Genomic DNA, 114265 nt, shown 5'->3' on the forward strand with positions numbered 1-114265 from the left:
GGCGCTCTGCCGTCAGATGCGGTTCATCTGTATCCGCAATGGCCAAAGCGCCTGACGGACAGGCAGCAATCACCTTTTTGACGTCTTCGATGCTGCCATTATCAGGAACCACCCACGGCCGCTTTGTGGCATCAAACACGTGCGGCGACAGCGCATTACAACGCGCAGCATGTGAGCAGAGCAACGGGTTGAACGTGACCGAAATCTCTTTGCCTTCATAAGTCAGCAGACGATCCCGTCCCGCCGGTTTGCCACCACGGCTTTCAAAGCCCGCATCAGTATGACTGCCGTCGCAGAACGGTTTGTTCTGACTTTGCCCACATCGACAAAGCGCCATCACTGGTTTGGCTTCGACCTCACTGCCATCGGGCAGGCGCATATGCGTGATGCCTTTCACAACAAGTGGTCCGTTTTCGCGTTCTTCAATGGTGGGTGTATCTGACATGGCTGGCTTCCTGGCTGTGTCCTTTGAAATCAGCTTAAATGCAGAAACTCAGACCACAAATGGTAATCTGTGTGCATTCACGCAGAGGTGTGCTGCGTTATGCGAACCACCAACGCTCGATCATGCGACCACTATCCTGGGCAAAAAGATTGCCAACTGCAGGCCCATGTGAAAGCCGCGCATGATGGGCATCCACGAAATTCGCAAAGGCCGGGATCAATGCGCCGCCTTCTTCCGCCATAAGGGCCTGCATCTCGTGATATAATGCCTGACGCTTCTGCGTGGAAAGTTCCGCCCGTGCACTCAGCAGCAAATGCTGGAAATGCGGGTTGTCCCAATGGCTGGCATTCCAAGCCCCGTCTCTGGTCGACATCATGGAAAACATCCAGTCTTCGGTAACACGACCGGACCAGACAGAGGCCTGAAGGTTCAGAGCACGATCATCAGCCTTGGAGTGGACTGACAATCCGGCCTTCGCAGCAGATGTCTGGAAAGCGCCGACTGCGCGTTCAATCGCCGAATGATGGTAACCGGAAGAAGGAAGCGTGACAGTCATCTCCTGAACACCGGCTTTCTTCAGATAGAATTTCGATTTATCGGGATCATAGACGTGGGCCGATAGATCAGCGGCTAGGAACTGGTTCATTGGCCCAATCGGGTGATCCTGCGCCATCCGCCCGTAACCAAGCAGTGCATCCTCCACCACGGCTTTGCGATCAATGGCAGACTTTAGCGCACGTCGCAGATTTAGGTCATGAAACGGCGCTTGGTCCGCGCGCATCGTGAAACCAATATGCTGATTGCCTGACACATCGGTCAGCCGCAAGGTCTTGTGGCCCTTGATCTCAGCCTGACGCGCAACATCAAAGTCATTGATTGCATCTACCTGCCCGCTCAGTAGTGCATTCGCTCGCGTCGAAGGATCATTCATCGCGATCAATTCAACTGCGTCAAACCAACCTTCCTTGCCGTCTTTGTAATGCCCTTGAACGCGCCCCAGCATCGTGCGCTTGCCGGGTTCAAAGCCAATGACTTTGTAGAGGCCAGTGCCAATACCCTGTTCCAGGGCCAGCTCAAGATTATCGCTCGGATAAATGCAAAGATGATAGTCAGCAAGCAGGAATGGGAAGTCAGCATTTGGTGCTGCAAGGCGGAATTCTACTTCATGCGCGGTCAGCGCCGTCATCTCCGAAATCGCAGAGACAATCACCCGCGCGGGCGAATTCACATCACTGTCGAGGTGTAGGCGCAAAGACGCGATCACATCTAGCGCTTCAAAAGGTTTGCCGTTGTGGAACTCAACGCCTTTGCGCAGCTTAAACGTCCACCGCTTGGCGTCTGTACTGGCTTCCCAGCTTTCGGCCAATTCGCCGATCAGCTCACCGTTGGCAGCCACCTGAGTAAGCGTATCGAAGACAGCGCCATGACCCGCCATGATCATGAACTGACCCTGATGGGTGCGGCTGTCCCAACGATCAGACGCAAATGCCCCGCCAACGCCAAGGCGTAATACACCACCGCGTTTCGCAGCTGCACCGAGGGGCAATCCAGACGCCGCAAGAACACCGGCGGCGGCGCCGGTCTTCAAAAGGCTACGTCTGTCCAAACGGGTTTTCACAGCAATGTCCTAAGTCGTTGACCCGACTCAAGAAAGCGCGGTTCGGGGCAATTTACAACCTCGCGATCGCAGAATTTACAGATTGGCGAAATCTTTCATCACTTGAATCAGTTCAGAGGTGATCCCCGGCTCACTCAATGCGTGCCCTGCATTCTGGATCATCCGCAGTCGGGCATTGGGCCATTTCTTTGCAAGCTCATAAGCTGAATGTGGCGGGCAGATCATGTCATAACGCCCCTGAACAATGACCCCAGGGATATGTGAGATCCGGTCCATATGCGCGAGGATCTGACCGTCAAAATCAAGGAACCCGGCATGGGTGAAATAGTGATTTTCCAGCCGCGAAAAAGCCCGCGCATAGTCCGCATGGGGCTGCCCTGGCATGCCGTTAGAAGCCATAGATGCCAAGGCATTCTCCCAGGCAGCCCAGGCCTTTGCGTATTTGATCTCAGTCTCACGATCGCCGCTAAAGAGCCGCTTGTGATAGGCCGCGATCATATCGTCTCGCTCGTCTTCCGGGATCAAGCTCGCGAAGCGCGTCCAGGTTTCCGGCCAGAATTGTCCAGCGCCGCCGCCATAGAACCAATCGAGCTCACACTGTGTCATCAGGAAAACGCCGCGCAGGATCAGTGCCACCGGCCGATCTGGATGCGTCTGCGCATAGATCAGAGCCAGTGTCGCGCCCCAGCTGCCGCCAAAGACAACCCATTGCTCAATGCCAAGCGCCTCACGGATACGCTCAATATCTGCAACCAGATGCCACGTCGTATTGTTCTCAATCTCTGCATGCGGTTTGGACCGCCCGCAGCCGCGCTGATCAAACAGGATGATCCGATAAACGCTGGGGTCAAAATACCGCCGCATCGCCGGACTCGCCCCGCCACCGGGGCCCCCATGGAAGACCACCACAGGAAAGCCATCTGGATTTCCGGACTGTTCGACATAAATCGAATGCCCGTCCCCCATATCCATCATCCGCTGATCAAAAGGATCGATCGGCGGAAATAAATTCTGAAGTGCGCTTTTATGACCCGAGTGTTTGTCCATATTCGATCTATATAGTATTGCGCGCCCAAATGAGCACATGGAGGCTAGAATGCAACCCACGATGAATACTGTCGACCCAGCCGAGGTCGCAAAGTTTCAGGCCATGGCCGCCGAATGGTGGGACCCGAATGGGAAGTTCAAGCCCCTTCATATGCTTAATCCTTGTCGGCTGGACTATATCACACGTCAGATTGCGGCGGAATTTAACCGTGACCTGACGTCAGAAAAACCATTCGAAGGTCTGACCCTTCTGGATATCGGCTGTGGCGGCGGCTTGCTGAGCGAACCAATGGCGCGCCTGGGGGCCACTGTCGTTGGTGCAGATGCCGCTGAACGCAATATTCCAGTGGCTCAGGTGCATGCGGAACAATCCGGGCTGACGATCGACTATCGCCACACCACCGCAGAAGCCATTGCCGCGGCAGGTGAGCAGTTTGACATTGTTTTGAACATGGAAGTTGTCGAACACGTTGCTGATCCGCAAGAATTCATCACGGTATGTCAGCAATTGGTGAAACCGGGCGGGCTAATGATCTGCTCGACCCTCAATCGCAATGCCAAGAGCTTTGCCATGGGCATAATCGGCGCCGAATGGGTCATGCGCTGGTTGCCGAAGGGAACGCATGAGTGGAGCAAGTTCATCACGCCTGATGAGCTCTATGGGATGTTAGAAACCGGAGGTTTGACGCCGGTGGATCGCAAAGGTTTTGTGTTCAATCCGTTGGGATGGAGCTGGTCAATTTCAGACCGCGATCTGAGCGTGAACTACGTGACGACGAGCACGAAGACAGCCGCTTAAAGCTCACAGCGGCTTTCCGAATGGATCCAACGGCCACCTAGTGCCGCGCAGTCCTCTACTTGCGCAGCTCCACGCAGCGTAGGAACCGAATAGACAAGCATGAAAATGACCGCGGCGATCACGGCAAAGAGGTTGAGGCCTCGTTTGCCCTTCACCCGTCTTCCTCAAGCTTCACGCGCAATTCGCGCAAGACTGGCAGCACACCTTTGACTCTGTGTTCGCCAAGATCGGTCACAACCTCGCTTAAGAGCGGTGCAATCAGGGCCAAGGCGGAATCGCGGGCCTGTTGACCAGCAGGGCTGATCGCCACCATCTTGCGGCGGGCGTCGTCCCAATCGGGTCGAATGTGGACGTAACCTGAAGTCTCAAGTTTGCCCAATGTGTTGGTCATTGCACCGCGCGTCACATGGAAAGCCTTGGCCAGTTGCGCTGGGCTTTTCTCGCTGTGGGAATGCGCGAGATGGTTCAGAACAGAGAAATGCGACAGCTCCATCCCCTTGGGCAAAGCCTTGGACAATCGGCTGCGCGCCAACTGGTCCGCCATCAGGATCTCGCTAAACAGCGAAACCGCTAAGACGCTGGAGTCATTTGCGTTCTGGGCCATCAAAATCCTTGTCATGCGTCAGCGATGGAATGCGCCTACGCGCTTCTGCCACTTTTTCACGGTCCAAATCAATGAAGATCATGCCCGATTCTGTTCCGGCGTCGGCCATCACCTCTCCCCAAGGAGATACGATCAATGAACGACCATAGGTTTTTCGAGTTGGCCCACGACTTGCACGATGCGTTCCTGTCTGGGCAGGCGCCAAAACCCAGCACCCAGTCTCAATAGCCCGTGCCTGAAGCAATGGATGCCAATGCGCCGCGCCGGTGACAGTCGAAAAGGCAGAAGGAATCGTCAGAACCTCCGCCCCGGCTTTGGCAAGCGCACGATGTAAATGGGGGAACCGGATGTCATAGCAAATCGAAAGGCCGATCTTTGCAAAGGGCGTTTCAGCGGCAACTGCAGTCTCACCCGGGCGGTAGCCTTTGGATTCGTGGTAGGTCTCGGTTTCCGAAACCGTCACGTCAAACATGTGGATCTTGTCATAGCGGGCTTTGATTTCCCCAGAAGGGGCAATCAAAAACTGCCGGTTCACAAAACGCCCATCAGGATCGTTGGACTTCAGTGCCAGCGAGCCGATAGTGACCCATAATCCAAGACGAGCCGCAACATCCTGAATGCCCTTCAAAAAAGAATCTTCGGCTTCTGGCCGCAAAACCTCATTCTGATGCGTGCGACTGCCGGAAACACAGTTCGTAACCTCTGGGGTCAGAACATATCCAGCGCCCTGATCCTTCGCTTGTTCCAGCATCTTGGTGACCACAGCCAGATTTTCAGCCGGGTCATCCGAAGATGTGATCTGAAGAAGCGCTGTTTTCATCAAGCCGCCAGAAGTGGGTCCAACTTACCCGAACGCTCTAGCGCCATCATATCGTCACAACCGCCGATGTGCTTTCCATCCACAAATATTTGAGGGAAGGTCCGTCCACCATTACTGCGCTGGATCATCTCTTCCTTGCGCGCGGGTTCTTTCCAACCGTCATATTCCACAAAGGCGACGCCTTTTTGTTTCAACAACCGCTTTGCTGCGGCGCAGTAGCCACACATTGGGCGGGTATAGATTTCGATTTGAACCATTGCCTGTTTCCTTAATCGCCAATTACCTGCGCGATTTAGGGGTGTTTTGCAACGCGTGCTAGCGCAATCACGTTCACTTGATCAGCACATGCATGCAAACAGGCCTCAGTTGCCGCTGAAAAGGTCGCTCCGCTTGTCATGACATCATCCACCAAAAGCACCGAAGCGGTTTTGAGCTGAGTCAGGTGTTTAGAATTCACAGAAATCGCGTTGCGAAGTTCTAAAAACCGTTCCTCTCGCGTTTTCCCATCGAGAGAGGCTGTTGCAAAGGTCCTTAATAGCAAATCTGGTATATATTGAAGAGAGAGCTCTTTCGCGACGCGCTCGGCCAAAAGGGCCGATTGATTGTATCGCCGTCGTAGAAACCGCGTCCAATGCAGGGGGATGGGCGCCACAATCGTAACTTCGCTCACTATGGGAGAGGCCTCCGCAGCCATCCACCGCGCCGCGGGTCTCGCGATGTCGTGGCGATCACCGTGTTTCAATCGCAGAACCAAAGAACGCGCTGCGCCCTCGTAAAGCAAAACCGAACGCCCCTGGCTCCATAGCGGGTCATTTGTCATGCAATCATCGCAAACCTCTTGATGTTCAGAAACTTGCCCAGGCAGCGGAATCCCACAACGATCACAGATTGCGCCCCCGATGAACGGCGTTTCGCGCCAGCACGACCCGCAAAGTTGGAAGTCTGACTCCACATGCACACCGCAAGCCACGCAACGTGGCGGAAAAATCATCTGAACCGCTGTTTGAACTTGTTCACGAGTGATCATATGGTCCGCGTCATGCAAAACGCTCCGCTTATCACCGACCGCAAAGCCCTGATGGCCAACCGGCGTCGTGCCGACCACGATGGCGGAATGTTCCTGCAAACCACCGCGGCCGACGATCTGCAAGATCGCCTATCGATGGTTAACAGAACCTTTACAAGCCCGGCGATTGTGACGCCCTTTCCAAAGATTTGGGAGGGACGGTTTGAGGACGCGGTGATTGTTCCTGATGACGAGGTTCTTTCATTAACGCCCGGCGCTCATGATCTGGTGATCCACGCGATGGCACTGCATTGGGCGAATGATCCTGTTGGCCAGCTGATCCAGTGTCGCCACGCATTGCAAAACGACGGTTTGCTGCTTACCGCAGGGTTTGGCGGCCAGACGCTGAACGAACTACGCGCGTGCCTCGCTCAGGCCGAATCCGAAATCACAGGCGGCCTCTCGTCACGTATCCTACCCATGGCGGAAATCCGAGATCTGGGCGGCCTTCTTCAGCGTGCAGGTTTTGCCCTTCCCGTTGCGGATGGATTGCCTTTGACGGTCAGCTATGAAAGCGCCTTTCACCTGATGAAGGACCTGCGCGCGATGGGGGAAACAAGTGCGTTGACCTCACGACGTAAAGAATTCTCACGTCGAGACGTCTTTCAGCGTGCTGCTGAAATCTATGCGGAATCCTATTCTGATAAGGGGCGCATCAAGGCCACGTTTGATCTGATCTTCATGACCGGTTGGGCCCCAGATGCCTCGCAACCCAAACCGCTACGTCCCGGATCAGCCGAGCATCGTTTGGCAGATGCTCTGGGCACAAAAGAGGGCAAATTGCCCAGGTCCTAAAAGATTGGTGAATTCTCAATTGACCCATGGCCTCAAGGCGCTATCTCAGGTGGAACGCACGCTTAACTCAGGACGCCATCATGTCAGCCACTCGCCCAGAACACGCGCCATCAGATCATCCGAGAGTTCCGCGCGGGAAAACCGGCATCCTGCTGGCAAATCTCGGAACGCCTGACGACTATACTTATTGGCCGATGCGCCGGTATCTCAGCGAGTTTCTGTCTGATAAGCGCGTGATCGATTATCCGGCATGGAAGTGGCAACCACTGCTGCAGCTTATCATTCTGACCAAACGCCCCTTTAGTTCCGGGGCGGCTTATAAGTCGATTTGGAATCACGATCTGGGCGAGAGCCCTTTGATGACCATCACAAAAGCGCAAACTGAAAAGTTTCGCGAGAGCATGACTGCGCTTTATGGTGATCAGGTGATGGTTGATTTCTCGATGCGCTACGGGAACCCTTCCACCAAGTCCAAGGTCCGCGCGATGGTTGAGGCGGGTTGCGAGCGGATCCTCTTTTTCCCGCTTTACCCGCAATATGCTGGTGCAACGACGGCCACGGCCAATGACGCCTTTTTCAAAGCCTTGATGGAGGAAACCTGGCAGCCTTCCGCGCGAACCGTGCCGGCTTATTTTGACAATGCGGAATACATCGAGGCGCTCGCACAATCCGTCGAAACGGCGTATGGTAAATTGGGCAAGCGCCCGGATATCTTGGTTGTCAGCTATCACGGAATGCCAACCCGCTACCTAATGCAGGGCGATCCATATCATTGCCAATGTATGAAAACGACGCGCCTGTTGAAGGAACGTCTGGGCTGGGCCGACACAGATATCGTCTCAACCTTCCAATCGAAGTTTGGCCCTGAAGAGTGGCTTCAGCCCTATACCGTTGAAGAGGTCGCTCGCCTTGCCGAAAGCGGTAAGAAGGATATCGCTGTGATCGCACCGGCCTTCTCTGCTGACTGCATCGAAACGCTGGAAGAAATCAACGAAGAGATCAAAGAGAGCTTTGAAGAAGCGGGTGGAGAAAGCTTCACCTACATACCCTGCCTCAACGATGAGGACGCGCATATCCGCGCCCTGACATCTATCGCGCAGCAAAGCCTTTCCGGCTGGCTCGACTAACACTCACAAAAGAAAAAGGGCGCCGCAAAAGCGGCACCCTTTTGAATTTTTGTAACGGCCATGAAGCCGCCGAACAACTTAGTTGTTGGAAACTGCTGCTGCTACAATTGCCAGCAGAAGCAGAGGCACAACGAAGTTAGAAGAAGAAGACGCTGCTTCTTCCATAACAACTGGTGCTTCAACCATTGGTTCGGACATGCCACCAGCAAATGCTGTGGACGCTGCTGCAGTCAGAGCTGCTGCGAGAACGAGTTTTTTCATAGTAACCTCCAAGAAATTAGCTCACGTCACAAGTTTAGGCGACGCAAGCACCCAAGACTTACCTCGTGATTTAGGTGTAAACAGCAAACGGTTAGGTTTGCAAACCCAAACACGAGGTAAAATTTCGGCCAATGCCGCTATGTCGTCAAATTAGCAACACTTGTGTGCCGATTTTCGCCAATTCGAACAGCTCGGCGATGTGTTCGTTGTAAAGCCCCACACAACCGTTCGAAGAACGACGGCCGATTTTGCGCGTGTCGTGGGTTCCGTGGATTCGGTAATATGTCCAGCTTAGATAAAGCGCGTGTGTCCCCAATGGGTTATCTGGACCCGGCCCGACAAATTCTGGCCATTCAGGATTGCGCTTACGCATCGCAGGTGTCGGGCGCCAGCTTGGGCCTTCCACTTTGCGAATAACTTTGGTTCGCCCGCGACGTGTCAGATCTTCGGTCAAAGGAACGGAAGATGGGTAGAGTTTATAGGTCCCATCTTCACCCCAATAATGCAAAGCACGACTGGTGATATCGACAAGAATGGCACCGTTTTTCAGATTGTCGAAATAGGGCTCCCAACGCATGGTCCGGAAGCTCGATGTATTTCGACGTACTGTTTCAGTAATATCCCGCTCAACCTCGGTGGTCGCCTCGGAATTGATGTCCTGTGCCAGTGCGGGAGCTCCTACAAATGCAGTGCCTGCTGCCAAGAAGGAGCGGCGTCCCATTACGAATTTACGGTTTTCACTCATGTCACTTCGCCTTGCTCTAATGCGCGATTTCGCGCCAATCTATGACCGGAATGCCTCAGTCGCAAATCAAACAAGCGTCATTTGGCCGAAGTCACGCGAATGTGGGCTTTCAACGCAACGTGGCAGAGGGTACACCCGTTTCGAAGCGAATATTCCACTCGGAAGGGCAAGAAATGCGTGTAATTGCGGCTTTGATGGCAATGTTGCTGGCTGTATCAGCCTGTACAACCACCGTAACAGACCCGCCATTGGGCGCTGATGGCAAACCTTTGCCGCGCCTTTACAAGATTCGCGCCAACGATACCTCCAAGATCCAGTTCCGCATGGTTGATTCGGTGAACGCGCTGCGCTCCGCGTCAGGTCTGGGCGAAGTTGCGCTGAATGCTCAGCTTGTTGCCGCAGCGGCGACCCACTCACGCGACATGTCGATTCAGAACCGTCCATGGCACTTTGGCTCTGACGGCTCCTCTCCGATCGAGCGCGTTGCCCGCGTTGGCTATGAAGGTGTGTTGGTCGGAGAAGCGATCTCTGAAACCTATGAGACAGAGCTGGAAACCCTTGGCGCATGGATGGAAGAGCCCGGACCACGTACGGTCATCTTGGATCCTGCGGCAACTGATCTTGGTTTCTCATGGCATCAGGAAAGCAACGGTAAGATTTGGTGGACGCTTGTCATGGGCGCACCTGGTACGCCTCAAATCCCGGATGTTCTGGATATCGCGGCAGCAGCCATTCCTGAGCAGTAATTATTCGTAAATCCAAATGGGCGTATCGTCTTTGACCATCGCATAAATTTCCTGCATCTCGCGATTGGTCACAGCGATGCACCCCGCCGTCCAGTCCACGCCACCCTTGCGGTTTCTCCATGGGCGACCATGAATAAAGATATCGCCGCCCGGGCTAAACCCATTGCGCGCGGCATAAGCCCGATCTTCGGCATTGGGATATGATATCCCCAAAGACAGGTGGAACTGGCTGTTCGGATTGCGACGGTCGATCATATAGGCCCCTTCAGGCGTACGACCGTCCCCTTCTCTTTGCTTGTGACCTTGAGGCGCAAACCCAAGCCCTACATCATAGACTTTCAGCGCCTGATTTCCGTGCATCAGGTACATCTTGCGCTCGCCTTTGTAGACGAGAATTCCCGTTACTTCTGGACCACTATAGAACTGAAATTTTGATGACGTGCAGGCGCCCAGCGCCAGCATCAGGCTCATTAGAATAGCGAAGATGCGCATTTGTTTTCTCGTTGCTGCTCAATTGCTCCATACCACAACCGGACGCACCAACCCAGACGAGAAAAACAGACTCACATCGTTTTGAGCGCTAGGTACGCACAAACTTGCCGACCACTTCAATGTGGCAAGACCAGCGGAACTGATCGACCACCTGCACCCATTCAAGCTGGTAATCTCCGCGGATCAGCGTTGAGGCATCACGTGCGAAAGTCACCGGGTTGCAGGAGACAAAGGCAATGGTTGGAACTTTTGATTGCGCGAGCTCGATGGTCTGAGCCTCGGCACCTGCGCGCGGTGGGTCAATAACGGCCGCATCATAGCGAAGATCGCTGGCAATGATGGGGTTGCGGAACAGATCGCGTGTTTCGGTAGTGACACGTTTCAGTCCGTGCGACTGACGCCAGCCTTGATCCAGCGCCTTCATCATGGATTTCAGGCCTTCGACCGCATGCACTTCAGCGCGTGCGGCAAGGGGCAACGAGAAGGTCCCACAGCCTGCAAACAAATCCACAAGTTTTGGTGCATCGCCCACAATCTCCTGCACAGCATTCAGCAGAGCCGCCTCACCATGTTCAGTCGCCTGCAAAAAGGCTCCAGAAGGCGGAACTACCTTGGCGGCGCCAAATTTTTGCCATGGCTGATAAAGCGTTGCGATGATTTCATCGTCCCAAGCAAGCCGTGCCAAGCCGAGCCGTTGTGCCTCCTGCCCCAGCTGCATCTGGAACGACCCATCAAGTGGTTTGCCGCCCGTCACGGCGATATCCAGTCCCTCGGCAGACAAGGTCGCGGTGACCGAAAGCTCGCCCTTTCTCGACGCACCGATCATGGCGAGCTCTTTGGCCACGTCCAAAGCAGGCATCAGATCAGGGTGCATCACCTGACAATCCGGAATTTCAACAATCACGTCGCTGGCGCGTTGGTGAAACCCTGCCATGGCGCCTTTTTTTGTCCGTCGTGCGGAGATCACAGCGCGTCGACGGGACATCGGTGGAGAAGTTTCTATGGGCTTGAATTCCGTCACAATGCCTTGTGCCGCCAGCGCATGACGCACCACGTCCACTTTCCAATCTGCAACAAAGGCATCAGAAGCATGCTGCAAGCCACAACCGCCGCAGGACTTGAAATGACGACACGGCGGTTTAACGCGGTTCTCTGACGGCGTCACAACCCGAATGTCGCGCAGCTGAGTTCCCTCAATGCTGCCGGTCACGGTTTCACCAGGAAGGGTCAGCGGCGCAAAGAGCGGCCCATCTGCAATGCCATCGCCTTGATGGCCTAGTCGATTGATCAGAAACTCAGTCATGGCGCCGCAATAGCCCGCGGCGCCCAGTTAGAAAAGCCTATTCCGCCGCTTCGGCAGCGATGAAGCCACCCGACTGCCGCCGCCAGAAGCCTGCATATAGCCCGTCCTGAGTTAGAAGATCTGCGTGGCTGCCCTCTTCGACAATGCGCCCCCGATCCATGACGATGATGCGATCCATCTCCGCGATGGTCGACAGGCGGTGCGCGATGGCAATAACGGTTTTCCCAACCACAACCTCATGTAACGCCTCTTGGATTTCAGCTTCAACCTCACTGTCTAAAGCCGATGTCGCCTCATCCAGAATAAGAATTGGCGCGTCTTTGAGGATGGCACGTGCCAAAGCGATACGCTGCCGCTGTCCACCCGAAAGTTTCACGCCACGCTCTCCAAGGAAGGCGTCATATCCCGCGCGGCCCTTCTGATCTTTCATATCCAGAATGAACTCATGCGCCCGTGCCTTTTTCGCCGCAGCAATGACTTCATTCTCGCTGGCGTCAGGACGGCCATAGCGAATGTTTTCCATTGCAGATCGGTTGAACATCGCCGTTTCTTGCGTGACCATTCCGACATGCCGCCTCAGGCTTTCCTGAGTCACGGTTTGCACATCGTGCCCAGCCACGCGGACTTCGCCGCTGTCCGCCTCATAAAGGCGCAGGAGCAGTGAAACAAAGGTCGACTTCCCTGCCCCGGATGCCCCGACCAAACCGATTTTCTCACCTTCGGTAACTTTGATTGATACATCGCTGATCCCCGCAGCAGATTCGCTATAGGCGAAATCGACGTTCTGAAACTCAACGGTGGCCGGGCCTTGCAGTTCCTTGGCGTCGTCGCGATCCTCAATCCGCATGATCGCGGTCAGTGTGTGCATACCGTCTTCGATTTCACCAATTTTCGCGTAGATCGACATCAGAGAGAACGATACCCAATTGGTCATTTGCCCTAGGCGAATTGCCTGTGCACCGGCGGCAGTGATCTCACCCGGTGTCGCGCTCCCGGCGGACCAGAAGTAAACCGAACTCAGAATGATCAACACCGGAAGAGTGCCCGCCAGCACCATTAGGCAGGCGCGGAAGCTGACAGAAACATATCCGAATTCAAACACTGTCTCGCGAAAATCGCCCATAGCATTGATCGCAGCGCGATCTTCAAATTGGCTGTTCGCAAAGAGCTTTACGGTGCGCATGTTGGTGATCGTATCGACCAGCTGCCCGCTGACCACAGACCGCGCATTCGCCCGCAGTTTTGCTTTCTTCCGCACGCGAGGAATGAAAAACCGTAGGAGCATCACATAGGCCGCGATCCACAGCACAAGCGGAATGGCGATGCGCCAATCCACCATGGCCATCAGAGCTGTGGCCGCGACAACAGAGATCACTGCAAAGACAACGGTGTTCACGACTTCAACAGTCGCCTCAGAAATTGCTGAGGAGGTCTGCAATTGTTTCTGCGCGATCCGCCCGGCGAAATCATTGTCAAAGAAAGACACCGATTGCCCCATGACCCAACGGTGCAAACGCGCATTTACCATTGGGCCAATATTGGGCTGCAAAAGCAGGATTTGCGTGCCCAGGTTGGCGGTGAAAAGAAGCGGCCTCAGGATCAGAAAGAAGGCGATAAAGCCCACAAAAAGCCAGGCATTTTCGGAAAATACCGTTGCAGGATCGCTGGCCAAAACCGTGTCGATGATCGCGCCCAGCAAATAGGCCGCAATCGCATCCACGGTTCCGCCCATCGCCGAAAAGACGATGCCTAGCAGAAGCAACCCGCCACAGCCTTTAAGCGCCCAGCGCACGAACCCGGTGAGCCGTTGCGGCGGTGGGGAATTCACAGGGCGAAAAGGGTCAAACCGCACAACCAAGCGGGTTATTCCCAATCGCTCAAATATTGTTTTTTCGTTCATTCCGCTGCCTCAGCCGTTCCCAAAAAGCCCCCGGATTGCCGTTTCCAGTAGCTCGCATATTGCCCATCTTTGGAAAGCAATTCAGCATGGCTGCCTTCCTCGACAATGCGGCCCTCATCCATGACCAGAATCCTGTCCATCTGCGCAATAGTGCTCAGCCGATGGGCAATGGCAATTACGGTTTTCCCTTCCATCATGCCGTAGAGCGTTTCCTGAATTGTCGCCTCAACTTCGGAATCTAGAGCGGAGGTCGCCTCATCCAAGAGGAGGATCGGCGCATCCTTCAGAATAACCCGCGCCAAGGTGATGCGCTGGCGCTGGCCACCGGAAAGTTTCACACCGCGCTCGCCGACATGCGCGTCGTATCCCGTGCGACCTTCCTGATCTTCCAGATCCAGAATGAAGTCATGCGCTTCGGCTTTGCTGGCGGCTTCGATCATCTGCGCGTCGGTCACGTCTAGTTTGCCGTAACAGATGTTGTCTCGGATCGACCTGTGCAACAGCGAGCTGTCTTGCTGTACCATCCCAATTTGCGCACGAAGGCTATCCTGGGTCAGCGTCTTAATGTCCTGACCGTCAAACAGAATGCGTCCGGCTTCGGCCTCATAAAACCGTAAAAGCAGTTTGACCAATGTGGATTTCCCAGCACCGGAACGTCCGACCAGACCAATTTTCTCACCCGGTTTGATCGTCAAGGAAATCGCATCAAGCCCACCCATTTCGCGCCCATAGTGGTGCGTTAGAGACTGAATCTCGATCTGACCGTCTTTAAATGCGAGCGGTTCCGCATTGGCGGCATCCACCAGATCAATCGGCTGCGCAATGGTTTCCATGCCTTCTGACACGACACCCAACTGGCGGAAGAAAGTGGTCAGTGCCCACATGATCCAGCCGGTCATCGCGTTCAGCCGTAGCGTCAAAGCCGTTGCTGCTGCGACGATCCCTACCGTCGCGCTGCCCTGCATCCAAAGCCAAATCGCCCAACCGACGACACCCAAGATTAACAGGCCGTTCAGAATGACAAGCGACACATCCATGATCGTGTAGATGCGCATTTCCTTTTGGAAAGTGACTCGTGTGTGTTCGATCGCGTCCTTCGCATAGTCGATCTCGTGTGAATCCTGTGCAAACAGTTTCACCGAGTGAATATTGGTATACGCATCCACCACACGGCCAGTTACAGTAGAGCGCGCGTCAGACGCTGCTTTCGACGCGGGACCTACCCGCTTCACGGTCCAGGCAACAAGAAATCCGTAGAGAACCAGCCAGATCACCAGTGGAAGCAATAGTCTCGGATCACCTTGACTTAGGATCACCGCGGCCCCAACCACATAAGCCACCGAAAACGCGATGGCATCAAACACCTGAAAAATTGCCTCACCAGCCGCAGGCGGCGTCTGCATGATCCGGTTGGCAATGCGACCAGCAAAGTCGTTTTCAAACCAGCCAACCGATTGGCGTAGAACATGTTTGTGGGACCGCCAACGGATCAATGTCCCGAAGTTCGGAAGGATCGAGTTGTTCAGAATCAGGACATCAAGCGCCTGCAGAACGGGCCGGATTAACAACACAAAGAGCGCAGCCAAGATGAACTCTGTCCGGTATTGGGCCCAAACCTCAGCCGGGTCTCCAGATAGCAGATCGACCAGCCGTCCAAGGTAGTGGATCAGTAAAATTTCCACCACGGCCACAATGACCGACATAATGGCAGCAATCCAAAAAACGGTTTTAAACGGCCCCATATAGGCGCGTAGAAACGGCCATAGTTTTGTGGGCGGTGTGTCGGTTTCGACATAGTCCACATAGGGGTCGACAAGGTTTTCAAAGAAACGAAAAAACATAGAAAATACTCACATACGTCGTCCTGTTGATCAGGATATGGGTAGGAAAAGCAAAAGTGCCGGCCGAAGCCGCGTCAGCGATCAATGAACCGGGTCAATGACGGCTTAAGGAAAAAAGATCCGTCTATCCATTTTGCACTCTCCTTGTGAGATACACTGAGGGTGGCTTAGGTCTCAGAATGAGTCAACATGCGAATTTATGAAGCTTTGGTATCAGCTTTGAAGAAGCGCATCCTTGTCCATCGAAAATCCTGAGGCGATCCATAGGTCTTCCAGCTTTCGGAGCTGATCCCCAAGGTCTTTTCCCTGAAAGGCAGGCATCAAATCCGCAGGTTTGATTGGAAATTCAGCGGATACCCCAAGATCAATGTCCTGCTGAAAACCGGTAGGTAATGGCTGCTCAAACAATGCAGATCGCAACAAAACCACAGAGAGCGCGATGTCTTCGTTCTGGCGATAGGCGATTTCGGCAATCGACATCGGGTTACCGGTCAATTCGCGCAATAGTTCTAGGGTTGCGGCTTTCTTTTTGGACAATCTGAGTGCTTCAGGAACGTTATTGCCGCCTATCGCTGCAAGACGGCGAATCGGATCTGACGCTGCACCGGCTTGCTGCTCAAAATGAACCAACGGCGCCAGAGCTTTGTCATCCGCGCCGAGAATGATTTCAGTCAAAACGGTCGCCTGACGCATTGCAGCCACGGCGGGCGCCGGATCAGGCGCCGCCAATAGTTTGGTCATTTCTGACCCGATACGTTCCTTTGAAAGCGTTTCTATTCCCGAGGAATGCGTGGCAATTGCGGCAAGCGCCTCGGAGTCCCAACCCATCTCGGGATCACCGTACCAGGCGTTGAAACGGAAGAAGCGCAAAATCCGCAGATAGTCTTCGCGGATACGCATCTCGGCATCGTCGATAAACACGAAGCGGCGCGCTTTCAGATCACTGAGCCCGCCTAGAGGATCAACAACTGTGCCATCCGCCTTCGCATAAAGAGCGTTCATCGTAAAATCACGCCGGTGGGCGTCATCCTCTACCCGATCTGAAAAGGACACAACAGCGCGCCGACCATCTGTTTCGACATCTTTGCGGAAAGTCGTAATCTCATGCGGGATACCATCGGCAACAACGGTTATCGTGCCGTGATCTTTACCGGTTGGAATGGCCTTCAATCCGGCCTTCTTGGCCAATTCAATCACACGATCTGGCAGTGCATCTGTCGAGATATCGATGTCCGCAACCGGCGCACCCAGCAACGCATTTCGTACACATCCACCCACAAGGAGAGCTTGGTGGCCAGCATCAGAAAGCATAGCGCAGACGGTTTGCGTAGATACGCGGGTTAGCCAGTCGCCCGAGACTTTCAAGCAACCACCCGTTCCGCCAATCCACGCAAAATACGCGCGGTGGCGCCCCAGATGTAGTAGGGCCCAAAAGGCACCGTATAGTAGTGACGCATTTGACCACGCCAACGGCGGCCTTCGATCAGAAAATTAGCAGGGTCCGTGACATGAGCGAGCGGCACATGGAAAACCTCATCCACCTCACCGGGTTCAGGGCGAAATGCGAAAGGTTCTAGAACCTCACCGATCACGGGCGTTACTTGAAAACTGGTGACCGTTTCATGGCTGGGCAATGTGCCCAGCACGCGCACGTTATCTTTCGGCAAGCCGATCTCTTCGTCCGCCTCGCGAAGCGCGGCGGCCACAACATCGGCGTCACCGTCATCCTGTTTGCCGCCGGGAAAGGCAATCTGACCAGGATGATGTTTCAGGTGGGAGCTGCGCTTGGTCAGAATGACATGCGCAGCACCTGCAATCACTTGAACCGGCACCAGCACACCCGCAGGTCGCAGCTTGCGCCCCTCGGGCAAAGCCACATCCGGGTTCAGATCAAAATCCGATGACGCCCCACCCTCGCGGCCCAGCGCTGTCAGCAGTGGCGTCAACGCTGTTGTCATTCGGCAGGGCTCTCCGCCTGAAAGCCGACAGTTTTCGGATCCATATCGTAATGCGATCCACAGAACTGGCAGTCCGCCGTTACGCGCCCCTGTTCATTGGTCATCTTTTCAATGTCCTTGGCCGAATAAATCGACAGAGATTGTCGTACGCGAACTTCAGAACAGGTGCAGCCAAATTTCACACCCTGCGGATCATAGACGCGGGGTGCTTCCTCATGAAACAGGCGCAGCAGCAGGTTGGATGGCGTGACGCTTGGCCCTATCAATTCCAACTCTTCAACGGTGTCGAGCAGGATATTCGCGCGGTTCCAGTTTTCTTCCTCGTCATCTTCCAGCAAATCAGCGGCTGTCAGCTGGCCCTTTTCACCAGAGCCCCCTTCTCCGCTCACAGATGGAGAAGCTTTTGGCATGTGCTGCAGCATCACACCACCAGCACGCCAATGTTCACCGACGCCGGGTTCAATCGATTTACCAAACCGCAAAGAGAACCGCGTCGGCAGCTGTTCGGACTGCGCGAAGTAGCCTTCGGCGCTTGCGCTGAGCGATCCACCCGTCAAAGGCGCAATACCCTGATACGGCTGCGTGCCTTCACCCTGATCGATCAAAACGGCAAAATAGCCCGCGCCCAGCTGCTCAAACGGCGTGGCATCGGTCAAACGGTCAGCATCATAACCAGCATAAGCTCGGATACGGGCAGGTTCGCCTTCTTTCTGAGGCGCGTAATAATCGGTTGCGATCATGCGCACAGGTCCATTGGTCTGAACCTGAAGAGAAAGTTTCCAGCGTAGGCTGATTGTTTGGCCAATCAATGCTGTCAGCAAGGCAACCTCCGCCACCAGCGCTTCAACCGCCTCCGGGTAATCATGCTGTTTCAGAATGCCGTGCAGCACGCTGTCCAGCCGCGCCACGCGGCCGCGAATGTCAGATTTGTCCAGCTGAAACGGCAGTACGGTGTCGTCCCAGGCAATTTTAGTTCCGAGGGTCATGGGGTTTCCTTACAGGCCTGATCTTGGCATACCGCAGCTATATAGGCGCGGCAAGTTGAACGAAAAGGGCTGGTACCGCATGATTCGACGGTTTGGAACCCCACCAGAGGCTGGACGTGTCTATAAACCTCGTCCCGGTGCTTATGTGGTGCTTTTGCGCGGCAACGACATACTTGTCACACGCCAAGACGCTTCTGAAACTCTACGGGAACCTGAATATCAGTTGCCAGGTGGTGGGATCGACCCGGGTGAGTCGCCCATCGCCGCCCTGCATCGCGAAGTGTTTGAAGAAACTGGTTGGAGCATTTCAGCCCCCCGGCGCCTTGGGGCCTTTCGTCGGTTTTGTTACATGCCAGATTACGACAAATACGCCGAAAAGCTTTGCACTATTTATGTCGCAAAACCGGTTCGCCGACTGGGCCCTCCTTCAGAACCGGGTCACACCGCAGTCTGGATGCCAAGAGCTGTCGCCACAGAATTATTACTGAATTGGGGCGATAGACACTTCATCGCGCAAGCGCGGATTTAGCACCATCAAATTCGAGCAGTATGCCTGAAACATCATCCGGTACTGAGTTTTCACCTGCGTATTCCTGAAGGCGCCACAGAAAGCTTTCCAAAAACTCCTCTCTGCGTTCATCCGCCAGCGAAGCCACAAGCGCTTCGATGCCCGCATCATCCAGCATTTCACCATCGTCATTCGGGCATTCGATCGGACCATCTGACAGGATCAGTAATCGATCGCCATGCTCAAGCGACACCTCGAATTCTGAATATTCGGCCCCGGGTACAAGCCCAACAGGCAATCCGCCCTCACCCACTTTTTCGATTGCGCCATCTGCACGTTGAACCAGCGGATGCGGATGCCCCGCCTGCGCGAGGCGCACATGCCCCCGTTTCAAATCCACCTCAGCCAAGATCATCGTGAAGTAATGTTCGGTTTCGATCTCATCTAGAAAGAGACTATTTAACTGCTCAATCACCTGATGTGGTGGCAACGCGTCATAGCCGCCATTCTCATTGGCTATCAACGCAATGTTTTGATCCCGTGAAGTGGCTGACAGATACCCTGCCAAACGCGCCGTCATCAGCGCCGAACTGATCCCATGACCGCTGACGTCAATGGCAAACAGCCCCATTCGCCCTTCGCTGATCTTGTAGTGCCCCACCAGATCACCACCGACATGCCCACTGGATTGAAGCAACATCGAAACGCACCCTCCCGGAAACGGAAGCACCCTGTCACGCACTAAAGATTCCTGAAAGCGGTTGGCCGCCTGCAAATCCTTATCTACAAGCTCATGCACCCTCTGAAGCTCTGAAAGGGTATCAGTAATCATACGGTGTTTTTCGGTCAGCTCGCGCTGCATACGCAGGATACGTTCCGCTGCGGAAATACGTGCGCGCAACTCATGCGCATCAACCGGTTTAAGCAGGAAATCGTCAGCCCCCTGCTCCAGCGATTTCACCACCCCGTCCTTTTCGGATTTGGCAGTCAGGACTACAAAATAGCAGTAGTGCTCAGAGGGAAGCTCGCGAAAGGCTTTGCAAAACTCCATCCCGTCCATATCTGGCAATATCCAATCAGAGAGCACCAGATCAGGCATGTCTTCGCGACACATCTGCAAAGCCTCTTCCGCAGAGCCCGCCTCTGAAACCTCATAGCCGTCACGCTTTAAGGAGGCCGACAGAATTCGGCGCTGCAATCGGCTTTCATCAGCCAGCAAAACACGCCTGAGCGCGCCGGTATCGGATGCCTTCGGCTCAGCGATGTTTTCAGCTGTGGGTTTTGGATTCAGCACAAGCAGTTCCCGATGGTTCGTCGCGCAATATGACTCACCTCGGCTTAAGACCTGATGAACGAAAATCCGTTGGTTTTAGTGGCGGAAGTTACCTTTTCTTAAAGTCTTACACTCATCCTGAGACCGGGAGGCAAGATGCTCGACTGGACCCATATCAATATGCTTCGCGAAGAAGTGGATGACGACAGTTTCAATGAAATTGTCGACTTGTTTTTTACCGAAGTGGCGGAGGTTTTCGCACGAGTCAAAGCCAAAGGCGCAACCCATTCCGATATGCATTTCCTAAAAGGGAGCGCAGCAAACTTGGGATTTGTCGAGTTCTCCAAATCCTGCCAAATCGCCGAACATGCTCTTCTTGCAGAAGACGACACCGTCGATCTTCAAAGCGTATTCGACAGTTTTGAAGCCTCTTGTGCGGAATTTGATCAAGGGCGTATTCGCAGCAGCGCTTAGATCAGGAACTGCGCAAGCATCTCGTCATTGGTGATATCGGTATAAGTCATCCCTGCATCCTCAAGACGCTTGAAATAGGCTTCGAAATTTTCGGGTCGCTTAGTTTCAATCCCAATCAACACCGAACCGAAATTGCGTGCTGATTTTTTGAGATACTCAAAGCGAGCGATATCATCTTCAGGACCGAGCAAATTCAGAAACTCTTTCAGAGCTCCTGGACGCTGGGGCAAACGCAAAATGAAGTACTTTTTGACACCAGAATATCGCTGCGCCCGTTCTTTGACCTCCGGCAGGCGTTCAAAATCAAAATTGCCCCCAGAGGTCACGCAGACCACCGTCTTCCCTTTGATCTGATCCGCCACATCAACAAGCGCATCAACTGCCAAAGCTCCGGCAGGTTCCAGCACGATGCCTTCGACATTCAGCATCTCAAGCATCGTTGCGCAGATGCGATCTTCGGGCGCAGAAATCACATCTTTCAGCTCTGTCTTAGATAGGCGCGCAAAGGTCATTTGCCCGATCCGCGCCACAGCCGCACCATCTACGAACCCATCGACATGAGCCAAAGTGACAGGTTCCCCACTTTCCAACGCCGCAATCAAGCTGGTGCCACCCTCAGGCTCAACCAAAGTAAAATGCGTATTTTGCCCAAAGAAGCTTGTGACGCCAGCGGCAAGGCCGCCGCCACCAACAGGAAGGATCACACGCTCAGGCGCGCGTCCAAGTTGGGCCATGATTTCTGCAGCGACGGAAGCCTGACCTTCGATGACGTCTTCGTCGTCAAACGGGGACAAAAACGTGCCTTTGGCTTCTGCGCAATAATCCTGAGCCGCAGTCAGGGTGTCATCAAAATAGTCACCCACAAGGCGTACCTCGATGGCCTCTTCACCGAAAACTTTTGTCTTAAAGATTTTCTGCTGAGGCGTCGTTACCGGCATGAAAATCACACCGCGAACCCCAAAATGCTTGCACATATAAGCAACACCCTGCGCGTGATTACCAGCTGACGCGCAGACAAAAAGGTCGCGAGAGGGATCCTTTTCCAGGACCTTGCGCATCGCGTTGAAGGCCCCGCGTAGTTTGTAGCTGCGCACTGGCGTCAGATCCTCGCGCTTGAGGTAAATCTCGGCGGCAAAACGCTGCGACAGGTGGGCATTTCGCTGCAAAGGCGTGGGATCAAAAACGCTGCGCATGGCGGCTTCGGCACTGCGGGCCTGGGTGCGGAAATCAGTCATGAGGTCCGTGGTGCCGCAAGCCATGGCGGAGAGCAAGGCTTAGAGGCAAAGAATACCAATGAATACTGGCTTATAGGTCCCGGTTTTCGACCGCAACGCCGTAGATCGTGGTGAGAACGCTAATTCCCACCATGATGTTAAGCCATGTTTGAATTGCCAAAATACCTATATGAATAGGGTCTGGCAGCGCGATCGCCCCTAATAAACCGCTCAAAAGAGCGGTGACCAAACTCATGATCAATACCAGCAACAGGATCGCGCCGGCGTATGGCTTGGTTGCTTTCCATGCTGCGTCGATGGACAGCGTCTCCCCAAGCGCCGCTGCTGGTAACGTTGGCGAGTATCGATAAAAAACCCACAAAATCACAAATGAAGTGATTGTCGTGGCTAGTATAACGCCCATAAACCCACCGATTGCCGAGGAGATAAGTCCAGAAACTATTCCAACAATCAATCCAACTATGAACAGAATGAAGAAGAGGATGAGACCTTGCATGAGATATGCTAGCACGCGCTTACTGGAGAAATTTGGAATGAGCGATCCGCTATCTTCTTCGAGTAAAACAAACCGATGCCAAGCGACTGCAACCCATAGACCCGCTATGATCTGCCCGCCCATCGCGAAAATGAAGCCCGTCCAGGGAATTTCTGAGGTGCTATTGATGTCGCCCGTCAGCGCCACGCTGCCAACGAAAAGCTGCGACAGGGCGATAGTAAAGATCAAAGGTGAGGAAATTCGTAACGCGGTTTTCCAATTCAAAATCACCAATTTTATGGAGTGCAGAAGGAAGTTCAAACCAATCATTTTATGCCTCAATCGAAATTATTTTCTGAGTCCTCGCCGTTTTGCGCTGGTTTGACAAGCCCAATAGGTCACAACGCTTGCCCCTTCCGGGAAAACACGTTATCGGCCCTTCGTTGCTCGTCTGAAGGAAATGAATATGTCCGCGCCCAAAAAAGTTGTTCTGGCCTATTCCGGTGGCCTTGATACCTCGATCATCCTGAAATGGCTGCAAACCGAATACGGTTGCGAAGTCGTTACCTTTACCGCTGACCTTGGTCAGGGTGAAGAGCTGGAACCAGCCCGCAAAAAAGCCGAGCTACTGGGCATCAAGCCAGAGAACATCTTTATCGAGGATGTGCGCGAAGAATTCGTGCGCGATTTCGTATTCCCAATGTTCCGCGCCAATGCGGTCTATGAAGGTCTCTATCTGCTGGGCACTTCCATCGCGCGCCCGCTGATCTCCAAACGTCTTGTCGAGATCGCCGCGCAAACCGGTGCAGATGCCGTGTCCCACGGCGCGACCGGCAAGGGCAACGACCAGGTGCGTTTCGAGCTCTCTGCCTACGCGCTGAACCCAGAAATCACTGTGATCGCCCCATGGCGTGAATGGGATCTGAGCAGCCGTACAAAACTCCTTGAATTCGCAGAGGCGCATCAGATTCCGATCGCAAAGGACAAGCGCGGCGAAGCACCGTTCTCTGTAGATGCAAACCTGCTGCACACCTCTTCCGAAGGTAAGGTCCTGGAAGACCCAGCAGAAGCAGCGCCTGATTACGTTTACCAGCGCACCGATCATCCAGAAAACGCGCCGGACACACCAGAATACATCGAGATCGGATTTGAAAAAGGCGATGCGGTCAGCATCAATGGAGAGGCGATGAGCCCTGCAACCATCCTGACCAAGCTGAACGAATATGGTCGTATTCACGGCATCGGCCGTTTGGACTTCGTTGAAAACCGCTTTGTCGGCATGAAGTCCCGCGGCATCTACGAAACTCCAGGCGGCGACATCCTGTTGGAAGCGCACCGTGGTATCGAGCAGATCACTCTGGACAGTGGCGCAGGCCACCTGAAAGATTCGATCATGCCGCGCTATGCAGAACTGATCTACAACGGCTTCTGGTATTCCCCAGAGCGTGAAATGCTGCAGGCCCTCATCGACAAGAGCCAAGAACACGTCACCGGCACCGTCCGCGTGAAACTCTACAAAGGCTCCGCACGTACAGTTGCGCGCTGGTCTGATCACAGCCTCTATTCAGAAGCGCACGTGACCTTTGAAGAGGACGCAGGTGCATACGATCAGACAGATGCAGCTGGCTTCATCCAGCTCAACGCTTTGCGCCTGAAACTTCTGGCAGCACGCAATAAACGCGTCTCTGATAAGTAATCAGGCAGGCATTTCTAATTCAGGCCCGTTGCTTCGTTGCAGCGGGCCTTTTGCGTTATTTTGCTCCTGAATGGGCAAGATGCATTCGGTTTCATTCTATCACCAACGCGTGACGTCACGCGGCCGTGACTTGAGCGTCAGTACAGGGCTGTGCAACCTGCGATCAATCGGATTGGAGGACATTCCATGGATCGCATGGTCAATTTGAAAACACTGATGCTGGGCGGGCTCATCGCCGTCGGCGTACTTCTACAATGCACTCAAGCGAAAGCAGGCACTGAAAAACTGATCGTTGCTGGCGGGTGTTTTTGGTGCGTCGAAAGCGACTTTGAAAGTGTGAATGGTGTGAAGAGCGCTGTGTCTGGCTATATAGGCGGCTCGGCAGAAACCGCTGACTACAAAAAGATCAGCAAAGGCGGCACCGGCCACTATGAAGCTGTCGAGATCACTTTTGACAACAATAAGGTTTCGCGTGATCAGCTGCTGCATATGTTCTTCCGCTCGGTTGATCCAACAGACGCGGGTGGTCAATTCTGTGACCGCGGCGACAGCTATCGCACAGCTGTTTTCTACAAAAACAACGCGCAGAAATCTTCGGCAGATTCGGCCAAGGCTGCAGCACAGAGCGCGCTGGGTCAGAAAATCGTGACGCCCGTCTTGGCGGCAGGTAATTTCTACAAAGCCGAGAAATATCACCAGGATTACTACAAGAGTTCCACAGTCGTACTGACCCGATTTGGCCCAAAGAAGAAGTCCGAAGCCTACAAGCGCTATCGCGAGGCTTGCGGTCGCGATCAGCGGGTGAAGCAGCTATGGGGCAAGGCTGCGCCCTTCGCTAGCAAGTAACCTTAAAAAGAAGCGTTCTGGACCTCTTTGAGGTCCGGAATGACATCCGCGGTGCCCTCGCGGGTTACCATCAGGGCGCCTGCTTTCATCGCCAGACCAATCGCCTGCGCCATCGGCATTCCGCGATCCAATCCCGCAAGCAAATAGCCTGTAAAAGTATCTCCGGCACCGGTGGTATCAACCACCTCAACGGAATGTGCCTTAAAGCTCTGAGAGGTGCGCTTGATCGAATTGATCCAACGGCACCCATCCCCGCCCAAAGTGATCACCACATCCGCGACCGGCAGCTGGTCAACCTCAAGCCCTGTGGCCTCCGTCAGTTGCGCCGCTTCGATTTCATTGAGAATTAGGAAATCCAAGTATGGCATCACAGCCTTTACGGAATCCGCATCAAACGGTGCCGCGGCATAGGCCACAAACATCCCAAGATCGCGACCCATCTGAGCGGCATAGGCCTGCTGGTTGGTCTCGTTCTGGATCAAAAGAATATCGCCTCGAGCGCTTTCGCTCAGTGCTTTGCCAACCGCACTTTCCGTGATGTCGTGGTTCGCGCCCGGAAATAGCACAATCGCGTTTTCACCGCCTGTGTCGACATTGATCACCGCGTGACCTGTGGATTGGTCATCTAATACCGCGATATGCCGGGTATCGACGCCATATTCCAACAATCTCTGGCGGGCCCATTTTCCATCAGCGCCAACTGCCCCGATATGGGAGACCAAGGCTGCCGCACGAGAGGCCGCAACCGACATATTAGCCCCCTTGCCACCGAGGCCTTTATTCAAACTTTGAGCCGCAAGCGTTTCACCTGGTCCGGGTAAATGTGGCACATGGTAAAATAGATCGGCATTTATCGAGCCGAGGTTATAAATCGCCATAAAATACTCGCAAAAATAGATCCCTGAGACCGCTACTGTGGCGCGGTCTCAGTACGAGTTCAAGTTGTAAACGATGATCAACCGACCTTGCAGGCCGCAAGGATCGCCATGTTTACAATGTCATTCGCCGTGGAGGTCGTGGAACAGATCTGAATCGATTTATCGACACCCGCCAAAATCGGGCCAATCACTGTCGCACCCGCCATTTCCTGCATCAGCTTGGTGGAAATACTTGCCGAGTGACGCGCTGGAACTACCAGTATATTGGCCGGGCCGGACAGTCGCTGGAATGGATAAGCTTCTTGCTGAGTTGGGTTCAACGCCACATCCACAGCCATCTCGCCTTCATATTCGAAATCTACACCGCGTTTGTCCAAGACATTTGGCGCGAGGTGCATTTTCTCTGCCCGCTCCGAAACCGGATAGCCAAAGGTTGAGAAGCTGACAAAGGCGATGCGAGGCTCAAGACCCATGTTGCGGGCCACATCGGCACTGCGTTCCGCAATATTGGCCAGTTCGTTTTCATCAGGCCATTCGTGCACCAAAGTGTCAGAGATCAGAACAACGCGACCGTTGTGCAGGATCGCGGTAATACCCACTGCCCCAGCTTCAGCATCGGCATCGAAGACATGGTTGATCAGCTCCATCACATGGGCGGATTTCCGTGTTGCACCGGTAACCAGGCCATCGCCGTGACCATGCGCCAGCATCAACGCGGCGAAGACGTGACGATCCCGTGCTGCTAGACGATGCACATCGTGACGGTCATAGCCTTTGCGTTGCAGGCGCTTGTAAAGGAAGTCCTTATAGGACCGCAGGTGCATAGAGTTTGCTGCGTTCACAACCTCAAGCTCAGAAACCGCATCCCCCAGACCTGCTGCTTCCAGCTTTTCGGCCACATCCGCCTCGCGGCCCACTACCAGCGCCTTGCCAAGGCCAGAGCGTTGGTACGTCACTGCAGCACGCAATACCCGCGGATCATCACCTTCTGCAAAAATCATCCGCGCCTGCGCATTGCGCGCACGGGCATTCATGTTGCGCAGCATGTTCGCTGTTGGGTCCATGCGGGATTTCAGGTTGGCCTCATAGCCTTCCATATCCACAATCGGACGGCGTGACACACCGGTATCCATACCGGCTTTGGCAACAGCCGGCGGAATACGGTAGATCAGACGCGGGTCAAATGGTGTTGGGATGATGTAATCCCGACCAAAGGTCAGCTTACGGCCATAGGCCATCGCGACCTCATCTGGCACATCTTCACGCGCCAGTTCAGCCAATGCTTCTGCACAGGCGATTTTCATCTCGTCATTGATGGCGCGCGCGTGGATATCCAACGCCCCGCGGAAGAGATATGGGAAAGCCAGAACGTTGTTCACCTGGTTGGCGTAGTCAGAACGCCCAGTCCCCATAATTGCATCCGGGCGCACAGCCTGCGCCTCCTCTGGAGTGATCTCTGGATCAGGGTTCGCCATCGCAAAAATCAGGGGATCCGTAGCCATTGTTTCGACCATCGCTTGGGTCACCGCCCCGCGAACAGAAACACCAAGGAAAACGTCGGCGCCGACCATTGCTTCTTCCAAAGTGCGCAGATCAGTTTTGATCGCATGCGCAGATTTCCACTGGTTCATGCCGTCTTTGCGGCCCTGATAAATCACACCTTTGGTGTCGCAAACGATGCAATTTTCGTGCTTTGCACCCATAGACTTCAGCAGCTCGATACAGGCAATCCCTGCAGCTCCCGCACCGTTCAGAACGATCTTAACGTCTTCGATTTTTTTACCAGAGAGGCGCAATGCATTGATCAGACCCGCCGCGCAGATCACGGCTGTGCCGTGCTGGTCGTCGTGGAAGACCGGAATATCCATCTCTTCCTTCAGACGCTGTTCAATGATGAAACACTCAGGTGCTTTGATGTCTTCAAGATTGATGCCGCCAAAGGTTGGCCCCATCAGTTTGACCGCCTGACAGAAGGCATCCGGGTCTTCGGTGTCGAGCTCAATATCGATCGAGTTCACATCCGCGAACCGTTTGAACAGAACCGACTTCCCCTCCATAACCGGCTTCGAGCCCAGCGCGCCAAGATTGCCGAGGCCCAAAACAGCCGTACCGTTTGAAATCACCGCTACAAGGTTGCCTTTGTTGGTATAGTCGTACGCCGTGGAAGGGTCCGCCGCGATTTCTTCGCAAGGAACTGCCACACCCGGAGAATAGGCCAGTGACAGGTCACGTTGCGTGGTCATCGGCACAGTTGCCTTAATTTCAAACTTGCCTGGTGTTGGCTCAAGGTGGAAGGCGAGCGCCTCCTCACGAGTCACTTTGGTCTTGGTCATACGGGTCGAATCCTCCTGGCGTCTATTGCTCTTAGACAAGCCTCAAAGGGGCCTCAACATGTTAGCGCCCAAACTCTGTGCGATTTCACCTTTCACCCCCTTCGAAACCTTTGCTACACCACTTGGAACAACCTTTTGGGGGAACGGGCCGTGAGTGCAGCCAAACCTGCTGTTACGCCGATGATGGCGCAGTATCTGGAAATCAAAGAGGCGCACCCGGATGCGCTGCTCTTCTATCGCATGGGCGATTTCTACGAGATGTTCTTTGATGACGCTGTCGCCGCGGCCGAGGCACTGGACATCGCCCTGACCAAACGCGGCAAACATGACGGCAATGAAATCCCAATGTGCGGCGTCCCCCATCACGCGGCCGAGGGCTATTTCTTAACGCTGATCCGCAAGGGGTTTCGAGTTGCAGTATGCGAACAAATGGAGAGCCCCGCTGAAGCTAAGAAGCGCGGCTACAAAGCAGTCGTACGGCGCGAAGTGGTGCGCCTTGTTACACCCGGCACGTTGACCGAAGATTCGCTGCTGGATGCCCGCCGTCACAACTTCTTGGCAGCTTATGCACAGGTCCGGGACGAGTCGGCTTTGGCATGGGCGGATATCTCTACCGGTGTGCTGCATGTGATGACATTGCCGCAAGTCCGGTTAGGTGCTGAACTCGCGCGCCTCGCGCCATCAGAACTTCTGATCGCAGAAGGTTCAGAGGCAGATTTGGCTGAAACAGTCTCTGATATGGGCGTCTCTATGACGTCTGTGTCGCGCGGATCCTTTGACAGCACCGCAGCAGGAAAACGCGTTGCAGCGCTCTTTGGCACGCAAGATTTGGACGCCTTCGGTAGCTTCACCCGCCCTGAAACAGGTGCACTTGGAGCCATCGTCGACTATTTGGAAATCACCCAAAAAGGCAAACTGCCCCTGCTGCGCCCTCCGGTCAAAGAGCTGACAGGCGGCACAATGCAAATCGACGCCGCCACGCGACGAAATCTGGAACTAACACACTCTCTTTCTGGCGGTCGCTCCGGCACGCTTTTGGCAACGATCGACCGCACGGTGACCTCTGCAGGCGCACGTCTTTTAGAACGCCGCTTGTCGTCCCCATCGCTGTCTCTGGATACAATCAACGACCGCCAAGGCGCGGTGACTTTCAATGTTGATAACGCCCACACCGCTCGTGATCTACGAGACCTGCTGCGCAAAGTGCCGGACTTAGACCGCGCTTTGTCTCGGCTATCGCTGGACCGGGGCGGCCCGCGTGATCTCGCCGCCATCCGGAATGGCCTCGCGCAGGCCATCGACATCTGCGGCTTGCTGGGCGCACTCGATCTTCCGGCCCTGCTCACCGAAGCTTTGCAAAACCTGCAAGGTCATGACGAACTTCTGGACCTGCTCGACCAAGCGCTGATTGCAGACCCGCCGCTTCTTGCGCGCGATGGTGGTTTTATTGCTCCGGGCTATGACGCGGAACTCGATGAATCCCGTCGCTTACGCGACGAAGGTCGCGGCGTGATTGCCGGACTTCAGGCGCAATACAGCGAACTCACGGGCATTCAGGCGCTGAAGATCAAGCACAACAATGTGCTTGGCTATTTTGTGGAAACCACCGCCAAACACGCTGACGCAATGATGTCTGCGCCGCTGTCTGAAACCTTCATCCACCGTCAGACCACCGCGAACCAGGTGCGTTTTACCACTGTTGAACTCTCCGAGCTGGAAACCAAAATCCTGAACGCGGGCAGCAATGCACTTGAGATCGAAAAGAGTCTCTATTCAAGCCTAAGACGGGCCATCTTGGACGCTTCCGCTCAGGTTTCTGGCGCCTCCCGTGCGCTGGCCGAACTCGACCTTCAAGCCGCACTCGCTGACCTAGCAACAGCCGAAAACTGGAACCTGCCAGAGGTGAATAACAGCCGCGACTTTGAAATCGTGTCAGGTCGTCACCCGGTGGTCGAAGCCGCGCTGCGCAAGCAATCTGGCGCACCCTTTGTGGCCAATGACTGCGATCTATCCGGTGGTGACCGCGCCAGCATCTGGATGCTGACCGGTCCGAACATGGCCGGTAAATCGACCTTCCTGCGCCAGAACGCCTTGATCGCATTGTTGGCCCAAATGGGCAGCTACGTCCCGGCCGATCGCGCCAAGATCGGCATCGTCAGCCAACTCTTCTCCCGCGTCGGAGCCTCAGATGACCTCGCCCGTGGCCGATCCACCTTTATGGTCGAGATGGTCGAAACCGCCGCCATCCTCAACCAATCTGATGACCGCGCGCTTGTGATCCTCGACGAAATCGGACGCGGCACCGCGACCTATGATGGCCTGTCTATCGCCTGGGCTACGCTGGAGTATTTGCACGAAGTGAACGGCTGCCGCGCGCTTTTCGCAACGCATTACCACGAGATGACAGCCCTCGCCGGCAAGCTGAAAGGCGTCGACAACGCCACGGTCAGCGTCAAAGAATTCGACGGCGAAGTAATCTTCCTGCACGAGGTCAAACGCGGTGCCGCGGATCGCAGCTATGGTGTGCAGGTCGCACAGCTTGCAGGCCTTCCTGACTCCGTCATCAACCGTGCGCGTGAAGTTCTGGACATGCTTGAAAAGAACGAACGTGAAGGTGGGTCACAGAAAGCCATCATCGATGACCTCCCACTTTTCGCTGCTGCACCTGAGCCGATGTCTAAACCAAAGGCCGTCCCGTCGCCTGTTGATGAGCGTTTGGGACAGATCATTCCAGACGAACTCACTCCGCGTGAGGCATTGGATTTGCTTTACGAACTCAAAGGTTTGGCAAAGTAGGTCACCAACTGCCACTGGCCCCGCCACCGGAAGACGAGCCGCCGCCAAAACCGCCTGAGGAAGAAGACGAACTTTTCGACTTCTTCGGAATGGTGACATGTGTGTGGTATTTATCCCCGCAATGTTTGCAATTGTAGTCGACACGCTTCAGGCCGGTACTTGACGTCGTGGCATGCTCAAGGATCGTCGAATCCGCTTCAAGAGTGCGGTAGTTACAACTGCGGCAGGCCCCATAGTTTGAAAACCAGGATTTGTAACTTTCGATGGTCCGGTGATCGCATTTATCGCAGAGCCACACATCGTAATCGACGCTCTTGAGTCGCTCTTCCAGCTTCTGGCCATCCTTGAGGTATTTGTCGTCCTCAAGCTCCTCGACGCGGCGCATTTTACTGCGATCAATCGGGCAAATACGAGGCTTGTTCCGCTTCCAACGACGATAGAGACGAAACAACAGCCCCGCGACAAAGGCATAGGCCACCGCAATCCAATCACCAATTACATCCAGTCCGAAGGACAGGCGATTGCGCAATTTCTCAAAGAAGCTCGCGTTGAATTCACCCGGCCAGGCGCCACCCACTTCGTGAATAATCGCATCGACCCCACGGTTAATACCTTTCTCATATTCATCATCGCGAAACAGTGGCACGATTTTATCGTCTATGATGGCCGCCATGGCATCATTTTTTGTATCACCATAGCCAGAGCCAACTTCAATGCGCAGCACCCGATCAAGCCGCGAGACCAACAGCATCACACCATCGTTGCGCGCTGCACCCCCAACACCCCAATAGTTGAACAGACCAGTGGCAAAAGGTTCAATCTCGCCTTCATGACCATAGTTGCTCATCCGGTCTATGATAACGACGGTAAACTCGATATTGGTCTCAGATCTGAGCTCTTTCAGCTTATCGCGGATGACCTCTTCTTCCTCAATGGACAGGAGGTAGGCAAAGTCATTCACGTAAAGTTCTGTGTAGTCCGGGTAATCTTGTGCAGTTGCAGATGTCGCCGTGAAAAGCAGAAGAATTCCAACAATCAGATGTCGCAAAGAAAAAGCCCTCGAAGTCACGAGGGCTTTGTAGCAGGTTTTTCAAAAACTGTAGAGGTTTAGCCCGTCATAGAGCTGACACCGACTTTCGCCGGACGCAGCAGACGGTCATGTAGCATAAAGCCTTCGGCGGAAACCTGAATGATTTCACCCGCTTTGGTGCCCGGCACCGGCGCTTCAAACATAGCTTCGTGCTGGTTTGGATCAAACTTGTCGCCAACTTCAGGCGCAATCATTTCCAAACCGTGCTTTTTGAAGACGTTCAGCAGCTCACGCATGGTCAGCTCGATACCTTCGATCACAGCAGGCGCCGCCGCCTTCTGCTCTTCGGTGATGGCTTCCATCGCGCGTTTCATATTGTCGTAAACAGGCAGCATATCGCGCGCCAGTTTGGAACCGCCGTACATCTCTGCATCCCGGCGGGATTTGTCTGCGCGTTTGCGGGAATTTTCCGCATCCGCCAACGCCCGCATCCAGCGATCTTTGTATTCGTCGCGTTCCGCCTTCAGCTCGTCCAGCTCAATGGCTTCATCTTCCAGCTCATCCAGATCCTGCAGCTCCGCTTCCAGGTCTGCAACGTCATCAAGAAATTCTTCTTCTCTTGGCTCTGCCATATTCCACCTCTAGGTCCGGTCCGAAATCAGCTTTCCAACCAGTTGCGCCGTGTAATCCACAATCGGCACGATGCGTCCATAGTTCAGGCGCTTGGGTCCGATGACCCCAACTGCACCCACAATCTTACGATCAGCGTTCATATATGGGGAAACCACCAAAGAGGAACCCGAAAGTGAAAAAAGTTTGTTCTCAGAGCCAATAAAAATGCGCACACCGTCGCCTTGATCGGCCAATTCGAGGAATTCTGCGATATCACGCTTGCGTTCGAGGTCGTCAAACAGCGTTCTGATCAGCTCCAACTCCTCTTCACCCTGCGCATCGCCCAGCAAATTGGACCTCCCACGCACGATGAGTCGCTCTTCTGTGCCGCCATCATCAGCCCATACCGCTAGTCCTGAGTCGATCAAAGCGCGGGAGAGTTTATCGATCTCTTGCCGCCGCTTTCCAATCTCTTCGCGAATCACGGTTTGCAGTTCCGAAAGCGTGCGCCCTTCGATCAGCGAGTTTAGGAAGTTCGCCGCTTCGCGCATCGAACTCGGCGTCTGCCCCGGGGGCGGAGTGAAGAGCCGGTTTTCCACATGGCCATCTGCCATGACCAATACCACCAATGCGCGGTCATGCGCGAGGCTCACAAATTCGATGTGCCGGATCGGTGCTTCGTGTTTTGGCGCGAGTACCAAAGACGCGCCTTGTGTGACCCCGGATAATGCCGCGCCGACGCGATCGAGCATCGATCCTACATCGCCAGCATTGGCACCCAGTGTATCGTCGATCTTCTGCTGATCGCCACGATCCAAATCGCGCACTTCAAGCAAGCCGTCGACAAACATACGCAATCCCTGCTGGGATGGGATACGGCCCGCACTGACATGTGGGGAATCCAGCAGACCCAGATACTCCAGATCCTGCATCACATTGCGGATGGTCGCCGCGCTGACCTTTTCCGAAAAATCCCGCGTCAAGGTCCGCGATCCAACGGGATCTCCCGTTGCCAAATAGCCTTCGACGACGCGCCGGAACACCTCGCGGCTGCGGTCGTTCATCTCGCCCAGAATGTCTTTGCTCTCTGTCATCTGAGAATGCAGTTTAGACCGCAATCCATGAGCCTCAAGCAGAAAGCTCAATCGGGCTTGCGTCCGACCCACCTGCCCCTGTATCCCATGGCGCAACACATTACCCCATTTAAAGGATAGTCCTATGCGTCCGTCTGGCCGTCAGCTGAATGAAATGCGCGAAGTTTCCATCGAAACCAACGTCACCAAACACGCAGAAGGCTCCTGCATGATCAAAATGGGTGACACACATGTGCTGTGTACTGCGACTTTGGAAGCGCGCGTTCCACCATTCATCAAGGGCTCCGGCCTGGGATGGGTCACCGCTGAATATGGCATGCTTCCACGCTCGACTACGTCCCGCATGCGTCGCGAAGCGGCTGCAGGCAAACAAGGTGGCCGCACTGTTGAAATCCAGCGCCTTATTGGCCGCTCCCTGCGCGCCGGCGTTGATCGCGTTGCTTTGGGCGAACGTCAAATCACCATCGACTGTGATGTAATCCAAGCAGACGGCGGCACACGTTGCGCGTCCATCACCGGCGGCTGGGTTGCTTTGCGCCTCGCGGTAAACAAGCTGCTCAAAGCGGGCGAGATCACAACCGATCCGCTGATTTCCCCTGTCGCTGCGATTTCATGCGGTATCTACGCGGGCCAACCAGTGCTTGATCTGGACTACCCGGAAGACAGCGAAGCCGGTGTTGATGGTAACTTCATCATGCTTGGCAACAAAAACCTGATCGAAGTTCAGATGAGCGCCGAAGGCTCTGTCTTCTCCCGCGATCAGATGAACCAACTGATGGACCTTGCAGAAAAAGGTGTGGAAGAACTGGCCGCGCTGCAGCTGGAAGCCACTGCATGACCCGCAAGTTTGAAGGCGACCGCTTGCTGGTCGCCACCCACAACGCAGGCAAGCTGAACGAGATCACCGAGATCTTGGCTCCTCACGGCGTATCCGTAGTAGGTGCGGGTGATATGGACCTGCCAGAGCCTGAAGAAACCGAAGACACCTTTGTCGGCAACGCCCGCATCAAGGCGCACGCCGCTGCGAAAGCCACCGGCCTTCCAGCGCTCGCCGATGACAGTGGCATCACCATCGACGCCTTGAACGGCGCGCCGGGTGTTTACACAGCCGATTGGGCAGAAACCGGCAATGGCCGCGATTTCATGATGGCTATGACCCGCGCCAATGATGAGATCAACGCTGTTGGCCAAGACGCACCGCGCACCGCGCAATTCCGCTGTACCTTGGTTCTCGCCTGGCCTGACGGACATGACGAAGTCTTCGAAGGTGTGATGCCGGGGTCTTTAACCTGGCCAATCCGAGGCGAAGGTGGCTTTGGCTACGACCCGATGTTCGTGCCTGAGGGTCTCGACATGACATGCGCCGAAATGGACAAAGCAGAGAAAAACAAAATCAGCCACCGCGGCCGAGCGTTGCAAGCCTTTGTGGCAGGTTGTTTTGGCTGACGATTGGCAAAATGGGGGCTTTGGGCTTTATATCCATTGGCCCTTTTGCCAGGCCAAGTGCCCCTATTGCGATTTCAACTCGCATGTTTCCAGAGAAATTGATCAAAAACAATGGTTTAGAGGATATCTAGCCGAGTTAGACCGCGTTGGATCAGAAACCCAAGGCCGTGTTCTAAACTCAGTCTTTTTTGGTGGCGGCACACCCTCTTTGATGGACCCAGATGTCGTCGCAGAGATCCTCGCAAAGGTCCAAACGCTTTGGCCCTCGGCAAACGATCTGGAAGTCACGCTAGAAGCCAACCCCGGCTCTGTCGAAGCAGGCCGTTTCGCCGCCTACCGCCAAGGCGGCGTCAGCCGCGTCTCGATGGGAGTGCAAGCATTAAATAACCGAGACCTCCAACGCCTCGGCCGCATCCATTCCGTGGATGAGGCCAAAGCCGCTTTCGAGGTTGCGCGCACCACTTTCGACCGCGTCAGCTTCGATCTGATCTACGCCCGCCAAGACCAAACCCTGGACGCGTGGAGAGCTGAACTCCGCGAAGCCCTCTCCATGGCGATTGACCACCTGTCGCTTTACCAACTGACCATCGAAACCGGCACCGCCTTTGGTGACCGTTACGCCAAAGGCAAACTCCGCGGCCTGCCTGAAGACGACCTTGCCGCTGACATGTACCAGATCACCGGCGACATCTGCGCCGAATCCGGCCTCGGAGGCTATGAGGTCTCCAACTACGCCAAACCCGGATCGGAAAGCCGGCACAATCTGATCTACTGGCGCTACGGTGATTACGTCGGCATTGGTCCTGGCGCCCATGGTCGCGTAACTTTGAACGGTCAACGCTTTGCAACCGAGTGCTGGCGCAACCCAACCAAATGGCTCGAAGCTGTCGACACCGGCTCTGCCGAAAATGTCCGCCGCGCCATCACCCTGCCCGATCAAGCGGATGAAATGATGATGATGGGCCTGCGCCTGTCTGAAGGTGTAGATCTAGCTCGATGGGAAAAACTTTCAGGTCGCTCTTTAAATCCTGACCATCTGGCCCATCTGCAAGACATTGGCATGATCTCCCTTTCCGGCGATCGGCTTTATGCAACGCAAGACGGCCGTATGGTACTAAACACCCTGCTCGCCGAGATATTGGTGGAATGACAATATGCGGTATATTTGGGGGTCAATTGGCCTAATTGCGGTATGTCTCGGCCTTCTAGGCATTCTCCTACCACTGCTGCCAACCGTTCCGTTCCTGTTGCTCGCCGCATTCTGTTTCGCCAGAAGCTCAGAACGCCTCCATTCCTGGATGATGGATCACCCAACCCTCGGCCCGCCCATCCAAGATTGGCAAGACAGCGGAGCGATCAGCCTAAAAGCCAAAAAGCTTGCAACACTTTCTGTCGTAGCTGTCTTCGCGATTTCATGGGTTCTAGACGTAAAAGCCACGGTCCTGATTTTTCAGGCCGTGACTCTTTCTTGTGTGATGCTGTTTATTTGGACGCGCCCAGACGCCTAAAGTGTCTCTAATTCAGCAGAACTTACTGTGACGTCAAAATACGGCACAGTTCATCCAGCTGTTCCATATCTTTGTATTTGATCGTGATCTGTCCAGATTCACCGCCTGCTTTGTGGTCAATCGCAACCTTCATGCCAAGGTTCGCAGACAAATCACCTTCCAGCGCAGCAGTATCCGCATCTTTGACTGGCTTCGCCTTCTTGGGCTTATCCATATCTCCAGAAGCGTATTTCTTCACCAAAGCTTCCGTTGCTCGAACAGACAGACCCTCTTTAACAATCCGCTTCGCGATCTCTTGTGCATGATCAGACGTAATCAGCGCCCGCGCATGTCCAGAGCTCAGCTGACCCTCTTCGACCAAGTTTTGGATATCCTGTGGCAGATTCAGCAGACGCAGTAGGTTCGCGATATGGCTGCGGCTCTTGCCCAGCGCCTTAGACATCGCTTCCTGCGTATGTCCGAATTTTTCCATCAGTTGGCGATAGCCCGCCGCTTCTTCGACTGGATTCAGATCAGACCGTTGAATGTTTTCAATGATCGCAATTTCAAGGACTTCAATATCCGTGAACTCACGCACCACAACCGGCAGCTCATGCAGCTGCGCTTTCTGAGATGCACGCCAGCGGCGTTCACCCGCGACAATCTCATATTTTCCGCCCGGCTTTTCCCGCACGATCAGTGGCTGGATAACACCTTTCTCGCGAATAGAATTCGCCAGATCTTCCAAATGCTCAGGATCAAAGCGTCGACGCGGCTGATCCGGATTTGGTTCAATGTTTTCAATAGGAACAACCATATCCGGGCGTCGTGGTTCGTCTGAAGAAGCAGCCGGTATCGGAGATTCATTTACATCTGCCATCAGGGCAGACAGCCCACGGCCAAGCCCACGGGATTTGGTTCTATTTTCGGCCATGCTCAGCCCCCTAAGAAATTCTTTTTATGCGATCGCGCCGAAGTGCTTATCCAACATCTCGCGCGCCAAGGCGCGATATGCTTCTGCGCCCTTTGAATTTGGATCATACTGCAAAACAGGCTGCGCGAAAGAGGGAGCTTCAGAAACCCGCACATTTCGTGGAATTCGCGTTTCGTAAACGAGGTCTCCCAAGTTATCCCGCGCATCCTCTTCCACCTGCTGGGACAGGTTGTTGCGCGAGTCAAACATCGTCAGAACCACGCCTTCGATGCGTAGATCAGGATTGGCTGTTTGGCGAACCTCACGCACTGTCAGCATCAGCTGTGACAGTCCTTCAAGAGCAAAGAACTCGCTTTGCAGCGGGATCATTACCGAATGCGCGGCAACCATCGCGTTGACTGTCAAAAGATTCAATGACGGAGGACAATCAATTAGGATGTAGTCCCAGTCAAAGGTATCCATAGCAGGTTGGCGCAGTGCATCGTGTAATAGGAAAGACCGCTTTTCATTCGCCATTAACTCCATATCGGCAGAGCTTAGATCAACGGTTGCAGGAATGATGCCAAAGCCCTCGGAATCCACCATTTGAATAACATCATTCAGATCGATGTCGTCCACCAATAGATCGTAGGTCGTGTTGGGGCGGTCATCAATCCCAAGCCCTGTAGAGGCGTTACCCTGAGGATCCAGGTCTACCAACAAGACGCGCACACCTTCTTCAAAAAGTGCGGCTGCAAGATTGATCGTTGTTGTAGTCTTTCCGACGCCGCCTTTTTGATTGGCAATCGCGATTATTTTCGGCCCGCTGCCTCGCACTGGATCAGACACGTTTGATATCCCTGACTTTCAGTATTACTGCACCCTCTTGGGTTTCACTTTTAATCACCTCTGAGGAGAAAGACCATGATTTCTCAGCGGCTTGGACCTCTTTTTTCCAATTGACACCCTTTGGGAAAATTGCTGTGCCATTTGCCTCTAAATGACGCTCCGAAAAGCTAAGAAGGGCATCAAGATCCGCCAAAGCACGCGCGGAAAGAACATCCGCAGAATGAGGATCAGCCTTTTCGATCCGTGCTGTCACGACATCAGCTTTAACGCTGGTCTCTCGTAGAACGGTGCGAAGGAAAGTGCATTTACGGACATCACTTTCCATCATCGTAATATCCCACGGAGCAGGCAGTTCAGCATTCATAATCGCCAACACCAGTCCTGGAAAGCCTCCCCCACTGCCTATATCAAGCCACTTCCCGCCGGATGGCTGTGCCAGATTGAATAGCTGAACAGAATCCAGGATATGGCGGTTCCAGAGGTCTTTGATGGTCGACGGGGATACCAGATTGATCTTGGAATTCCACTTTTCCAAAAGTTCTGCCAGCAGCGCTAGTCGATCCAATGTTTCACGTGAAACATCGAGCTGCTCTTGAACAGATTGTGGGATCATGCTGATTTTTCCTGACGCTTACGCTGACGCAGCTTGGCTAAAAGAAGCGTTAGCGCCGCTGGGGTCATCCCATCAACACGCGCCGCTTGGGCCAAATTGCCCGGTTTTGCGCGTGATAGTTTGAGCTTCAGCTCGTTCGACAAACCCTCAATGCCATCGAATTCAAAATCAACCGGAATTGGCTGTGCCTCGTCTCGACGTACCGCATCAACATCTTTCTGTTGGCGTTGGATGTAGTTCGCATATAGCGCGTCTCGATTGAGCTGCTCTTGTACTTCCAAATCCACATCCGAAAATTCTGTATTCAGGTTTTTTAACTGTTCAAAATCCACCTCAGGGAAGGCAAGGAGCTGAAACGCACTGCGTCTCTGCCCGTCATTATTCACTGAGATTCCTGCGGCGTTGATTTTTTTCGGGGTATAGCTACTCCCCTCCAACAGCTCCCTTCCTGCGTTCAGACGGTTCATCTTATTGGAAAACACGGCCTTGCGCCCTTCCCCAACAAGACCTAACGCAAGCCCAACCGGCGTAAGTCGTTGGTCAGCATTGTCAGCTCTCAGCGAAAGTCGGAACTCTGCGCGTGAGGTAAACATGCGATAGGGCTCAGTCACACCACGTGTGATGAGATCGTCGATCATCACACCGATGTAGCTGTCAGAACGACTGAAGTGGTGAGGCTCTTTCCCTTGCGAAGCCCGCGCGGCGTTCATGCCCGCAACTAATCCCTGGGCTGCCGCCTCTTCATATCCTGTCGTGCCATTGATTTGCCCCGCCAAATAGAGGCCTGGAACATTTCGGAGTTGAAGATCAGCGGTGAGGCAACGGGGATCTACATAATCATATTCAATTGCGTATCCCGGCTGGAGGATTTTCGCATCCTCCAATCCATAAATCGAATGAACATAGTCATCCTGAACATCCACAGGTAAAGAGGTCGAAATCCCGTTCGGGTAGACGGTGTAGTCATCTGCACCTTCAGGTTCTAGAAACACCTGATGGGAGGTCTTATCCGCGAAACGAACGATCTTATCTTCAATAGAGGGGCAATAGCGTGGACCGATACCATCGATATGCCCACCATACATCGCGGATCTATCCAGATTCTCCCGAATGATCGCGTGCGTTTTTTCGTTTGTATGTGTGATGCCGCAAGAGATTTGCGGTGCGCTCACGCCTTTGGACAGGAAGGAAAACAGGACCGGGTCATCATCCCCTGGCTGGCTATCCAGTAAATCCCATTTGATGGTACGTCCGTCTAGCCGAGGAGGCGTACCGGTTTTCAGGCGTCCTAGATCGAGATCAAAGCTATCGATGCGCTCTGCAAGCTTGATGGAGGGCTTATCGCCGATCCGCCCACCAGGCCTTGAAACATCTCCGATGTGGATTACGCCACGAAGGAATGTGCCTGTTGTCAGAACGACGGCGTGTGACCGCATTTCAGAACCGTCGGCGAGTTCGATACCAGACACGCGCTGACCTTCCATGATGAAGTCCGTTGCTTCCCCTTCGACGATCGTGAGGTTCTCGCAGTTGGACATCTCACGATACATTTCTGTGCGATAGATCTTTCGGTCGGCCTGCGCACGCGGGCCCTGCACCGCTGGGCCTTTGCGACGATTGAGAAGTCGGAATTGGATACCGGCAAGGTCAGCCACTCGACCCATAACACCATCCAGTGCATCGATTTCCCGGACAAGGTGCCCTTTTCCCAGCCCACCGATAGCAGGGTTACAGGACATCACCCCGATACCTTCTTTTGTCAAAGTGACAAGGGCAGTCTTAGCACCTGCGCGGGCTGCGGCATGTGCAGCGTCGCAGCCTGCGTGCCCTCCGCCTACGACGATGACATCAAAATGTTTCACGTGAAACACTCCTTACTTACCGATGCAGAAGCTTGAGAAAATCTCATCCAGAAGATTTTCAACATCAACACGACCGACAATGGAATCCAATGCTCGAATCGCAGTTCTCAGTTCTTCTGCAGCTATATCATATTGTTCCGGACCAAACGCCAGAACGGCCTGCCCTGCTGCCAGAGACTCCGTTGCGCGTACCATAGCGACCCGATGACGTTCGCGCGTCGCAATACCCAGATTGGCAGTTCGGTTCGATAGAATACTCTGAATGTCCGAAATCAACTCAGGAACCCCTGCCCCTGTTCTTCCTGAAATCGCGCCGCGGGCTTCATCCAGCGTATCTGCCTTGCCTGTGAGCGTGATATCGTCCGGCAATGCTTTAAGTTCAGGTTCCTGACCTTCTTCTACCAAGAAAACGCGAAGGTCTGCTTGCTCAGCCCTTTTCTTTGCAAGCTCAATGCCAATACCTTCTACGTGGTCGTCGGTTTCTCGCAGGCCAGCCGTATCCAACAGTGTGACGGGCAATCCACCGAGATCCATACGGACTTCGATGACATCTCGGGTTGTACCAGCATATTCTGAGGTAATAGCCGCTTCTCGACCGGCAATGGCATTCAAGAGCGTTGATTTGCCAACGTTTGGCGTACCGACAATAGCAACCTCAAATCCAGTTCGGATGCGCTCTGCGGTTTCAACACCGATGATTTGCTTGGACAGTTCCTGTGAGACACCTTCAAGCAAGGCATCCACTTCTGGGGTGACATCGACCGGGACTTCTTCGTCTGCAAAATCGATTGTGGCTTCGATCAATGCCGCCGCGCGTATGAGATCGACGCGCCATTTCTCAGCCAAGTTTCCAAGATCACCGGACAGGACGCGCAGCGCCTGACGACGCTGGGCTTCTGTTTCCGCTTCGATCAGATCTGATAAGCCTTCAACCTGGGCGAGGTCCATGCAGCCGTTTTCCAAAGCGCGACGGGTGAATTCCCCTGCCTCTGCAAGACGCAATCCCGGCATGTCTCCCAAAACGCGCAGCAGCCGGTTAACAACAGCGACTGACCCGTGGGTATGAAGTTCCAAAACCTCTTCCCCAGTGAAAGAATTCCCTTCTGGGAAGTATAATATCAGAGACTGATCAACCCGAACCCCTTCGGAATCGCGGATCAGTTTTAGTGTTGCGAGTCGTGGCTGAGGCACCTCACCACAAAGGGCTTTTGACACATTTTGTACGTTCGGACCGGACACCCGAACGACAGCGACCCCCGATTTCCCGGGGGCCGAAGCCAAAGCAAATATGGTGTCACTGACCAGGGTCATGACGCATCACGCATTCATGGAGTCGAAGAACTCACCATTGGTTTTTGTCTGCTTGAGTTTGCCCAGCAGGAATTCAATCGCATCGGTTGTACCCATCGGGTTGAGAATGCGGCGCAGAACAAAGGTTTTCTGCAGGTCCTTCGGATCGACCAGAAGATCTTCCTTACGTGTACCGGATTTGAGAATGTCGATCGCTGGGAAGACGCGTTTGTCTGCGATCTTGCGATCCAGAACAACTTCGCTGTTACCAGTACCCTTGAATTCTTCGAAGATCACTTCGTCCATACGGGAGCCCGTATCGATCAGAGCGGTGGAGATGATGGTCAAGGAACCACCCTCTTCGATGTTCCGGGCCGCACCGAAGAAACGTTTCGGACGTTGCAGAGCATTGGCGTCAACACCACCGGTTAGTACCTTACCGGAGCTTGGCACCACAGTGTTGAATGCACGGCCAAGTCTTGTGATCGAATCAAGAAGGATCACAACATCTCGTTTATGCTCAACAAGACGCTTGGCTTTTTCGATGACCATCTCAGATACAGCCACGTGACGTGTTGCTGGTTCGTCGAAGGTTGAGGAAATCACCTCCCCCTTCACAGAGCGCTGCATGTCCGTCACCTCTTCCGGACGTTCGTCGATCAAAAGAACGATCAGGTAACACTCCGGATGGTTCGCTTCGATGCTGTGCGCGATATTTTGCAGGATCACGGTTTTACCGGTCCGCGGTGGCGCAACGATCAAGGAACGCTGGCCTTTACCAATTGGCGCAACGAGGTCGATCACACGGGCAGATTTATCCTTAATGGTTGGATCTTCGATCTCCATCTTCAGACGTTCATCCGGGTAAAGCGGAGTGAGGTTGTCAAAGGCGATTTTGTGTTTCGCCTTTTCTGGATCTTCGAAGTTGATCGAAGTCACATTTGTCAGGGCAAAGTAACGTTCCTGATCATCTGGCGCTTTAATCACACCGTTAATGGTGTCGCCGGTGCGCAGGCTGTGTTTGCGGATCATGTCAGGGCTGACATAGATATCATCCGGGCCTGGTAGATAGTTTGCCTCCGGTGACCGCAGGAAGCCAAAGCCATCTTGCAGGACTTCCAGCACACCATCACCGGAGACTTCCCAGCCTTCATCCGCGCGTTCGCGCAGAATTTGGAACATCATCTCGCCTTTACGCATGGTGGAGGCGTTTTCAATTTCCAATTGCTCAGCCATCGCCAGCAGATTTTTCGGGCTTTGTGCTTTCAGATCGGAAAGCGCAAGTTTGTTCTCGGACATAAACACACCTAACGGGCCACGCAGGCCGCGATTTTCAATTTGTAGGTCGGAAGACACTTAGCCCGGACGGGCCAGTTGCCAGAAGAGATAGGTGGATTCCTCAGCTAAGTCAAACTGAGCTCAGAATTTAACCACCACAGAGAGGACGATGATGACCATCAGTACAGTGGGCACTTCGTTCATCAGCCGGTAGCGCCGACCTTCGAGTGTGTTCTCACCGCGTTCAAAGTTTTTGCGACGTGCCATGAGCCAGTGATGGAAGCCTGTCATCAGAATAACTGCCAGCGCCTTTGTGTAGGGCCATACAGCGCTCCAATCGACAATTCCCGGGGTGAAGACCAGCAACAGACCAAAGACCCATGTAGCGATGCTTGCAGGGCCCATGATAAATCTCAGAAGCTTGTACTCCATGATCTGGAGCGTCTGATCGAGCTGATCCCCATTCTCTGCATTCTCAGCGTGATACACGAAGAGACGGGGCAGATAGAAAAGACCAGCCATCCAGCTGATTACAGCCATGATATGGATCGCCTTGGTCCAAGGATAAAGCAGTGCAAGAATATCGGACATGAGCGAGAACCGTCTGAACTAAGCCTCTCTCAAATAAATAATTATTATAAAGAAAGGAAGATGATTTGGTAGGGAGATCACTTTCTGTGGATTACTGAGTTTTCTCGGTTTTTTCCACAACCCAAGAGCGGTGGGAAAGTTTGCTCTGAAATTGAGATGCAAATTGTATTTTCTTTTTTTATCGTTATAAAACAGTATATTGTAAGAAATAAGGCGAGAATGTGACTGTGGATAAACTGTGGGATGAAATTCGTTCTTAATGATTCCATCACGCGCTGAACTTATCCCTATCCTCACGGGAGGAATCAGCGTGAAAAACTTTAAACCTGATGAGTTATCTACCGCTTGCAGCGCCGCTGGATTTACCCGAAAAATCATACTCAAGTTTTGGCACCAATTATCCAGCGGGTTATCCACATGAGTCAGCCATTGATCCTAGCAAGCGGATCAAAAATCAGGGCAGAGATGCTGCGAAACGCGGGGGTACCCTTTGAAGTAAAGACCGCCCCAGTTGACGAGGAAATGATCCGCCAAAGTCTGGAAGCGGAAGAGACACGACCGCGCGATATCGCGGATTCATTGGCGGAAGCGAAAGCGCAAAGGGTCAGCGCCAAGGTGCCCGGGGCCTTGGTATTGGGATGTGATCAGGTTCTTGACTTTGAAGGAGAGGTCTTTTCAAAGCCGAAAGATCCTGAAGATGCGCGCGCTCAATTGAAAAGACTGCGGAACCACCGCCATTCTTTGCTGTCAGCCGCCGTGATATATGAAGATAACAAACCAATCTGGCGCCACGTTGGAATTGTGCGCCTTCGGATGAGAGATTTTTCTGACGCCTTCTTAGATGATTATGTGAATCGCAATTGGGAAGACATTCGACATACAGTGGGATGCTACCAATTGGAGGCAGAAGGAGTGCGTCTGTTTACCCGCGTTGACGGCGATTATTTTACGGTTCTGGGAATGCCGCTGCTAGAGCTACTGGCCTACCTAACCCTACGAGGAGATTTGCAACGATGACATTACCAAAAATTCCTTTGGCGGCAGTTGTTGGGCATCCGATTGCACATTCAAAATCTCCGAAATTGCATGGCTATTGGCTTAAGACCTACGGCATTGCCGGACATTACATCCCGATGGATGTCGCACCGGATGACCTGGAGACGGTTCTGCGCAATATGCATAAGATGGGTTTTGTGGGCGCCAATGTTACGATTCCGCATAAAACCCGCGCTTTGGAAATTGCCGATCAGGTGACAGATCGCGCGACTTTGATTGGTGCGGCGAACACGTTGATCTTCCATGAGGATGGAAAAATCCTTGCCGACAACACTGATGGCTATGGATTTATCCAAAACCTGCGCCAATCCGCACCAGAATGGGATCCGGCCTCTGGACCAGCCGTGGTTCTGGGAGCAGGCGGCGCAGCGCGTGCAGTCGTTGCATCCCTTTTGGATGCCGGTGTGCCCGAAATTTTCATAAGCAACCGGACACGGGTGCGTGCCGAACAACTGCGCGATGATTTTGGGGCGCGGTTGAAAGTTGTGGAATGGGTGCAAGCTGGCGAAACCATGGAAGATGGCGCCACGATTGTGAACACCACGTCTTTGGGAATGGCGGGAAAACCAGAATTAAAGGTCTCTCTCGAAGGCCTCCAGGCCGGAAGCCTTGTGACGGATTTGGTTTACACACCTCTGCGCACACCATTTTTGGATGAAGCAGAACAGAGGGGCTGCGTGACCGTAGATGGTCTGGGTATGTTGTTGCATCAGGCGACACCGGGATTTGAACGTTGGTTTGGCCCACGGCCAGAAGTTACCGAAGAACTTCGTCAGGTGATGCTGACATGACATTCAAGCTCGGATTGACCGGCTCCATTGGTATGGGCAAGTCGACCACGGCGAAAATGTTTGCCGATTTGGGCTGTGCGGTTTGGGATGCAGATGCCGCTGTACATCGGATGTATTCCAAAGGCGGCGCCGCGGTTTCCCCAATGCAGGCAGTTTTTCCAACGGCCATCCAAGACGGTGCTGTGTCGCGTGATGCTCTGAAAGAGATCATCGGAACGGACCCAAGCGCACTGACGCAGGTCGAAAAAATTGTGCATCCCTTGGTGGCGGCGGATCGAGATAACTTCATTGCCAACAGCCAGTCCGAAATCACTGTCCTAGATATACCATTGCTCTTTGAAAACGGTAGCGAACAGAAATTTGACGCCGTTGTATGCGTCTCTGTTTCACCAGAATTGCAGCGAAAACGTGTTATGGATCGGGGCACTATGACCGAGGCGCAATTTGAAAGCATTCTGGCAAAACAGATGCCCATTAATGACAAAATTGCCAAGTCCGATTATGTGATTGAAACCGACACAATGGATCACGCACTTGCCCAGGTAAAGGTCGTGATCGAAGACATTAAACAAAGGTTGGCCGATGCGTGAAATCGTAATGGACACGGAAACCACGGGCTTTGACGCCGAAGGATCTGACCGAATTGTGGAAATCGGTTGCGTTGAATTGTGGAACCACATGCCAACGGGTGAGACCTATCACGTCTATATCAACCCTGAGCGCTCTATGCCGGAAGAAGCCTTTGGGGTGCATGGGATTGGTCCTGACTTACTGGAACCACCCCGTCCACCGGAGCCGGGCCAGGTATTACTGCGTGATAAACCGGTTTTTGCAAAGGTGGCTCAGTCATTTTTGGATTTCATCGGCGATGCGAAGCTCGTGATCCATAATGCGTCCTTTGACATCAAATTCCTGAACGCCGAATTGAGTCGCATGGGGTTAGCAACTATCCCCTGGGAGCAGGCAATCGATACTCTGGCTATGGCCCGCCAAAAGTTTCCGGGTGCCCGGGCAACGCTTGATGCGCTTTGTTCTCGGTTCGGCATTGATAATAGCAACCGAACCCTTCACGGGGCGTTGCTTGACTCTGAAATTTTGGCTGAGGTTTATCTTGAACTCATCGGCGGTCGGCAACCTGACTTTGCGCTTGCAAGCACGGCGGGCCAATCTAGCGGTGTTGCTCAAGACGATTGGCGACCGACAGCGCGCCCAAACCCCTTACCGTCGCGTTTGACGGAAGATGAAAAATCGGCACATGCTGAATTCGTCGAAAAAATGGGGGAAGATGCGCTTTGGAAAAAGCTGGGGTGACATCCTCGGCCCAGATGAAGCAGAACCGAGGATGTCAAAAAGATTTAGGCGTCTAGCTTCTGTTCACCAGCTGCGGCCTGACGGCGCGCGATTTCGTTGCGGTAAAGCGCAACAAAGTCGATGGTTTCCAGGTTCAGAGGCGGGAAGCCACCATCACGAGTGATGTCAGAAACAATACGACGCACAAATGGGAAGATCATGCGTGGGCATTCGATCAGAAGGAATGGGTGCAGTTGTTCTTCTGGGATCCCTTCGATCGAGAAGATTCCAACATAGTCGAGTTCCAGAACGAATAGCGTCTGATCACCACCTTTGGCTTTGTTGGTGATGTTCAATTTGATCGCAGATTCATATTGGTTTTCCTGCTGACGCTTTTTCGCGTCGAGGTTCACTTGCACCTGAACGTCAGGCTGAACGTCGCCTTGAATGCCCTTCTGCGCCAGAATGTTTTCAAACGACATGTCACGGACATATTGAGTCATGACATTCATTTTAATCTGTGGGGCTTGCGGTGCTTCTGCAGCGCCGCCGGTTTCAGGCGTGTTTTCAGCCATGGGGTTTCTCCGAAAATATCAAAAATTTGCAGGCAGGCTTAACAGAGGCGGCCACGGGCCTCAATGCTTAGTCCAACCAGAGGGGCCGCGATCAGTGTCATGGGTCGGTTTTTTAGCAGGATCAACTTCGGTGAAGTCTCCATCGATCACGTCTTCATCTTTTTGAGGGTGACCGCGGAAATGCATGTTCTGCGCGTTTCCGCCCATGTTGAAGCTTTGCACCTTAATGCGCTTGCGTGCGTAGTTCATGATCGCAACCCGAACTGGTGGCATGAGAAGAGCAAAACCAACAGCATCGGTGAAGAAACCCGGTGTCAGCAATAAAGCGCCGGAAAAGAGGATCATCGCACCATGCGCCAAAGGTTCCGTAGGATCATTCAACTCATTGAAGGACTTGCGCAGATCGCCCATTGCCATCGCGCCCTGATTGCGCACCAGCCAAGTGCCCAGAATAGCTGTTAAAACCACAATCGCCAGCGTTGGGAGGAGCCCAATCGCGCCACCGATTTGGATAAACAAACCGATTTCGATCAAAGGTACGGCCAAAAAGGCCAAAAACAACCACATCTTATGAACTCCTTGTCACTTCGCGCGTGTGGACTTGACTGCGCGTGTGACATACATAAGTCCGGTACATGTTGATTTCTACGTCCAAGACGAGGTTCTAATGAATTCGCCCCTACTTCAGCTTTTGGTATTGGCCGGCATCGCCGTCTTTTTGATCCTGCGGCTGAGAAATGTGCTTGGCACCCGTGATGGGTTTGAGCCTCCCCGTGAAACGACTGTTCAGCAACGTCGTGGCCCTGAACTTGAAGTGATCGAAGGTGGCCCAGATCGGGACATCACAGATCACGTGGAAGAAGGCTCTTCTTCTGCGGAAGCTCTGGGCAAGATGAAATCCGCAGAGCCGGGCTTTGGCGTCAGTGACTTCTTGGGTGGCGCAAAGGGCGCTTACGAGATGATCCTGATGGGCTTTGAAAAAGGCGATCTATCCGGTGTGAAAGATTTCTTGGCAGACGATGTTTACGAAGCGTTCGATGGCGTTGTGAAAGCCCGCGAAGAGCAAGGCCTGACCATCGATGCTGAATTCATCGGTGTCCGGGAGACCACGTTGCAGGAGGCAACTTTTGACGATGCAACGCGTGAAGCTGAGCTGACCGTGAAATTCATCGGCGAGCTGACCTATGTCGTGCGCAATGCCGAGGGTGAGATTGTCGAAGGCAGCGAGACCCAGGTGAAACGTCAGAAAGACGCTTGGACCTTCGCGCGTACCATGGGTGCTGACGATCCTAACTGGCAGCTTGTTGCCACGGGCGAATGATTGCGGCGCTTCGGGCGGCATTGGTTGCAGGGGTTGCGATGATGTCAAACATCGCAACCGCTGAGACGTCTTACACGATTTTAGACTACAAAGACCTTGATGGTTGGGAGCGCGACGATCACCACGCCGCGCTTCGTGTATTTCAGAACACTTGCCCCGACCTTGATGCGCCCGACTGGCGTGCGATCTGTGCGGCCGCCCCGACCTTTGGCAATGCAAAGAAGTTCTTTGAGCTTCTGTTTCGACCAGTCCTGATCGAGGATGGGGTCGATGCGAAATTCACCGGCTATTTTGAGCCGGAACTGCACGGATCTCGTGTACCAACCGCGCGTTATCGCTTTCCGGTTTATGCCAAACCACCAGAAGTGCGTTTGGGCCAAAGGTTCATGACTCGAGAAGAGATCGAAACCACCGGCGCTTTGGTTGGTCGCGGATTGGAAATCGCCTGGGTTGATGACTCGGTTGAGCTGTTTTTCCTTCAAATCCAAGGGTCTGGCCGTATTCGTTTGCCGGATGGTAGCGCCATTCGCGTAGGTTATGGCGGAGCCAATGGGCATCCCTATCGTTCTGTTGGCGCAGAACTCGTGAGGCGTGGGACCTACGCCAGCCATCAGGTTTCTGCGCAGGTCATCCAGAATTGGGTGAAACGGAACCCTGTCGATGGGGCTGAGTTGCTACGGCACAACCCATCTTACGTTTTCTTCCGCACGGTGAACCAAGTCCCCGCCCATAAGGGGCCTTTGGGGGCCATGAACCGCTCAATCACAACCATGCGGTCTGTTGCCGTTGATCCAGCCTTTACCCAACTCGGCGCGCCAGTTTGGGTAGAGAAAGACGGTGATGATCCAATCCGCCGTTTGATGATAGCGCAGGATACAGGATCAGCCATCAAAGGCGCTCAGCGGGCGGATATTTTCTTTGGAACGGGTGATGAAGCCGGTCGTAAGGCCGGTCGTTTGCGGGATCCTGGGCGGATGATTGTTTTGCTCCCAATCCAGCGGGCCTACTCGCTTTTGCCTGAGGCGGTGATGTGAAACGCAAAGGCCTGAGTGATGAAGACAAGGCGTTGTGGAAAAAGGTTTCCGAAACCGCGGAACCTTTGCATCCCCCGAAACGCAAACCAGTCAGCCCAGAAGATCGCCCCTTGCCGATGCCAAAACCGGTAAAAGTGGAAGTAACGCAGTTGCAGCCATTTCAGCTGGGCGCGAAGGCCAAGAAAAATGCCAAGAACCATGACTTGATGCCGTCGATTTCGGATCGCGTCGGAAATCAGCCCGTGCAGATGGACAAAAAGGCTTACGGCCGCATGACCAAAGGCAAGCTGACCCCGGAGGGACGGATTGACCTGCACGGTATGACCCTGGATCAGGCGCATCCTGCCCTGATTGGCTTCGTGATGCGCTCCTATACCGAGGGCAAACGGCTCGTGCTGGTGATCACGGGCAAAGGCAAAAGCAAGCGCGATGACGGGCCGATCCCGGTGCGACGCGGCGTGTTGAAACATCAGGTTCCACAATGGTTGCAAATGGCGCCTCTGCGTTCAGTGGTCTTGCAGGTTCGTGAGGCGCATCTGAAACACGGTGGCTCTGGCGCCTACTATGTATATTTGCGTCGGCGCGGTTAACCCGATGTATTCGACAGGGCCTCGACCGGCTCCAGCTTCCAAAGCACTGCGCGGCCCATGGTTTCCTTGGTGACTGCAATGCGCCGCTGTCCTGCGTCTAGTTCCAAAGTCGTACCGCTTTCTTCTTCCAATAGACGCAGAACACCACCGCTATTGATAAAATCTAGCAATGCCGGTGATGTCGCGATGGCAAAATGATCGGTGTTTCTGCCTTCTCCGAAAGCTGAAATATCAAATACCAGAATTGGGTAGTCTGCCAGCGCAGCTATGTCACTGTCGTTTCCCAAGCGGCTGGGGCGCCCGCTGATAACGCCCGAAACCTGCAGCGCCACATCACGTTCTGAGACGAATAGCATAAAGGGCTGTGGCAGAGATCGAAGTTTTGCAAGCTGGCTTTTGAATACATCGATATCGATGTCCGGCACGATCAGCGCCACTCCGAACAGATTTTTTGATGCCCAGCCGGGGCTTTCGATTTCTATTTGGCGCAGCGCTTCCATCGTCAACAAAGCCCCCATTGAATGGGCAAGCACGAAGGGCTTTGCCTTTGTACCATCTCGGGTTGCTTTCAGCGTTTGAACGAGTGCATCTCGGCTGAACAAAGTGCTATCGCGATCATGGCCGTAGCCCACAACTTTGGCCGCGCTGGGCCATGCGAAATTCACGTGGGTCGAAAAGGTTTCTACGTCGTGACGCATCTGCGCCTGACGATATAGAGCCTCGGAATAACTGTTGTTGAACCCATGCACAAAAACCATCGCGTTGCGATTTTCAGCAGGGAGGCCGCGGGTCTGATGCGATAGCGCGGTTTCAAAACCGGACTCACCTTTCAGAATTTGCAGTGACGCGATTGAAAAGTGTTGCTGCGGATCTGGATTATTGTGTCTGATGCGTAGCGTTCCCGGTACATGCTCTGCTGGAACAACCACTGTCGCCTTTTGATAGACGAGATCCTCAGATCTGGACTTTCCGTAGCCGGAGGATTCAGAGTTAGGTGCGCGGTTTGTGGCGACAAATATCTGATGCGGTGTGCCGATGGAGCCGGCATCAGGCTTCAGTATCAATTGTTCCCTTTCGGCGCAGGCCGCTAAAAACGAAAGAACAAGAACGCTTAATAACCAAAATCGCATAACAGCCTACCAGCTCATACCCTGGCTGAACTATCGGCAGCCAGGGTAAATGAGGCAACTAAAACCTAAAGCACGTAGCGCGACACATCTGTTGATTTTGACAGCTCGCCAAGGTGTTTCTCAACAAACGCCGCATCCACAGAAATATCTGTTCCCGCCTGATCAGGTGCTGTGAAGCTAAGATCTTCGAAGACCCGCTCTATCACAGTGTAAAGTCGCCGTGCGCCGATGTTTTCGACGGATTGGTTCACGTCTGCCGCGATCTTAGCCAGCGCCGCGATGCCGTCATCGGTGAAGGTCACCGCGACTTCCTCGGTTGCCATCAATGCAGAATACTGACGGGTCAACGCATTATCGGTCTCCGTCAGAATGCGCACGAAGTCCTCTTCGGTCAGGGCGCGCAATTCTACGCGGATTGGCAGACGGCCTTGCAGTTCTGGCAGCAGGTCAGACGGTTTCGCAATGTGGAAAGCACCGGATGCGATGAACAGGATGTGGTCAGTTTTCACCGGGCCATGCTTTGTGGAAACAGTTGTGCCTTCGATCAGCGGCAGCAGGTCGCGCTGCACCCCTTCACGAGAGACATCACCACCGCGCGCATCAGACCGGGCACAGACTTTGTCGATCTCATCGAGAAAGACAATGCCGTTTTGCTCCACTGCTTCCAGTGCCGCTTTGGTGACAGTCTCATCATCCAGCAGTTTGTCGGCTTCTTCGCCAATTAATACGTCGTAGCTTTCTGCAACGGTCATGCGTTTCTTAGTAGTGCGGCCACCCAGCGCTTTGCCGAAGATATCGCCTAGGTTCATCATGCCCATTTGCCCACCCGGCTGGCCCGGTATGTCAAACATCGGCATCGGATTAGAGGTATCGGAAATCTCAAGATCGATAACCGTATCATCCAGCTCGCCCGCGTGCAGTTTTTTGCGGAACATCTCACGCGTGCCTTCGCGCGCGTCTTCACCGGCAATGGCGGTGATCACGCGTTCTTCGGCAGCGTTCTGCGCGTTGGCTTTGACCTCATCACGCATGTATTCGCGGGTCTGCATAATGGCCGCGTCGACTGGATCACGCACGATCTGTTCAACGTCGCGGCCTACGTAACCCACTTCGGTGAACTTCGTGGCTTCGACCTTGATAAACGGTGCTTTGGCAAGCTTTGCCAGACGCCGGGAAATCTCGGTTTTACCAACGCCGGTTGGCCCGATCATCAGGATGTTCTTCGGGTAGACTTCATCGCGTAGATCATCAGAGAGCTGCTTGCGACGCCACCGGTTGCGCAGGGCCACAGCGACGGCACGTTTGGCGTCTTTTTGGCCGATGATGAAACGGTCGAGTTCTGAGACGATTTCGCGAGGGGTCAGGTCAGTCATGAGTATCCATTACGAGTGGGCAGGCGGTAGCCGCTTCAGCGGCAGAACACCTGAGAATGTTTTCAGGAGTGCAGCGCGGATGCGAGCCCAGAAGGCCCCCAGCGCCACAAGGAAGATACCAAGGAACAGGATCGTCAGTCCCGCACCGTCTCCTTCAAAGACAGTGAAGGCCAGGGCGACGACATAGCCAATGGCGGTGATTAGGAAGGACCGGCGGTCAATGATGATCGCGATCAAGGCGAAGGCCAGCAATACGACTAAAAGAACGGCGTTGCTTTCGCTCTCCATCAGTGCAAGCGCAAGGGTGTTAACTAATGCAGGCGCAGCAACGACGTGCAGCCAGAAACCCTGCGCCGACCGTCGGGTGACTCGGTGCGGATCAGACATGTCAAAAACCATTGCGACAACGAAAACCGCGAGGCCCACAGCCAGCGTGATCCATGCGAAGGGGCCCTGCGCGCTGAGGCGGAAGATATCGGTGATATCTGCCGGCGTGCCCGCGCTATTGGCACCAATGATCATAGCGAGGCCAAAAATACCAAGCGCAATTAGCGCCATGGCGAAAGGCACGCGGAAGCGCCACCAATAGACGGTCAGGGCCGCGACGCTGGCTCCCATGGCGATTGGCAGAGAAGAAAAGTCCTCCTGAGCAACCATGAAAGGTTCCGCAAAATAGGCAGCGCAGCCAGCGACAGCATTCCCGGCAAACATGATCGACAGGGCAATCGCTGGGGCAACCATACGACGGATGCGAATAAAGTATTCCGAAATACCCCAGATCACTAACCCGCCAATAACAGTCGCTGTCAGGATGTGAGATTGATAGTTCACAATCTCGGTCGCCATGGTCACGGAATTCACTGTGATCCAGCCCGCAGCTAAGATCACCAGACCAACGACGATGAAGATTTCATTGAACCCTTTGAACAGCTCAAATGGTTCATCTCCTGGTGCAAGGCCTTCGCGGGCACCACGTCGGCTATCGGCCAAAGCCCGCAATGACACTGCTTGGGCTTCGGTCAACAGACCCGACTCAACAGCGGCCCGGAGATCATCAGATGCGATCATGCAGAGATCTTCTCCACGGTCAGGCGGCCATTTGTGTAGACGCAGATATCAGCCGCAATCGCCATGGCATCGCGCGCAATGGTTTCAGCGTCTTTGTCGCTGTCCATCATACCGCGGGCAGCAGCCAGGGCGAAGTTACCGCCGGAACCAATTGCTGTCACGTCGTGCTCAGGCTCCAGAACATCTCCTGCACCAGTGATGACGAAGATGTCTTTACCATCCGAGACAATCAGCATGGCTTCCAGCTTTTGCAGATATTTGTCAGTCCGCCAATCCTTGGCCAATTCCACAGAGGCGCGTGCAAGCTGGCCGGGGGTCGCTTCGAGTTTGGCCTCAAGCCGTTCCAGCAAGGTGAACGCATCCGCAGTTGATCCTGCAAACCCCGCGACAACCTCATGTCCGCCCGGTTTCAGGCGACGTACCTTGCGTGCCGTGCCTTTGATCACCGTCTGACCAAGGCTCACCTGCCCGTCCCCAGCGATCACAACCTCGCCGCCTTTATTGACGCCAATGATTGTGGTGCCGTGCCAGCCTGGGAATGCGTCGTCTGCCATAAGGATCTCCGTAATTTCGTCCACAATATATGGGCCGCTGATTCACGAGGTGCAAGACAAAGCCCATGTTTTCAAGTTGCCTAAAAGATATGCACTCAGCGCAATACGGACATTTGCGATGGGCATTTGTTCGACTCAAGCCTTGCTCGTAGGAAGGCCTTGCAACCGACGTTGGGTCGGCTGACGCACAAAGGACACGACACATGGCTTCTCAAGCTATCGCAGCGCAAGCGCCTTTCGGAGCTGTCAACGCACTCCGGGAGTACAACCTCGCCTCTGAAATCTTCACGGGCATCGTCACCTGGTATCAAAAACATAAGACCCGTGAGGAGCTGATGAAGCTGACAGATACGCAGCTGGATGACATCGGTTTGGCACGCAAAGATCTGATCTAAAGTTTCGATCCTTCGTCGTGAGACGCCGGATCAACGGAAAGCCGCTCTTACCCCTCAAGAGCGGCTTTCCACTATTTTAAGCTTCTGAAAGCTTCCATTTACCGGTTTGGTCCGGCACGAAAGCTTCAATGGCCGCGGTCGCGATGACATGGCAGGTGCCGGCTTCTTCGTGATCGACATTCAGTCCGCCTTTAACGGCTGTGACCTCTGCCACACCGCGGGGCAGATCGGCGGCGACCGCCTCGCAATCCACTTTTTCTGGCTCAGCGACGCCGATTGTGACCTTCACACTCATCTCTAGATGATCCATGCCAATGCTTGGGAAGAGTGTAATGGATGAGTGATGCAACGCGTCTTGTACAGCGCGCTTCGCGGCCTTTGTGTAGTCCTTTCCGTAAAGATCGTTGCCGGTGCCCATTTCAAGGATAATACGTTTCTTGCTCATTGGGCTGGCTCCATATCGAAAGATACGATGATGGCGGCATTGGCGATCACGGTGTTCCCGTTGCGATGCGGGGCATTTACGTCCAGCCCGCCCTCTTCCACGATGATATTCGGCTGCCCATACGGGAAGATCTTTTTCAGCTCGGCCACATCTACCTGATCAGGTTTCGCACATCCGATCTTGGCATCAATAATCATGGCGCTTTTCTCAAAACCAAACAGTTCTGCCATATTGATGGAGTTGTGCCAGAGCGCATCCTTCAGGGCGCGGCTGGCAGCTTGGGTGTAATCTTCGCGGCGCAGGGATGTGCCCATCCCGAACTCGACCAGCACTCGTTTTTTGGCCATGGGGTTCCTTTCTAAGATTGCTGCCAGACTGCTGAAAGGCAGGGTGAAAGGAAAGAGGCCAATTGGACGCTTTCATAGGTCCAAAAGAAAATGGCGCTCCGAGTAGGAACGCCATTTTTTTGTCGGTTGATCGGTCAGATCAAATGGATTCGTCGATCCAGCCTTGCAGAGCTGCCTTCGGAGCAGCACCGGCGCGGTTAGAGACGACCTGACCGTCTTTGAAGATGAACAGCGCAGGAATGCCGCGCACGCCCATGGCTGCGGCGGAGTTCGGGTTGGAGTCGACGTCGACTTTCACAACTTTTACTTTGCCTTCGTATTCGGCGGATAGCTCTTCGAGAGCTGGGCCGATTTGTTTACACGGGCCACACCACTCAGCCCAGAAGTCGACGACAACTGGGATATCGGAATTTTTGACTTCAGCGTCAAAGGTGGCATCGGTGACAGCGACAGTTGCCATTTGAGTCTCCTAAGGAAGAATTTGGGTCGGCCATGAACCTAGGTACCCGATGTTGTGGCGTCAAGCGCGATACACGTTTCCGAGAGCTTCTGTGATCAGGGCGTCAGGCAATGACATCAATTGTCCCGTTTTAGTCCAGAGAAGCGCGGTTTTGACCGTTTTGCCTGGATAGATTTGTTTCAACGCATGCGCATAGGCCCCCATCTGGCGCAAGAGCCCTTCAGGGGTTTTGGCGATGTCAGATGGCACAACAGCGTTGGTTTTGAAATCCACCGCCAGCACTTCGGATTCGCTGATGATCAAACGGTCAATTGTGCCGTGCAGTTTTTGATCGCCTAGGCTTGCCGTCAAAGAAACCTCGGCCAGGGTGTCGGATGCAAAAAGGTGCTGAAGCTCAGGCGCCCTCAAGACCAACGCAGCCTCGGCAAGCAGGTCCGTCCAGGTGTCGGCCCCCTCCCCCGCGTTCTCCAAAATACGCGGTGCGAGATCGTGCCAATTGTCTTCTGGTTCATCGGCCAGATGTTCCAGAAGCAGGTGGATTTGACGCCCGCGTTTCTTGGCTGCTTCTTCATCCAGACCTGCTTCTCCGGGCAATGCTTTAGCTCCGCCCAGATCTGACGGGCTTAGCGCTGCGTCCGGTGCTGATACCTTTGCAGCGGGTGTTTTATAATGGAGTGGTAGTTCAGGTATTGCCGCTTCGGTTTTGATCGCTTCGGCGACCAACTCGCCCGACCAGTCACCATGTTCGTAACGCAGCCCCTGCCCCTCGGCGAAACCATGAGGTTCAGCACCCAGATGTTTCATCCCTGCTTCAATGGTCTGATACCAAGTGTCGCCTGATTTATCCAAATCGCCGGCGGCGGCAACGATCAACCATTTCTCGGCTCGCGTCATCGCCACATACAAAAGCCGCATCCGCTCTTGGCGCTGGGCGTCTGCTTTGGTTTCCCGCGCTGCGCGCACGGCATCAGGAGCCGTCGCGCCTCCTGAATTCCAAAGCGCAACATCTTCGGTATGCACAATTTGATCCGTCATGCGCAGTAGGCGTTTTCCGGTGTCGGGCATGATGACAATCGGAGCTTCCAGGCCCTTAGAGCCATGCACAGTCATCACCCTGATCTGATCGCTGGCGCTGTCCATCTGGCGTTTGATTTCCAGATCGTCAGTTTCCATCCAGACAAGAAAGCCCGTCAGGCTGGGCACAGCGCTGCGTTCATAGGCGAGCGCCTGAGACAAGAGCGCATTGATCCCATCCTCGGCCTCATTGCCCAGCCGCGCAAGTAACTTCCGGCGGCCATCATGGCGGGTCAGAATGCGCTCAATCAGATCATAGGGGCGCAGAAAATCCGTCTGCCCCATCAGATCACCCAAGAACGTCATGGTTTTTGGGAATTCCTCGCCGCGATCCCGCAGCGCCTGCCAGAGGAAGGGAGTTGTGCGGCGATGGGCAAGGTCAAATAGTTGCTGTTCGCTCCAGCCTAGCAAAGGCGATCTGAGAACTGTGGCCAAGGACAGGCTGTCTTCTGGCGTGCCAAGGAATTTCAGCAGCGCCTCAAGATCTTTCACCGCCATTTCCGCCCCAACTTTCAGTCGGTCAGCCCCGGCGATCGGCAATTTCGCGACCTTACAGGCGCGGATGATCTCTTGGAACAAATCCGACCGACGTTGGACGAGTATAAGGAAATCCCCAGCACGAACCGGTCGTTGCGTATAGACGCCTTCTTTACCTTTTTTAGCAGGAATAGAGACTTGTTCGCGGATCATTCGCTTGATTTCCCAAGCAATATTTTGAGCCAATTGAACAGTGTGGTGCGTATCACTCAGCCGATCTACCGGATCGTACCAATCGCCCTCTTCAGGCGCTTCGGTTTTCTCTACCACGGGCCACAGATCAACCCGTCCCGGTAGGTCGCTATTAAACGCAATGTGCTGCTCAAACTTGGTGCTGGGTTGCACGGCAAAACAGGCATCCACCACGCGCAGCACCGCGTCGGATGAGCGGAAGGAATATTCCAGCTCCAAGTTTTGCAAAGGTGCTTCCGAGGCCTGAAGTCTTTCACCAAATTCCGCGCGCATGCGGTCAAACTCGGCCGGGTCCGCGCCTTGGAAGCTGTAAATCGACTGCTTTTTATCCCCAACCACAAAAATCGTGCGCTGGGTATCGTCCCGCGCGCCGGTGCCAGATGTGAATTCCTGTGCCAAGCGTTCAATCACCTGCCATTGCACGGGGCTTGTATCCTGCGCTTCGTCCACAAGGATGTGATCGATCCCACCGTCCAGACGATACAGCACCCATTGCGCCACGTTTGGGTCCGACAGCAGATTACGCGCGCGCAAAATCAGGTCATCAAAATCAAGCCACCCAAGGCGTTGTTTGTTGGCCTCATAGTGCTCCAAAAACCGATGCGCGAATGACCAAAGCGCAAGGCTGCGTCGCGCATTTGCCAGCGCCAAACGATCCTTGCGCGCATCTTCAACGCGCATCATGAGTTTATCCAGGCGCGCAATCAGATCAGGATGATCTTTTTGCAGTTTCTTGGTCGGAAAAGACCCTATCTTGGCAGAAAATGGCTCTTTTGCCTTTTCGCCGGTGAGGAATACCCCCTCCAGCACAGGGAGTGCGTCGTAGCCAATTTGCGGCAAAACAGCGAGTTTCGCAGCGGCCTTGCCATCGTTTGCACCACCAGTTTTTAGCACCTCGATCAGCGAAGCAATCAGGTCAGCCTCATCGCCCAAAAACACGGATGCCGCAATCGTCTCGTCAGTTGTGCCACCCTTAAGGCCAAGCACTTCAAATAGCCGGTCTTTTGAAACCGGCTTTGCATAGCTGTGGGCGGATCGCACGATATCAGCTGTTAGCATTTCAAAACTGTCGCCGGTGAAATGCCGCGCGAGGTCTGCAATCAGGTTCGAGTCATTGCCGCCCGCCATCTCATCAACGATCTCTTCCCGCAACAAGGCTGCCGCGCGGTCTTCCATCTCTTTGAACAACGGGCTGACCCCTGCCTCCAAAGGAAAGCGACGCAGTAAAGACGAACAGAAGGAGTGGATGGTTTGGATTTTTAGGCCACCCGGCGTTTCAATCGCGCGTGCAAAAAGAGTGCGGGCATCATTCAAACGCCGCGAGTTGATGACCCCTTCAACGCCTAGCTCCAGCAGTTCTGTCTTCAGGGCTGTGTCATCGCGCATGGCCCATGACCCAAGCCGTTTAAACAACCGGTTTTGCATCTCGGAGGCAGCTGCTTTGGTATAGGTCAGGCATAGGATGTGCTGTGGCTGCACGCCTTCCAGCAACAGCCGCGCAACGCGGTCGGTTAGAACGCGGGTTTTGCCCGATCCGGCATTGGCTGAGAGCCAAGTCGAGGCATCAGGCCGCGCCGCTTGAACTTGGCGTTCGGTGGCGTCGTTACGCTTCATGCCAGGTCCTCCGGCGTGGGTTCTTCGGTCACATCCCATTCGCCAAACCGCGCGAGCTGGTCGTAGTCGCTGTGATCGGTGTCTTTCCGCAGTGCTCGGCGTGAGGTGAACCCCTGCTCTGCATCCAAATAGCGGGTGATCAGCTGTTCGAATTCGGCCCAGACCTGGGCCGTTGGCATCTCAAGCAATGGTGCAGCGACAGTTTTCGGGGTGTTGGAAAGACCAATATAGATTGCCTCAGCGACTTCAGCGGGGTCGATATCTCGGAACCCGCCTTTTTCGGCCATGGCGGCTTCTAGCAGCAATTGCTTGTCAAAGTACCGCTGTTCGGCTGGCGTCGGCGGGGCACCGGTTTTGTAGTCATAGATCATCAGATCACCGGTTTTGGTACGGTCGATCCGGTCGGCGGTGCCGGTTAGAGTAAAGCCAAGCTGCGGGATGTCCGTCTTAGCCGTGGCTTCAAACCCAATGGGCTTGCCACGGTTTTGGCGGTTTTTTTCATCGGTGACAAATTGATCTGAAATACGATCAATTCGCGCTTTCCACAGGCTGCGTGCCGTGGCCCACGGGACGTTTTGGGCTAAAACAGTCTCTGAAATGAATATCAGATGTTCTTTCGTCAGCAGCGCACGATCTTCACTGACATCTTTAATAAATGCCTCCAGTACCTCGTGGATAACGATCCCTCGTAGAAGAGCATCCGGGGTGCGCATCAGAGGATCCATGGGGCGCAGGCGCAGGGTGTGACGCGCATAGATGGCATAAGGATCGCGGATCAACTTTTTGATTTCGGTGACCGAGAGTTTGGTTGGCCTTGAGGCGATAGGCGGTTTCGGCGACGGACGTTTCGCCGCTGGAACAGGTGTCACCATTTCGAGGGCCTTTGTCATATTCAACCAAGCGACGCCGCGTTGTCGCATTTCGGTTAAAGCGGTAGGGCCACCCTGCTCTGGCAGGCCGTCGAGCAGGTTCGTCAATCGGTTGATCCAGCGTGATGGCACCGTTTCGGCGTCATCAGAACGGATTGAGCGGGTCAGCCAGACTTCTTTCGAGCCAACCGCCTGCTGAAAGTCATGGGCAGACAGGCCGATGCGGCGCTCAGGCAACAATAGACCCGCGTCATGACGCATTTTTCGGTTGAGCCATGGGTCGGGTTTGGCGTTTTCAGGCCAGCTGCCCTCATTCAGGCCGCCAAGGATCGTCAGGTCTGCGCCCTGAACGCGGGCCTCCAAGGTGCCCCAGATCAGGATATTGGGATGTGGAGCATCACGATCACGCACCTCACCTTGCGACAGCACCGCCCCAAACAGATCGGCATAGTCTGCAGCACCGATCTCGCCTGCATGAGGAGCGTTTTCGCGTAGGTCCTCGACGATCCGCACAGCTTCACGCCCGGCTTTTTCTTCCCAGAGTCTACCTGAACCCTCAGCATCGACACTGCCGCGCGCGATGATTTCAGAGCGCGCGAGTTGGGTTTCTAAGCGTGCTTCAAAGGGCAGGGCACCAGGCTGTTCGGCGTCGCAGAAGGTGTTGGTTAACCATACGCCCCAAGTTTCTGCGCCTTCGATTGTCTTGCTCCAGGCAGACAGCACTTCTGGCTCGGGAAAGGTGATGCCTTTACGGCGTAGGTATAACTCCAGCTCGCGGGTGAAGCGCAGATGGTGGTTCCGATCCGTGCCCGAATGGGTGAGGGGGTGTTTCAGCAAAGTCAGCAGGGATTCCGACGTTAGTGGGCGGAAAAACAAGGCTGCGACATGGCGCAAGAACCGCCCGGGAGGCGACAGCTGAAGCGGGGTTCCTGCTGAATCGTCCGGCAAGATATTCCAACGATCCAATGCCGCTGTGACCTGACGGGTCAGCATCCTGTCCGGCGTGATCAGGGCCGCTGTTTGGCCATTCTCGGCAGCTTGGCGCAGGCGCATCGCAATCGCTAATGCCTCTTCGCGCATGGAGGGCGCTTCTAAAAGTGTGACGTCTTGTGTTGCCTGATCGAGATCGGTCAGATTTGGTCCCTCGCGACGCCATTGATCCGTGACGGGAGCAGGGCGAAGTGCAAGCGATATCAATTTGTTACGAGAAGGGCAGGGGGCTGCCGCGTTTGTCCACTCAGCGACATTTTCAGAAGTTAGGTCCAGCCCAGATAGGATTTTCTGAAACCGAAATTGCGGGTGATCTTCGGCGGTTAAAGCATCTGACAAGGCCGCCCAAACGGACTTTGGCGTATCGAAATCAAACCCCGGTAGGATCAAAGCGCCCTGGGGCAGTTTGGCGACTGCCTGCATCAAAAGCATGGTTGTCCCGCGCGATCCGGTTGAGCCAGCAAGGATCACAGGATGTTGCGGCGGGTTGGTCTCCCACTCCTCTGAGAGGCGTTGGATCACCATACGTTGACGCGTCTCGCTGTCAGGCGCTTGGTCCACGGTTTCTAGAAAGTTGCGCGCGATGCCGAAAAACGCCTGAGCGCGTTCCCAATGGCCTGATTGGTCGGAGACGTCCAGCGCTTCGATGCTATCAGGCGAAACACCTTCGCCGCTCATTTCATCCATGAGCCCGGCGAGACTGTCTGCAAGATCATAGAGCGACGCGCGGGGGGCGAGATCGGGTTGCTGCTCCAGAAGACGAGAAATCAGCTGGATCAGTTCAAACCGTCGACGTAGGGGGTTCACCGCAGCAGGAATTTCCTTGTGCGCGAGATTTTTGCCCACGTGAGTCAGCAGATCAATGCGCGGCATCAGTGTCGCGGGCCCGGCATCAGCAATTGATCGCAAACGGCGCGCCATCCGCTGAGTGTTCACGATGATCTGGACCTGTGCCATAGCTTCGGGTGGTTGATCCTGCATGCGATCAAGCAAGCCTCTCCAGAGTGCTTGCGGAAAGTCGATGCCTGGTGCAATGCCAAATACCCGTGGCTTTTCGGATGGGCTAAACATCATCACCTCGCAACAGAGCTTCTGCGAGGTCTATGCCAGCAGGGTGGCCAACGTCACACCATTGACCAGGGTAGGATATCCCGTGAATGCGTCCGGCGTCCTGATTATCAATCCAAACGTCTCGGAGGGAGAATTTTGTTTGGGAAAACCCTTCGAGCAATTCTGGTTTCATGACCTGAATGCCTCCAAAGACCAAATCATCAGGGCCATAGGTGAGACGACCATCTTTTGCCAAGATGAAATCACCTTGGCCCTTGTATCCAACGCATTGCCCGATTGGGATACAGACTAACAGCGCGTCCATTCTGCTTGGGTTCCAAGCGTCAATCGCCATCTGAAATGGGTTTGGCCCCTTCCATATGGCGTCGGAGTTGGAGGTGATGAAAGCATTGTCTCCGAGAAGAGGCAGCGCGTTTTTCAATCCTCCGCCGGTTTCCAGTATCTCCAGCTCTTCGCGAATGGTTTTTACACCTTGTGCATGTAGGTGCACTTCGAGCTGGTCAGGAAGATAGTGAAGATTGGCTAATATCGGGTCTAAGCAGCACTCGTTAGCAAGATTGATGGTGTGGTCGATCAGTGGCTTACCAGCGACGGCTATCAGCGGTTTGGGTGTGTTGGCGGTCAATGCGCCCATGCGGGTTCCAAACCCAGCCGCAAATATCATCAAGGCGTTGGGACGGTGCCGCATAGGTCTCTCAATCGTTGCAGATGTGCTGGGGTGGGCGCCGGAAGTTCAGCTAAGACCTGCTCTCGAATTTCATCCGTTGCTGGGTGTTTAAGATCTCGCTCGATATAACCCCAAACGCGCGGGATGAAGTCTACGTAGTGCGCTTTGCCGAAGTGCAGAGATAGCCGCGCGAAAACACCCAAAATGCGCAGATTTCGCTGTAGGCCCAGGAGGTGGTAGTCCGCCACGAATTCATTCTGATCAAGCCCGGTTTGATCAAGATAATGCGCAATCATTGCCTGCTCTAAGTCCTCCGAAACATCACGCCGCGCGTCTTGGAGCAAAGACACCAAATCATAGGCGCGATGGCCCTTCAAAGCATCTTGGAAATCCAGCATACCTACTTTCGCAACACCGCTGCGATCAGGCAACCAGATGAGATTCTCGGCATGATAGTCTCGTTGAATCAAAACATCAGATTTTTGATCAAATGGCGCCAAAACAGTCTCTAACAATGCTTCAATGCGCAGCGCCTTCTCATCATTCGATGGATCGTAACGATCTAGATACCAGCGCCAGGCCATTGCGGCCTTCTCTGCCATAAGCTGAGCGGAATAGGCAGGAAGATCAGCTGGTGGGGCCACGTTATGCAGGGCAATCAGCGCGTCAATTGCCGCTGTATACAGAGGTCTTTCAAGCGGTGAATCCTCTTCCACAACACGGGCATAAAGTGCGTCCCCAAGGTCCTCCAAAAGCAAGAACCCATGACGTTCATCAGATGCAAATATTTTGGGTGCGGACAGGCCGTGGCTGGTGAGATAGTTCGCGATTTTTACGAAGGGTCGCGTATCCTCACCGCGTTCGGGAGGAGCATCCATTAAAACTGCGCATTCACCGTCTGGGCGCAAAAGTCTTTCATATCTGCGGTTGGAGGCATCACCAGCCAATGGCGCTCTCTTGGCGTCATCCCAACCAGCTTGTTTTATGAATTTCTGAATCTTGTTTTCGCGGTCAGACACTTGTTACGCCTTTCAACTTATCCGTCCATTTCTTGGCTTTCCAAGACATCGATATCTGACGCTGGCCCTCAATTGGTGTCATGCTGAGCGAAATTGTCAGGGCGTTTTCTGGCACAAGCTCGGCCAACCTATCTGGCCATTCGATCAGACAAATCGAGTCATCAAGTGCGTCGATCAATCCGAGTTCAATTACTTCGTCGGGACCGGACAATCGATAGAGATCGGCGTGCCAAATCTCACAAATTGGACCATCGTAGGTTTGAACAAGCGTAAATGTCGGGGAAGGGACATCTTCCGGGGTTTCTAGCGTGTGTTGAATCAAGCTGCGGGCAAAATGCGTTTTTCCTGCACCGACGCCACCTTCCAAAAGGATGCAGTCGCCGGGTTTCAATTGTCGTCCAATTTCCATGGCTATTTCAGCCGTCTCTTCGGCAGAACCAAGCAATCCATTCGGGGGCAAAAATGTCATGGCCAGAGGATACAATCCCGCGCTGGGCCTGCAAGACAGAAGCGCCTATGTAGTGAGAATTTTGGTAGGGCTTGCGCCGATTTCGGATGGGACGGCATGGCGCAACATGATCAGCTGACCTTTAGCGCGGACCAAATGCAAGTCGACAGCTATACTCGCGATCCTCAGGCAGGCGATGTGCGCTTCCTGAGCCTTATCCGATTGCGCCAAGAAACGTGCGATCCTGCCTAGGTGCTTGGGTGAAATATCCCTTTGCATGGCGTTCAAAAGCTCTGTCACCGTGAAATCCGCAAAACTGCTTTCTGGATCAACCTTCCAGTATCTTTGAAAGGATTTGTTGGCAAAGACGACCCTTCCCAGCGCATCGACTGCGGCAATGGCATCATCCATCGCGTCAAGGAGCGTGTGTGACAGCGCCAATTCATCTCGAAATCGGCGGGTGGTTGAAACCTGGGAGCTGATGTCTTCGAATAAGAATCCAACACCGCCTTCGGGGTTGGGCAACCCGCTTGCCCGAATGGTAGCGCCATTCGGGAGCTGCCAGTTTTCTCGGAACCGGTTTTCCGCAGAGTTCGAGATCTGATCTGCAATTTGTTCACGCCATGCGACATAGTTCTTTGGTTCGGGGATCATTCGGTTGTCGCGCATATGATCAAAGAAGCTTTCGATGCTGGGGCGTGCGCTGAGGAAGCCGGCGGAAAACCCAAAGAGATCTATCACCGCGGGATTAAACAGAACCAGATTGCCTTCGCTATCAAACACAACCAGTCCAGTAGAAAGCTGAGCGAATGTTTTGCCGAGGGTTTGAACGACATCTTGGCGCGAAGTTTCTGCCGCTACCGTCTCTTCTGCGCTATGGGCATAGTAGATCGTTGATCCCGCGACTTTCTTTTTAACAAGGCGATAGTGTTTCGGAGCCTTTCCTCGGCTCTCTGGAAGCGAAAATCGATTGGAATTGGAGCGCGCGCGCCTGCGCAGTGCGTCTTTGAGATGAACGGCAAACCCCGCGCGATTGAACGCTCTATTCTTCCACAAGAGGCTGCCATCGTCGGCTTCGGCCCAAATAGGGAAGGGGGCCTCCAGGCATTCCTGGCCAGGAGTTTGAGGATTGAAGGCATCTCCGAATTGCAGTTCGATGCGAGTGAAAGGTGCTTGCTGTTCGATCGATAAGTGATGTGCAAGCGGTTCGATCTGCTCAGGGTACACCGTCGCGCCATCTTCCAGCGCCTTTAAGGAAACAGGAATTTGCGGGACAATCTCAGCCAAGACAGATCGAACCTCTGGCCAACTCATGTCGCTGGTCTTTTTTTGCCCAAGAAACCGCAGACCGGCGGCATTGGCTTGGGTCAATCGGCTGTGCTCGAACAGAAAAACAGGAGAAGCCTTAGAGGCAGAAGACCAGTCTTTTTGATGATGCCTTGAAAGACCAAGCTTTCCCGACTGAAATTTTGAGCGATAGACCCAAATCCCGGTCGCCAACACAAAAGCACTAAAGCTTGCCAAAACAATAAATACAAACACTAGAAAGACCTCATGGTTAATGAGGTGAAGCTTACACTTTGAGGTAAATATTTAATAAATTTAGTTCGACACCATCGGATTGCTGGCGGTTATCTGCTCGCCCTGTGAAACCACCAGTTTCTCCCTGGGCCAAGTGACTTCTACAATGGCACCGCGGGTTTTTAAGTGAGGCACTTTGGCGTTCACCGCATCTGATCCATTTGAGAAGGCGATACGGGCGCCCGAACGCTCCAGAAGCGTTTTGGCGATGAACAGGCCTAGACCCATTCCTTCGTAACCTGGGCGCTGTTGACGTTCACGTTCAGAGCGGCGTCGACGCATAAATGGGTTGCCGATACGGCCAATCAAATTACTGGGGTAGCCTTGACCGTCATCCATCACGCGGACGGTGATTTTGTCAGCGGTCCAGTCGCTTTCGACCCAGACATTGCTAGAAGCAAAATCAACGGCGTTTTGAATGAGGTTTCTAAGGCCGTGGATGATTTCAGGCCTCCGGTAAACGATCGGGATATCTCCTTCAGAAGACTGTGTGATATTTTCTGAAAAGTTAAGGTTCTTACCCCGCCCGATATGAGGTTCTGCGGCTTCTTCGATCAAAGTCAGAAGCGGTGCCTGTCTGAGCTGCAAATCGTTTTTCCCGGCACGTCCCATAGAATGCAGAATGTCGCGGCATCTGTCCGCCTGTTGCCTGATCAGCGCGGCATCTTCATAGAGTTCGGTCTGATCTTTCAGTTCTTCCATCAGCTCAGCGCTCGCTAATTTGATGGTTGCAAGCGGTGTACCAAGTTCATGGGCTGCGGCCGCCACGACCCCACCGAGATCAGTCAGTTTTTGCTCGCGGGCGAGGGCCATCTGTGTGGCAGCGAGGGCTTCAGCCATCGAAGACATCTCAGAAACAACGCGGCGCGAATAGATCGACGAAAAGATGATCGCGATAGCGATACCTGCCAGATTGCCAAACAAGAAAATATCAGGAATGCGCAGGATAAAGCCTTCGGCGGTGCGCAATGGTAGATGAAATTGCAGAAGTAGCGTCACAAGAATGATCGCAACCGTGGCCAAAGTGATGGTGGAGCGCACAGTAAGAGTAGCGGCAGAAACTGTTACTGGGCCGACCACAAGAATAGAGAAAGGGTTGTTCAAGCCGCCTGTCAGGAAAAGCAGGAAGCAGAGCTGCAAAAGGTCAAACAGAAGTATGGCCGCATTCTCAGTTTCAGACAGTAGCCGGTTTTCTGGAAAGACATTGGCAGAAACAACGTTGGCCAATATCGAGATGCCGACAGCCGCGTAGCAAAGCGCATAATTCAGATCGAGTCCAAAGTAGCGATCAGCCACAATCAAAGCGATCATCTGACCGGCAATGGCGATCCAGCGCACCGTGGTGATGGTGCGAAGGCGAATCCAGTTACCGCGTCTTTCTTCGGAAATGAGGTCCAGTGCTTGATCTGTCATAGGGGTCCGCCAACTATTCTAGCATTATTGTTAGATTTAGATGCAGCATTTGACAAACACGTGCGGTGCATTGCCTCGGCCAAGCAATCGTGAAGGGCCCTGACGTTGATTGTGGTGTTCCACGGGCATAGGTCTTTGCGAAATTGTTGGGTTAAAGAGGGGAAAGTCATGATCCGAGCAATTGCTGCGACATCAACGGTCGCAATGATCGCGCTGATGGGCGGTATTTGGTATGTCAGCCAAGATGCGTCAGACGATCAATTTGCCCAATGTCGTTCATCGACGGTGGCAGGTGGTGCCGGGGCCATTGGTGGCCCATTTGAACTCGTGCGCGAGGACGGGGTGACCGTCACGGATGCAGAGGTGATTACTGACCCTACGCTGCTCTATTTTGGTTATACCTTTTGCCCAGATGTGTGCCCACTTGATGCAAGCCGCAATGCTGAGGCAGTCGAGCTTCTGGAGGAGCGCGGCATCATGTCCACACCTGTGATGATCACGATCGATCCCGAACGCGATACGCCAGAAGTCTTAGCTGAGTTCACGGATTATTTGCATCCGCGCATGATCGGTCTGACTGGGACAGATGAACAGGTGAAAGCGGCCTCCAAAGCCTATAAAACCTACTACAAACGACAACCTTCCGAGGATGAGTTTTATCTTGTGGACCATTCGACGTTTACGTACTTGGTGTTGCCGGAAACGGGCTTTGTCGAATACTTCCGCCGTGAGACAACCCCTGAGCAAATGGCAGATACCGTCGCCTGCTACGTAACGCATTCATAAACGTTGCGTCCGCTTGTTTGACGACAGCCAGCCCGCGGGCTAAAACCTATTGAAATCAGGACAGTCTTAAAAGGACGCGCATGTCTGAGAATACTCTGAACGACATCGGACCAGATAAGTCACTTTTGTTGGTCGATGATGACGAGCCCTTTCTGAAGCGCCTCGCAAAGGCCATGGAGAAACGAGGGTTCGAAGTAGAAACGGCTGGCTCGGTGGTTGCTGGATCAGCAATCGCAACAGCTCGTCCCCCGGCCTATGCTGTGGTGGATCTGCGGCTAGAGGACGGCAATGGCCTGGATGTTGTAGAAATCCTGCAAAACAAGCGCGAAGATTGCCGCGTCGTTGTGCTTACAGGATACGGTGCGATTGCCACTGCCGTTGCTGCCGTGAAGATTGGCGCGACAGATTACCTTTCAAAGCCTGCTGATGCTCAGGACATTGTGAATGCATTGCTGACGCCGGAAGGGGCTTTGCCACCACCACCAGAAAACCCAATGTCTGCAGATCGCGTGCGTTGGGAGCATATTCAGCGGGTCTACGAGCTTTGTGATCGCAACGTATCAGAGACCGCGCGCCGCTTGAACATGCACCGCAGGACTTTGCAGCGCATTTTGGCAAAACGTTCGCCGCGCTAATTTCTTAACGCTCCAGATCGTATCGCTTCCAGATTTTGTCGACGACCATTCCATCGTCGAGAGTCTGGTTGGGAATGCGCTGAATATCTTCAAAACCGCGGCTTTGATAATAGGTCAGGCCGCTTTCGTTATCTGCGCGAATGACTGCATGTAGATAGCGATAGCCAAGATCGATCGCTGCTTTGCGGGTAACTTCAAATAGCTTTGATCCAATGCCGAGGCCAGTTGCTCCGACCTTTGCGAACGTCGCAATACTGACACCATCTTCAGCAATATCTGGGTGCCTTACAAACCACTGAAACCCGACAATCTCACCTTCAACGGTTTCGGCCACGTGCCAAACCGAGCGCGGCTCTTTGACTTTATCCTTCATCATCTCGGTTGAAAACGGAGTGACGTAGGCGGTGGTTCCACCAATCTTGATGACTTCATTCAGCAGGTCAGCCATCCCACGGCAATCCAAAGTGCCAGCCCGGCGAACGGTGATGTTTTTCATTTCAATTCTTTCAAAAGAGCGTTGTGTCGCGCGGTGAATTCATTTCGTACCTCAACCGGTGGACGTAATGTGATGGACATGCCTTCAATGGCCTCCGGCTTTGGTTTGCCAAAGAACTTCGCGGCTTCCTTTTCGGAGAACCCCGCGATTTGGGTGGCTTCCATGTAGGCGCTGACCTTATCGGCGCGTTTGATTTGGGACTTAATGGTCTTGGGCAACGAAGCGGGCAGGCCAAATCGAATGTGAATCGCGGCCATCAATCGATCATCAAGGTCACCATAGTCGGGGCCGACGGCTGCCTTCACCGGCGAAATCATATCGCCAATTACATATTCCGGCGCATCGTGCAGCAAGGCCGCCAGCTTCCACTTCACCGGGGCTTTTGGATACATGCGGGAAAAGAGCGCTTCTACCAACAACGAGTGTTCGGCCACTGAATAAGCGTAGTCCCCAAGAGTTTGCCCATTCCAACGCGCAACAAAAGCCAATCCATGCGCGATGTCTTCGATTTCAATGTCCATCGGGGTGGGATCCAAAAGATCCAACCGCCGCCCGGACAGCATACGTTGCCACGCGCGCGCCATGAGCCTAAGCCTCATTGTTTCAATTGAGCGGAGTTTTGATCACATCCTCGCGGGATTCAATGTGTTCCGGCGCGAAACACACAAAATTCTTGGCCCGAAAAAACGAGGTAAATTTCTTGCTCGACGTTGTTATTCACAGAGGGGGTTCTGTGACTATTAAGGCCTATTCTGCCACAAAACCCGTATATTTTCAACGTTCTGCCTTGATTTCGAGCAAAACTGGTATCACCTTGTAAATATATCTAGATCACTGCTGCCAACAAACCTGTGAAGCCATGTGCTTTGAAATGGGCTCAGATGGTCACGATATTGATACCGAAAGGGGGGCACATCTAGTCCTCCCGTGTGTGCCTCCCTCTCAGAAGATGAATGAACGATGAGAAGGAGCTATGTCATGTTCAAACGTATCTTAGCAGCCGGGCTCTTGTTCGGCATGGCGGCAACCGCCCCACCAGCGCATGCCAGCAATTGTGCTTTGCGTGATCAGGTCGTGGACCGGCTACAAAGCAAATATTCGGAAACGCTGACTGCAGGCGGACTGCAGGGAACACAAAATATTCAGACCATGGTTGAGGTCTGGGCATCCGAAAAGACCGGGACTTTCACAGTGATCCTGACCAATCCTCAGGGTATCTCCTGTGTGGTGGCAACCGGCACCGACTTTTTTAAGCGTGAGGCACCTATCGTACCAGATGGTGTAAAAAGCTGACACAAAGACCATCTCGCTTCTGACCTGCCATTGTCGGGCAGGGGTAGCAGTGCTATCTGACCACAGAACTCATGTGGCAAGGAGCACGGCGAGATGCCGACGGACTACATCGTAAAAGACATTTCTCTGGCAGATTTTGGCCGGAAAGAACTCGACATTGCAGAAACCGAAATGCCAGGCCTGATGGCGCTGCGCAAAGAATATGGTGAAAGCAAACCACTGCAGGGCGCCCGCATTGTTGGCTCGCTGCATATGACCATCCAGACAGCAGTCCTGATCGAAACCCTTGTGGCGCTGGGTGCGGATGTGCGCTGGGCGTCATGCAATATCTTCTCAACCCAAGATCACGCGGCAGCGGCGATTGCGGCGGCAGATATCCCAGTTTTTGCAATCAAAGGCCAAAGCCTGGAAGAGCATTGGGATTATCTGGATAAATCCTTCCTTTTCCCTGAAGGTCCAAACCTGATTTTGGACGATGGTGGCGACGCGACATTGTACATCCTTCTGGGTGCGCGCGCGGAAGCGGGTGAAGACATAATCCCTGTACCGTCTTCAGAAGAAGAAGAAGTGATCAAGGCGCAGATCAAGAAGCGTATGGAAGCAAGCCCAGGCTGGTTCACAAAGATGCGCGATCAGATCAAAGGCGTGTCTGAAGAAACCACAACTGGTGTGAACCGCCTGTATCAGCTGGTGAAAGACGGCCACCTGCCGTTCCCGGCAATCAACGTCAACGACTCGGTCACCAAGTCAAAGTTCGATAACAAATACGGCTGCAAGGAATCGCTTGTTGACGGCATCCGCCGTGCGACCGACACCATGATGGCCGGCAAAGTGGCTGTCGTCTGTGGCTATGGCGATGTTGGCAAGGGCTCTGCGGCCTCTCTTCGTGGCGCAGGTGCTCGTGTGAAAGTCACCGAAGTCGATCCAATTTGCGCGCTACAGGCGGCGATGGATGGCTTTGAGGTGACCCTTCTGGAAGATGAAGTGGCTTCTGCAGACGTATTCATCACCACCACCGGCAACAAGGACGTCATCCGCATCGAGCATATGCGCGAGATGAAGGACATGGCGATCGTTGGCAACATCGGTCACTTTGACAATGAAATCCAAGTGGCGAACTTACGGAACCACAAGTGGACCAACATCAAAGAGCAGGTGGATATGATCGAAATGCCTTCCGGCAATCGTATCATCCTCTTATCCGAAGGTCGTCTACTGAACCTTGGTAACGCAACTGGCCACCCATCCTTTGTGATGTCAGCCTCCTTCACCAACCAGGTTCTGGCGCAGATTGAGCTGTGGACCAAAGGTGAGACTTACAACAACGACGTCTACATCCTGCCAAAGCATCTGGATGAAAAGGTAGCGCGCCTGCATCTGGATCGTATCGGTGTGAAGCTGACCAAGCTGGACAAAGATCAAGCGGACTACATCGGTGTTGGCACCGATGGTCCGTTCAAGCCAGAGCATTACCGCTACTGATCTGGCTGCAAAGCAACCCAGATGAATCTGCGATTGATGCTGAATAATTGACCAAGGGCTCCGGTTTTCCGGGGCCTTTTTTGGGCGAGAACTGGCCTATCTGCGCACCATTCAGCACGCTTCCGCGCATTTTACCAGTGGCTCGAGGCTTTGTGATCAGCCCTTCCATTGAGATTACTAATAGAAACACCAGCTTCCTTTTCATGATGGTCGCGGACCACTCTTCCCTTGGTTTGCGATGACAAAAGCAAAGGATAATGGACATGAAACTTGCAAAAGTTGCCATTGTTGCAGCACTGGTTGCAACTCCAATGAGCCTCTCCGCACAGGACTTCAGCGGTTTCCGTGCAGGTATTTCCGCCGGCGCACTGAGCGGTGATAACAACGCTTCTGGCGATGAGGCAGACTACGGCCTGTTCGCGGGGTACAACTATGATCTGGGCAACGGTCTGATTGGTGGTGAAATCGCTTATAACACCGGCGACATCAATGCCACTGGCGTGACTCTCGAGGACTCTCTACATCTGAAAGCTCGCTATGGTATCCAAGTTGGCACCAGCGGTCTGGCCTATGGTACCATTGGTTATGCGCGCGCCAAAGCGAGCACAGGTGGTCATGACGAAGGTTACGTTGTGGGCGCGGGCTATGAACAGGCCATAAATGATCAAATGTTTGTAGGTGGTGAATACCTCTACAGCGAATACAATAACGTCGGCGCAACAAGTTCTGACGCAAGCGCGCATTCGATTGCCGTGCGCTTGGGAATGAAGTTCTAATCCAACTCTTCCCTAGTCGCGCCTATAGGCCGTCGGAAGTGGTGATATATGCAGGACCCCCGGCCGCGGTACCGGGGGTTCTGTCTTGTTTGGATGATGGACAGCGCAGCTCTGATCGCGCATTTCCAAAACCTTATGGGGAATTTCACCGCAAATTTTTCCTTTGTGTCGGCTTGGATAGCCCGTATCGTGTTCTTGCAAGGGGCCGAGCCCCATTCGCGTAACGGGATTTGTATTGGAGAGTGACTATGGGAAAACGCGACGATCTGATCGCACAATATGCTGATGACCTGCGCAGCAAATGCGGGATTGAACCCGACATGGACCTACTGACTAAGGTCACTATTGGATGTGGTCCAGCGATTTACGACGCGGATGCATCCACAGTTGCAGCAACTCAAGAGAGTGAGTTGGAAACAGTTAAGAACAACTTCCTCGTGAAAAAACTCGCGCTGTCTGATGGCCCAGAGTTGATGGAAGCGATCAACTCTGTGATCGAAACCTATGGTCGCTCCGAGCGCAACAAATACCGCGCTGTTGTCTATTACATGCTGACCAAACACTTCGGTAAAGAATCCGTCTACGGATAAACGAAAGCCCACCAAATGGTGGGCCTCTGACTTAAAAACGGAAAGGCCAGGCATTTGCCGGGCCTTTTTGCTTAGAAGATCGTGAGTACAATCCCGATCACTGTGCAGCCAATGGTAGCATAGCCGCCGTCGATAATGATCAAGTTACGTGGGCGTCCTGCAAAGGTGTAGTTGGTCGCAATCCACGGTGTTGCTAGAAAGAGCCCGACACCCAGCCCTGCAATCAATCCTTTTCCAACCGTATCGATACCTGCCAGTGAAAACATGTGCCGCATCATGCCAGCTACGATGATCAGGCAGATGATTGATACAATATAGGGCACCTTGTCAGTTGAATTGGCCGGACGTCCATCCTCGCCGACTTCAACACCTGAGGCCGCCATCCAAGGCTTTGCTAGCGTCATGTACCAAACCGCCCCAAAGGCATATGCCGCAATAGCGGCTGCAATGATGTTTATGAATTCCATGTCCCTCTCCATGTCCACCAGAGTAGTGACAGGAGTATGCCCAAATGTTGGGGGTGTGGCTAGAGTTTCATACCACCCATAGATGAAATGATGCCCCACTCTGCGTCCGACACTGGTTGCACAGAGAGGCGGGAATTGCGAACCAGCACCATCTCTGCCAGTCGCTCTTCGCCTTTGATCTGATCAAGCGTGACGGGTTTTGGGAGGTTAGCAATGGCGCGAATATCGACGCATTCCCAACGCTCGTCATCGGTGGTTGAATCCTGATGGGCTTCGGCGATAACCTCGACGATGCCGACCACGGATTTCTCTTTCTGAGAATGGTAGAAGAACCCGCGATCACCCACTTTCATCTCGCGCATGAAGTTGCGCGCTTGGTAATTGCGCACGCCGTCCCATTCCTCACCCTGATCGCCCTTGTCGATCTGGTTCTGCCAGCTCCAGGTGGAAGGTTCGGATTTGAACAGCCAGTAGCGCATCAGCCTATCACCTTGTTCCAAGCGATGATTTCGACGCTCTGGAAAAGATCCGCTTTCTTATAGGGATCTTCCGCCGCCCAAGCCTGCGCTTCGGTGATGTCGGCGAATTCCAGAATGATCAGAGAGCCACACATATTGCCATCTTCGTTCAGAAATGGCCCGGCCATTTCAACCGCTTCGGTTGCCTTCAAATACGCGACATGCGCATCGCGATTGGCTTTGCGGATTTCCAGGGCGCCGGGTTTGTCTTTCGCGATCAAAGCAAAACGCATTTTCATTCCTCTTTTGGGGGGCGTGCGAGCAATTCGTTCATAGCCTCGCGCACGCTGAGTTTTTGGTCAAGCAATGCGACAACCATTTGCGTGATTGGCATTTCGATTTTGAGGGTCTGGGCTTTCTGCAGTGTAGCGCGCGCCGTGGCTGCGCCTTCAACGGTGATGTTGCGGTCAAAATCCGCCCCATTGCCAAGCGCGAATCCAAAACTGTAGTTCCGAGATTGCGGTGAGGTGCAGGTCAGGATCAGGTCTCCAAACCCTGAAAGACCAGAAAGCGTGTCTGGTTTTGATCCAAGCGCCAGAGCCATGCGGTTCATTTCTGCAAAACCGCGTGTAATCAAAGAGGCGCGCGCGCTTTCACCTAGGCCCGCACCCATGACAGCGCCGCAAGCGATGGCCATCACGTTCTTTAAAGCGCCGCCTAATTCTGCGCCGGTTGCATCTGAGGTACGATAGATCCGCAGATTGGGTGCCATCAACTCAGCTTGTAGGTCTTTCAGCGCAGTTTCATCATCACAGGCCAGAGTTAGGGCCGTTGGCAGTCCTTTAGCGATGTCAGCAGCAAAGCTCGGGCCGGTTAAAATGGCGGGCGTGGCAATGGGTGCAACGCTTCGGATCACCTCAACTGGGCCCTCTCCGGTTGTGAGCTCTATCCCTTTGCAGCAGGCGACTAAGGTTTTGCCGTGTAAGGCAGGGGCCTTGGAAAGCACATCTCGCAAACGCTGCATAGGCACCGCCAGCAGCACGATGTTGTCGGTTAAGTCGCCAATGTCGGAGGTCAGCTTGATATTGTCAGGCAGTTTCGCGCCAGGCAATCGCGCCGCGTTCTCACGCGTGTCGCGCATGGTTTCGATCGCGGAATTGTCTCGTGCCCAAAGCGTGACATCTCTACCGCCGAGAGCAAGAGAGATCGCCAAAGAGGTCCCAAAAGCGCCGGCGCCGAGGATGCTAATGCTCATGCTTTGGCTCCCTTTTTACCACCACCTAAAAGCGCAGGTGCGGATTTATCAAGCGGCCAACGCGGACGCGCAACGAGACGCATATCGTCCTGTTTCCCAGCCTTGAAGCGTTCCATGCCAGCATAGGCGATCATAGCAGCGTTATCGGTGCACAACGCCAATGGAGGGGCTGTGAAGGCCAGTCCGTTGTCGGCGCAAACAGTCTCTAATCCAGCCCGAATTGGTGTATTTGCGGCTACACCGCCTGCGACTGCAAGCAGCGGCTCGGTTGGCGCTTCTTCGAGGTAAGTCGCGATGGCGCGCGCAGTTTTCTTTCCCAGCACGTCAACCACTGCGGCTTGGAACGAGGCGCAAAGATCATTGCGATCCTGCTCCGTCAGCCCGCCTTTTTCGGCGACGATCGCGTCGCGCGCTCTTAGAAGTGCTGTCTTCAAGCCGGAAAAACTTAAGTCGCATCCAGGACGATCCATAAGCGGGCGCGGGAAGGCAAACCGCTTTGGGTCTCCAAGCTTTGCAGCTTTCTCAACCGAAGGTCCGCCGGGTTGTGGCAATCCCAACAGACGCGCGGTTTTGTCGAAGGCCTCGCCGGGGGCGTCATCGATCGTGCCGCCGAGACGTGTGAAATCTTCTGGACCTCGTGCGATCAGGAATTGGCAATGTCCTCCGCTGACAAGCAACATCAAATAAGGAAAAGCCACCTGATCTGTCAGGCGCGGCGTCAGCGCGTGGCCCGCGAGGTGATTTACGCCGACCAGCGGAGTACCCAGCCCAGCCGCCAAACCTTTTGCGCACATGACACCCGACATGACCCCGCCGATAAGCCCTGGACCTGCAGTCACTGCTATGGCGTCGATGTCTTTCAAAGCAACACCGCTTTCCGCCAGGGCCTCTTCCACACAGATATCAAGTTTCTCAGCGTGAGCGCGTGCCGCGATCTCTGGAACGACACCTCCGAAGGCTGCATGCAGATCATTCTGGCCGTGAACGACAGAAGACAGGATTTGCACCGGATCGTCGCCTGTTTGGCGCAGAATAGCCGCAGCCGTATCATCACAGCTGCTTTCCAGCCCCAGAATTGTAAGATCTTCGCTCATAGCCGACCATTGCACGATTTAATTACGGCAGGTAACACCGTAAGGCGCTGTAAACAATGGGTCTGACCGTGCCAAAGCCAAAGCCTACCGTTCTGTTGACCCGCCCTTTGGCGCAATCAAAACAATTTGAGCAATCATTACGTGATGGTGGGTTTGACGGCCCCATCGTAATTTCCCCTTTGATCGAAATTTCCGCCGCGCCAGTGGATTGTGATTTATCGGAGTTTGACGGAGTGATTTTCACCAGTCGAAACGCTGTCGATTTCGCGCCTGTCAGCTCTATTCACGCATGGTGTGTCGGGGACAAAACCGCGGAAAAGGCTCGCAGATTTGGTTGGGACGCCACCTCTGCAGATGGGGATGCTGATGCTCTTGTGGCTACTATTGCCAGGTCGAAGCCCGAAGGAAAACTGGTTCACCTCAGGGGTGAGCACAGCCGCGGAGATGTTGCTACACGTCTCAATCAGGCAGGAATAAAAACATATGAACGGGTGGTTTACCGCCAGACAGAAATGCCACTGAGCGCTGAGGCCCAGGCACTTTTGTCGGGGGAAAGGCCCGTTATTATCCCCTTGTTTTCTCCGCGTTCCGCGGTTCTTTTGAGGAAGCAAAGTCGATTTAGTACAGGAGTTTCGAGTGTCGTGATGAGCGTAGCTGTGGCGAATGAAATTCAAAATGTGGGCATTGGGACAATTATCCTAGCGCCTAAAACAACAGCGTCAGCCATGCTAGAAAGCACTCTTTCGCTAATCGATGCAGCATGACGCATTGTAGCTGGCGGCCAGCGCGCATAAATTTGAATTGAAGAATTGATAAGAAACGGATTCGAAAGGGTGGGTACACGTGGCCAAGGCTGACAAATCTGACACGTCAACCGAAGAAGAAAAGGCTGTTGAAGCCAAGATTTCTGATGACGTTGTTGATGCCGAGATCATCGAAGAAACATCCGAAGATACCGAGGCACCTGCCGAAGAAGATCTGAAGACCGACGATCAAGCAGACGAGACTGAAGCAACGGAAGAGGAGGTTCCTCAGGAAGAGACCTCCGAAGCCGCAGACGATTTAGTGGCGTCCGATGATGGCTATTCGGAAGAAACAGAGGATTCTTCGGAAGAAGAGACGGCAACGTCTGAGGAAACCCCGGTTGAAGCGCCCGTTCAGCCAACTCAGCCAACGGCAGCCCCTGTGAAAAAGACCGGATTCCTGCCCGTTGCTTTGGGAGGTGTTGTTGCGGCGGCGCTTGGCTTTGGACTGTCTCAATACGTTGGCCCGCTTTCAGCAGAAAAAGATCCGGCTTTGGTGGCTCTTGAAACGCTGGTTGCAGAGCAATCACAAAAGATCGATGAGCTTTTGGCTGGGCAGGCGGACGCGCAGACGGCGATTGAAGCCGCGCAGTCTTCTGCATCTTCCGCGACATCCAATGTTGAAGGGCTTACCGGTGCTGTTGCTGCTGTGAACAGCCGCATTGATGATGCTGCCGGTGCCCTCGCCACTTTGGACGGGCGTTTGGCAGCGCTTGAGAAGAACCCGATCAGTCAGAACCTGCCTTCCGCCGCCCTTGAGGCATATGAGCGTGAGGTTGAAGAATTGAAGGCCGCAGTTGCGCAGCAACGTGCAGAAGCGGCGTCGATGGAAGAAAACGCCAAGCTGACGGCTCAACAGGCGCTTGCCCGCGCAGCGCTGTCGCGTGTTCTGTCGGCATTGGATTCCGGAACGCCCTATCGCGTCGCACTAACCGATTTTTCCGCCGCCACCGGAACAGCCGTATCTGCAGCGTTGGAGACCTATGCGGATGATGGTGTGACCTCTCTGGCATCACTACAGGACAGCTTCCCTGAAGTAGCGCGCAAGGCTTTAGCTGCGGCGCGCAGTGGAGAACAAACAGGCGGTGTGAAACTTACTGACTTCTTCAAGGCGCAACTGGGTGCGCGCTCTGTTACGCCACAAGAAGGCGATGGTGCAGACGCGGTGCTTAGCCGTGCAGAAGGCGCTTTGCGCGCTGGGCGCGTCACAGATGCGTTGGCTGAGCTTTCCAACCTGCCAGAAGAGGCGAAGCCTGCTTTTGTAGACTGGATCGCGCAGGCGGATGCGCGTCAGGCGGCGTTTGCCGCTGGCGAAGCGTTGTCTCAACAATTGAACACTAACTAAAGGTCTGCAGATGCTCTGGTCCCTCACAAAAATCGTTGTTTTTGTCGCTGCCATCGCAGGCCTGACATTGGGCGCTGGCTATCTGATGGAAAGCGACGGCGGTGTTATGATCACCATCGCTGGTGTCGAATACACACTGACCCCGTTGATGTCTGCGATCGCTCTTTCCGTTTTGGTGGTCGTGCTATGGGTGCTACTCAAGCTTGCGTCGCTGACCGTCGCTGTTCTGAAATTCCTCAATGGCGATGAGACCGCGATTTCTCGCTACTTTGACCGCAATCGTGAGCGTCGTGGCTATAAGGCGCTGACCGAAGGCATGATGGCCCTGGCCTCTGGCGAAGGGCGCGTGGCAATGGATAAGGCGCGAAAGGCGGAACGCCTGTTGCGCAAACCAGAGCTGACCAACCTAATCACAGCGCAAGCCGCAGAGGTTTCCGGCGACCGTCGCAAAGCGGAAGAAGTCTACAAACGTCTTCTTGCGGATGACACTACACGCTTTGTAGGTGTGCGCGGGCTGATGAAGCAAAAACTGGATGCGGGCAAAACGGATGTCGCTTTGAAGCTTGCGGAAACTGCTTTCGCATTGAAACCACGCCATGTTGAGACGCAGGATACTTTGCTGAAGCTGCAAGCTGGTGAAAAGGACTGGTCTGGCGCACGTCAGACGCTGAAGGCCAAGCTGAAACACGGTGGGCTGCCGCGCGATGTGCACCGCCGGCGTGATGCGGTTCTAGCGCTGTCTGAGGCCAAAGATCTGATCGGCAAAGACGCCAGCATCGAAATGCGTGAGGCGGCGATCGAAGCCAACAGACTTTCTCCAGATCTGATCCCAGCCGCTGTAATGGCCTCTAAAAGCTATGTGACCGAAGGCAAACCAAAATACGCCACGCGAGTATTGAAGAAAGCCTGGGAAGCACAACCGCATCCTGATCTGGCGGCAGCTTTTGCCTCCATCGTGCCAGCAGAGTCCCCTACCGAGCGGATCAAGCGATTTGGCGCCTTGGTGAAGACCACAGCAGACCATGCGGAATCCAAGATGCTTATGGCCGAATTGAATATTGCGGCAGAGGATTTCCCGGCAGCGCGCCGCGCTTTGGGTGATTTGATCGAGAAAGACCCAACGGCCCGTAATCTCACTATCATGGCTGCAATTGAGCGTGGCGAAGGTGCTGAGGACGCAGCGGTTAAGGGTTGGTTAGCCAATGCGCTGACGGCACCGCGCGGCCCGCAATGGGTCTGTGACAGCTGCCAGAACATTCACTCTGAATGGGCGCCAGTCTGTGACAATTGCCAGAGCTTTGACACGCTGACATGGAAGACACCACCAGCGTCAGAGGCTGTCAGCCCAACGGGTGTTGAGATGCTTCCGTTGATCGTGGGTGAGCTCGAAAAGTCAGAAGAAGGCGACGCGCCAGTCGATGTCACTCCAGCAGAACCAGTGGCTGAGGTCGCAAAGTAGTTTATTTTAAGTGTCGCGGGGTGTTCTGCCCCCCGCGTTCATCAATTTGCCGCTGTAGCTCAGCTGGTAGAGCACGTCATTCGTAATGATGGGGTCGTAGGTTCAAGTCCTATCAGCGGCACCAACCACGCGTCCACCGATTAAAATGCGCTAAATTTTCGGGCACACTTGCCTGATTTTGAGGCATATATGGCAGGTTTTCCTGGAATTCAGGGGAGTACCCTCGTCGGAGCCACCTGCAAGCTCTAAGTGATGGGCAATTCCAACAGCCAGAGACGTGATCTTGGATCTGCCAGCGACTGATGCCCTCACCATCGTGATTGTCGAGCATGACAAGGACCGTGCGCTGTCCATTGTGGACAGCCTGCGCGAGACTGGCCCGCATAAAATTCATGTCCTTGCTGAGGAAAGCGGCCTGTCACGGTCTGTCTCACAGCTGAAACCCGATGTGGTGTTGATCGATGTCGCAAACCCTTCGCGGGATTCGATCGAGCAACTAGCAAACGCATCCTCTCCGCTGGAGCGGCCCGTCGCCTTCTTTGTAGATCGCAGTGATGCGCAGATGACTAAGGCCGCGATTGAGGCGGGCGTGTCGGCTTATGTGGTGGACGGTTTGCAGATGGACCGGATCAAACCGGTGATGGACGCAGCAATTGCGCGGTTCCAGATGTTCCAGCGGATGCGCACGGAATTGGAAACCACCAAACGCGCTTTGGAAGAGCGAAAAGTGATCGACCGTGCGAAAGGCTTGCTGATGAAGGTGCGTGGGATTTCCGAAGAAGAGGCCTATGCTCTCTTGCGAAAGACTGCGATGGATCAGGGTAAGCGCGTGGCAGATGTGGCTGCTTCCTTGGTGACAGCGGCGGATTTGCTGTCATGAGCGGACAGCAGATCAAAGCAGGATACATGCCACTCATCGATGCGGCGCCATTGATTGTGGCCCATGAGTTGGGATTTGCCGAAGAGGAAGGGATCGCACTGGAGCTTGAAGCGGCCCCCAGTTGGTCGACATTGCGCGATCTATTGGCTTTTGGGCAAATCCAGGCAGCTCATATGCTATCTCCGGTTCCCGTTGCTTCATCATTAGGACTGCTGGCTGGACTGCCGCGGCTTGATGCGCTGATGGTGACTTCCGCAAACGGCAATGTGTTTGGCGTTTCCAAAGAAATGTCCGAGCGGCTTGAAGCCGATGGTTTTGCCTATCCCTTTCATGATGCGGAGAAGGCGGGCTTGGCCATTGCCTCTCTGCCAAGACCACTGCGCATCGGGGTGCCCTTTGACTTGTCGATGCATTCGGAGTTGATCACACTCTGGCTATCGAACTTTGGCATGGTGAAAGGGGAAGACTTCCACATCATGGCGGTGCCACCTCCGATGATGGCGCGGGCCATTGAACGACGTGAGTTAGATGCTTTCTGCGTTGGGGAGCCATGGGGGTCGATCACAGTTGAGCGCGCGATGGGCGCATTGATATTACCGGGCGCCGCGATCTGGTCCTGTGCACCTGAAAAAGTTTTGGCAGCCAGAGAAGACTGGATTGCCGAAAACCCAACTGCAGTTTCCGCTCTGATGCGAGCGGTGTGGCGCGCCTGCGTCTGGTTGGCAGTGCCGGGCAATAAGACAATGGCAGCAGAGTTGCTATCGTCTGAGACCTATTTGGGACTTGGGTCAGAGATCATTGATCGCGCCCTATCTGGGCGGTTCATTGTGAACAGCAATGGCGATCTGCGTCGATTTGATGGGTTCATGCTCTTTGCGGGTGATGGCATCTGTTTCCCATGGCAATCTCAGGGCCGCTGGATCGCCGAGCGTTTGGTGAAGCGGTTCAACCTTTCGGCAGATGTGCGGCCGGAGGATGCTCAGAAGGTTTTCCGAAGCGATCTATACCGAGAATATCTGATGCCAATTGGCGCAGAAATGCCTCTGAGCTCTGCCAAGGTAGAGGGTGCATTGGACGCGCCAACAGAGGTTCCGACGGTTTCGGGTAGCATGATTCTGGGGCGGAATTGCTTTTTTAATGGCGAAATTTTCGATCCAGGTCAGTAAAGCTGCCCATTTTTTCAGCACTGCAGAAAAATCACGCTGCAATGCAGAAAAAATGAGGAGAACGACTCGTATCGGCAAAAGGTTAACGACATACTGACCTCAACGCAGAGCAATGGCGCTCTGCTAAGATATCAATATCCAGGGTCGCTGATTGGTCTTGGAATGATTGAGCAAAGCCGCTCGACAATGGGTCCCTCCTCCTCCCTGGACCTCTTTGTCGGCGGCTTTTTTTTATGCCCATCCGTTGGGTGGATGGGCCCGAACAAGGACGGAATGAATGAAACGCATAGCTTCCATTCTCGCAGCTACAGTCACAATGGCCACGCCAGCCCTTGCTGAATTGGAGCTCGAAAAAGACGAACTGACTTTCGGATTTATCAAGCTGACAGACATGGCGCCGTTGGCGGTGGCATACGAACAGGGTTACTTCCTGGAAGAAGGCCTGTTCGTGACGCTTGAAGCGCAAGCGAACTGGAAAGTTCTGCTGGACGGCGTGATTGACGGTCAGTTGGACGGCGCGCACATGCTGGCGGGTCAGCCGCTGGCGGCGACAATCGGTTACGGCACCGAGGCGCACATCATCACACCATTTTCAATGGACCTGAACGGCAACGGCATCACCGTTTCAAACGAAATCTGGGAAGCGATGAAGCCAAATGTTCCTCTGATGGAAGATGGCCGTCCTCAGCACCCAATCAGCGCATCTGCTCTGAAACCAGTGGTCGATGAATACACTGCGGCAGGCAAGCCATTTAACATGGGAATGGTTTTCCCAGTATCCACGCACAACTACGAACTGCGCTACTGGCTGGCAGCCGGTGGTATCGAGCCTGGCTACTATTCCCCAGAAAACATCACAGGTCAGATCGGTGCAGAAGCGCTTCTGTCCGTGACACCTCCTCCACAGATGCCAGCGACAATGGAAGCGGGCACCATCTATGGCTACGCGGTGGGTGAGCCTTGGAACCAGCAGGCTGTTTTCAAAGGCATCGGTGTTCCGGTGATCACTGACTACCAGATGTGGAAAAACAACCCTGAGAAGGTTTTCGGCATCACCAACGAATTCGCCGAAGAGTATCCAAACACCACCAAAGCGGTTGTGAAGGCTCTGATCCGTGCGGCGATCTGGCTGGATGAAAACGACAACGCCAACCGTGACGAAGCCGTGGAAATCCTGTCTCGCCCTGAATATGTGGGTGCGGACGCCGAGGTGATCGCGAACTCCATGACTGGCTTCTTCGAGTTCGAAAAAGGCGACAAGCGCGACATCCCGGACTTCAACGTGTTCTTCCGCTATAACGCAACCTACCCATACTACTCTGATGCGATCTGGTACCTGACACAGATGCGTCGCTGGGGTCAGATTGCTGAAGCGAAGTCTGACGAATGGTACTTCGAAGCCGCGAAATCTGTTTACCGCCCAGATATCTATCTGGAAGCAGCCCGCCTGCTGGTGGACGCTGGCCTGGCAAACGAAGCTGACTTCCCATGGGACAGCGATGGCTTCAAAGCGCCAACACCTGCTGAAGATATCATCGACGGTATCGCATACGACGGTAAGGCACCAAACGCTTACATCGACAGCCTGCCAATCGGCCTGAAAGGCGCGCAGACAGTCGTTGGCACCGAAGTTCAAGGCTAATCAATTCTTCTCGGTGGGGCATCAATGGTGATGCCCCACCATTCCCCTTTTTCGCGCTTTGACCTGCGTCCAACGAAGGTTGCAGCTCTAAACGCAAAACACTGAACGAACCCAGGTCCAGCAACTGCTGAAACGCTGGCCCACCAAGGAGCAAAACAATGACTGCCATCGATCCACAACAGTTGGACGACCAGGCCGCCCGCGAGGCGCGGAAGGCCAAGATCTTCACATGGATCAATAAAGCCGACACATGGTTCACCGTATTGGGCCTCGGCTGGCTGACTCCAATCTTCCGTGCCATCGCGGGTGACAACCCAAAGGCACAGTATAAAGAAATCTGGAAGCTGGCTGGTGTGCCGGTTCTGGCGATTGTGGGCTTCATGTTCCTTTGGGCGACGCTGGCGCCACAGGTTCAAACCTCATTGGGCGCGGTTCCGGGACCATCTCAGGTTTGGGAGCAGGCTGTGAACCTGCATGAAGATGCGCAGGCGAAAGCCGCTAAGAAAGCGCAATTCGAAGAAAAAGTTGCACAACTGAACGAGCGACTGATCGCACAAGGTAAAGAGCCGAAAGAACGTGCCTTCACCGGTGCGCCAAGCTACTACCAGCAAATCTGGACCTCGATCAAAACCGTTTTCTTCGGCTTCTTGATTGCATCTGTTGTTGCGATCCCGCTTGGTATCCTTGCAGGTCTGTCGCCTTACGCAAACGCAGCTATCAACCCGCTGGTACAGATATTTAAGCCGGTTTCTCCGCTTGCATGGCTGCCGATCGTGACCATGATCGTTTCTGCGACCTACGCGGTGGACGGCGACGGCTGGTTTGCAAAATCCTTCCTGAACTCTGCCATCACCGTGACGCTCTGTTCCCTGTGGCCAACTCTGATCAACACCTCTCTGGGTGTGAGCAGTATCGATAAGGACCTCGTCTCTGTATCCAAAGTACTGAAAATGAGCACATGGACTAAGATCACCAAGCTGGTTCTGCCATCCGCGTTGCCCCTGATCTTCACCGGTCTGCGTCTGTCCCTTGGTGTGGGCTGGATGGTTCTGATTGCGGCTGAAATGCTGGCGCAGAACCCTGGTCTTGGCAAATTCGTATGGGATGAATTCCAAAACGGCTCTTCCCAGTCTTTGGCGAAAATCATGGTGGCTGTCTTCACCATCGGCATCATAGGCTTCCTGCTCGACCGCCTGATGTATGCGATCCAAGCTGCCTTCACCTTCACAAACAATCGGTAATCTGACCCATGGCGATACTGAAACTCGATAACGTTTCTAAAAGCTTCGGCGAAGGCACAGCCAAGACCGACGTTTTGAAGAACATCAATCTGGAAGTTGAGGAGGGCGAGTTCCTCGTTCTCCTCGGCTTCTCCGGCACCGGGAAAACCACTCTGATCAACCTGCTGGCGGGTCTGGAGAAACCTTCCCAAGGCGCACTGACTTACAAAGGCAAAGAGATCACGGGCCCGGGCCCAGAGCGCGGCGTGATCTTCCAAAGCTACTCGCTGATGCCTTGGCTGTCTGTCTCTGGCAACGTGCGTCTGGCGGTCGATAGCGTCTTCCCAAAGATGCCTTCTGCCGAAAAGGACAAGAAGGTTGCGCACTACGTGAAGATGGTGGGCCTGAGCCACGCGGCGACACGCCGTCCGGCTGAGCTTTCTGGCGGCATGCGTCAACGTGTGAACGTGGCGCGCGCCTTGGCAATGAACCCAGAGGTTCTGTTGCTGGATGAACCGCTTTCTGCGCTTGATGCTTTGACGCGCGGCAATCTCGCGGATGAGATCGTTTCGATCTGGGCCGCTGAAAAGCAGACCTGCGTTCTAATCACCAACGATGTGGACGAAGCCATTGTGATGGCCGACCGCATCATCGCGCTTAACCCAGATGGCACCCTTGGCGAAGAATTCAAAGTTCCGCTGGCGCGTCCGCGTGATCGCACCGCTATGAACAATGATGAAACCTTCAAGAAACTGCGCATGGAAGTGACCAACTACCTGATGGACGTTGGCATTGAGGCGAAGGTTGAAGGTTCCAAGCAGCTGCCGAATGTAACCCCGATCCACGGTGTCCCAGCTGCAGTTGCGCAGGCGCAGGAAGGTCTGATCGAGAACCGCTTCTTGGACTTCTCCCAGCTTCACAAGGTGTACCCAACGCCAAAAGGTCCGCTGACCGTGGTTGAGGACTTTGACCTGAAAATCAACAAGGGTGAGTTCATCTCGCTAATCGGTCACTCAGGCTGTGGTAAATCCACCGTTCTGACCATGGCCGCAGGTCTGAATGAAATCTCTAAAGGTGCCATCAAACTGGACGGTCGCCACGTTGAGGGCGCTGATCCGGAGCGCGCGGTGGTGTTCCAATCACCTAACCTCTTCCCTTGGCTCACCGCGCGTGAAAACTGTGCGATCGGCGTGGACAAGGTCTACCCAAAAGCCAGCCAGGCAGAGCGCCAGGACGTGGTGGAATACTATCTGGAGCGCGTAGGTCTGGCCGACGCGATGGATAAATCTGCCTCTGACATGTCCAACGGTATGAAGCAGCGTGTGGGTATCGCCCGTGCTTTTGCCTTGTCTCCGAAACTGCTGCTGTTGGATGAACCATTCGGCATGCTTGACTCTCTGACACGTTGGGAGCTGCAGGAAGTTCTTATGGAAGTTTGGTCCCGCACCAAGGTGACTGCCATCTGTGTGACGCACGACGTGGACGAAGCCATCCTGCTCGCGGACCGCGTGGTCATGATGACCAATGGCCCACAAGCGACCATCGGGAAAATCACAGAAGTTGACCTGCCACGTCCAAGGACCCGAAAGGCGCTTCTGGAGCACCCTGACTATTACACTTACCGCCAAGAAGTCCTCGAATTCCTGGAGGAATATGAACACGGCGCAAAACCCAAACCAAAGGCTGAGGCAGCTGCCAAGCCCAAGGTGAAGCCAAAGATTGCGGCGGAGTGAGACTATGAAAAAGAAACTTGTTGTTATTGGTGCGGGTATGGCCTCTGGCCGTGCGCTGGAGCACCTGTTGGAGGCAGACAAAGATGCCTACGACATCACTCTTTTCAACGCAGAACCGCGTGGAAACTACAACCGCATCATGCTGTCTCCGGTTTTGTCCGGCGATAAAACTTACGAAGAAATCGTAACGCATGATGCGAATTGGTACGAAGAAAACGGCGTAACCTGCCGGTTTGGGGAGCATGTCGTCAAGATCGACCGCGAGCGCAAAATTGTGGTTGGCCAGAACGGTGAAGTTGCCTACGACAAGCTGCTTATGGCAACTGGTTCTGCGCCTTTCATCATTCCGGTGCCCGGCAAAGACCTGCCCGGTGTGATTGCCTACCGCGATCTTGATGACACCAACACCATGATCGAAGCGACCCAGAAACCGGGCGCCAAAGCTGTGGTCATCGGTGGTGGTTTGCTGGGTTTGGAAGCCGCTGCCGGCCTGAAGGCCCGCGGAATGGACGTGACCGTTTTGCACCTGATGGGTCACTTGATGGAGCGCCAGCTTGATGAGGCGGCAGGCTACCTTCTGCGTCGCGCGCTGGAAGACAAAGGCATTGAAGTGAAATGCCAAGCGTCAACAGCAGCAATCTTGGGTGAAGACAAAGTCGAAGCAGTTCTGCTGCAGGATAAAACCACGATCCCTGCCGATCTGGTGGTTATGGCTGTGGGTATCCGCCCAGAAACGCGTCTGGCGAATGATGCGGCGATTGAGGTCGAACGCGGTATCACCGTGGATGACGCAATGCGCACCTCTGATCCAGATATCCTTGCGGTTGGTGAATGTGTCGAGCACCGTCAGCAGCTCTTTGGTCTCGTCGCACCGCTCTATGACCAAGCGAAAGTGGTTGCGGCAACGCTCTTGGAAGAAGACGCTGTTTTCGCTCCAAAAGAAGTCTCTACAAAGCTGAAAGTCACCGGTTGTGACCTCTTTAGCGCGGGAGACTTTGCCGAGGGTGAAGGCCGCGAAGACATCGTATTCCGCGACCCAAGCCGTGGTGTCTACAAACGCCTTGTGATTGAAAACAACGTGATCGTTGGCGCGGTCATGTATGGTGATACTGCTGACGGAAATTGGTTCTTTGGCCTGATCAAGGACAAGACCGATATTTCCGACATGCGGGATACGTTGATCTTTGGCCCAGCCTTCCAAGGAGGCGAACCGCTGGACCCCTTGCAGGCCGTTGCAGCCTTACCGGATGACGCAGAAATCTGTGGGTGCAACGGCGTATGTAAAAGTCAAATTGTCGACGCCGTCAAAGCTGGCGCTACTGATCTGGGTGCGGTCCGTGCCCAGACAAAAGCCTCTGCCTCTTGCGGTACATGTACGGGACTCGTCGAGCAGCTGATGGCGGTCACCCTTGGGGATGACTTCCAGATGCCAGCAGCCCAGTCTGTCTGTGGCTGTACCGATCTGACCCATGAAGATGTGCGTCGCTTGATCAAGTCCAAAGAGTTGAAATCTCAGGCCGCGGTCTGGCAGGAGCTTGGCTGGAACACGCCAAATGGTTGCCACGTCTGTCGCCCTGCGGTGAACTACTACCTTCTGGCAGATTGGCCTGTTGAATATCAGGACGATCCACAGTCTCGGTTCGTGAACGAGCGCAAACACGCGAACATCCAGAAGGACGGCACCTATTCTGTTGTACCTCGGATGTGGGGTGGCATGACCACACCGGACGAGTTGCGCGCGATTGCGGATGCGGCGGACAAATACAATGTTCCGACCGTGCACGTGACGGGTGGTCAGCGGATCGATCTTTTGGGCGTCAAAGGCGAAGACCTTCCGGCCATTTGGAAAGATCTGAACGACGCTGGCATGGTTTCTGGCCACGCTTATGCGAAGGGTCTGCGCACCGTGAAAACCTGCGTGGGCAAAGACCACTGCCGGTTTGGGACGCAGGACTCCACTGGCCTTGGCATTAAGCTCGAAAACAAGCTTTGGGGGTCTTGGTCTCCACATAAGGTGAAGCTGGCTGTTTCTGGCTGTCCGCGGAACTGTGCGGAAGCAACCTGTAAGGACATCGGTGTTGTCTGTGTGGACAGCGGCTATCAGGTCGGTGTCGCAGGTGCTGCTGGCATGGACGTAAAGGAAACCGAACGTCTGATGGATTGCGAGACCGAGGAAGAAACCATCGAGGTCGCAACTGCCTTCATGCAGCTGTATCGCGAGAATGCGAAATACCTCGATCGCCCATACAAATGGGTCGCCAAGGTTGGTCTGGATTGGGTGAAGGAACAGATCGTCGAAAACGTCGAAAATCGCATAGCGCTGGTTGAGCGTTTCGAGCTGTCTCAGTCGATCTATCAAAAAGACCCTTGGGCGGAGCTGGCAGCGCCTGATGAAGCGCCAAAGTTTGGTCCTCTTGCAAATCTGACATTGGAGGCTGCGGAATGAGCTGGATTGATATCGGTTCCATAGAGGACATTCCCCTGCGCGGTGCACGTGTTGTGAAAACCAAAGTTGGCTGCGTCGCTGTATTTCGGACTAGCGAGAATGAGGTTTTTGCGACCTCTGATCGCTGCCCGCATAAGAACGGCCCTTTGTCTGAGGGCATTGTGCATGGTCAGAGCGTGACCTGCCCTCTGCACAACTGGGTATTTGATTTGAATACAGGCGTTGCTCAGGGTGCGGATGAAGGTCAAATCGACACTTATCCAGCCAAAGTCGAGGCAGGGCGCATTCTTCTGGACGGCACGCTTTTGATGAACAGAGCTGCCTAATGACAGCACCAATCCGCTCCACTTGCCCGTATTGCGGGGTAGGCTGCGGCGTTCTTTTGACGCCTAAGTCTGAGGGAGGTCTGCAAGTTGAGGGTGACCCGGAACATCCGGCAAACTTTGGTCGGCTGTGTTCAAAAGGGTTGGCGCTGGGCGAAACGGTTGGCCTTGAGGGGCGCCTTTTGTCGCCTCAGGTCGATGGTGAAAAGGCCACCTGGGATGACGCTCTGGGCTTGGTCGCGGACCGTTTCAAAGCCGCGATCGACCAGCACGGACCCGATAGTGTGGCGTTTTATGTCTCAGGTCAGCTTCTGACCGAAGACTACTATGTCGCCAACAAACTGATGAAGGGTTTCGTCGGCTCAGGCAACATCGACACAAACTCACGCCTTTGTATGGCATCGACGGTTGCTGGGCATAAACGTGCTTTTGGGACCGACACGGTTCCGGGCACCTATGAAGACCTCGAACTGGCTGATCTGGTTGTGTTGGTGGGCTCCAATCTCGCTTGGTGCCACCCGGTGCTTTACCAGCGGCTGTCAGCCGCGCGGGCAGAGCGCGGTACAAAAGTTGTCGTTGTTGACCCTCGTCGTACGTCGACCTGCGATATCGCGGATATGCATCTGAAACTCGCGCCGGGCAGCGATGCGGCTCTGTTCAATGGGTTGCTGTCCCATTTGGCAAGTTCAGGTGAAATAGACTCTGATTTTATCTCGAAAAACGTTGCAGGATTTGAGGATGCGCTCGCTTCAGCGCGACTTGATGATCCATCAACGACAGGTATAGCATCAGATGAGCTTGCGGCCTTTTTCCGTCTTTTTGCAGAGACCAAGAACGTCGTTACTGTCTTTAGCCAGGGTATCAACCAGTCATCCTCCGGCACTGACAAGGTCAATACGATTATAAATTGTCACCTTGCCACCGGCCGGATTGGCCATCCGGGTTGTGGTCCATTCAGTGTGACTGGCCAGCCAAATGCCATGGGTGGGCGCGAAACCGGCGGGCTTGCCAATATGCTTGCGGCGCACCTTGATCTTGAAAACGCAGCTCATCGCGATGCCGTCCAGAGTTTCTGGAATGCGCCAACGGTGCCGACCGCACCGGGCTTGAAGGCAGTAGATCTCTTTGATGCCGTTGAAAGCGGCCGGATCAAAGCGCTCTGGGTGGCTTGCACAAATCCCGTCATTTCCATGCCTGACGGGGAGCGCGTCGCGAAAGCTATTGAGGCCTGCGACTTCACAGTTGTAAGCGATCTGAATGCTGTGACCGATACTGCGAAGCTGGCAGATGTTGTTCTCCCCGCACTTGGGTGGGGTGAGAAAAACGGGACGGTCACCAATTCAGACAGGACGATCAGCCGTCAAAGAGCGGCATTGCTGAGCCCGGGCGAAGCACGGGCCGATTGGGAAATCTTCGCAGAGGTGGGCCGTCTTATGGGGTGGAAAGACGCCTTTGACTATCGGTCAGAAGCAGACATTTTTCGCGAACACGCCGAGCTATCTCGTATTGCTGGGGATTTTGGCAAGGACTTCGATATATCCGGTTTGGCCGACATCACTGACGCCGGTTACGATGAATTCGAACCACAGAAGTGGCCAGTTAGCGATAAGAAAACCGGTGGCCGATTCTTTGGTGACGGCGTCTTCTTCACTCCGACGGGTCGCGCAAATATGCTGGCGGTGACCTCCCAGGTGCCGCAGGCCAAGCTGGATGAAGATTTTCCATTACGACTGAACACCGGGCGCGCTCGAGATCAGTGGCACACGATGACACGCACTGGGATGTCCGCGAAACTCTCGAAACATCTGGCCGAACCCTATTTGCAAATTCACCCCAAAGACGCGGAAATTGCAGGGGTAAAATCTGCAGATTTGGCCCGTGTCACCGGACGTGCCGGAGAGGCTATTTTCCGGGTGTGGGTCACGGACGATGTGCCGGTAGGCTCTCCCTTTGCGCCAATCCATTGGACGGGTGAAACCGCCGCGGCCTCGACGGTCGCAAAGATTATCCCAGCCTTCGTCGATCCGGTCTCAGGGCAGCCAGAGAGCAAGTCAGCGGCGGTTAAGGTCGAACGATTGGATGCCAGCTGGTACGGCTTTGCAATGAGCACACGGGCAATCGAGCCAACATCGAAATACTGGGCGCGCGTTCCCACCGCGTCAGGATTGCGAGCGGAATTGGCCGGAACAGAAACCGATTTAGATTGGGTAAGTTACGCGCAGTCTCTGTTGGGCATCGAAAGTGAACCCGTTGCTGTTATTGATCCAAAATCGCAGGTCGTTCGCCTAGCATTTTATGAAGACGGTTTGTTGGTCGCGGCGATGTTCTTTGCGCCTGACCCTGTTGCTGTTTCGCGCGACTATATGGTCAGCCTTTTGGGCACTGATGCGCCACACGTGCTTGCAGCGCGACCTGGTCAAGATGTTCGAGATCCTGGGCCAACGGTTTGCGCTTGTTTGAGCGTGGGGCGGAACCAAATACTGGACGCAATTCCCGTCAACGGTATTGCCACAGTGGAATTCATCGGTGAATGCACAGGTGCTGGCACAAACTGCGGGTCTTGCAAGGCGGAAATCGCGCAGCTTATTCTTCCTCAAAACCAACCTATTGCAGCGGAATAGAAACTATGCGCGCCTTCCCAATGTTCATCAAAACTACGGACCGACGCGTTGTGATCGTTGGGGGCGGAGAAGAGGCCACTCAGAAGTTTCGACTGTTATCCAAAACGGATGCAAATATTGTCATCTGCGCTGAGCAGCTCTCAGCTGAACTTGCTGATGCCGTGGCGATGAAAAGAGCTTCACAATACGCTGGCCCGATTACAAGCGCGGTTTTCATGGATACAGCCATGGTTTTCATCGCAACTGGGGATGAGTGCATTGATGTCGCTATGCATGAGCTTGCGAAGTCAGCTGGCGCATTGGTCAATGTTGTCGACAATCCTCCGCTTTGCGATATGACCACTCCTTCGATTGTGGATCGTGATCCTGTGATCATCGCAATCGGCACAGAGGGGACCGCGCCTGTATTGGCGCGGCTCATCAAGACTAAGATCGAGGGTATGTTGACGCCCAACCTTGGGCGGTTGGCGAAACTGGCGGGCGGCATGCGCGACCGTGTGAACGAAGTATTCCCTGGCAAACAGCGGGCCTTCTGGGCCTGGGTGTTTCGACATGATCCCATTCAGCACTTTGCACGCGGGCATGAGTCAGATGCCACCAAATCAATTGAGGCTGTGCTGACGGCTGGTGAGATACCTACCGAGCAAGAACGTCATCCGATTGGGGTGATTTCGACCGATTGTCAGGGTTATGACCTTCTTACACTGCGCGCCGTTGCTTGCCTGCAAGAAGCGGACGTAATTTTCATTGAGCCGCGCGTTGATGCTGCCATTCTGGAGCTACCTCGCCGTGATGCAAAGCGCATCCCGCTGGCAAATGAATCTTTTGATCAATCAAATAAAATTCAAGATGCCTTGGAGTATCAGGACAAGGGCCAGCGCGTCGCAATCGTCATGGCGCCGAATTCACCTTTATCAAGCGTTCTGAGAGCCAAAGCCGAGGGCCGGATGATGATGCACCATCAAGGTCAGTCGCATTAATCACCCTGAATAACAGCGCTTTCCCATTCTTTCAGGAAACTGCGCCGTTTGATCGTATCAAGGTAGGTCATCAAGGCCGGTTCCAAAGCGATATTGGATCGATTGCCAGCGGCATCGGTTAGATCCAGTTGCGGCAATGGCAGGTCAAATTGACCTGCAGGCGCGGTTTGAAGTGCGATGAGATGACGGACAAAGGCTTCGGCGTCTTCCGGGTTTTCAGAGCCAACCGGAACCAGTGCGGACCGCATCATGGTGGTCGGGAAGTCTGAGGGCAGTATGATGTGCAGATCATCCGCTTCGGGCAGTCGTGCCTGCGCATAGCTTCCTAAGACGTTGTATGCGACGTCGATTTTGCCAGCGATCAAATCATCGATCATCGCGCTTGAGCAACAGTAAAGTTTTGCATCCAAGCTGCCCATGACTTCCATAAGACGCCAAAAGGTTTCGGACGCCCTCGCATCTTGGGTTGCAAATAGGTAGCCCGCGGCTGACAGGCGTACATCGTAAGTTCCGACGCGACCTTGAAACGCATCACCATCAGCGCGCAACGCTCGGATCAAATCCTGTCGTGATTGCGGTATTTCACCTTCTGGGAAGGCCGAGCGGTTGATCGCGATGGTGGCAGGTTCAGTGGTGAAGGCGAACAGGCTTTTGCGCCACTGTGCCCAATCTGGGAGGCCATCCACGGAAAGCTCACGCGCATATCCGTCGTTGGCGAGTTTTAGCTGCAAATCCATCGCGCTGGAAACCACCACGTCATAGGACGTTGGATGGGCTCGAACACGGCGATCCAGATCGGCGGTGCTGGTCACGAAATAGTCCACAGAAATCGAGGGGTTCTGACCCACGAAACTTTCGATGATCGGGGCGAAAAAGGAGGTGTCGGTGCTGGAGATAATCCGTAACGAAGCTGCGGCATCTGGGTTACCAAAGAAACCTTGATCTTCCCATTCCTGAGCAACCGTTGCCAAGGGCCAAAGAAGCATTGTTAGAAGGATAAGGTAACGCATGCGCCCCCCGATGTTTGATTGCTCAGCACCATTTTTCCGCCATGAGCTGCGATGACATCCTGTGCGATCGTAAGTCCCAACCCAGAACCTGTGATCCCCTCTGCGTTTCGGCCACGTGTGAAACGATTGGCGAGGCTCTCGATTTCATCTGGTGGAAATCCCGGCCCCTGATCGCAGATAATTATTCGGTTTTCTGCTGAATTAGAGACTGAAATGCGCACTTCGCTTTCTGCCGGAGAGTATTTCAGGGCATTGTCGATGACGTTTCGTATAGCGTTCTGCAGAAGAATAGCGTCGCCTGACACCGTGACCGCGCCCGGGCTGGTCAACTGCAGGCGAACATCCTTCATTTCTGCAATTGGGGTCAGGCCACGCACCATCTCTTGAACGAGTTCGGCGAGGTCTAGGTTGGTCTTTTCCAGGTGGTCCGCGCGGAAGGTGATCATGGCGTGATCCAGGAGCTGCCCAGCTGCGCGCGAGCTTTCATCAATCGCGCGCACCATGGAACGCAGTGCGTGTCGGTTCTCTTCCCGGCTGACGCGTTGCAATGTGGCCTCTGCATATGACCGCACAGTGGCAAGTGGGGTGCGCACGCGGTGGGCTGCTTCAGCGATGAAGTCCTCAGATTGGCTGAGTGAATGATCGAGCCGGCCCATTAGATTGTTAAGGGAGGACACCAAGGGCTCCATCTCTGTCGGGACCGGCTGGAGAAAGGGGCTTAGGTCCTGTGGTCCGCGTCGAGTGACGGAGGTTGTCAGGCGTTTCAACGGGCCGATGGTTGTTGAGGTGGCCCAGAAGGACAGCAGGACCGCTAGGAGGAAGAAGCCAAACCCGAAGGCTGCGGCGTTACGGGAAATCCGATTGAGCGTCACCGAAAGTGCGTCTTGCGTTTGGGCCACGGTTACAGAAATCACTGTGCGGACCTGAGCGCCGATCAAAATGCGTGAGGCGGTTGCCGTTCGAACCGGCGCATCTTGGATGGCGCTCGTATCAAAGATATGGCCAGTTTCTGTCGTGATTTCTGGCACCACCAGCGAGTCGTAACCAGAAATCAGCGCCCCATCCTGGTAGATCCCATAGAAAACGCGATCATCAGACTCTGTGCTGAGCATTGAAAAGGATGCGTAGGGAAAATCCACCTCAACCTGACCATCGCGCAAGATTGCGGCGTCTAAGATGGAAGTGACTGAAGCAGCAAGGATACTGTCCTGACCTTGCTGCGCGATTTGCGCCGCATAGCTGCGCACCACAAGATAGAGCAGAATCGCCAAAATCGCGGCCCCTCCGATCAGCGTGAAGGCCAAGCGGTTGCGAAGGGAGCGAAAGAGGAGAGAGCGGTCAGTCATGGTCCAAACGATATCCCAAACCTCGGAGCGTGGTGATCTTCACCCTAGTGTTTTCAAGGTGTTTGCGCAGGCGGCCGATATAGACCTCAACCGCGTTTTCTGACACGTCATCGTCATATGAGAAAAGCCGGTCCACCAGCTTTTGTTTCGGAAAAATCTGGCCCGGCGCATTCATTAGCAGCTCCAGAAGCCGCAATTCTCGGTTCCTCAGAGAGACGGTATTGCCTTCAACTTTCAGGTTGCCCGCGACCGGGTCAAAAATCACGTCGGCGAGACTCAAAACCGTCTGCGAGTTACCTGCGCGACGTCGCAAAACTGCGCGGCAGCGGGCCTTTAACTCGGCATGGTCAAAGGGTTTTGTGACGTAGTCATCCGCCCCCAAATCCAACATGCTGATTCGATCCGAAACCTGACTGCGCGCGGTCAAAACGATCACAGGAGTGTCCATTTTCCCGGCACGGTGGTGTTCCAGAAAGGTGCGACCGTCCCCATCTGGCAGCATAATGTCGAGCAAAATAAGGTCGTATTCTCCAACCTCTGAAAAAGCAGTCGCATCGCCTAAAGTTTCAGCATGATCAATAACATGGCCGTCTAGCTGCATGCGCGAACAGATCGCGTTGGCGAGGTCCAGATTGTCTTCCACAAGCAGAAATTTCATGGGGTTACATCGTTCGATTTTGACCGTGACAGGTTTGTGTCAGGTTGGTTTGTTTCTCTCATTCAACTGAACCGTCAACCGGTCAGTTGTCAAATGGGAGGCTTACATATGACATTCAAAATTGCTCGCCGCGCACTAATGGCGTCGGCAGTCGCTGCTATGACTCTGGGCACATCCGCCATCGCTGGCGGTCACCAAGTTGTGGACAGCATTCACTTTCTGATTCCTGGCGGCGCTGGAGGCGGCTGGGACGGTACAGCGCGCGGTACCGGTGAAGCACTGACCGGCGCAGGTCTGGTCGGTAACGCATCTTATGAAAACATGTCCGGTGGTGGCGGCGGTAAAGCGATCGGTTACCTGATCGAAAACGCAGACAGCAACCACGGCACATTGATGGTGAACTCTACGCCTATCGTGATCCGTTCTTTGACTGGTGTATTCCCGCAGTCCTTCCGCGATCTGACTTTGGTGGCGGGTACCATTGGTGATTACGCAGCGATTGTTGTTGATGCGAATGGCCCGATCCAAGATGTGAATGGCTTGATCGACATGTTCAATTCTGATCCATCCGGCACTGCGATTGGTGGCGGCTCTGTTCCTGGCGGAATGGACCACCTGGTTGCAGCGATGGTTTTCCAAGCAGCAGGTGCAGATCCTGTTGAGATGAAATACATCCCATATGATGGCGGCGGCGCCACAATGGCGGGTCTGTTGTCTGGCGAAGTGAAAGCGGTATCCACCGGTTTCTCTGAAGCCGTTGAGCTGGCGAAAGCTGGCGAAGTGCGCATCATTGGTGTGACTGCTGACGAACGTGTTGCAGCATACGATGCAGCGCCAACCATGGTAGAGCAAGGCAACGACACAACCTTTGTGAACTGGCGTGGGTTCTTTGCTGCACCGGGTCTGCCAGACGACAAGCTGGCAATGTACCAGGACGCAATCTCGAAGATGTATGACACCGAAGAATGGGCAACCGTTCGCGACCGCAATGGTTGGGTCGACATCCACAACCCTGGAGATGAGTTCCGTGCCTTCCTTGAAGATCAGGAACAAGTCATCGGCGATCTGATGCGTAAATTGGGCTTCCTGTAAGTTCGCATTGATATCCAATCTGTCGCGCCCGGGCTTGTCTCGGGCGCGACTCCCTAGGGGAGGGAAAATTCATGGCACTGGATCGTTGGATCGCCTTGGCATTGCTGGCCATCAGCCTTGTCTATGGCTACACGGCCTTTTTTTTAATGGATGATCAGTTGGCGCCGATCATGAAACGCGCGGCGGTTTGGCCGTCGAGTTTCCCGAAAGTATTGTCGGTCGGGGCAATGCTTCTCGCGCTATCAATTGTTTTAGGACTTGAAAAGAACACGGGCAAAGATCCCGACGCAGCGGACATTAACTTGTCTCGTCTTGGTGACTACAATGTCGGTCAAGCGCTACTATTACTTGGCGCTATGGTGGCTTATGCGCTGCTCCTGCGTCCAATCGGATTTTTAGCATCGACCTTCCTGTTCCTGTTTATGGGCAGCTTCCTTCTTGGCGAGCGTCGCTATGTCATGATGGCGGTTGTTTCAGCCATCGCGGCGGGCAGCGTCTGGTATCTAGTCGACGCCGTTCTGGGCATCTTCCTGCGTCCATTCCCAATGTTCATGGTAGGAGGCTGATATGCTTGAAGGAATTCTTGTTGGCTTAGCCACCGCCTTTACTTTCACCAATATTCTCATGGTGATCGGTGGCTGCTTGATCGGCACATTCATCGGCATGCTTCCTGGATTGGGTCCAATGTCGATTATTGCGATCATGATCCCCGTGGCCATCACCATTGGTGACCCTTCGACAGCTCTGATTTTGCTTGCCGGAGTGTATTACGGCGCTGTTTTCGGCGGTTCCACCTCCTCGATCCTGATCAATGCGCCCGGTGTGGCCTCTACGGTTGCCACAAGTTTTGACGGCTATCCGCTGGCACGATCCGGCAAGGCTGGTAAAGCTCTTACAGTGGCTGCGATTTCGTCCTTTGCGGGGGGTACCATTGGTGCCGTGCTGCTGATGATCTTTGCGCCGGCTTTGGCCTCAGTAGCTTTGCTGTTCCACAGTGCTGAGTACTTCGCGCTTATGGTCGTAGGGCTCTCGGCAATTGCCGCATTTGCGGGGACCGGACAGGTGGCGAAGGCGTTGTTGATGACCTTTATCGGTTTGATGATGGCGACCGTGGGCGAAGGCGTTCTATTTAACTCCGCTCGTTTCACCATGGGCATTCAAGATTTGCAGTCTGGCTTTGGCTTTATCACTCTGGCTATGGCGATGTTTGCGCTGCCGGAAGCGATCTATCTGGTGCTTGATCCGGGCCGGTCGAAAACGGGTGATGGCGAAGGTGGCGAGATCAAAGATCTGCGGATCTCCCGCGAAGAAGGCAAAAGCATTGCTCCGGTTATTGGCCGTCAATCGCTGCAAGGTTTCTTTATCGGCGTTCTGCCAGGGGCCGGTGCGACGATCGCCTCTTTCTTGGGATATGCGGTTGAACGCAATATCGCACCGAAAGAAGAGCAAGAGCAGTTTGGTAAGGGTGCAATCAAAGGCATCGCAGCGCCGGAATCAGCCAATAACGCGGCTTGCACAGGCTCCTTTGTGCCTTTGCTTACGCTTGGCATTCCGGGGTCGGGAACAACCGCGATCCTGTTGGGTGCGCTGATTGCTCTGAATGTGAGCCCTGGCCCACGTCTGATGATTGATGAGCCTCAGATCTTCTGGGCTGTGATCATCTCGATGTACCTCGGTAACCTGGTTCTGCTGATCCTGAACCTGCCGCTGATCCCTTACATCGCCAAAGTGCTGGCCGTGCCGCGCAACTATCTGATTCCGTTCATTCTGTTCTTCACCCTGATGGGGGCCTATATCGGGCAGAACAACGCGACGGAGCTTCTGATCCTTGTGGGCTTTGGTGTGGTGGCAACGGCCTTCCGTTTCGCGGATTACCCGCTGGCACCACTTTTGATCGGCTTCATCCTTGGTCCACTTCTGGAGAACAACTTCTCCCGTGCTGTGAACCTTTATGATGGCGTTGCCTTTATCTGGGAGCGTCCGATGACACTGGGTCTGCTGGCGCTGGCGGTCATTCTGGTTGTTCTGCCAAGCTATCGCGCGCGCCGTGCACGGGCACGTGCCGCAGGTGTGGCCGACGGGGATTAAGTGAACTCTCCACATAAACAGTCTTGCAGGCGGCCTATGCGATTTCTTGCTGGGTCGCCTGTTTGCGATAAAGCGTGCTGCAATTTGGCGTAGGCTGCTTCCACCGTCATATCGCGCCCGTCGATCACTCCGTTATCTCGCAGGATGGCGCCAGCTGCGTATGTGCCAAGTGCCATGCCGCCTTCCGGGCATTGGCTTACTGCCAGCACCGGAATATTGCGCGACTTGGCGGTTATTAGAGCCTGTTTTAACCCTTCACTCTCCGGTGCAGTACCAGATCCGTAAACACGCAACAGCAGCGCGTCACTGTTCTCTGCGGCATACTGAAAAAGGTCTGTTGGCAGGCCGGGTGCCATGGCGAGAATACTCACCTTATGCTCGTTGTAAGGGTGATTGATGAGTGTTGCACCAGTCTGAACCGGGGCATCGCCGCCTTCGTTGACACGAAAGGCATCAAATTCTGTAGAGTGAGATTTCCGAGTGCGTGCGCCATGCATCAACTGTCCAGCGAATTGAACCCAGACACCTTTGCTGGCTGATTGGGCGGCGAGAAGGCTGTCGAGCAGATTGCGATCGCCATCGGAACCTTCAACGCTCAATGGCAACATGGCGCCTGTTACGATTATTGGCTTGGTCAGTCCTTCCAGCGCAAAACAGAGAGCGGCGGCGGTATAGGCTAGAGTGTCGGTACCGTGAGTAACAACAAAGCCATCGTAGGTGTCGTGCTTTTCGAAGATTACGTCCGCAACGCGCGACCAGTCGGCAGGGCTGGCGTTGGCGCTGTCGATCAACGGCTCTAAGAGATGAATATCAATTTCGCCAGAAACAGCCCCTTGGGACTGAAATGCTTTGACCTGATTCTCAACAACACCTTTGCGCGGAGCAAAGCCGTTGTCTGTTTGAACCATCCCAATGGTTCCGCCTGTGTGTATCAATAAGATTGCCATGCCGCCTGACTACGGTAGAAATTGTGCTTAGGCCAGTTCCTTGAACTTTTCATTTGGCAGAATTGGAGCTTTGCCATATAGCGCCGTTAGCGGTAACATGATGTGCTATTTACGGGCCTAGTCTGGCTTGTTCATCTATGAAGGAAGTGTCTCGATGATCTTATGTGCTGGTGAATGTTTGATCGACATGCTGCCACGTGAAGTGGATGGGGTATCGATGCTAGAGCCCGTGCCAGGTGGTGCCGTTATGAACACAGCGGTTGCGCTTGGTCGATTGGATGTTCCCGTCGAGTTCCTGTCTGGTATTTCGACCGATCAATTCGGTGATAAGATCAGCGCCCATTTGTCTGCAAGCAAAGTCGGCACTTCGCATGTTGCCTCCAGCGGCAGCCCAACCACATTGGCCTTTGTTGATATCAATGACGGTGTGGTTTCCTATGATTTCTATGATGAAAACACAGCAGGTCGCATGATCAGCCCGGCGAATATGCCAGTGCTTCCAAATGAGGTTCAGGCAGTGTTTTGTGGCGGGATTAGCCTGATCAATACTCCAGCGGCTGATGCATACGCGACGCTCGTAGATGAAAACACGGATCGGGTGGTGATGATTGATCCCAACATCCGCCCCGCCTTTATCAAAGATGAGGTTGGCTACCGAAGCCGGCTCGCTCATATGCTGTCAAAGGCGGATATCGTGAAGAGCTCGGACGAGGACCTGGCCTGGCTATTCCCAGATCAGACGTTTGAGAACGCTGTGCACGCATTGCTGCAAATGGGTCCAAAAGTCGTACTGTTCACGGAAGGTGCTAAGGGATCGACCGCGATGCGCAATCAATTGCCGCCAGTGTTTGCGGCAAGTCAAAAGGTGAAGCTGGTCGATTCTGTCGGCGCCGGAGACACTTTCAACGCGGGATTTCTGGCGTCGCTTTATGACCAAGGGGTTCTGGAGAAATCAAAGATCGGCACCCTCTCCGAGTCGCAGCTGTCACAGGCGCTTTCATTTGCGAACAGTTGCGCCGGTATCTCGGTGACCCGTGCCGGTGCGCAACCACCTTGGAGAGATGAGCTCTCCTAATCAGAAACTTAGAAGGTTCTTGGGACTATGGGCTGTAAAACACAGCCCATGGTCTTAGGCGCGACAAGAGCGTCGCTTTCGTTTGGTATCTTTTTTGGGAAAGATGGTGCCCAGAAGAGGACTCGAACCTCCACGTCCATACGGACACTAGCACCTGAAGCTAGCGCGTCTACCAATTCCGCCATCTGGGCTTAGATGTCGTGAGGGGGGATTTAGAGATACGGGCAAAGGGAGTCAACGCGATTTTGAAGATTTTGCAAAATTTATTGGATGTTTGCCTCACGAGTGATTGGGACTTCGTAAGCTTTTGTAATTTATCGGGAAATGAGACGAATTAGGCGCTCATTACGTTGCTCATTGCCTCAATGGGCAGAGTCAATTTTGTGACCAGGCTTTAGAAAACCTTGGAAAGCCTGCTTGTTCGCATACCATTGCAAGGATATGCATTCCTAAAGCTTCAGATTGCGGAGACCCAATATGTCCAAACTTGTTACGATTTATGGCGGTTCGGGTTTTGTCGGGCGCTATATCGCGCGTCGCATGGCCAAGTTGGGTTGGCGGGTTCGTGTTGCGGTTCGGCGTCCAAACGAAGCGATCTTTGTTAAGCCCTATGGAACCGTTGGTCAGGTTGAGCCAGTTCTTTGCAATATCAGAGACGACGCATCGGTTGCGCGCGCCATGGATGGCGCAGATGCAGTTGTGAACTGTGTTGGCATTCTGGCCGAAGATCGTAAAAACAAGTTTGATTCCGTGCAGCATGAAGGTGCCGAACGCATTGCGCGTTTGGCCGCGTCAGCTGGCATTTCAAATATGGTGCATCTTTCTGCGATTGGTGCAGATGCTCAGTCTCCTAGCGCCTATGCGAAGTCCAAAGCTTTGGGTGAGGAAGGCGTTCTGGAGCATATGCCAAATGCCATGATACTGCGTCCATCTGTTGTGTTTGGGCCAGAAGATGGTTTCTTCAATCGCTTTGCTGCTATGTCCAAACTGGGCCCGGCGCTACCGCTGGTTGGTGGAAAGACGAAGTTCCAGCCAGTTTATGTGGATGATGTCGCTGAAGCCGCTGTTCAGGGTGTTTTGGGGCAGGTGCGTGGTGTTTACGAATTGGGAGGGCCAGAAGCGAAGTCTCTTGAAGGTTGGATCAACGATATGTTGGCGGTCATTCACCGCCGGAAGCTGGTGCCGAACCTGCCGTTCTTTGTGGGCAATTTGATGGCGTTTGGATTTGATCTGCTGCAGAAGCTGACATTTGGCCTTTGGCGCAACTCTGTCCTGACACGGGATCAGGTAAAGCTTCTGCGGAAGGACAATGTTGTCAGCGAAGGTGCCAAGACCCTTGCAGATTTGGGAATCAAGGCGACCCCTGCTTCTGCTGTGTTGGAAGACTATCTATGGCGGTTCCGTCCATCAGGTCAGTATGACGCCATCAAAGACTCTGCGAAAAACCTACGCGCCTAAGCTTATCCTTCAGGTGTAAGCAATGAACAGCAGAATTGCGCCTAGTGCGATGCGATAGATCACATAGGGTGTGAAGCTAACGGATTGCAGCAAGCGCATCATGATCTTCAGTGCAAGTAGAGCTGAGAGGAACGCGAGGCCAGTCGCGATCAACGCATCTCTGGCTTCTGGGCCTGTCAGCTGAAGTCCGGTGTCGAGCAGCAAGTAACCACCGCTGGCGATGATGGCTGGTATGCTCATCAGCATGGCGAGTTTAGCGCTGCTGCGGCGATCATATCCCAAGGCGCGGGCCCCGGTGATTGTTATGCCGGAACGGGAGGTGCCAGGGATCAGCGCAATCGCCTGCCACAGGCCCATTATGATTGCGTGGCGAAGGGTCCACTCGTTATCGGTTCTCTCAGTCGCACCGCGTTGATCCATCCACCAAAGCAAGATGCCAAATCCCAGCATGGTCCAACCGATGACTGCCATCGAGCGCAACATATCGTTCAGACCTGTTGCAGCGAGAAATACACCAAAGAGAACCACGGGAATGGTCGCGATAATTAAATGCAAGGCAAGCCTTGCGCCCTGGTCATCTGTCTGGCCTCTGGCGAGTTTGGGTAGCCCCGTCAGCGCCTGACGAACATCTGACCAAAAATACAGAACCACTGCTCCTAGTGTGCCCACATGAACGCTCACATCTAGGAATTGCCCCTGATCCTCTGCGCCCAGCGCATTTGGGAGCAGGATCAGGTGCCCAGATGACGAAATGGGCAGGAATTCTGTGATGCCTTGAATGACAGCTAGAAGAATCAGATGGTAAAGCGCCATGGAGATGTCCGAAATGTCTTTGAATTCTCCTATAAACCACCGGCGAAAATATGACAGAACCTATTTAGGTCCGATTCGGATTTAAAAATGTTGATATTTTTCTTCCTAAAGATTGAATATGGGTGAAAAAAGCAAAAATAGGTAAACTGTTCTGACTTTTATACCTATCAAGCTTTGTTTAGACACAACGCAACCCAGAATTTGCAGGAGGCAGCGACGTGGCCAAGCAACCCATGCTGAAATTCGTGTCTGTAGATCGTGACATGCCCGCGAAACGCGAGGCGGACGAGCGCAACAAGGATTTCAATGAAATCTATGCAACCTATGCGGAAGCCAAGGCGGAAGAGCAAGCCAGCCGTTGTTCGCAATGTGGCGTGCCGTATTGCCAATCACACTGCCCATTGCACAACAACATCCCGGATTGGTTGCGCCTGACGGCAACTGGACGATTGGAAGAAGCCTATGAGGTTTCTCAGGCAACGAACACTTTCCCAGAGATCTGCGGTCGCATTTGCCCTCAAGATCGTCTGTGTGAAGGCAACTGTGTGATTGAACAGTCAGGCCATGGCACTGTCACCATCGGTTCCGTTGAAAAATACATCACCGACACCGCCTGGGAAAACGGCTGGGTAAAGCCGATCACTCCACTGGCGGAGCGTTCTGAAAGCGTTGGAATCATTGGCGCTGGACCAGGTGGCCTGGCAGCGGCGGACTTCCTTCGTCGTCAGGGTGTACAGGTCACTGTTTATGACAGCTATGATCGCGCTGGTGGTCTGCTGACTTATGGCATCCCGGGCTTCAAGCTGGAAAAAGACGTGGTGATGCGCCGGAATGAACAGCTGGAAGCTGGCGGTGTGACCTTCAAGATGAACTGCACAGTTGGCAAAGACATCTCCTTTGACGACATCCGCAAGGTGCATGACGCTGTGATCATCGCAACTGGCGTATACAAGTCTCGTGATCTGCAAGGTCCGGGTGCTGGTGCCGCTGGCATCGTGAAGGCGTTGGATTATCTGACAGCCTCCAACCGACTGAGCTTTGGCGACACTGTACCAGAGTTTGAAAGCGGTGAGCTGAATGCCGAAGGCAAGAAAGTTGTTGTCATTGGTGGTGGTGACACAGCGATGGACTGTGTGCGCACTGCGATCCGTCAGGGCGCGACCAGCGTGAAATGTCTCTATCGTCGCGACCGTGCAAACATGCCTGGCTCTCAGCGTGAAACCCAGAATGCTGAAGAAGAAGGTGTGATCTTTGAATGGCTTGCGGCGCCGAAAGGCTTCACTGGCGATCCGGTGAATGGCGTGATGGTCCAGCGCATGCGCCTTGGTCAGCCCGACGCATCTGGCCGTCAGTCTCCTGAGGTGATCGAGGGAGCAGACTATGTTGAGGAAGCGGATCTGGTCATCAAGGCGCTGGGCTTTGAACCTGAAGACCTGCCGACGCTCTGGAATCAGCCCGAGCTGGAAGTGACACGCTGGGGTACCGTGAAAGCGGCCTTCACCACTGGTGCGACTGATCTGGATGGCGTTTATGCGGTGGGTGACATTGTACGTGGCGCGTCTCTGGTGGTCTGGGCGATCCGCGACGGTCGTGACTGCGCCGAGGCTATCCTGAAAAAGTTCGATGCCGCGAAAGCCATCGCAGCCGAGTAATCCAAGGAATTGACCCGGAAGGCGCCAATTGAACTGAGCACCGCCGGGCTGACATGTGACCTACCGAATTGGGGAAGGGTTCAAGAATGACAAAGTACGACGAAAATTGGGTCCGCGACGAAGAAGCTAAGCGGAAGTATATGGCCGAGAACGGCCTTTATAGCGAAGCCGAAGAGCACTCTTCCTGTGGCGTCGGCCTTGTTGTGGCCGTGGACGGTCAGAAAAGCCGAAAAGTTGTTGAGGCGGGTATCGACGCGCTGAAAGCCATCTGGCACCGCGGCGCGGTTGATGCAGATGGCAAAACAGGTGACGGCGCGGGCATCCACGTCGATATCCCAGTGCCCTTCTTCTATGACCAGATCAAACGCACAGGTCACGAACCACGCCAGGACGAATTGGTGGCGGTTGGTCAGGTTTTCCTGCCACGCACTGATTTTGGTGCTCAGGAAACTTGCCGGACAATCGTTGAAAGCGAAATCCTGCGGATGGGCTACTTCATCTACGGCTGGCGTCACGTGCCTGTGGACATCACCTGCCTCGGTGAAAAGGCAAACGCAACACGCCCAGAGATCGAACAGATTCTGATCTCGAACTCAAAAGGTGTCGACGAAGAGACATTTGAGCGTGAACTCTACGTGATCCGCCGCCGCATCGAGAAAGCGGCGCAGAAAGCAGGTATTGGTGCTCTCTACATCGCGTCCTTGTCTTGCCGTTCGATTATCTACAAAGGCATGATGTTGGCTGAACAGGTTGCGGTTTTCTACCCAGACCTGATGGACGAGCGTTTCGAATCCACGTTCGCGATTTACCACCAGCGTTATTCCACCAACACCTTCCCGCAGTGGTGGCTCGCACAGCCGTTCCGCATGCTGGCTCATAACGGTGAAATCAACACGCTGAAGGGCAACCTGAACTGGATGAAGTCACACGAAATTCGTATGGCGTCTGACTATTTCGGTGACCTTGCTGAAGATATCAAACCGATCGTGCCGGGTGGGGCCTCTGACTCCGCCGCGTTGGATGGCGTCTTTGAGGTTCTGGTACGTGCTGGTCGTAAAGCGCCGATGGCGAAGACAATGCTGGTGCCAGAAAGCTGGTCCAAACAAGCTGTCGATCTGCCGCAAAGCTGGATCGATATGTATTCCTACTGCAACTCCGTTATGGAGCCATGGGATGGCCCTGCTGCGCTGGCGATGACAGATGGCCGCTGGGTTTGTGCCGGTCTTGACCGGAACGGTCTGCGTCCAATGCGCTATGTCGTAACAGGTGATGGCCTGCTGATCGCGGGATCTGAAGCGGGCATGGTTCCGATTGACGAGGCATCTGTCGTTGAGAAAGGTGCGCTTGGTCCGGGTCAGATGATTGCTGTCGACAAGGCTGAGGGCAAACTCTACCGCGATACCGAGCTGAAAGATCAGCTTGCCAATGCGCGCCCATACGGTGAATGGGTCGGCAAAATCCGTGATTTGGATACCGAGCTGAGCAAGGTGACTGAAAAGCCTCTGTTCACTGGCGATACTCTGCGCGATCGTCAGATCGCTGCTGGTTACACCATCGAAGAACTGGAGCAGATCCTTTCGCCAATGGCTGAGGATGCGAAAGAAGCTTTGGCTTCCATGGGTGACGACACACCGAGCGCGGTATTGTCCAATAAGTACCGCCCATTGAGCCACTTCTTCCGCCAGAACTTCTCTCAGGTGACAAACCCCCCGATCGACTCGCTGCGTGAATATCGCGTGATGTCGCTGAAGACGCGTTTCGGTAACCTTAAAAACGTGTTGGACGAAGATGGTAGCCAGACAGAAATTATTCTGCTGAACAGCCCGTTTGTCGGCAACGCTCAGTTTGAAACTCTCCTGGAAGCTCTTGACGATACCGTTGTCCGTATTGACTGTACTTTCCCAGCCGGAGGTGAATCTGGCGCGCTGCGTACGAATCTGGAACGCATCCGTGCTGAGGCTGAAGATGCCGTTCGTGCAGGTGCAGGGCACATCGTTCTGACTGACAAAGATCAGGGTGCAGACCGCGTTGCCATGCCCATGATCCTTGCGACTTCCGCGGTGCACAGCCATCTGACCCAAAAGGGTTTGCGGACATTCTGTTCTCTGAACGTCCAGTCAGCAGAGTGTATCGATCCGCATTACTTCGCGGTCCTAATCGGTGCCGGTGCAACTGTTGTGAACGCTTACTTGGCAGAGGACTCTCTGGCAGATCGTATCCAACGTGGCCTGCTAGATGTCGATCTGACAACGGCTGTTGCGCGCTATCGTGAAGCGATTGACGCTGGTCTTCTGAAGATCATGGCGAAGATGGGTATCTCTGTGATTTCCTCTTACCGTGGTGGCTTGAACTTTGAGGCCGTGGGTCTGTCCCGCGCCATGGTTGCAGAATACTTCCCTGGTATGACATCCCGCATCTCCGGCATCGGTGTTTCCGGTATCCAGAAGAAGGTCGAAGAAGTGCACGCGAAGGGCTTCCTGTCTGAGCAGAACGTTCTGCCAATCGGTGGCTTCTACAAAGCACGTAAATCTGGTGAGACCCACGCGTGGGAAGCACAGTCCATGCACATGATGCAGGCAGCTTGTAATCGCGCCTCTTTCGAGCTGTGGAAGCAATATTCGGCGAAGATGCAGAGCATGCCGCCAATCCACCTGCGCGATCTGTTGGACATCAAAGCCATCGGTAAGCCTGTTCCGATTGAAGAAGTGGAAAGCATCACATCGATCCGTAAGCGTTTTGTAACGCCGGGCATGTCCTTGGGCGCGCTCTCTCCAGAGGCGCACAAGACCCTGAACGTTGCGATGAACCGCATCGGCGCGAAATCTGACTCCGGTGAAGGTGGTGAAGATCCGGCACACTTCGTACCTGAGCCAAACGGCGACAACCCATCTGCGAAGATCAAACAGGTTGCGTCGGGTCGTTTTGGCGTGACTGCTGAGTACCTGAACCAGTGTGAAGAGCTGGAAATCAAGGTTGCTCAGGGTGCGAAACCGGGTGAGGGCGGTCAGCTGCCGGGCATGAAGGTGACAGACCTGATTGCGCGTCTGCGTCACTCCACCAAAGGTGTGACTCTGATCTCACCTCCGCCGCACCATGACATCTATTCGATCGAAGACTTGGCTCAGCTGATCTACGATCTGAAGCAGATCAACCCGACTGTGAAAGTCACCGTGAAACTGGTGGCCTCCTCTGGTGTGGGCACAATTGCGGCGGGTGTTGCGAAGGCGAAAGCTGACGTGATCCTGATCTCCGGCCACAACGGCGGTACAGGTGCATCCCCGGCGACCTCGATCAAATACGCAGGTCTGCCATGGGAAATGGGCCTGACTGAAGCGCACCAAGTTCTGGCCATGAACAACCTGCGTGAGCGCGTGACACTGCGGACCGATGGTGGTCTGCGCACAGGTCGTGACATCGTCATGGCGGCAATGCTGGGTGCTGAAGAATATGGCATCGGTACAGCGGCGCTGATCGCGATGGGCTGTATTATGGTTCGCCAATGTCAGTCCAACACCTGCCCTGTTGGCGTCTGTACACAGGACGAAAGCCTACGTGAGAAGTTCACCGGCAACGCCGACAAAGTTGTAAACCTGATTACGTTCTATGCTCAGGAAGTGCGTGAAATCCTCGCATCCATCGGCGCGCGTTCTCTGGACGATGTCATTGGCCGAGCTGATTTGCTCGCGCAGGTATCTCGTGGCTCCGCGCATCTGGACGATCTGGACCTCAACCCGCTTCTGATCACTGTCGATGGCGCATCCGAGATCGTTTACAACCGCGACAAGGATCGCAACGCGGTGCCTGACACGCTGGATGCGGAAATCGTTCGTGATGCTGCGCGCTTCCTGAATGACGGTGAAAAGATGCAGCTGTCTTATGCGGTGCAGAACACCCACCGGACGGTAGGTACGCGCACCTCAAGCCACATCGTTCAGAACTTCGGCATGCGCAATACGCTGCAGGAAGACCACCTGACCGTGAAACTGACAGGCTCTGCTGGTCAGTCTCTGGGGGCATTTGCGGCTCCGGGCCTTAAGATCGAAGTGTCTGGTGATGCGAACGACTACGTCGGCAAGGGCCTCTCTGGCGGTACCGTTGTGGTCCGTCCACCGATGAACTCTCCGCTGACAGCGGCTGAGAACACCATTATCGGCAACACCGTGCTTTACGGTGCAACGAATGGATACCTCTTTGCGGCCGGGCGCGCAGGCGAGCGTTTCGCGGTACGGAACTCCGGTGCAACAGTTGTTATCGAAGGCTGTGGCGCTTGCGGTTGTGAATACATGACCGGCGGCATCGCGGTGATCCTTGGCACTATCGGCGCAAACTTCGGTGCGGGTATGACCGGTGGCATGGCCTATCTTTATGATCCAGAAGGCACTTCGCAGCCGGTCATGAATATGGAGACATTGGTCACCAACCCCGTCACCGTCGAGCACTGGGAATTGCAGTTAAAGGGTCTGATCGAGCGTCACCTCGCAGAAACAGGGTCTCGCAAAGCCGCAGATATTTTGCAGCATTGGGACACAGAGAAAGCGAACTTCGTGCAGGTTTGCCCGAAAGAGATGCTGAACAAGCTTCCGCACCCGCTCAGTCAAGAAAACGCAGCTATTCCAGCGGAATGAGTTGAAACCACATACAAAGCCCCGCGATTTCGCGGGGCTTTTTGCTTGTCGATCTATAAGGCATGATCCTTGCGAAACGCCGATGCATTCACTATCCCATTTGGGAAGAGCAGTGGCTGAACGATGGCAAAGACAGCAAAGAAAACCAAAAAGAAGAATACAGAAACCTGGCGCCAGCGTCAGGGCAAACGTCTTCGGCGCGCAATCCTGCGTAGCGTCGTCTGGGGTTTTTCACTGTTTATTTTCGCGGTTTTGATTTTCACGCTCTTTAACCCACCTACGACGTGGACGATGTATTCCGAAAACAGCCGACTGGGCCGGTTGGATCATCAGTGGGTCCCTATCGAAGAAATTGCCCCGGTGATGGCGCGTTCCGTTGTGGCCGCAGAGGATGCAAACTTCTGCGATCATTGGGGTTTTGACGTCAATGCAATCCGCGCTGCCATTGAAGATGGTGCGTCGCGTGGCGCGTCGACGATTAGCCAGCAAGTGGTGAAAAACGTCTACCTTTGGCAAGGCCGCAGCTGGGTGCGAAAAGCACTGGAAACCGGGATTACGCCCTTCGTGGAAATGGCCTGGAGCAAGCGGCGTATCTTGGAGGTTTATCTCAACGTCGCGGAATTTGATGAGGGTGTTTTCGGAATCGAAGCCGCATCACGACACTACTTCGGGGTGGGCCCTGAAGACTTGTCCGCGAGCCAGGCCGCGCGCTTGGCGACGGTTCTGCCCAACCCCAAGGGCCGTTCTGCAAGCCGCCCTTCTCAGTCTCAGATCAGACGAGCGTCGTCGATTATGGATGGCGCGGCAACCATTGATCGGGACGGACGGGCTGCCTGTTTTCAGTGACCTGAGGCGGCGGAAATCGGAATAGCGAGTTGAATCTATCCGCGGTTTTCGGCAATTAGGAATGAGTTTCCAAAGAAGTTGGTTCGCACATGGCTCGATTGTTCCACGCCCCCCTGTCTCCGTTTTGTCGCAAGGTTCGCCTGAGTCTTGCTGAAAAGAAGATCGAATGTGAGTTGGTGGAAGAGCGCTATTGGGAACAAGACCCTGATTTCATGCGGCGCAATCCGGCAGGCAAGGTGCCGATCCTAAAGATCGATGGCAAGATTTTGACCGAAAGCGCAGCGATCTGCGAATACCTGGAAGAGCTGCACCCTGAACCTTCGTTGATGCCGAAAGGACCGGAGGCACGCCATGAAGTGCGCCGCCTCATTGGTTGGTTCGACGACAAATTTCACAGCGAAGTGACGAGTAAGCTTTTGAATGAACGCGTTTACAGAAAGCTTCAAGGCACAGGCTATCCTGACAGTTCGAACGTGAAAGCTGGCTCTAAAGCGATCAAATACCATTTGGACTATATGGCGTGGCTGCTCGACCATCGTCGCTGGTTGGCAGGTGATAATATGACGCTGGCCGATTTCGCGGCCGCGGCGCATCTCTCGTCTTTGGATTACATCAGCGATGTGGATTGGAACCGCTCCGAGGCGGTCAAAGACTGGTACGCCAAGATCAAGTCACGCCCTGCATTCCGGTCTATCCTAGCGGATCAAATTCCGGGCTTCCCACCTCCGCCGCATTACGCTGATCTCGATTTCTGAGGATCGAAGCAGTGGACCTCCAAGCACGGCTGGTAGCAGAAGCAGAGGCGATTGGATTTGACCTCTGCCGTATTTGCCGACCAGATGCGGTGCCACAGGTGCCAGAGGGCCTAAGAGGGTTTCTAGAAAAAGACTATCACGGTCAGATGGGATGGCTGGCAGATCGTGTGCATTGGCGTGAGAATCCCGCTGCGCTTTGGCCTGAAGCGCAGTCCGTCATCATGCTGGGTGAAAGCTACACGCCTGATCACGACCCACGTGCAGTGCATGATATGGCAGACCGAGGCGCGATCTCGGTTTATGCTCAGAACAAAGACTACCATGACCTCGTGAAGAAGCGCCTGAAACGTCTGGCCCGATGGCTGATTGCTGAGGCTGGCGAAGATATCGAGGTCAAGGTCTTTGTTGATACCGCTCCGGTACCAGAGAAGCCTTTGGGGCAAGCTGCTGGACTGGGCTGGCAGGGCAAGCACACCAATCTTGTCAGCCGTGATTTGGGCAGTTGGTTCTTTATTGGCTCTGTCTTTACAACGCTGAAATTAGATACTGATCCAGCGGAAATCGATCATTGTGGCTCTTGCCGTGCCTGTCTGGATGCCTGCCCAACTCAAGCGTTTCCAGCGCCCAATCAGATTGATGCGCGTCGGTGCATTTCCTACCTCACCATTGAACACCACGGGCCCGTAGATGAAGAGCTGCGGCCCCTGATGGGCAACCGCATTTATGGCTGTGATGATTGTCTCGCGGCGTGTCCTTGGAACAAATTCGCTGTGGAAGCCCGCGAGGTTCGGTATCATGCTCGCGATGATCTGGCTGCGCCTAAACTCGCAGAGCTTGCCGCCTTAGATGACGCAGCATTCCGAACCAAATTCTCTGGCAGTCCGATAAAACGGATTGGCCGTAACCGCTTTGTCAGAAATGTGCTCTATGCGATGGGCAATTCGGGGCACGAAAACTACCTGCCTCAAATCGAGGCTTTGATCCAAGATCCGGATGAAACAGTCTCTGACGCTGCACAATGGGCGCAGCGTCAATTACTTTCGCTAGGCTCTTAGCTTCTCTTTGCGAAAATACCTCGGGGTGAGGCCACAGGCCGAAGGGCAGAGCCCCTCTTTTATCCAGCCCGCTTAGGCAAAACCCAATCAGGACGCGGGAAGTGACAGGTGTAGCCGCCTTTGTTCTTCTCCAGGTAATCCTGATGGTATTCTTCGGCTTCCCAAAAGTCGCTAACGGGCTCCAACTCAGTCACAACTTTGCCCGGCCATAGACCAGACGCGTCAACATCCGCGATCGTGTCCTCAGCCACGGCTTTCTGATCATCATTCACATAATAAATGGCTGAACGATAAGAGGTGCCGATGTCATTGCCCTGACGGTTTTTGGTGGTCGGATCGTGGATCTGGAAAAAGAATTCCAAGATCTTACGATAGCTGGTTTGGGTCGGATCAAACATAATCTCGATCCCTTCAGCATGGGTGCCGTGATTGCGATAGGTCGCATTTGGAACATCACCGCCTGTATATCCCACGCGGGTTGAAACGACGCCTTTTTGACGGCGTATCAGGTCTTCCATTCCCCAGAAACAGCCACCTGCCAATACTGCACGTTCTGTCATGTCACATCCTCTACTTGATCGAGATAGGCACCATAGCCTTCAGCTTCCATTTCATCGCGATGAACGAAGCGCAATGAGGCGGAGTTTATGCAATAGCGCAGCCCGCCACGATCCACCGGTCCATCTGGGAAGACATGGCCCAAATGGCTGTCACCGTGTTTTGAGCGCACTTCCGTGCGGATCATGCCGTGGGTGGCATCGTGGTGTTCGGTGACGTTGTCGATGGGTTTTGTGAAGCTCGGCCAGCCACAACCGGATTCATACTTATCCGAGCTGGCGAACAGCGGCTCGCCAGAGAC

Annotated in this window: 110 protein-coding genes, 2 tRNA genes and 1 pseudogene (2 of these 113 cut by a window edge); 50 read left to right on the forward strand and 63 right to left on the reverse strand. The window is 54.1% G+C overall.

Translation table 11 applies throughout. The features are described from left to right. The 3 genes from M0D42_RS13970 to pip form a co-directional block, all read right to left on the reverse strand. Positions 1-445, reverse strand: partial view of a CDGSH iron-sulfur domain-containing protein gene (locus M0D42_RS13970; RefSeq protein WP_265019221.1) — the 5' portion only. The gene continues 176 nt to the left of window position 1, outside the view; 445 of the gene's 621 nt are visible here — the first part of the coding sequence; the start codon lies at positions 443-445; its stop codon lies beyond the left edge, outside the window. 97 nt (positions 446-542) lie between these two features. Next, on the reverse strand, positions 543-2063 hold the full coding sequence (locus M0D42_RS13975; RefSeq protein WP_265019222.1) for an ABC transporter substrate-binding protein: 1521 nt from the start codon (positions 2061-2063) through the stop codon (positions 543-545). 75 nt (positions 2064-2138) lie between these two features. Continuing rightward, positions 2139-3110 (reverse strand): prolyl aminopeptidase, encoded by a 972-nt coding sequence (pip, locus tag M0D42_RS13980; RefSeq protein WP_265019223.1) that lies wholly within the window; start codon positions 3108-3110, stop codon positions 2139-2141. Between the two features lie 49 nt (positions 3111-3159). Between pip and ubiG the strand changes: the two genes are divergently transcribed. Next, entirely contained in the window at positions 3160-3909 is a 750-nt protein-coding gene (gene ubiG, locus M0D42_RS13985) for a bifunctional 2-polyprenyl-6-hydroxyphenol methylase/3-demethylubiquinol 3-O-methyltransferase UbiG (RefSeq protein ID WP_265019224.1), read from the forward strand. A 151-nt stretch (positions 3910-4060) separates the two neighbouring features. On the opposite strand, the gene M0D42_RS13990 is transcribed toward ubiG, so the two are convergent. The 5 genes and pseudogenes from M0D42_RS13990 to M0D42_RS16025 all read right to left on the reverse strand — a co-directional run. After that, positions 4061-4513, reverse strand: coding sequence for a MarR family winged helix-turn-helix transcriptional regulator (locus M0D42_RS13990; protein WP_265019225.1), 453 nt, complete (start codon positions 4511-4513; stop codon positions 4061-4063). Then, positions 4494-5333, reverse strand: a complete 840-nt coding sequence (locus M0D42_RS13995) for a carbon-nitrogen hydrolase family protein (protein ID WP_265019226.1) — start codon at positions 5331-5333, stop codon at positions 4494-4496. Before M0D42_RS13995 ends, M0D42_RS13990 begins: the two co-directional genes overlap by 20 nt. Further along, positions 5333-5590: a glutaredoxin 3 gene (grxC, locus tag M0D42_RS14000; RefSeq protein ID WP_265019227.1), complete on the reverse strand. Its 258-nt coding sequence runs from the start codon at positions 5588-5590 to the stop codon at positions 5333-5335. The genes M0D42_RS13995 and grxC overlap by 1 nt, the downstream gene beginning before the upstream one ends. 35 nt (positions 5591-5625) lie before the next feature. Then, entirely contained in the window at positions 5626-6153 is a 528-nt protein-coding gene (locus M0D42_RS14005) for a ComF family protein (RefSeq protein WP_330221199.1), read from the reverse strand. 9 nt (positions 6154-6162) lie between these two features. Continuing rightward, positions 6163-6360, reverse strand: a pseudogene (locus tag M0D42_RS16025) (double zinc ribbon domain-containing protein); the annotation flags it as partial. Between M0D42_RS16025 and M0D42_RS14010 the strand changes: the two are divergent. After that, entirely contained in the window at positions 6361-7194 is an 834-nt protein-coding gene (locus M0D42_RS14010) for an SAM-dependent methyltransferase (protein ID WP_419195944.1), read from the forward strand. Between the two features lie 80 nt (positions 7195-7274). After that, positions 7275-8321 (forward strand): ferrochelatase, encoded by a 1047-nt coding sequence (hemH, locus tag M0D42_RS14015; RefSeq protein WP_265019228.1) that lies wholly within the window; start codon positions 7275-7277, stop codon positions 8319-8321. A gap of 78 nt (positions 8322-8399) precedes the next feature. Here the strand turns inward: hemH and M0D42_RS14020 are convergent, their stop codons facing one another. Both M0D42_RS14020 and M0D42_RS14025 read right to left on the reverse strand, forming a co-directional pair. Beyond that, positions 8400-8582, reverse strand: a complete 183-nt coding sequence (locus M0D42_RS14020) for a hypothetical protein (protein ID WP_265019229.1) — start codon at positions 8580-8582, stop codon at positions 8400-8402. A gap of 145 nt (positions 8583-8727) precedes the next feature. Further along, the gene (locus tag M0D42_RS14025; RefSeq protein ID WP_265019230.1) at positions 8728-9327 is read right to left on the reverse strand and encodes a L,D-transpeptidase; all 600 of its coding nucleotides are present in this window, start codon (positions 9325-9327) and stop codon (positions 8728-8730) included. A gap of 173 nt (positions 9328-9500) precedes the next feature. Between M0D42_RS14025 and M0D42_RS14030 the strand changes: the two genes are divergently transcribed. Continuing rightward, the gene (locus tag M0D42_RS14030) at positions 9501-10073 is read left to right on the forward strand and encodes a CAP domain-containing protein (RefSeq protein WP_265019231.1); all 573 of its coding nucleotides are present in this window, start codon (positions 9501-9503) and stop codon (positions 10071-10073) included. Here the strand turns inward: M0D42_RS14030 and M0D42_RS14035 are convergent, their stop codons facing one another. From M0D42_RS14035 to M0D42_RS14065, 7 genes are all read right to left on the reverse strand, one after another. Further along, positions 10074-10565 carry a L,D-transpeptidase family protein gene (locus M0D42_RS14035; RefSeq protein ID WP_265019232.1) on the reverse strand — a complete coding sequence of 164 codons (492 nt, stop codon included), beginning with the start codon at positions 10563-10565 and terminating at the stop codon, positions 10074-10076. An 88-nt stretch (positions 10566-10653) separates the two neighbouring features. Further along, positions 10654-11868, reverse strand: a complete 1215-nt coding sequence (locus M0D42_RS14040) for a class I SAM-dependent RNA methyltransferase (RefSeq protein ID WP_265019233.1) — start codon at positions 11866-11868, stop codon at positions 10654-10656. A gap of 37 nt (positions 11869-11905) precedes the next feature. After that, entirely contained in the window at positions 11906-13768 is a 1863-nt protein-coding gene (locus tag M0D42_RS14045) for an ABC transporter ATP-binding protein (protein ID WP_265019234.1), read from the reverse strand. Then, complete coding sequence (locus tag M0D42_RS14050) at positions 13765-15609, reverse strand: ABC transporter ATP-binding protein (RefSeq protein ID WP_265019235.1); 1845 nt, start codon at positions 15607-15609, stop codon at positions 13765-13767. The genes M0D42_RS14045 and M0D42_RS14050 overlap by 4 nt, the downstream gene beginning before the upstream one ends. 213 nt (positions 15610-15822) lie before the next feature. Beyond that, the gene (locus M0D42_RS14055; RefSeq protein ID WP_265019236.1) at positions 15823-16974 is read right to left on the reverse strand and encodes a CCA tRNA nucleotidyltransferase; all 1152 of its coding nucleotides are present in this window, start codon (positions 16972-16974) and stop codon (positions 15823-15825) included. Then, positions 16971-17567 (reverse strand): CoA pyrophosphatase, encoded by a 597-nt coding sequence (locus M0D42_RS14060; RefSeq protein WP_265019237.1) that lies wholly within the window; start codon positions 17565-17567, stop codon positions 16971-16973. Before M0D42_RS14060 ends, M0D42_RS14055 begins: the two co-directional genes overlap by 4 nt. Beyond that, a complete protein-coding gene (locus tag M0D42_RS14065; RefSeq protein WP_265019238.1) occupies positions 17564-18553 on the reverse strand; it encodes an Hsp33 family molecular chaperone HslO in 990 nt (329 codons plus the stop codon). The genes M0D42_RS14060 and M0D42_RS14065 overlap by 4 nt, the downstream gene beginning before the upstream one ends. Before the next feature lie 79 nt (positions 18554-18632). On the opposite strand from M0D42_RS14065, the gene M0D42_RS14070 reads away from it, so the two are divergent. Continuing rightward, positions 18633-19082 (forward strand): NUDIX hydrolase, encoded by a 450-nt coding sequence (locus M0D42_RS14070; RefSeq protein WP_265019239.1) that lies wholly within the window; start codon positions 18633-18635, stop codon positions 19080-19082. Here M0D42_RS14070 and M0D42_RS14075 read toward each other — a convergent pair. Next, positions 19060-20355, reverse strand: a complete 1296-nt coding sequence (locus tag M0D42_RS14075; RefSeq protein ID WP_330221172.1) for a fused response regulator/phosphatase — start codon at positions 20353-20355, stop codon at positions 19060-19062. The genes M0D42_RS14070 and M0D42_RS14075 overlap by 23 nt on opposite strands. A 135-nt stretch (positions 20356-20490) precedes the next feature. Between M0D42_RS14075 and M0D42_RS14080 the strand changes: the two genes are divergently transcribed. Next, positions 20491-20808, forward strand: a complete 318-nt coding sequence (locus M0D42_RS14080) for an Hpt domain-containing protein (RefSeq protein WP_265019240.1) — start codon at positions 20491-20493, stop codon at positions 20806-20808. Here M0D42_RS14080 and ilvA read toward each other — a convergent pair. Further along, complete coding sequence (gene ilvA, locus M0D42_RS14085) at positions 20805-22043, reverse strand: threonine ammonia-lyase IlvA (protein WP_265019241.1); 1239 nt, start codon at positions 22041-22043, stop codon at positions 20805-20807. The two genes, M0D42_RS14080 and ilvA, sit on opposite strands and share 4 nt — an antisense overlap. 70 nt (positions 22044-22113) lie before the next feature. After that, positions 22114-22848 (reverse strand): hypothetical protein, encoded by a 735-nt coding sequence (locus M0D42_RS14090; RefSeq protein WP_265019242.1) that lies wholly within the window; start codon positions 22846-22848, stop codon positions 22114-22116. Between the two features lie 136 nt (positions 22849-22984). Here M0D42_RS14090 and M0D42_RS14095 point away from each other — a divergent pair, with 136 nt between their 5' ends. Continuing rightward, on the forward strand, positions 22985-24214 hold the full coding sequence (locus M0D42_RS14095; protein WP_265019243.1) for an argininosuccinate synthase: 1230 nt from the start codon (positions 22985-22987) through the stop codon (positions 24212-24214). A 186-nt stretch (positions 24215-24400) separates the two neighbouring features. Further along, the gene (msrA, locus tag M0D42_RS14100) at positions 24401-25060 is read left to right on the forward strand and encodes a peptide-methionine (S)-S-oxide reductase MsrA (protein WP_265019244.1); all 660 of its coding nucleotides are present in this window, start codon (positions 24401-24403) and stop codon (positions 25058-25060) included. A gap of 2 nt (positions 25061-25062) precedes the next feature. On the opposite strand, the gene M0D42_RS14105 is transcribed toward msrA (M0D42_RS14100), so the two are convergent. Both M0D42_RS14105 and M0D42_RS14110 read right to left on the reverse strand, forming a co-directional pair. Beyond that, positions 25063-25938 carry a ribokinase gene (locus M0D42_RS14105; RefSeq protein ID WP_265019245.1) on the reverse strand — a complete coding sequence of 292 codons (876 nt, stop codon included), beginning with the start codon at positions 25936-25938 and terminating at the stop codon, positions 25063-25065. Between the two features lie 77 nt (positions 25939-26015). Beyond that, the gene (locus M0D42_RS14110) at positions 26016-28271 is read right to left on the reverse strand and encodes an NADP-dependent malic enzyme (RefSeq protein ID WP_265019246.1); all 2256 of its coding nucleotides are present in this window, start codon (positions 28269-28271) and stop codon (positions 26016-26018) included. A gap of 180 nt (positions 28272-28451) precedes the next feature. Here M0D42_RS14110 and mutS point away from each other — a divergent pair, with 180 nt between their 5' ends. Continuing rightward, the gene (mutS, locus tag M0D42_RS14115) at positions 28452-31067 is read left to right on the forward strand and encodes a DNA mismatch repair protein MutS (protein ID WP_265021167.1); all 2616 of its coding nucleotides are present in this window, start codon (positions 28452-28454) and stop codon (positions 31065-31067) included. Position 31068: 1 nt separating this feature from the next. On the opposite strand, the gene M0D42_RS14120 is transcribed toward mutS, so the two are convergent. Genes M0D42_RS14120 through hrcA form a run of 3 tightly spaced genes read right to left on the reverse strand, consistent with a single transcriptional unit; the run spans position 31069 to position 33803 of the window. Further along, the gene (locus M0D42_RS14120; RefSeq protein ID WP_265019247.1) at positions 31069-32115 is read right to left on the reverse strand and encodes a TPM domain-containing protein; all 1047 of its coding nucleotides are present in this window, start codon (positions 32113-32115) and stop codon (positions 31069-31071) included. 59 nt (positions 32116-32174) lie between these two features. Continuing rightward, on the reverse strand, positions 32175-32729 hold the full coding sequence (locus M0D42_RS14125; RefSeq protein WP_265019248.1) for a nucleotide exchange factor GrpE: 555 nt from the start codon (positions 32727-32729) through the stop codon (positions 32175-32177). 9 nt (positions 32730-32738) lie between these two features. Next, positions 32739-33803, reverse strand: coding sequence for a heat-inducible transcriptional repressor HrcA (gene hrcA / locus M0D42_RS14130; RefSeq protein WP_265019249.1), 1065 nt, complete (start codon positions 33801-33803; stop codon positions 32739-32741). 124 nt (positions 33804-33927) lie between these two features. On the opposite strand from hrcA, the gene rph reads away from it, so the two are divergent. Genes rph through M0D42_RS14150 form a run of 4 tightly spaced genes read left to right on the forward strand, consistent with a single transcriptional unit; the run spans position 33928 to position 36757 of the window. Beyond that, positions 33928-34641 carry a ribonuclease PH gene (gene rph, locus M0D42_RS14135; RefSeq protein ID WP_265019250.1) on the forward strand — a complete coding sequence of 238 codons (714 nt, stop codon included), beginning with the start codon at positions 33928-33930 and terminating at the stop codon, positions 34639-34641. Beyond that, complete coding sequence (gene rdgB, locus M0D42_RS14140; RefSeq protein ID WP_265019251.1) at positions 34638-35249, forward strand: RdgB/HAM1 family non-canonical purine NTP pyrophosphatase; 612 nt, start codon at positions 34638-34640, stop codon at positions 35247-35249. Before rph ends, rdgB begins: the two co-directional genes overlap by 4 nt. Continuing rightward, on the forward strand, positions 35242-36399 hold the full coding sequence (gene hemW / locus M0D42_RS14145) for a radical SAM family heme chaperone HemW (RefSeq protein ID WP_265019252.1): 1158 nt from the start codon (positions 35242-35244) through the stop codon (positions 36397-36399). The genes rdgB and hemW overlap by 8 nt, the downstream gene beginning before the upstream one ends. 4 nt (positions 36400-36403) lie before the next feature. Beyond that, positions 36404-36757 carry a YbaN family protein gene (locus tag M0D42_RS14150; protein ID WP_265019253.1) on the forward strand — a complete coding sequence of 118 codons (354 nt, stop codon included), beginning with the start codon at positions 36404-36406 and terminating at the stop codon, positions 36755-36757. 22 nt (positions 36758-36779) lie between these two features. Here M0D42_RS14150 and M0D42_RS14155 read toward each other — a convergent pair whose 3' ends face one another. From M0D42_RS14155 to hemJ, 7 genes are all read right to left on the reverse strand, one after another. After that, positions 36780-37670 (reverse strand): ParB/RepB/Spo0J family partition protein, encoded by an 891-nt coding sequence (locus M0D42_RS14155; RefSeq protein WP_265019254.1) that lies wholly within the window; start codon positions 37668-37670, stop codon positions 36780-36782. Positions 37671-37694: 24 nt separating this feature from the next. Continuing rightward, entirely contained in the window at positions 37695-38498 is an 804-nt protein-coding gene (locus M0D42_RS14160) for a ParA family protein (protein ID WP_265019255.1), read from the reverse strand. After that, complete coding sequence (gene rsmG, locus M0D42_RS14165; RefSeq protein WP_265019256.1) at positions 38491-39111, reverse strand: 16S rRNA (guanine(527)-N(7))-methyltransferase RsmG; 621 nt, start codon at positions 39109-39111, stop codon at positions 38491-38493. The genes M0D42_RS14160 and rsmG overlap by 8 nt, the downstream gene beginning before the upstream one ends. Next, entirely contained in the window at positions 39108-40973 is a 1866-nt protein-coding gene (gene mnmG / locus M0D42_RS14170; RefSeq protein WP_265019257.1) for a tRNA uridine-5-carboxymethylaminomethyl(34) synthesis enzyme MnmG, read from the reverse strand. The genes rsmG and mnmG overlap by 4 nt, the downstream gene beginning before the upstream one ends. Positions 40974-40985: 12 nt before the next feature. After that, on the reverse strand, positions 40986-42284 hold the full coding sequence (gene mnmE, locus M0D42_RS14175; RefSeq protein WP_265019258.1) for a tRNA uridine-5-carboxymethylaminomethyl(34) synthesis GTPase MnmE: 1299 nt from the start codon (positions 42282-42284) through the stop codon (positions 40986-40988). A gap of 6 nt (positions 42285-42290) precedes the next feature. Further along, positions 42291-43562: a transcription termination factor Rho gene (gene rho / locus M0D42_RS14180; RefSeq protein WP_265019259.1), complete on the reverse strand. Its 1272-nt coding sequence runs from the start codon at positions 43560-43562 to the stop codon at positions 42291-42293. A gap of 120 nt (positions 43563-43682) precedes the next feature. Then, the gene (gene hemJ, locus M0D42_RS14185) at positions 43683-44132 is read right to left on the reverse strand and encodes a protoporphyrinogen oxidase HemJ (protein WP_265019260.1); all 450 of its coding nucleotides are present in this window, start codon (positions 44130-44132) and stop codon (positions 43683-43685) included. Positions 44133-44549: 417 nt separating this feature from the next. Between hemJ and M0D42_RS14190 the strand changes: the two genes are divergently transcribed. The 4 genes from M0D42_RS14190 to dnaQ are packed head-to-tail and all read left to right on the forward strand — an operon-like array spanning position 44550 to position 47290. Beyond that, positions 44550-45149: a Maf family protein gene (locus M0D42_RS14190; protein WP_265019261.1), complete on the forward strand. Its 600-nt coding sequence runs from the start codon at positions 44550-44552 to the stop codon at positions 45147-45149. Further along, the gene (locus M0D42_RS14195) at positions 45146-45979 is read left to right on the forward strand and encodes a shikimate dehydrogenase (RefSeq protein WP_265019262.1); all 834 of its coding nucleotides are present in this window, start codon (positions 45146-45148) and stop codon (positions 45977-45979) included. The genes M0D42_RS14190 and M0D42_RS14195 overlap by 4 nt, the downstream gene beginning before the upstream one ends. Next, on the forward strand, positions 45976-46569 hold the full coding sequence (coaE, locus tag M0D42_RS14200) for a dephospho-CoA kinase (RefSeq protein WP_265019263.1): 594 nt from the start codon (positions 45976-45978) through the stop codon (positions 46567-46569). Before M0D42_RS14195 ends, coaE begins: the two co-directional genes overlap by 4 nt. Beyond that, a complete protein-coding gene (dnaQ, locus tag M0D42_RS14205) occupies positions 46562-47290 on the forward strand; it encodes a DNA polymerase III subunit epsilon (protein WP_265019264.1) in 729 nt (242 codons plus the stop codon). The genes coaE and dnaQ overlap by 8 nt, the downstream gene beginning before the upstream one ends. 44 nt (positions 47291-47334) lie before the next feature. Here dnaQ and secB read toward each other — a convergent pair whose 3' ends face one another. Then, positions 47335-47844 carry a protein-export chaperone SecB gene (gene secB, locus M0D42_RS14210; protein ID WP_265019265.1) on the reverse strand — a complete coding sequence of 170 codons (510 nt, stop codon included), beginning with the start codon at positions 47842-47844 and terminating at the stop codon, positions 47335-47337. A gap of 60 nt (positions 47845-47904) precedes the next feature. After that, entirely contained in the window at positions 47905-48411 is a 507-nt protein-coding gene (locus M0D42_RS14215) for an FxsA family protein (protein WP_265019266.1), read from the reverse strand. A 100-nt stretch (positions 48412-48511) separates the two neighbouring features. On the opposite strand from M0D42_RS14215, the gene M0D42_RS14220 reads away from it, so the two are divergent. The 3 genes from M0D42_RS14220 to M0D42_RS14230 are packed head-to-tail and all read left to right on the forward strand — an operon-like array spanning position 48512 to position 50789. Continuing rightward, positions 48512-49165 carry a Tim44/TimA family putative adaptor protein gene (locus M0D42_RS14220; RefSeq protein WP_265019267.1) on the forward strand — a complete coding sequence of 218 codons (654 nt, stop codon included), beginning with the start codon at positions 48512-48514 and terminating at the stop codon, positions 49163-49165. Beyond that, complete coding sequence (locus M0D42_RS14225; protein WP_265019268.1) at positions 49162-50199, forward strand: murein transglycosylase A; 1038 nt, start codon at positions 49162-49164, stop codon at positions 50197-50199. The genes M0D42_RS14220 and M0D42_RS14225 overlap by 4 nt, the downstream gene beginning before the upstream one ends. After that, positions 50196-50789, forward strand: coding sequence for a Smr/MutS family protein (locus tag M0D42_RS14230; protein ID WP_265019269.1), 594 nt, complete (start codon positions 50196-50198; stop codon positions 50787-50789). Before M0D42_RS14225 ends, M0D42_RS14230 begins: the two co-directional genes overlap by 4 nt. Here M0D42_RS14230 and M0D42_RS14235 read toward each other — a convergent pair. From M0D42_RS14235 to hslV, 4 genes are all read right to left on the reverse strand, one after another. Next, the gene (locus M0D42_RS14235) at positions 50786-51853 is read right to left on the reverse strand and encodes an alpha/beta hydrolase (RefSeq protein WP_265019270.1); all 1068 of its coding nucleotides are present in this window, start codon (positions 51851-51853) and stop codon (positions 50786-50788) included. The genes M0D42_RS14230 and M0D42_RS14235 overlap by 4 nt on opposite strands. Positions 51854-51984: 131 nt before the next feature. Next, positions 51985-53292 carry an ATP-dependent protease ATPase subunit HslU gene (gene hslU / locus M0D42_RS14240; protein WP_265019271.1) on the reverse strand — a complete coding sequence of 436 codons (1308 nt, stop codon included), beginning with the start codon at positions 53290-53292 and terminating at the stop codon, positions 51985-51987. A gap of 9 nt (positions 53293-53301) precedes the next feature. Next, a complete protein-coding gene (locus tag M0D42_RS14245) occupies positions 53302-54360 on the reverse strand; it encodes a hypothetical protein (RefSeq protein WP_265019272.1) in 1059 nt (352 codons plus the stop codon). Next, positions 54357-54914: an ATP-dependent protease subunit HslV gene (gene hslV, locus M0D42_RS14250; protein WP_265019273.1), complete on the reverse strand. Its 558-nt coding sequence runs from the start codon at positions 54912-54914 to the stop codon at positions 54357-54359. The genes M0D42_RS14245 and hslV overlap by 4 nt, the downstream gene beginning before the upstream one ends. A gap of 203 nt (positions 54915-55117) precedes the next feature. On the opposite strand from hslV, the gene M0D42_RS14255 reads away from it, so the two are divergent. Next, positions 55118-55309, forward strand: a complete 192-nt coding sequence (locus M0D42_RS14255) for a DUF1127 domain-containing protein (RefSeq protein ID WP_265019274.1) — start codon at positions 55118-55120, stop codon at positions 55307-55309. Between the two features lie 76 nt (positions 55310-55385). Here the strand turns inward: M0D42_RS14255 and M0D42_RS14260 are convergent, their stop codons facing one another. The 10 genes from M0D42_RS14260 to regB form a co-directional block, all read right to left on the reverse strand. After that, entirely contained in the window at positions 55386-55754 is a 369-nt protein-coding gene (locus M0D42_RS14260; protein ID WP_265019275.1) for a Lin0512 family protein, read from the reverse strand. After that, positions 55751-56101 (reverse strand): Lin0512 family protein, encoded by a 351-nt coding sequence (locus M0D42_RS14265; protein ID WP_265019276.1) that lies wholly within the window; start codon positions 56099-56101, stop codon positions 55751-55753. Before M0D42_RS14265 ends, M0D42_RS14260 begins: the two co-directional genes overlap by 4 nt. A gap of 139 nt (positions 56102-56240) precedes the next feature. Further along, positions 56241-56561 (reverse strand): thioredoxin, encoded by a 321-nt coding sequence (gene trxA / locus M0D42_RS14270; protein WP_265019277.1) that lies wholly within the window; start codon positions 56559-56561, stop codon positions 56241-56243. 60 nt (positions 56562-56621) lie between these two features. Beyond that, complete coding sequence (gene addA, locus M0D42_RS14275; RefSeq protein WP_265019278.1) at positions 56622-59978, reverse strand: double-strand break repair helicase AddA; 3357 nt, start codon at positions 59976-59978, stop codon at positions 56622-56624. Then, positions 59975-62908 carry a double-strand break repair protein AddB gene (gene addB / locus M0D42_RS14280; RefSeq protein WP_265019279.1) on the reverse strand — a complete coding sequence of 978 codons (2934 nt, stop codon included), beginning with the start codon at positions 62906-62908 and terminating at the stop codon, positions 59975-59977. Before addB ends, addA begins: the two co-directional genes overlap by 4 nt. Continuing rightward, a complete protein-coding gene (locus M0D42_RS14285) occupies positions 62901-63596 on the reverse strand; it encodes a nucleotidyltransferase family protein (RefSeq protein WP_265019280.1) in 696 nt (231 codons plus the stop codon). The genes addB and M0D42_RS14285 overlap by 8 nt, the downstream gene beginning before the upstream one ends. Next, positions 63572-64594, reverse strand: coding sequence for an aminoglycoside phosphotransferase family protein (locus M0D42_RS14290; protein WP_265019281.1), 1023 nt, complete (start codon positions 64592-64594; stop codon positions 63572-63574). The genes M0D42_RS14285 and M0D42_RS14290 overlap by 25 nt, the downstream gene beginning before the upstream one ends. Beyond that, entirely contained in the window at positions 64587-65063 is a 477-nt protein-coding gene (tsaE, locus tag M0D42_RS14295) for a tRNA (adenosine(37)-N6)-threonylcarbamoyltransferase complex ATPase subunit type 1 TsaE (RefSeq protein WP_265019282.1), read from the reverse strand. Before tsaE ends, M0D42_RS14290 begins: the two co-directional genes overlap by 8 nt. A gap of 45 nt (positions 65064-65108) precedes the next feature. Further along, the gene (locus M0D42_RS14300; RefSeq protein ID WP_265019283.1) at positions 65109-66584 is read right to left on the reverse strand and encodes a PAS-domain containing protein; all 1476 of its coding nucleotides are present in this window, start codon (positions 66582-66584) and stop codon (positions 65109-65111) included. 60 nt (positions 66585-66644) lie between these two features. Next, positions 66645-68036, reverse strand: coding sequence for a sensor histidine kinase RegB (regB, locus tag M0D42_RS14305; protein WP_265019284.1), 1392 nt, complete (start codon positions 68034-68036; stop codon positions 66645-66647). A gap of 168 nt (positions 68037-68204) precedes the next feature. Between regB and M0D42_RS14310 the strand changes: the two genes are divergently transcribed. Beyond that, entirely contained in the window at positions 68205-68822 is a 618-nt protein-coding gene (locus M0D42_RS14310; RefSeq protein ID WP_265019285.1) for an SCO family protein, read from the forward strand. Positions 68823-68902: 80 nt separating this feature from the next. Next, positions 68903-69457 (forward strand): ActR/PrrA/RegA family redox response regulator transcription factor, encoded by a 555-nt coding sequence (locus M0D42_RS14315; protein WP_265019286.1) that lies wholly within the window; start codon positions 68903-68905, stop codon positions 69455-69457. Positions 69458-69461: 4 nt separating this feature from the next. On the opposite strand, the gene M0D42_RS14320 is transcribed toward M0D42_RS14315, so the two are convergent. Both M0D42_RS14320 and M0D42_RS14325 read right to left on the reverse strand, forming a co-directional pair. Continuing rightward, entirely contained in the window at positions 69462-69953 is a 492-nt protein-coding gene (locus tag M0D42_RS14320; protein WP_265019287.1) for a GNAT family N-acetyltransferase, read from the reverse strand. After that, on the reverse strand, positions 69950-70537 hold the full coding sequence (locus M0D42_RS14325) for an HD family hydrolase (protein ID WP_265019288.1): 588 nt from the start codon (positions 70535-70537) through the stop codon (positions 69950-69952). The genes M0D42_RS14320 and M0D42_RS14325 overlap by 4 nt, the downstream gene beginning before the upstream one ends. Before the next feature lie 394 nt (positions 70538-70931). Between M0D42_RS14325 and M0D42_RS14330 the strand changes: the two genes are divergently transcribed. From M0D42_RS14330 to M0D42_RS14345, 4 genes are all read left to right on the forward strand, one after another. After that, positions 70932-71246, forward strand: a complete 315-nt coding sequence (locus M0D42_RS14330) for a hypothetical protein (protein ID WP_265019289.1) — start codon at positions 70932-70934, stop codon at positions 71244-71246. Positions 71247-71339: 93 nt separating this feature from the next. Further along, positions 71340-72728 carry an adenosylhomocysteinase gene (gene ahcY, locus M0D42_RS14335; RefSeq protein WP_265019290.1) on the forward strand — a complete coding sequence of 463 codons (1389 nt, stop codon included), beginning with the start codon at positions 71340-71342 and terminating at the stop codon, positions 72726-72728. A 263-nt stretch (positions 72729-72991) separates the two neighbouring features. Next, positions 72992-73504 (forward strand): outer membrane protein, encoded by a 513-nt coding sequence (locus tag M0D42_RS14340; protein WP_265019291.1) that lies wholly within the window; start codon positions 72992-72994, stop codon positions 73502-73504. A gap of 248 nt (positions 73505-73752) precedes the next feature. Further along, positions 73753-74094 carry a DUF2853 family protein gene (locus tag M0D42_RS14345; protein ID WP_265019292.1) on the forward strand — a complete coding sequence of 114 codons (342 nt, stop codon included), beginning with the start codon at positions 73753-73755 and terminating at the stop codon, positions 74092-74094. Between the two features lie 71 nt (positions 74095-74165). Here M0D42_RS14345 and M0D42_RS14350 read toward each other — a convergent pair whose 3' ends face one another. From M0D42_RS14350 to tsaD, 5 genes are read right to left on the reverse strand one after another with little or no spacing between them, the layout of a single operon-like run. Next, positions 74166-74561, reverse strand: coding sequence for a DUF1761 domain-containing protein (locus tag M0D42_RS14350; RefSeq protein ID WP_265019293.1), 396 nt, complete (start codon positions 74559-74561; stop codon positions 74166-74168). A gap of 59 nt (positions 74562-74620) precedes the next feature. Next, on the reverse strand, positions 74621-75040 hold the full coding sequence (locus tag M0D42_RS14355; RefSeq protein ID WP_265019294.1) for an EVE domain-containing protein: 420 nt from the start codon (positions 75038-75040) through the stop codon (positions 74621-74623). Further along, complete coding sequence (locus tag M0D42_RS14360) at positions 75040-75312, reverse strand: YciI family protein (protein WP_265019295.1); 273 nt, start codon at positions 75310-75312, stop codon at positions 75040-75042. Before M0D42_RS14360 ends, M0D42_RS14355 begins: the two co-directional genes overlap by 1 nt. 2 nt (positions 75313-75314) lie before the next feature. Continuing rightward, positions 75315-76274 carry an NAD(P)H-dependent glycerol-3-phosphate dehydrogenase gene (locus M0D42_RS14365; protein ID WP_265019296.1) on the reverse strand — a complete coding sequence of 320 codons (960 nt, stop codon included), beginning with the start codon at positions 76272-76274 and terminating at the stop codon, positions 75315-75317. Then, a complete protein-coding gene (gene tsaD / locus M0D42_RS14370) occupies positions 76271-77368 on the reverse strand; it encodes a tRNA (adenosine(37)-N6)-threonylcarbamoyltransferase complex transferase subunit TsaD (RefSeq protein ID WP_265019297.1) in 1098 nt (365 codons plus the stop codon). Before tsaD ends, M0D42_RS14365 begins: the two co-directional genes overlap by 4 nt. A gap of 56 nt (positions 77369-77424) precedes the next feature. On the opposite strand from tsaD, the gene M0D42_RS14375 reads away from it, so the two are divergent. The 13 genes from M0D42_RS14375 to M0D42_RS14435 all read left to right on the forward strand — a co-directional run bounded on the left by M0D42_RS14375 (position 77425) and on the right by M0D42_RS14435 (position 93986). Next, positions 77425-78132, forward strand: a complete 708-nt coding sequence (locus M0D42_RS14375; RefSeq protein ID WP_265019298.1) for a uroporphyrinogen-III synthase — start codon at positions 77425-77427, stop codon at positions 78130-78132. 79 nt (positions 78133-78211) lie between these two features. Further along, positions 78212-79516 (forward strand): COG4223 family protein, encoded by a 1305-nt coding sequence (locus M0D42_RS14380; protein WP_265019299.1) that lies wholly within the window; start codon positions 78212-78214, stop codon positions 79514-79516. Positions 79517-79526: 10 nt separating this feature from the next. Further along, positions 79527-80975, forward strand: coding sequence for a heme biosynthesis protein HemY (locus tag M0D42_RS14385; protein ID WP_265019300.1), 1449 nt, complete (start codon positions 79527-79529; stop codon positions 80973-80975). A 48-nt stretch (positions 80976-81023) separates the two neighbouring features. Next, positions 81024-81099 (forward strand) — tRNA-Thr (locus M0D42_RS14390). Between the two features lie 159 nt (positions 81100-81258). Continuing rightward, the gene (locus tag M0D42_RS14395) at positions 81259-81855 is read left to right on the forward strand and encodes an ANTAR domain-containing response regulator (RefSeq protein WP_265019301.1); all 597 of its coding nucleotides are present in this window, start codon (positions 81259-81261) and stop codon (positions 81853-81855) included. Beyond that, on the forward strand, positions 81852-83021 hold the full coding sequence (locus M0D42_RS14400; protein ID WP_265019302.1) for an ABC transporter substrate-binding protein: 1170 nt from the start codon (positions 81852-81854) through the stop codon (positions 83019-83021). Before M0D42_RS14395 ends, M0D42_RS14400 begins: the two co-directional genes overlap by 4 nt. A gap of 277 nt (positions 83022-83298) precedes the next feature. Then, positions 83299-84663 (forward strand): CmpA/NrtA family ABC transporter substrate-binding protein, encoded by a 1365-nt coding sequence (locus tag M0D42_RS14405; protein ID WP_265019303.1) that lies wholly within the window; start codon positions 83299-83301, stop codon positions 84661-84663. A 158-nt stretch (positions 84664-84821) separates the two neighbouring features. Beyond that, on the forward strand, positions 84822-85904 hold the full coding sequence (locus tag M0D42_RS14410; RefSeq protein WP_265019304.1) for an ABC transporter permease: 1083 nt from the start codon (positions 84822-84824) through the stop codon (positions 85902-85904). 8 nt (positions 85905-85912) lie between these two features. After that, the gene (locus M0D42_RS14415) at positions 85913-87616 is read left to right on the forward strand and encodes an ABC transporter ATP-binding protein (protein ID WP_265019305.1); all 1704 of its coding nucleotides are present in this window, start codon (positions 85913-85915) and stop codon (positions 87614-87616) included. A gap of 4 nt (positions 87617-87620) precedes the next feature. After that, positions 87621-90062 carry a nitrite reductase large subunit NirB gene (gene nirB / locus M0D42_RS14420; protein WP_265019306.1) on the forward strand — a complete coding sequence of 814 codons (2442 nt, stop codon included), beginning with the start codon at positions 87621-87623 and terminating at the stop codon, positions 90060-90062. Continuing rightward, entirely contained in the window at positions 90059-90388 is a 330-nt protein-coding gene (nirD, locus tag M0D42_RS14425; RefSeq protein ID WP_265019307.1) for a nitrite reductase small subunit NirD, read from the forward strand. Before nirB ends, nirD begins: the two co-directional genes overlap by 4 nt. Next, positions 90388-93006: a nitrate reductase gene (locus tag M0D42_RS14430; RefSeq protein WP_265019308.1), complete on the forward strand. Its 2619-nt coding sequence runs from the start codon at positions 90388-90390 to the stop codon at positions 93004-93006. Before nirD ends, M0D42_RS14430 begins: the two co-directional genes overlap by 1 nt. Before the next feature lie 5 nt (positions 93007-93011). Beyond that, positions 93012-93986, forward strand: coding sequence for a precorrin-2 dehydrogenase/sirohydrochlorin ferrochelatase family protein (locus M0D42_RS14435; RefSeq protein WP_265019309.1), 975 nt, complete (start codon positions 93012-93014; stop codon positions 93984-93986). Here M0D42_RS14435 and M0D42_RS14440 read toward each other — a convergent pair. Genes M0D42_RS14440 through M0D42_RS14450 form a run of 3 tightly spaced genes read right to left on the reverse strand, consistent with a single transcriptional unit; the run spans position 93983 to position 97000 of the window. Next, a complete protein-coding gene (locus tag M0D42_RS14440; protein ID WP_265019310.1) occupies positions 93983-94996 on the reverse strand; it encodes an ABC transporter substrate-binding protein in 1014 nt (337 codons plus the stop codon). The genes M0D42_RS14435 and M0D42_RS14440 overlap by 4 nt on opposite strands. Next, positions 94975-96342 carry a sensor histidine kinase gene (locus M0D42_RS14445; protein ID WP_265019311.1) on the reverse strand — a complete coding sequence of 456 codons (1368 nt, stop codon included), beginning with the start codon at positions 96340-96342 and terminating at the stop codon, positions 94975-94977. Before M0D42_RS14445 ends, M0D42_RS14440 begins: the two co-directional genes overlap by 22 nt. Then, positions 96335-97000, reverse strand: coding sequence for a response regulator transcription factor (locus M0D42_RS14450; protein ID WP_265019312.1), 666 nt, complete (start codon positions 96998-97000; stop codon positions 96335-96337). The genes M0D42_RS14445 and M0D42_RS14450 overlap by 8 nt, the downstream gene beginning before the upstream one ends. Before the next feature lie 108 nt (positions 97001-97108). Here M0D42_RS14450 and M0D42_RS14455 point away from each other — a divergent pair, with 108 nt between their 5' ends. From M0D42_RS14455 to M0D42_RS14465, 3 genes are all read left to right on the forward strand, one after another. Continuing rightward, complete coding sequence (locus M0D42_RS14455; protein WP_265019313.1) at positions 97109-98092, forward strand: tripartite tricarboxylate transporter substrate binding protein; 984 nt, start codon at positions 97109-97111, stop codon at positions 98090-98092. 71 nt (positions 98093-98163) lie between these two features. Then, on the forward strand, positions 98164-98658 hold the full coding sequence (locus M0D42_RS14460) for a tripartite tricarboxylate transporter TctB family protein (protein WP_265019314.1): 495 nt from the start codon (positions 98164-98166) through the stop codon (positions 98656-98658). A 1-nt stretch (position 98659) separates the two neighbouring features. Next, the gene (locus M0D42_RS14465; RefSeq protein WP_265019315.1) at positions 98660-100180 is read left to right on the forward strand and encodes a tripartite tricarboxylate transporter permease; all 1521 of its coding nucleotides are present in this window, start codon (positions 98660-98662) and stop codon (positions 100178-100180) included. Here M0D42_RS14465 and M0D42_RS14470 read toward each other — a convergent pair. Next, positions 100177-101127 (reverse strand): asparaginase, encoded by a 951-nt coding sequence (locus M0D42_RS14470; RefSeq protein WP_265019316.1) that lies wholly within the window; start codon positions 101125-101127, stop codon positions 100177-100179. The two genes, M0D42_RS14465 and M0D42_RS14470, sit on opposite strands and share 4 nt — an antisense overlap. Positions 101128-101281: 154 nt before the next feature. On the opposite strand from M0D42_RS14470, the gene M0D42_RS14475 reads away from it, so the two are divergent. Then, positions 101282-102202 carry a carbohydrate kinase family protein gene (locus tag M0D42_RS14475; protein WP_265019317.1) on the forward strand — a complete coding sequence of 307 codons (921 nt, stop codon included), beginning with the start codon at positions 101282-101284 and terminating at the stop codon, positions 102200-102202. Positions 102203-102306: 104 nt separating this feature from the next. Here M0D42_RS14475 and M0D42_RS14480 read toward each other — a convergent pair. Next, positions 102307-102393 (reverse strand) — tRNA-Leu (locus M0D42_RS14480). A gap of 286 nt (positions 102394-102679) precedes the next feature. On the opposite strand from M0D42_RS14480, the gene M0D42_RS14485 reads away from it, so the two are divergent. Further along, complete coding sequence (locus tag M0D42_RS14485; RefSeq protein WP_265019318.1) at positions 102680-103660, forward strand: complex I NDUFA9 subunit family protein; 981 nt, start codon at positions 102680-102682, stop codon at positions 103658-103660. Positions 103661-103669: 9 nt separating this feature from the next. Here the strand turns inward: M0D42_RS14485 and M0D42_RS14490 are convergent, their stop codons facing one another. Then, entirely contained in the window at positions 103670-104473 is an 804-nt protein-coding gene (locus M0D42_RS14490) for an undecaprenyl-diphosphate phosphatase (RefSeq protein ID WP_265019319.1), read from the reverse strand. A 218-nt stretch (positions 104474-104691) separates the two neighbouring features. Between M0D42_RS14490 and M0D42_RS14495 the strand changes: the two genes are divergently transcribed. The 5 genes from M0D42_RS14495 (at position 104692) to queG (ending at position 113406) form a co-directional block, all read left to right on the forward strand. Continuing rightward, the gene (locus M0D42_RS14495) at positions 104692-106125 is read left to right on the forward strand and encodes an NAD(P)-dependent oxidoreductase (RefSeq protein ID WP_265019320.1); all 1434 of its coding nucleotides are present in this window, start codon (positions 104692-104694) and stop codon (positions 106123-106125) included. An 86-nt stretch (positions 106126-106211) separates the two neighbouring features. Continuing rightward, positions 106212-110750, forward strand: a complete 4539-nt coding sequence (gene gltB, locus M0D42_RS14500; protein ID WP_265019321.1) for a glutamate synthase large subunit — start codon at positions 106212-106214, stop codon at positions 110748-110750. Positions 110751-110873: 123 nt separating this feature from the next. Further along, the gene (gene mtgA, locus M0D42_RS14505) at positions 110874-111596 is read left to right on the forward strand and encodes a monofunctional biosynthetic peptidoglycan transglycosylase (RefSeq protein WP_265019322.1); all 723 of its coding nucleotides are present in this window, start codon (positions 110874-110876) and stop codon (positions 111594-111596) included. A gap of 89 nt (positions 111597-111685) precedes the next feature. Further along, positions 111686-112351 carry a glutathione S-transferase family protein gene (locus M0D42_RS14510; protein ID WP_265019323.1) on the forward strand — a complete coding sequence of 222 codons (666 nt, stop codon included), beginning with the start codon at positions 111686-111688 and terminating at the stop codon, positions 112349-112351. A gap of 11 nt (positions 112352-112362) precedes the next feature. Then, on the forward strand, positions 112363-113406 hold the full coding sequence (gene queG, locus M0D42_RS14515) for a tRNA epoxyqueuosine(34) reductase QueG (protein WP_265019324.1): 1044 nt from the start codon (positions 112363-112365) through the stop codon (positions 113404-113406). A 59-nt stretch (positions 113407-113465) separates the two neighbouring features. Here queG and msrA (M0D42_RS14520) read toward each other — a convergent pair whose 3' ends face one another. Together msrA (M0D42_RS14520) and msrB are read right to left on the reverse strand one after the other, a co-directional pair. Then, entirely contained in the window at positions 113466-113966 is a 501-nt protein-coding gene (gene msrA / locus M0D42_RS14520; RefSeq protein ID WP_265019325.1) for a peptide-methionine (S)-S-oxide reductase MsrA, read from the reverse strand. Beyond that, on the reverse strand, positions 113963-114265 hold the 3' portion of the coding sequence (gene msrB, locus M0D42_RS14525; protein ID WP_265019326.1) for a peptide-methionine (R)-S-oxide reductase MsrB. 141 nt of this gene lie beyond the right edge of the window; the window shows 303 of its 444 coding nt (coding positions 142-444); its start codon lies off the right edge, out of view; its stop codon occupies positions 113963-113965. Before msrB ends, msrA (M0D42_RS14520) begins: the two co-directional genes overlap by 4 nt.

The organism is Cognatishimia activa, assembly GCF_026016445.1.
Lineage (GTDB): Bacteria > Pseudomonadota > Alphaproteobacteria > Rhodobacterales > Rhodobacteraceae > Cognatishimia > Cognatishimia activa_B.

What these genes read in the sequence shown, in the direction of transcription:
- M0D42_RS14245 (WP_265019272.1), bottom strand. Translation starts at nt 54,360, where the DNA reads ATGATCGCATCTGATGATCTCCGGGCCGCTGTTGAGTCGGGTCTGTTG.
- M0D42_RS14410 (WP_265019304.1), top strand. Translation starts at nt 84,822, where the DNA reads ATGACTGCCATCGATCCACAACAGTTGGACGACCAGGCCGCCCGCGAG.
- dnaQ (WP_265019264.1), top strand. Translation starts at nt 46,562, where the DNA reads ATGCGTGAAATCGTAATGGACACGGAAACCACGGGCTTTGACGCCGAA.
- M0D42_RS14315 (WP_265019286.1), top strand. Translation starts at nt 68,903, where the DNA reads ATGTCTGAGAATACTCTGAACGACATCGGACCAGATAAGTCACTTTTG.
- grxC (WP_265019227.1), bottom strand. Translation starts at nt 5,590, where the DNA reads ATGGTTCAAATCGAAATCTATACCCGCCCAATGTGTGGCTACTGCGCC.
- rph (WP_265019250.1), top strand. Translation starts at nt 33,928, where the DNA reads ATGCGTCCGTCTGGCCGTCAGCTGAATGAAATGCGCGAAGTTTCCATC.
- M0D42_RS14470 (WP_265019316.1), bottom strand. Translation starts at nt 101,127, where the DNA reads ATGGCAATCTTATTGATACACACAGGCGGAACCATTGGGATGGTTCAA.
- M0D42_RS14365 (WP_265019296.1), bottom strand. Translation starts at nt 76,274, where the DNA reads ATGAGCATTAGCATCCTCGGCGCCGGCGCTTTTGGGACCTCTTTGGCG.
- M0D42_RS14510 (WP_265019323.1), top strand. Translation starts at nt 111,686, where the DNA reads ATGGCTCGATTGTTCCACGCCCCCCTGTCTCCGTTTTGTCGCAAGGTT.
- M0D42_RS14060 (WP_265019237.1), bottom strand. Translation starts at nt 17,567, where the DNA reads ATGACAACAGCGTTGACGCCACTGCTGACAGCGCTGGGCCGCGAGGGT.
- rdgB (WP_265019251.1), top strand. Translation starts at nt 34,638, where the DNA reads ATGACCCGCAAGTTTGAAGGCGACCGCTTGCTGGTCGCCACCCACAAC.
- M0D42_RS14285 (WP_265019280.1), bottom strand. Translation starts at nt 63,596, where the DNA reads ATGCGGCACCGTCCCAACGCCTTGATGATATTTGCGGCTGGGTTTGGA.
- tsaE (WP_265019282.1), bottom strand. Translation starts at nt 65,063, where the DNA reads ATGACATTTTTGCCCCCGAATGGATTGCTTGGTTCTGCCGAAGAGACG.
- ilvA (WP_265019241.1), bottom strand. Translation starts at nt 22,043, where the DNA reads ATGACTGATTTCCGCACCCAGGCCCGCAGTGCCGAAGCCGCCATGCGC.
- pip (WP_265019223.1), bottom strand. Translation starts at nt 3,110, where the DNA reads ATGGACAAACACTCGGGTCATAAAAGCGCACTTCAGAATTTATTTCCG.
- M0D42_RS14125 (WP_265019248.1), bottom strand. Translation starts at nt 32,729, where the DNA reads ATGGCAGAGCCAAGAGAAGAAGAATTTCTTGATGACGTTGCAGACCTG.
- M0D42_RS14320 (WP_265019287.1), bottom strand. Translation starts at nt 69,953, where the DNA reads ATGAAAAACATCACCGTTCGCCGGGCTGGCACTTTGGATTGCCGTGGG.
- M0D42_RS14450 (WP_265019312.1), bottom strand. Translation starts at nt 97,000, where the DNA reads ATGAAATTTCTGCTTGTGGAAGACAATCTGGACCTCGCCAACGCGATC.
- msrA (WP_265019325.1), bottom strand. Translation starts at nt 113,966, where the DNA reads ATGACAGAACGTGCAGTATTGGCAGGTGGCTGTTTCTGGGGAATGGAA.
- hrcA (WP_265019249.1), bottom strand. Translation starts at nt 33,803, where the DNA reads ATGACAGAGAGCAAAGACATTCTGGGCGAGATGAACGACCGCAGCCGC.
- M0D42_RS14445 (WP_265019311.1), bottom strand. Translation starts at nt 96,342, where the DNA reads ATGACTGACCGCTCTCTCCTCTTTCGCTCCCTTCGCAACCGCTTGGCC.
- M0D42_RS13995 (WP_265019226.1), bottom strand. Translation starts at nt 5,333, where the DNA reads ATGAAAACAGCGCTTCTTCAGATCACATCTTCGGATGACCCGGCTGAA.
- hslV (WP_265019273.1), bottom strand. Translation starts at nt 54,914, where the DNA reads ATGGCAGACGACGCATTCCCAGGCTGGCACGGCACCACAATCATTGGC.
- M0D42_RS14455 (WP_265019313.1), top strand. Translation starts at nt 97,109, where the DNA reads ATGACATTCAAAATTGCTCGCCGCGCACTAATGGCGTCGGCAGTCGCT.
- M0D42_RS14005 (WP_330221199.1), bottom strand. Translation starts at nt 6,153, where the DNA reads ATGACAAATGACCCGCTATGGAGCCAGGGGCGTTCGGTTTTGCTTTAC.
- nirD (WP_265019307.1), top strand. Translation starts at nt 90,059, where the DNA reads ATGAGCTGGATTGATATCGGTTCCATAGAGGACATTCCCCTGCGCGGT.
- secB (WP_265019265.1), bottom strand. Translation starts at nt 47,844, where the DNA reads ATGGCTGAAAACACGCCTGAAACCGGCGGCGCTGCAGAAGCACCGCAA.
- M0D42_RS14485 (WP_265019318.1), top strand. Translation starts at nt 102,680, where the DNA reads ATGTCCAAACTTGTTACGATTTATGGCGGTTCGGGTTTTGTCGGGCGC.
- M0D42_RS14405 (WP_265019303.1), top strand. Translation starts at nt 83,299, where the DNA reads ATGAAACGCATAGCTTCCATTCTCGCAGCTACAGTCACAATGGCCACG.
- addA (WP_265019278.1), bottom strand. Translation starts at nt 59,978, where the DNA reads ATGAAGCGTAACGACGCCACCGAACGCCAAGTTCAAGCGGCGCGGCCT.
- M0D42_RS14440 (WP_265019310.1), bottom strand. Translation starts at nt 94,996, where the DNA reads ATGCGTTACCTTATCCTTCTAACAATGCTTCTTTGGCCCTTGGCAACG.
- mnmE (WP_265019258.1), bottom strand. Translation starts at nt 42,284, where the DNA reads ATGACCCTGGTCAGTGACACCATATTTGCTTTGGCTTCGGCCCCCGGG.
- M0D42_RS14070 (WP_265019239.1), top strand. Translation starts at nt 18,633, where the DNA reads ATGATTCGACGGTTTGGAACCCCACCAGAGGCTGGACGTGTCTATAAA.
- regB (WP_265019284.1), bottom strand. Translation starts at nt 68,036, where the DNA reads ATGACAGATCAAGCACTGGACCTCATTTCCGAAGAAAGACGCGGTAAC.
- rho (WP_265019259.1), bottom strand. Translation starts at nt 43,562, where the DNA reads ATGTCCGAGAACAAACTTGCGCTTTCCGATCTGAAAGCACAAAGCCCG.
- M0D42_RS14195 (WP_265019262.1), top strand. Translation starts at nt 45,146, where the DNA reads ATGACATTACCAAAAATTCCTTTGGCGGCAGTTGTTGGGCATCCGATT.
- hslU (WP_265019271.1), bottom strand. Translation starts at nt 53,292, where the DNA reads ATGACTGACCTGACCCCTCGCGAAATCGTCTCAGAACTCGACCGTTTC.
- ahcY (WP_265019290.1), top strand. Translation starts at nt 71,340, where the DNA reads ATGCCGACGGACTACATCGTAAAAGACATTTCTCTGGCAGATTTTGGC.
- M0D42_RS14475 (WP_265019317.1), top strand. Translation starts at nt 101,282, where the DNA reads ATGATCTTATGTGCTGGTGAATGTTTGATCGACATGCTGCCACGTGAA.
- M0D42_RS14215 (WP_265019266.1), bottom strand. Translation starts at nt 48,411, where the DNA reads ATGTGGTTGTTTTTGGCCTTTTTGGCCGTACCTTTGATCGAAATCGGT.
- tsaD (WP_265019297.1), bottom strand. Translation starts at nt 77,368, where the DNA reads ATGAGCGAAGATCTTACAATTCTGGGGCTGGAAAGCAGCTGTGATGAT.
- M0D42_RS14355 (WP_265019294.1), bottom strand. Translation starts at nt 75,040, where the DNA reads ATGCGCTACTGGCTGTTCAAATCCGAACCTTCCACCTGGAGCTGGCAG.
- M0D42_RS14400 (WP_265019302.1), top strand. Translation starts at nt 81,852, where the DNA reads ATGAGCGGACAGCAGATCAAAGCAGGATACATGCCACTCATCGATGCG.
- M0D42_RS14105 (WP_265019245.1), bottom strand. Translation starts at nt 25,938, where the DNA reads ATGGCGATTTATAACCTCGGCTCGATAAATGCCGATCTATTTTACCAT.
- hemH (WP_265019228.1), top strand. Translation starts at nt 7,275, where the DNA reads ATGTCAGCCACTCGCCCAGAACACGCGCCATCAGATCATCCGAGAGTT.
- hemJ (WP_265019260.1), bottom strand. Translation starts at nt 44,132, where the DNA reads ATGTCCGATATTCTTGCACTGCTTTATCCTTGGACCAAGGCGATCCAT.
- M0D42_RS14010 (WP_419195944.1), top strand. Translation starts at nt 6,361, where the DNA reads ATGGTCCGCGTCATGCAAAACGCTCCGCTTATCACCGACCGCAAAGCC.
- M0D42_RS14050 (WP_265019235.1), bottom strand. Translation starts at nt 15,609, where the DNA reads ATGTTTTTTCGTTTCTTTGAAAACCTTGTCGACCCCTATGTGGACTAT.
- mtgA (WP_265019322.1), top strand. Translation starts at nt 110,874, where the DNA reads ATGGCAAAGACAGCAAAGAAAACCAAAAAGAAGAATACAGAAACCTGG.
- M0D42_RS14020 (WP_265019229.1), bottom strand. Translation starts at nt 8,582, where the DNA reads ATGAAAAAACTCGTTCTCGCAGCAGCTCTGACTGCAGCAGCGTCCACA.
- M0D42_RS14435 (WP_265019309.1), top strand. Translation starts at nt 93,012, where the DNA reads ATGCGCGCCTTCCCAATGTTCATCAAAACTACGGACCGACGCGTTGTG.
- M0D42_RS14490 (WP_265019319.1), bottom strand. Translation starts at nt 104,473, where the DNA reads ATGGCGCTTTACCATCTGATTCTTCTAGCTGTCATTCAAGGCATCACA.
- M0D42_RS14265 (WP_265019276.1), bottom strand. Translation starts at nt 56,101, where the DNA reads ATGGCCAAAAAACGAGTGCTGGTCGAGTTCGGGATGGGCACATCCCTG.
- M0D42_RS14045 (WP_265019234.1), bottom strand. Translation starts at nt 13,768, where the DNA reads ATGAACGAAAAAACAATATTTGAGCGATTGGGAATAACCCGCTTGGTT.
- M0D42_RS14465 (WP_265019315.1), top strand. Translation starts at nt 98,660, where the DNA reads ATGCTTGAAGGAATTCTTGTTGGCTTAGCCACCGCCTTTACTTTCACC.
- M0D42_RS14260 (WP_265019275.1), bottom strand. Translation starts at nt 55,754, where the DNA reads ATGAGCAAGAAACGTATTATCCTTGAAATGGGCACCGGCAACGATCTT.
- ubiG (WP_265019224.1), top strand. Translation starts at nt 3,160, where the DNA reads ATGCAACCCACGATGAATACTGTCGACCCAGCCGAGGTCGCAAAGTTT.
- M0D42_RS14360 (WP_265019295.1), bottom strand. Translation starts at nt 75,312, where the DNA reads ATGCGTTTTGCTTTGATCGCGAAAGACAAACCCGGCGCCCTGGAAATC.
- M0D42_RS14345 (WP_265019292.1), top strand. Translation starts at nt 73,753, where the DNA reads ATGGGAAAACGCGACGATCTGATCGCACAATATGCTGATGACCTGCGC.
- M0D42_RS14430 (WP_265019308.1), top strand. Translation starts at nt 90,388, where the DNA reads ATGACAGCACCAATCCGCTCCACTTGCCCGTATTGCGGGGTAGGCTGC.
- M0D42_RS14330 (WP_265019289.1), top strand. Translation starts at nt 70,932, where the DNA reads ATGTTCAAACGTATCTTAGCAGCCGGGCTCTTGTTCGGCATGGCGGCA.
- M0D42_RS14225 (WP_265019268.1), top strand. Translation starts at nt 49,162, where the DNA reads ATGATTGCGGCGCTTCGGGCGGCATTGGTTGCAGGGGTTGCGATGATG.
- M0D42_RS14025 (WP_265019230.1), bottom strand. Translation starts at nt 9,327, where the DNA reads ATGAGTGAAAACCGTAAATTCGTAATGGGACGCCGCTCCTTCTTGGCA.
- rsmG (WP_265019256.1), bottom strand. Translation starts at nt 39,111, where the DNA reads ATGATCCCACAATCTGTTCAAGAGCAGCTCGATGTTTCACGTGAAACA.
- coaE (WP_265019263.1), top strand. Translation starts at nt 45,976, where the DNA reads ATGACATTCAAGCTCGGATTGACCGGCTCCATTGGTATGGGCAAGTCG.
- M0D42_RS14325 (WP_265019288.1), bottom strand. Translation starts at nt 70,537, where the DNA reads ATGGCGCGCGCGTGGCAACGTATGCTGTCCGGGCGGCGGTTGGATCTT.
- M0D42_RS14030 (WP_265019231.1), top strand. Translation starts at nt 9,501, where the DNA reads ATGCGTGTAATTGCGGCTTTGATGGCAATGTTGCTGGCTGTATCAGCC.
- gltB (WP_265019321.1), top strand. Translation starts at nt 106,212, where the DNA reads ATGACAAAGTACGACGAAAATTGGGTCCGCGACGAAGAAGCTAAGCGG.
- M0D42_RS14150 (WP_265019253.1), top strand. Translation starts at nt 36,404, where the DNA reads ATGCGGTATATTTGGGGGTCAATTGGCCTAATTGCGGTATGTCTCGGC.
- M0D42_RS14040 (WP_265019233.1), bottom strand. Translation starts at nt 11,868, where the DNA reads ATGACTGAGTTTCTGATCAATCGACTAGGCCATCAAGGCGATGGCATT.
- M0D42_RS14350 (WP_265019293.1), bottom strand. Translation starts at nt 74,561, where the DNA reads ATGGAATTCATAAACATCATTGCAGCCGCTATTGCGGCATATGCCTTT.
- M0D42_RS14375 (WP_265019298.1), top strand. Translation starts at nt 77,425, where the DNA reads ATGGGTCTGACCGTGCCAAAGCCAAAGCCTACCGTTCTGTTGACCCGC.
- M0D42_RS14255 (WP_265019274.1), top strand. Translation starts at nt 55,118, where the DNA reads ATGGCTTCTCAAGCTATCGCAGCGCAAGCGCCTTTCGGAGCTGTCAAC.
- M0D42_RS14340 (WP_265019291.1), top strand. Translation starts at nt 72,992, where the DNA reads ATGAAACTTGCAAAAGTTGCCATTGTTGCAGCACTGGTTGCAACTCCA.
- M0D42_RS14090 (WP_265019242.1), bottom strand. Translation starts at nt 22,848, where the DNA reads ATGATTGGTTTGAACTTCCTTCTGCACTCCATAAAATTGGTGATTTTG.
- M0D42_RS14460 (WP_265019314.1), top strand. Translation starts at nt 98,164, where the DNA reads ATGGCACTGGATCGTTGGATCGCCTTGGCATTGCTGGCCATCAGCCTT.
- M0D42_RS14065 (WP_265019238.1), bottom strand. Translation starts at nt 18,553, where the DNA reads ATGACCCTCGGAACTAAAATTGCCTGGGACGACACCGTACTGCCGTTT.
- M0D42_RS14155 (WP_265019254.1), bottom strand. Translation starts at nt 37,670, where the DNA reads ATGGCCGAAAATAGAACCAAATCCCGTGGGCTTGGCCGTGGGCTGTCT.
- nirB (WP_265019306.1), top strand. Translation starts at nt 87,621, where the DNA reads ATGAAAAAGAAACTTGTTGTTATTGGTGCGGGTATGGCCTCTGGCCGT.
- M0D42_RS14310 (WP_265019285.1), top strand. Translation starts at nt 68,205, where the DNA reads ATGATCCGAGCAATTGCTGCGACATCAACGGTCGCAATGATCGCGCTG.
- M0D42_RS14415 (WP_265019305.1), top strand. Translation starts at nt 85,913, where the DNA reads ATGGCGATACTGAAACTCGATAACGTTTCTAAAAGCTTCGGCGAAGGC.
- M0D42_RS14110 (WP_265019246.1), bottom strand. Translation starts at nt 28,271, where the DNA reads ATGACCAAGACCAAAGTGACTCGTGAGGAGGCGCTCGCCTTCCACCTT.
- M0D42_RS14080 (WP_265019240.1), top strand. Translation starts at nt 20,491, where the DNA reads ATGCTCGACTGGACCCATATCAATATGCTTCGCGAAGAAGTGGATGAC.
- addB (WP_265019279.1), bottom strand. Translation starts at nt 62,908, where the DNA reads ATGTTTAGCCCATCCGAAAAGCCACGGGTATTTGGCATTGCACCAGGC.
- M0D42_RS14220 (WP_265019267.1), top strand. Translation starts at nt 48,512, where the DNA reads ATGAATTCGCCCCTACTTCAGCTTTTGGTATTGGCCGGCATCGCCGTC.
- mutS (WP_265021167.1), top strand. Translation starts at nt 28,452, where the DNA reads ATGATGGCGCAGTATCTGGAAATCAAAGAGGCGCACCCGGATGCGCTG.
- M0D42_RS14190 (WP_265019261.1), top strand. Translation starts at nt 44,550, where the DNA reads ATGAGTCAGCCATTGATCCTAGCAAGCGGATCAAAAATCAGGGCAGAG.
- M0D42_RS14035 (WP_265019232.1), bottom strand. Translation starts at nt 10,565, where the DNA reads ATGCGCATCTTCGCTATTCTAATGAGCCTGATGCTGGCGCTGGGCGCC.
- M0D42_RS14385 (WP_265019300.1), top strand. Translation starts at nt 79,527, where the DNA reads ATGCTCTGGTCCCTCACAAAAATCGTTGTTTTTGTCGCTGCCATCGCA.
- trxA (WP_265019277.1), bottom strand. Translation starts at nt 56,561, where the DNA reads ATGGCAACTGTCGCTGTCACCGATGCCACCTTTGACGCTGAAGTCAAA.
- M0D42_RS14095 (WP_265019243.1), top strand. Translation starts at nt 22,985, where the DNA reads ATGTCCGCGCCCAAAAAAGTTGTTCTGGCCTATTCCGGTGGCCTTGAT.
- msrA (WP_265019244.1), top strand. Translation starts at nt 24,401, where the DNA reads ATGGATCGCATGGTCAATTTGAAAACACTGATGCTGGGCGGGCTCATC.
- M0D42_RS13990 (WP_265019225.1), bottom strand. Translation starts at nt 4,513, where the DNA reads ATGGCCCAGAACGCAAATGACTCCAGCGTCTTAGCGGTTTCGCTGTTT.